This is a genomic window from Stappia stellulata (assembly GCF_020176715.1).
GTDB lineage: Bacteria > Pseudomonadota > Alphaproteobacteria > Rhizobiales > Stappiaceae > Stappia.
This window is the reverse complement of sequence record NZ_JAIVMF010000015.1, coordinates 1-115,343: the sequence shown is the minus strand read 5'-3', so window position 1 is coordinate 115,343 and position 115,343 is coordinate 1. Positions and strand designations below refer to the sequence as shown.

At 65.8% G+C, this 115,343-nt stretch carries 97 protein-coding genes and 2 tRNA genes (1 of these 99 running past the window's edge); 50 read left to right on the top strand and 49 right to left on the bottom strand.

Features of this window, described 5'->3' with window-relative positions; all coding sequences use genetic code 11:
* Both LC092_RS16475 and LC092_RS16470 read left to right on the top strand, forming a co-directional pair.
* Positions 1-191: the 3' portion of a hypothetical protein gene (locus LC092_RS16475; RefSeq protein ID WP_224808327.1), read on the top strand. The gene continues 97 nt to the left of window position 1, outside the view; only the last 191 of its 288 coding nucleotides appear in the window; its start codon lies off the left edge, out of view; the stop codon is at positions 189-191.
* A gap of 56 nt (positions 192-247) precedes the next feature.
* Entirely contained in the window at positions 248-784 is a 537-nt protein-coding gene (locus tag LC092_RS16470; RefSeq protein ID WP_224808326.1) for a hypothetical protein, read from the top strand.
* Positions 785-888: 104 nt separating this feature from the next.
* Here the strand turns inward: LC092_RS16470 and LC092_RS16465 are convergent, their stop codons facing one another.
* The 6 genes from LC092_RS16465 to LC092_RS21295 are packed head-to-tail and all read right to left on the bottom strand — an operon-like array spanning position 889 to position 7,048.
* Complete coding sequence (locus LC092_RS16465; RefSeq protein ID WP_224808324.1) at positions 889-1,179, bottom strand: hypothetical protein; 291 nt, start codon at positions 1,177-1,179, stop codon at positions 889-891.
* A 7-nt stretch (positions 1,180-1,186) separates the two neighbouring features.
* Complete coding sequence (locus LC092_RS16460) at positions 1,187-2,389, bottom strand: geranylgeranyl diphosphate reductase (RefSeq protein ID WP_224808322.1); 1,203 nt, start codon at positions 2,387-2,389, stop codon at positions 1,187-1,189.
* Positions 2,390-2,393: 4 nt separating this feature from the next.
* The gene (locus tag LC092_RS16455; protein WP_224808320.1) at positions 2,394-3,752 is read right to left on the bottom strand and encodes a BCD family MFS transporter; all 1,359 of its coding nucleotides are present in this window, start codon (positions 3,750-3,752) and stop codon (positions 2,394-2,396) included.
* A 37-nt stretch (positions 3,753-3,789) separates the two neighbouring features.
* Complete coding sequence (gene chlG, locus LC092_RS16450; protein WP_224808318.1) at positions 3,790-4,707, bottom strand: chlorophyll synthase ChlG; 918 nt, start codon at positions 4,705-4,707, stop codon at positions 3,790-3,792.
* A gap of 51 nt (positions 4,708-4,758) precedes the next feature.
* The gene (gene ppsR, locus LC092_RS16445; RefSeq protein ID WP_224808316.1) at positions 4,759-6,219 is read right to left on the bottom strand and encodes a transcriptional regulator PpsR; all 1,461 of its coding nucleotides are present in this window, start codon (positions 6,217-6,219) and stop codon (positions 4,759-4,761) included.
* Between the two features lie 7 nt (positions 6,220-6,226).
* Positions 6,227-7,048: a B12-binding domain-containing protein gene (locus LC092_RS21295; RefSeq protein ID WP_224808315.1), complete on the bottom strand. Its 822-nt coding sequence runs from the start codon at positions 7,046-7,048 to the stop codon at positions 6,227-6,229.
* A gap of 407 nt (positions 7,049-7,455) precedes the next feature.
* Between LC092_RS21295 and bchF the strand changes: the two genes are divergently transcribed.
* The 15 genes from bchF to LC092_RS16365 all read left to right on the top strand — a co-directional run bounded on the left by bchF (position 7,456) and on the right by LC092_RS16365 (position 23,857).
* Positions 7,456-7,971, top strand: a complete 516-nt coding sequence (gene bchF / locus LC092_RS16435) for a 2-vinyl bacteriochlorophyllide hydratase (RefSeq protein ID WP_224808343.1) — start codon at positions 7,456-7,458, stop codon at positions 7,969-7,971.
* Complete coding sequence (locus LC092_RS16430; RefSeq protein WP_224808314.1) at positions 7,968-9,266, top strand: ferredoxin:protochlorophyllide reductase (ATP-dependent) subunit N; 1,299 nt, start codon at positions 7,968-7,970, stop codon at positions 9,264-9,266. Before bchF ends, LC092_RS16430 begins: the two co-directional genes overlap by 4 nt.
* 3 nt (positions 9,267-9,269) lie before the next feature.
* The gene (bchB, locus tag LC092_RS16425; protein WP_224808313.1) at positions 9,270-10,862 is read left to right on the top strand and encodes a ferredoxin:protochlorophyllide reductase (ATP-dependent) subunit B; all 1,593 of its coding nucleotides are present in this window, start codon (positions 9,270-9,272) and stop codon (positions 10,860-10,862) included.
* Positions 10,837-14,595, top strand: a complete 3,759-nt coding sequence (locus tag LC092_RS16420) for a magnesium chelatase subunit H (RefSeq protein ID WP_224808312.1) — start codon at positions 10,837-10,839, stop codon at positions 14,593-14,595. Before bchB ends, LC092_RS16420 begins: the two co-directional genes overlap by 26 nt.
* Complete coding sequence (gene bchL, locus LC092_RS16415) at positions 14,592-15,524, top strand: ferredoxin:protochlorophyllide reductase (ATP-dependent) iron-sulfur ATP-binding protein (RefSeq protein WP_224808311.1); 933 nt, start codon at positions 14,592-14,594, stop codon at positions 15,522-15,524. Before LC092_RS16420 ends, bchL begins: the two co-directional genes overlap by 4 nt.
* Before the next feature lie 24 nt (positions 15,525-15,548).
* Positions 15,549-16,250 carry a magnesium protoporphyrin IX methyltransferase gene (gene bchM / locus LC092_RS16410; RefSeq protein ID WP_224808341.1) on the top strand — a complete coding sequence of 234 codons (702 nt, stop codon included), beginning with the start codon at positions 15,549-15,551 and terminating at the stop codon, positions 16,248-16,250.
* Entirely contained in the window at positions 16,247-17,689 is a 1,443-nt protein-coding gene (locus tag LC092_RS16405) for a BCD family MFS transporter (RefSeq protein ID WP_224808310.1), read from the top strand. Before bchM ends, LC092_RS16405 begins: the two co-directional genes overlap by 4 nt.
* A 27-nt stretch (positions 17,690-17,716) precedes the next feature.
* The gene (puhA, locus tag LC092_RS16400) at positions 17,717-18,505 is read left to right on the top strand and encodes a photosynthetic reaction center subunit H (RefSeq protein WP_224808309.1); all 789 of its coding nucleotides are present in this window, start codon (positions 17,717-17,719) and stop codon (positions 18,503-18,505) included.
* Positions 18,502-19,197, top strand: a complete 696-nt coding sequence (gene puhB / locus LC092_RS16395; protein WP_224808306.1) for a photosynthetic complex putative assembly protein PuhB — start codon at positions 18,502-18,504, stop codon at positions 19,195-19,197. Before puhA ends, puhB begins: the two co-directional genes overlap by 4 nt.
* Before the next feature lie 9 nt (positions 19,198-19,206).
* Positions 19,207-19,725 carry a photosynthetic complex assembly protein PuhC gene (gene puhC / locus LC092_RS16390; RefSeq protein WP_224808304.1) on the top strand — a complete coding sequence of 173 codons (519 nt, stop codon included), beginning with the start codon at positions 19,207-19,209 and terminating at the stop codon, positions 19,723-19,725.
* 2 nt (positions 19,726-19,727) lie between these two features.
* On the top strand, positions 19,728-20,033 hold the full coding sequence (locus LC092_RS16385) for a hypothetical protein (RefSeq protein WP_156884747.1): 306 nt from the start codon (positions 19,728-19,730) through the stop codon (positions 20,031-20,033).
* Complete coding sequence (acsF, locus tag LC092_RS16380; RefSeq protein WP_224808302.1) at positions 20,030-21,118, top strand: magnesium-protoporphyrin IX monomethyl ester (oxidative) cyclase; 1,089 nt, start codon at positions 20,030-20,032, stop codon at positions 21,116-21,118. Before LC092_RS16385 ends, acsF begins: the two co-directional genes overlap by 4 nt.
* 12 nt (positions 21,119-21,130) lie before the next feature.
* Positions 21,131-22,030, top strand: a complete 900-nt coding sequence (gene puhE, locus LC092_RS16375) for a putative photosynthetic complex assembly protein PuhE (RefSeq protein ID WP_224808300.1) — start codon at positions 21,131-21,133, stop codon at positions 22,028-22,030.
* Positions 22,021-23,238 carry a 5-aminolevulinate synthase gene (gene hemA, locus LC092_RS16370; protein WP_224808299.1) on the top strand — a complete coding sequence of 406 codons (1,218 nt, stop codon included), beginning with the start codon at positions 22,021-22,023 and terminating at the stop codon, positions 23,236-23,238. The genes puhE and hemA overlap by 10 nt, the downstream gene beginning before the upstream one ends.
* Before the next feature lie 82 nt (positions 23,239-23,320).
* Entirely contained in the window at positions 23,321-23,857 is a 537-nt protein-coding gene (locus tag LC092_RS16365) for an isopentenyl-diphosphate Delta-isomerase (RefSeq protein WP_224808298.1), read from the top strand.
* Between the two features lie 23 nt (positions 23,858-23,880).
* Here LC092_RS16365 and LC092_RS16360 read toward each other — a convergent pair whose 3' ends face one another.
* Positions 23,881-25,278 carry a PLP-dependent aminotransferase family protein gene (locus LC092_RS16360; RefSeq protein WP_224808297.1) on the bottom strand — a complete coding sequence of 466 codons (1,398 nt, stop codon included), beginning with the start codon at positions 25,276-25,278 and terminating at the stop codon, positions 23,881-23,883.
* A gap of 75 nt (positions 25,279-25,353) precedes the next feature.
* On the opposite strand from LC092_RS16360, the gene LC092_RS16355 reads away from it, so the two are divergent.
* Entirely contained in the window at positions 25,354-26,292 is a 939-nt protein-coding gene (locus LC092_RS16355; protein ID WP_224808296.1) for a DMT family transporter, read from the top strand.
* A gap of 86 nt (positions 26,293-26,378) precedes the next feature.
* On the opposite strand, the gene pufC is transcribed toward LC092_RS16355, so the two are convergent.
* From pufC to LC092_RS16295, 12 genes are all read right to left on the bottom strand, one after another.
* The gene (gene pufC, locus LC092_RS16350) at positions 26,379-27,554 is read right to left on the bottom strand and encodes a photosynthetic reaction center cytochrome PufC (protein ID WP_224808295.1); all 1,176 of its coding nucleotides are present in this window, start codon (positions 27,552-27,554) and stop codon (positions 26,379-26,381) included.
* Positions 27,551-28,528, bottom strand: a complete 978-nt coding sequence (gene pufM / locus LC092_RS16345) for a photosynthetic reaction center subunit M (RefSeq protein ID WP_224808294.1) — start codon at positions 28,526-28,528, stop codon at positions 27,551-27,553. Before pufM ends, pufC begins: the two co-directional genes overlap by 4 nt.
* Before the next feature lie 10 nt (positions 28,529-28,538).
* On the bottom strand, positions 28,539-29,384 hold the full coding sequence (gene pufL / locus LC092_RS16340; RefSeq protein WP_224808293.1) for a photosynthetic reaction center subunit L: 846 nt from the start codon (positions 29,382-29,384) through the stop codon (positions 28,539-28,541).
* A gap of 120 nt (positions 29,385-29,504) precedes the next feature.
* Entirely contained in the window at positions 29,505-29,705 is a 201-nt protein-coding gene (gene pufA, locus LC092_RS16335) for a light-harvesting antenna LH1, alpha subunit (RefSeq protein ID WP_224808292.1), read from the bottom strand.
* Positions 29,706-29,715: 10 nt separating this feature from the next.
* Positions 29,716-29,937, bottom strand: a complete 222-nt coding sequence (pufB, locus tag LC092_RS16330; RefSeq protein ID WP_224808290.1) for a light-harvesting antenna LH1, beta subunit — start codon at positions 29,935-29,937, stop codon at positions 29,716-29,718.
* Positions 29,938-30,048: 111 nt separating this feature from the next.
* Positions 30,049-30,288, bottom strand: a complete 240-nt coding sequence (locus tag LC092_RS16325; RefSeq protein WP_224808288.1) for a hypothetical protein — start codon at positions 30,286-30,288, stop codon at positions 30,049-30,051.
* A gap of 56 nt (positions 30,289-30,344) precedes the next feature.
* Positions 30,345-31,802, bottom strand: a complete 1,458-nt coding sequence (gene bchZ, locus LC092_RS16320) for a chlorophyllide a reductase subunit Z (protein WP_224808287.1) — start codon at positions 31,800-31,802, stop codon at positions 30,345-30,347.
* Positions 31,796-33,328: a chlorophyllide a reductase subunit Y gene (gene bchY / locus LC092_RS16315; protein WP_224808286.1), complete on the bottom strand. Its 1,533-nt coding sequence runs from the start codon at positions 33,326-33,328 to the stop codon at positions 31,796-31,798. The genes bchZ and bchY overlap by 7 nt, the downstream gene beginning before the upstream one ends.
* A 7-nt stretch (positions 33,329-33,335) precedes the next feature.
* The gene (locus LC092_RS16310; protein WP_224808339.1) at positions 33,336-34,349 is read right to left on the bottom strand and encodes a chlorophyllide a reductase iron protein subunit X; all 1,014 of its coding nucleotides are present in this window, start codon (positions 34,347-34,349) and stop codon (positions 33,336-33,338) included.
* 8 nt (positions 34,350-34,357) lie between these two features.
* The gene (bchC, locus tag LC092_RS16305; RefSeq protein ID WP_224808337.1) at positions 34,358-35,299 is read right to left on the bottom strand and encodes a chlorophyll synthesis pathway protein BchC; all 942 of its coding nucleotides are present in this window, start codon (positions 35,297-35,299) and stop codon (positions 34,358-34,360) included.
* Between the two features lie 119 nt (positions 35,300-35,418).
* The gene (locus LC092_RS16300; RefSeq protein WP_224808285.1) at positions 35,419-36,573 is read right to left on the bottom strand and encodes an acetylserotonin O-methyltransferase; all 1,155 of its coding nucleotides are present in this window, start codon (positions 36,571-36,573) and stop codon (positions 35,419-35,421) included.
* 17 nt (positions 36,574-36,590) lie between these two features.
* Positions 36,591-37,463: a polyprenyl synthetase family protein gene (locus tag LC092_RS16295; RefSeq protein WP_224808284.1), complete on the bottom strand. Its 873-nt coding sequence runs from the start codon at positions 37,461-37,463 to the stop codon at positions 36,591-36,593.
* Positions 37,464-37,558: 95 nt separating this feature from the next.
* Here LC092_RS16295 and crtD point away from each other — a divergent pair, with 95 nt between their 5' ends.
* Both crtD and LC092_RS16285 read left to right on the top strand, forming a co-directional pair.
* Entirely contained in the window at positions 37,559-39,121 is a 1,563-nt protein-coding gene (gene crtD / locus LC092_RS16290; protein ID WP_224808283.1) for a 1-hydroxycarotenoid 3,4-desaturase CrtD, read from the top strand.
* Positions 39,118-40,008: a carotenoid 1,2-hydratase gene (locus LC092_RS16285; protein ID WP_224808282.1), complete on the top strand. Its 891-nt coding sequence runs from the start codon at positions 39,118-39,120 to the stop codon at positions 40,006-40,008. Before crtD ends, LC092_RS16285 begins: the two co-directional genes overlap by 4 nt.
* Before the next feature lie 16 nt (positions 40,009-40,024).
* Here LC092_RS16285 and LC092_RS16280 read toward each other — a convergent pair whose 3' ends face one another.
* The 6 genes from LC092_RS16280 to bchI are packed head-to-tail and all read right to left on the bottom strand — an operon-like array spanning position 40,025 to position 46,604.
* On the bottom strand, positions 40,025-40,180 hold the full coding sequence (locus tag LC092_RS16280; protein ID WP_224808281.1) for a hypothetical protein: 156 nt from the start codon (positions 40,178-40,180) through the stop codon (positions 40,025-40,027).
* Between the two features lie 3 nt (positions 40,181-40,183).
* A complete protein-coding gene (locus LC092_RS16275; protein ID WP_224808280.1) occupies positions 40,184-41,239 on the bottom strand; it encodes a phytoene/squalene synthase family protein in 1,056 nt (351 codons plus the stop codon).
* Entirely contained in the window at positions 41,220-42,749 is a 1,530-nt protein-coding gene (locus LC092_RS16270; protein WP_224808278.1) for a phytoene desaturase, read from the bottom strand. Before LC092_RS16270 ends, LC092_RS16275 begins: the two co-directional genes overlap by 20 nt.
* A 48-nt stretch (positions 42,750-42,797) precedes the next feature.
* Positions 42,798-43,718, bottom strand: coding sequence for an alpha/beta fold hydrolase BchO (gene bchO / locus LC092_RS16265; protein ID WP_224808335.1), 921 nt, complete (start codon positions 43,716-43,718; stop codon positions 42,798-42,800).
* A gap of 5 nt (positions 43,719-43,723) precedes the next feature.
* Entirely contained in the window at positions 43,724-45,559 is a 1,836-nt protein-coding gene (locus LC092_RS16260) for a VWA domain-containing protein (RefSeq protein WP_224808276.1), read from the bottom strand.
* The gene (bchI, locus tag LC092_RS16255) at positions 45,552-46,604 is read right to left on the bottom strand and encodes a magnesium chelatase ATPase subunit I (RefSeq protein WP_224808274.1); all 1,053 of its coding nucleotides are present in this window, start codon (positions 46,602-46,604) and stop codon (positions 45,552-45,554) included. The genes LC092_RS16260 and bchI overlap by 8 nt, the downstream gene beginning before the upstream one ends.
* A 347-nt stretch (positions 46,605-46,951) precedes the next feature.
* Here bchI and dxs point away from each other — a divergent pair, with 347 nt between their 5' ends.
* Both dxs and LC092_RS16245 read left to right on the top strand, forming a co-directional pair.
* The gene (dxs, locus tag LC092_RS16250) at positions 46,952-48,904 is read left to right on the top strand and encodes a 1-deoxy-D-xylulose-5-phosphate synthase (RefSeq protein ID WP_224808272.1); all 1,953 of its coding nucleotides are present in this window, start codon (positions 46,952-46,954) and stop codon (positions 48,902-48,904) included.
* Between the two features lie 328 nt (positions 48,905-49,232).
* Positions 49,233-50,000 carry a B12-binding domain-containing protein gene (locus LC092_RS16245; protein ID WP_224808270.1) on the top strand — a complete coding sequence of 256 codons (768 nt, stop codon included), beginning with the start codon at positions 49,233-49,235 and terminating at the stop codon, positions 49,998-50,000.
* A gap of 33 nt (positions 50,001-50,033) precedes the next feature.
* Here LC092_RS16245 and LC092_RS16240 read toward each other — a convergent pair whose 3' ends face one another.
* Positions 50,034-50,228, bottom strand: coding sequence for a hypothetical protein (locus LC092_RS16240; RefSeq protein ID WP_224808269.1), 195 nt, complete (start codon positions 50,226-50,228; stop codon positions 50,034-50,036).
* A gap of 189 nt (positions 50,229-50,417) precedes the next feature.
* Here LC092_RS16240 and LC092_RS16235 point away from each other — a divergent pair, with 189 nt between their 5' ends.
* Positions 50,418-50,999, top strand: a complete 582-nt coding sequence (locus LC092_RS16235; RefSeq protein ID WP_224808268.1) for an Lrp/AsnC family transcriptional regulator — start codon at positions 50,418-50,420, stop codon at positions 50,997-50,999.
* Positions 51,000-51,155: 156 nt separating this feature from the next.
* On the opposite strand, the gene LC092_RS16230 is transcribed toward LC092_RS16235, so the two are convergent.
* Together LC092_RS16230 and LC092_RS16225 are read right to left on the bottom strand one after the other, a co-directional pair.
* Positions 51,156-51,232: transfer RNA gene (locus tag LC092_RS16230), tRNA-Pro, on the bottom strand.
* 350 nt (positions 51,233-51,582) lie between these two features.
* Positions 51,583-52,533, bottom strand: coding sequence for a LysR family transcriptional regulator (locus tag LC092_RS16225; RefSeq protein WP_224808267.1), 951 nt, complete (start codon positions 52,531-52,533; stop codon positions 51,583-51,585).
* 80 nt (positions 52,534-52,613) lie between these two features.
* On the opposite strand from LC092_RS16225, the gene leuC reads away from it, so the two are divergent.
* The 6 genes from leuC (at position 52,614) to LC092_RS16195 (ending at position 59,252) form a co-directional block, all read left to right on the top strand.
* Positions 52,614-54,044 (top strand): 3-isopropylmalate dehydratase large subunit, encoded by a 1,431-nt coding sequence (gene leuC / locus LC092_RS16220; protein WP_224808266.1) that lies wholly within the window; start codon positions 52,614-52,616, stop codon positions 54,042-54,044.
* A complete protein-coding gene (leuD, locus tag LC092_RS16215; protein ID WP_224808265.1) occupies positions 54,045-54,662 on the top strand; it encodes a 3-isopropylmalate dehydratase small subunit in 618 nt (205 codons plus the stop codon).
* A complete protein-coding gene (locus LC092_RS16210) occupies positions 54,659-55,552 on the top strand; it encodes an alpha/beta fold hydrolase (protein ID WP_224808264.1) in 894 nt (297 codons plus the stop codon). Before leuD ends, LC092_RS16210 begins: the two co-directional genes overlap by 4 nt.
* 130 nt (positions 55,553-55,682) lie before the next feature.
* Positions 55,683-57,239: an SLC13 family permease gene (locus LC092_RS16205; protein WP_224808263.1), complete on the top strand. Its 1,557-nt coding sequence runs from the start codon at positions 55,683-55,685 to the stop codon at positions 57,237-57,239.
* Positions 57,240-57,410: 171 nt separating this feature from the next.
* A tRNA-Gln gene (locus LC092_RS16200) sits at positions 57,411-57,485 on the top strand.
* Between the two features lie 345 nt (positions 57,486-57,830).
* Positions 57,831-59,252 (top strand): globin-coupled sensor protein, encoded by a 1,422-nt coding sequence (locus LC092_RS16195; protein ID WP_224808261.1) that lies wholly within the window; start codon positions 57,831-57,833, stop codon positions 59,250-59,252.
* A 108-nt stretch (positions 59,253-59,360) separates the two neighbouring features.
* Here the strand turns inward: LC092_RS16195 and fdhF are convergent, their stop codons facing one another.
* The 4 genes from fdhF to LC092_RS16175 form a co-directional block, all read right to left on the bottom strand.
* Positions 59,361-62,162, bottom strand: coding sequence for a formate dehydrogenase subunit alpha (gene fdhF, locus LC092_RS16190; RefSeq protein WP_224808260.1), 2,802 nt, complete (start codon positions 62,160-62,162; stop codon positions 59,361-59,363).
* The gene (locus tag LC092_RS16185; RefSeq protein ID WP_224808259.1) at positions 62,155-62,634 is read right to left on the bottom strand and encodes a GNAT family N-acetyltransferase; all 480 of its coding nucleotides are present in this window, start codon (positions 62,632-62,634) and stop codon (positions 62,155-62,157) included. The genes fdhF and LC092_RS16185 overlap by 8 nt, the downstream gene beginning before the upstream one ends.
* Positions 62,631-64,331, bottom strand: coding sequence for an NADH-ubiquinone oxidoreductase-F iron-sulfur binding region domain-containing protein (locus tag LC092_RS16180; protein ID WP_224808258.1), 1,701 nt, complete (start codon positions 64,329-64,331; stop codon positions 62,631-62,633). The genes LC092_RS16185 and LC092_RS16180 overlap by 4 nt, the downstream gene beginning before the upstream one ends.
* A gap of 83 nt (positions 64,332-64,414) precedes the next feature.
* Positions 64,415-65,335 (bottom strand): LysR family transcriptional regulator, encoded by a 921-nt coding sequence (locus tag LC092_RS16175; RefSeq protein WP_224808257.1) that lies wholly within the window; start codon positions 65,333-65,335, stop codon positions 64,415-64,417.
* A gap of 1,396 nt (positions 65,336-66,731) precedes the next feature.
* Between LC092_RS16175 and LC092_RS16170 the strand changes: the two genes are divergently transcribed.
* Positions 66,732-68,822 (top strand): BTAD domain-containing putative transcriptional regulator, encoded by a 2,091-nt coding sequence (locus LC092_RS16170; RefSeq protein WP_224808256.1) that lies wholly within the window; start codon positions 66,732-66,734, stop codon positions 68,820-68,822.
* Between the two features lie 493 nt (positions 68,823-69,315).
* Positions 69,316-70,851, top strand: a complete 1,536-nt coding sequence (locus LC092_RS16165) for a sigma-54-dependent transcriptional regulator (protein ID WP_224808255.1) — start codon at positions 69,316-69,318, stop codon at positions 70,849-70,851.
* 30 nt (positions 70,852-70,881) lie between these two features.
* On the opposite strand, the gene LC092_RS16160 is transcribed toward LC092_RS16165, so the two are convergent.
* Together LC092_RS16160 and LC092_RS16155 are read right to left on the bottom strand one after the other, a co-directional pair.
* A complete protein-coding gene (locus LC092_RS16160; protein WP_224808254.1) occupies positions 70,882-73,404 on the bottom strand; it encodes a cation:proton antiporter in 2,523 nt (840 codons plus the stop codon).
* A gap of 77 nt (positions 73,405-73,481) precedes the next feature.
* On the bottom strand, positions 73,482-74,432 hold the full coding sequence (locus tag LC092_RS16155) for a DMT family transporter (protein ID WP_224808252.1): 951 nt from the start codon (positions 74,430-74,432) through the stop codon (positions 73,482-73,484).
* Positions 74,433-74,782: 350 nt separating this feature from the next.
* Here LC092_RS16155 and LC092_RS16150 point away from each other — a divergent pair, with 350 nt between their 5' ends.
* Entirely contained in the window at positions 74,783-76,957 is a 2,175-nt protein-coding gene (locus tag LC092_RS16150) for a malate synthase G (protein ID WP_224808334.1), read from the top strand.
* 64 nt (positions 76,958-77,021) lie between these two features.
* Here LC092_RS16150 and LC092_RS16145 read toward each other — a convergent pair whose 3' ends face one another.
* From LC092_RS16145 to LC092_RS16135, 3 genes are all read right to left on the bottom strand, one after another.
* Entirely contained in the window at positions 77,022-77,417 is a 396-nt protein-coding gene (locus LC092_RS16145) for a PilZ domain-containing protein (RefSeq protein ID WP_224808250.1), read from the bottom strand.
* 238 nt (positions 77,418-77,655) lie between these two features.
* Positions 77,656-79,086 carry an ATP-binding protein gene (locus LC092_RS16140; RefSeq protein ID WP_224808248.1) on the bottom strand — a complete coding sequence of 477 codons (1,431 nt, stop codon included), beginning with the start codon at positions 79,084-79,086 and terminating at the stop codon, positions 77,656-77,658.
* Positions 79,083-79,811: a response regulator gene (locus LC092_RS16135; RefSeq protein WP_224808245.1), complete on the bottom strand. Its 729-nt coding sequence runs from the start codon at positions 79,809-79,811 to the stop codon at positions 79,083-79,085. The genes LC092_RS16140 and LC092_RS16135 overlap by 4 nt, the downstream gene beginning before the upstream one ends.
* Positions 79,812-80,031: 220 nt before the next feature.
* Between LC092_RS16135 and LC092_RS16130 the strand changes: the two genes are divergently transcribed.
* The 5 genes from LC092_RS16130 (at position 80,032) to LC092_RS16110 (ending at position 86,783) form a co-directional block, all read left to right on the top strand.
* Positions 80,032-80,982 (top strand): EF-hand domain-containing protein, encoded by a 951-nt coding sequence (locus LC092_RS16130; protein ID WP_224808244.1) that lies wholly within the window; start codon positions 80,032-80,034, stop codon positions 80,980-80,982.
* A gap of 621 nt (positions 80,983-81,603) precedes the next feature.
* Complete coding sequence (locus LC092_RS16125; protein ID WP_263627172.1) at positions 81,604-82,737, top strand: type III PLP-dependent enzyme; 1,134 nt, start codon at positions 81,604-81,606, stop codon at positions 82,735-82,737.
* Positions 82,738-83,037: 300 nt separating this feature from the next.
* Positions 83,038-84,423, top strand: a complete 1,386-nt coding sequence (locus LC092_RS16120; protein ID WP_224808333.1) for a homospermidine synthase — start codon at positions 83,038-83,040, stop codon at positions 84,421-84,423.
* 142 nt (positions 84,424-84,565) lie between these two features.
* Positions 84,566-85,762: an aminotransferase gene (locus tag LC092_RS16115; RefSeq protein WP_224808242.1), complete on the top strand. Its 1,197-nt coding sequence runs from the start codon at positions 84,566-84,568 to the stop codon at positions 85,760-85,762.
* Between the two features lies 1 nt (position 85,763).
* The gene (locus LC092_RS16110) at positions 85,764-86,783 is read left to right on the top strand and encodes an asparaginase (protein ID WP_224808241.1); all 1,020 of its coding nucleotides are present in this window, start codon (positions 85,764-85,766) and stop codon (positions 86,781-86,783) included.
* On the opposite strand, the gene LC092_RS16105 is transcribed toward LC092_RS16110, so the two are convergent.
* Positions 86,784-88,193, bottom strand: coding sequence for a TIGR03808 family TAT-translocated repetitive protein (locus tag LC092_RS16105; protein WP_224808240.1), 1,410 nt, complete (start codon positions 88,191-88,193; stop codon positions 86,784-86,786). It abuts the gene before it with no gap.
* 360 nt (positions 88,194-88,553) lie between these two features.
* Between LC092_RS16105 and LC092_RS16100 the strand changes: the two genes are divergently transcribed.
* Positions 88,554-90,173 (top strand): putative bifunctional diguanylate cyclase/phosphodiesterase, encoded by a 1,620-nt coding sequence (locus LC092_RS16100; protein WP_224808239.1) that lies wholly within the window; start codon positions 88,554-88,556, stop codon positions 90,171-90,173.
* 58 nt (positions 90,174-90,231) lie between these two features.
* On the opposite strand, the gene LC092_RS16095 is transcribed toward LC092_RS16100, so the two are convergent.
* On the bottom strand, positions 90,232-90,816 hold the full coding sequence (locus LC092_RS16095; RefSeq protein ID WP_224808238.1) for a DUF1131 family protein: 585 nt from the start codon (positions 90,814-90,816) through the stop codon (positions 90,232-90,234).
* Between the two features lie 674 nt (positions 90,817-91,490).
* Here LC092_RS16095 and LC092_RS16090 point away from each other — a divergent pair.
* From LC092_RS16090 to LC092_RS16080, 3 genes are all read left to right on the top strand, one after another.
* On the top strand, positions 91,491-92,213 hold the full coding sequence (locus tag LC092_RS16090; protein ID WP_224808237.1) for a helix-turn-helix transcriptional regulator: 723 nt from the start codon (positions 91,491-91,493) through the stop codon (positions 92,211-92,213).
* A gap of 185 nt (positions 92,214-92,398) precedes the next feature.
* Entirely contained in the window at positions 92,399-92,851 is a 453-nt protein-coding gene (locus LC092_RS16085) for a GNAT family N-acetyltransferase (protein ID WP_224808236.1), read from the top strand.
* A gap of 231 nt (positions 92,852-93,082) precedes the next feature.
* Positions 93,083-94,261, top strand: coding sequence for a YbfB/YjiJ family MFS transporter (locus LC092_RS16080; protein WP_224808233.1), 1,179 nt, complete (start codon positions 93,083-93,085; stop codon positions 94,259-94,261).
* Positions 94,262-94,293: 32 nt separating this feature from the next.
* On the opposite strand, the gene LC092_RS16075 is transcribed toward LC092_RS16080, so the two are convergent.
* Positions 94,294-95,151 (bottom strand): branched-chain amino acid aminotransferase, encoded by an 858-nt coding sequence (locus tag LC092_RS16075; RefSeq protein ID WP_224808231.1) that lies wholly within the window; start codon positions 95,149-95,151, stop codon positions 94,294-94,296.
* Between the two features lie 305 nt (positions 95,152-95,456).
* On the opposite strand from LC092_RS16075, the gene LC092_RS16070 reads away from it, so the two are divergent.
* On the top strand, positions 95,457-96,137 hold the full coding sequence (locus LC092_RS16070; protein ID WP_224808229.1) for a haloacid dehalogenase type II: 681 nt from the start codon (positions 95,457-95,459) through the stop codon (positions 96,135-96,137).
* 35 nt (positions 96,138-96,172) lie between these two features.
* Here LC092_RS16070 and LC092_RS16065 read toward each other — a convergent pair whose 3' ends face one another.
* From LC092_RS16065 to LC092_RS16045, 5 genes are all read right to left on the bottom strand, one after another.
* Positions 96,173-96,754: a TIGR00730 family Rossman fold protein gene (locus LC092_RS16065; protein WP_224808227.1), complete on the bottom strand. Its 582-nt coding sequence runs from the start codon at positions 96,752-96,754 to the stop codon at positions 96,173-96,175.
* Between the two features lie 61 nt (positions 96,755-96,815).
* On the bottom strand, positions 96,816-98,207 hold the full coding sequence (locus LC092_RS16060) for a dipeptidase (RefSeq protein WP_224808225.1): 1,392 nt from the start codon (positions 98,205-98,207) through the stop codon (positions 96,816-96,818).
* Between the two features lie 310 nt (positions 98,208-98,517).
* A complete protein-coding gene (locus LC092_RS16055) occupies positions 98,518-100,173 on the bottom strand; it encodes a DUF262 domain-containing protein (RefSeq protein ID WP_224808223.1) in 1,656 nt (551 codons plus the stop codon).
* Positions 100,174-100,527: 354 nt separating this feature from the next.
* Entirely contained in the window at positions 100,528-102,699 is a 2,172-nt protein-coding gene (locus LC092_RS16050) for an inverse autotransporter beta domain-containing protein (RefSeq protein ID WP_224808221.1), read from the bottom strand.
* Positions 102,700-103,021: 322 nt separating this feature from the next.
* A complete protein-coding gene (locus tag LC092_RS16045; protein WP_224808219.1) occupies positions 103,022-104,575 on the bottom strand; it encodes a helicase HerA-like domain-containing protein in 1,554 nt (517 codons plus the stop codon).
* 156 nt (positions 104,576-104,731) lie between these two features.
* Between LC092_RS16045 and LC092_RS16040 the strand changes: the two genes are divergently transcribed.
* From LC092_RS16040 to LC092_RS16020, 5 genes are all read left to right on the top strand, one after another.
* Entirely contained in the window at positions 104,732-105,115 is a 384-nt protein-coding gene (locus tag LC092_RS16040; protein WP_224808217.1) for a DUF2267 domain-containing protein, read from the top strand.
* A gap of 53 nt (positions 105,116-105,168) precedes the next feature.
* Positions 105,169-105,576, top strand: a complete 408-nt coding sequence (locus LC092_RS16035) for a DUF4332 domain-containing protein (RefSeq protein WP_224808215.1) — start codon at positions 105,169-105,171, stop codon at positions 105,574-105,576.
* Positions 105,577-105,916: 340 nt separating this feature from the next.
* Positions 105,917-106,516 carry a superoxide dismutase gene (locus LC092_RS16030; protein WP_224808212.1) on the top strand — a complete coding sequence of 200 codons (600 nt, stop codon included), beginning with the start codon at positions 105,917-105,919 and terminating at the stop codon, positions 106,514-106,516.
* A 252-nt stretch (positions 106,517-106,768) separates the two neighbouring features.
* A complete protein-coding gene (locus LC092_RS16025; RefSeq protein WP_224808210.1) occupies positions 106,769-107,203 on the top strand; it encodes an antitoxin Xre/MbcA/ParS toxin-binding domain-containing protein in 435 nt (144 codons plus the stop codon).
* A 123-nt stretch (positions 107,204-107,326) separates the two neighbouring features.
* Positions 107,327-107,818 carry an RES family NAD+ phosphorylase gene (locus LC092_RS16020; protein ID WP_224808208.1) on the top strand — a complete coding sequence of 164 codons (492 nt, stop codon included), beginning with the start codon at positions 107,327-107,329 and terminating at the stop codon, positions 107,816-107,818.
* Positions 107,819-107,868: 50 nt separating this feature from the next.
* On the opposite strand, the gene LC092_RS16015 is transcribed toward LC092_RS16020, so the two are convergent.
* Positions 107,869-108,246: a hypothetical protein gene (locus LC092_RS16015; RefSeq protein WP_224808206.1), complete on the bottom strand. Its 378-nt coding sequence runs from the start codon at positions 108,244-108,246 to the stop codon at positions 107,869-107,871.
* A 269-nt stretch (positions 108,247-108,515) separates the two neighbouring features.
* Between LC092_RS16015 and LC092_RS16010 the strand changes: the two genes are divergently transcribed.
* Entirely contained in the window at positions 108,516-108,725 is a 210-nt protein-coding gene (locus LC092_RS16010) for a DUF2892 domain-containing protein (protein ID WP_224808204.1), read from the top strand.
* A gap of 192 nt (positions 108,726-108,917) precedes the next feature.
* Complete coding sequence (locus tag LC092_RS16005) at positions 108,918-109,724, top strand: GNAT family N-acetyltransferase (protein ID WP_224808203.1); 807 nt, start codon at positions 108,918-108,920, stop codon at positions 109,722-109,724.
* 17 nt (positions 109,725-109,741) lie between these two features.
* Here the strand turns inward: LC092_RS16005 and LC092_RS16000 are convergent, their stop codons facing one another.
* From LC092_RS16000 to LC092_RS15990, 3 genes are all read right to left on the bottom strand, one after another.
* Positions 109,742-110,263 (bottom strand): DUF3833 family protein, encoded by a 522-nt coding sequence (locus tag LC092_RS16000; protein WP_224808202.1) that lies wholly within the window; start codon positions 110,261-110,263, stop codon positions 109,742-109,744.
* Positions 110,264-110,337: 74 nt separating this feature from the next.
* Positions 110,338-111,921, bottom strand: a complete 1,584-nt coding sequence (locus LC092_RS15995; RefSeq protein WP_224808198.1) for an ABC transporter substrate-binding protein — start codon at positions 111,919-111,921, stop codon at positions 110,338-110,340.
* Positions 111,922-112,162: 241 nt separating this feature from the next.
* Positions 112,163-114,283, bottom strand: a complete 2,121-nt coding sequence (locus tag LC092_RS15990) for a S9 family peptidase (protein ID WP_224808196.1) — start codon at positions 114,281-114,283, stop codon at positions 112,163-112,165.
* 141 nt (positions 114,284-114,424) lie between these two features.
* Here LC092_RS15990 and clpS point away from each other — a divergent pair, with 141 nt between their 5' ends.
* Positions 114,425-114,730: an ATP-dependent Clp protease adapter ClpS gene (gene clpS, locus LC092_RS15985; RefSeq protein ID WP_224808195.1), complete on the top strand. Its 306-nt coding sequence runs from the start codon at positions 114,425-114,427 to the stop codon at positions 114,728-114,730.
* Positions 114,731-115,343: the final 613 nt, after the last annotated feature.

The window sequence follows — 115,343 nt, the reverse complement described above, 5'->3', positions numbered from 1 at the left end:
ATGCCGATGCCCGCATCCAGTATGAGCGCGAAATCGAAAAACTCCGGGCGCACCAGGAAGAAGCGGAAGGCAGGCTCAAGGAGCTGCGCGCCGCCGGTGACGATGCCTGGAGCGACATGAAGGCCGGTTACGAAAAGGCCTGGAAGAACCTGGGCGATGCGGTGGATTCCGCCATGTCGCGGTTCAAGTAAACGCCTTGACGCGTCTTGCGCATTTTCCAGCCCTCCTGATCGGGAAAGGAACTGACATGAAGGTGTTGAAATCGCTTCGCGTTGTTGCCCTTGCCGGACTTGTCGCGCTGCCTGCCGGCGTCGCTGCCGCGCAGGACCAGGACAAGAGCGTGACGACCTCGGAAGAGGTTCGCGCGAAGGTCTCGCAGGCGATGGACGCGATTGCCGACTACAGTGCGCAGGAACGCGACCAGGCTGTCGCCGCCGCGCGTGAGGCGATGACGGAGCTCGACGCCGAAATCGAGCGTCGGGCCGATGCCTTGCGCGAGGGCTGGGACGAGATGAGCGAACAGGCACGCGAGGCCGCCAAGGCTCAGCTTGCGGACCTGCGCGCGGCGCGCAATGCGCTCGGCGAACGGTTCGGTGCGCTTCAGGCGGGAACCGCTGACGCCTGGCAGGAGTTGAAGGCCGGCTTCGCCAATGCCTATGACCGGTTGAACGCGGCCTGGTCGGAGGGCGAGGTGGGAAAACCCACTGACAAGCCGACCGGCGAGCCCTCCGACCCGTCGACCGAGAAGCCGTCCGCCAAGCCGGACGACCCGCCTGCGAACTGACACTGAGCGGCCAGCGGGCCATGACGGCAAGTCCCTTATGGATCGAGCCGGAACGGACACGCGCCGCCCCCCCTGTCGCGACAGGGGGGGGCGGCGCTATTGTGTCAGCCGTCTTGCGGGGATTTCAGCCTCGCCGTCAGGTCGAAGAGATGCGCGGCGAGGCTCGCTGCCAGGCACAGGGCGATCGGCACGCCGCCCTTGCCGGTGAGCGCAAGATAGAGCGCCCCCATCAGGGCGATGCCCGAAAACCCGTTCAGCAGCAGGGAACGGCGCAGGGATGCCTTGCGAATGGCGATGGCGATCACGCCGAGTTCCAGAAGGAGGACGCCGAGCGCGATCAGGGCAATCGCGCCGCTTTGCGTCAGGCTGTCGAGAAGCTGAAGTGCCGTGGTCATCGCCGGCCTAGACGCGGGCCGGAATGCCGAGCAGCTGCCGGATGTCCTTGATGGCGACCCGGAGGTGGGCCATCGGCTCGCGCCGCACCAGCTTCTTGTTCAGATAGCTTTCCCAGGTCAGGCGCTGTACGTCCGGATCGGCGCACATCTTCACGAACTGCTCGCGCCTCTTGTCGCTTCCGTACCAGATCGACTGCATGATCCCAAGCGTGAAGAACACCATGCCGTGCTCGCGCATGAAGCGCTTGCGCACGCTGGCGAGGGCTTTGGCCGAGTTGCTGGCGAACATCTGGCCGATGGCCTCCGCAGCGATCTGGCCGCTCAGCATGGCGTAATAGATGCCTTCCCCCGAACAGGGCGCGACAACGCCGGCGGCATCGCCGACCAGTACCACGTTGCGGCCGTCGTCCCAGCGCCGCATCGGTTTGAGCGGCAGCGGGGCGCCTTCCTCGCGCACCGTGCGCGCCTCGCCAAGGCCGGCGGCCTCGCGCAAGGCGCGGGTTGCGGCTTTCAGGCTGTGGCCCTTGACCGCCGAGCCGCAGCCGATCGAGGTGTGCCGGCCATGGGGAAACACCCAGCCGTAGAAATCAGGCGAGATCCGGCCGTCATAGATCACGTCGCAGCGGTCGGCGCGAAACAGCTCCGGATCCGGTGCCTTGGGCGATTCAACGATCTCGTGATAGGCAAAGACGTAGGGCGGTTTGCGCTTGGGGCCGAAGACGCTCCGCCGCACGGCGGAATTCGCGCCATCCGCCCCGATCACGCAGCGTGTCGTGATGTGGCGCAACTCGCCGGCTTTCTCGCCGACCGCGACGCTGACGGTCACCGTGCCGTCCCGATTGCGCTCCAGCGTCTTGAAGGTTCCGGTGAGCTGCACCGCTCCGGCCTCGACCGCACGGGCCCGCAGGAATGGGTCGAACAGATCGCGGTCGACCATGCCCACATATCCGATGTCGCCGATGTCCATTGCGACATTGTGGCCGCTCGGCGCGATGATGCGGGCCGAATGGACCTTCGCGGTCAATTGCTCCATCGGCAGGTTGAAGTCGCGGATCGCCCGCGTCGGAATGGCGCCGCCGCAGGGCTTGATCCGGCCCTCCCGGTCGATCATCAGCACCGAGTGGCCTTCCAGCGCAAGCGCCTGCGCGGCGGTTGCGCCCGCCGGCCCGCCTCCCACCACAACGACGTCGAAGAAATCGCGATTGTCCATTGTCTTACTCCGCTGCGGCGAGGGGGAGGGGCATGTCGGTGTCACGGGTGCCGGGGCGCGGGCGTTTGCTGCCGATCCTGAGTGCGAGCACGGCCGCGTTCAGGAAGAGGATCGCCTCACCGCCAAAGACGAGCGTGAAGGAAAGCGCCGTGTCGCCGCTCACGGCGCGGGCCACATCCAGTGCGACCGTACCGAGAACGCCGCCCAGTCCGAAGGCGATGGCCTGTGCCGCGCCCCATACGCCCATGCGAATGCCTTCGCGTTTCGGGCCGCCGGCGCCGGCGAGTGCCATCATCGTGCCGATGGCGGCGACGGCGAAGGCGCCATTGGCGGCCCCCAGCAAGAAGATGTTGGTCTTCAGCGGCCAGTCCGGCGCGACGGCCGACCCGAGCGCCAGGGCCGCAAGTGCCGCCGCCGATCCCAGGCACCCTGAGACGATGAAGATCTTCAGGATCTGCGGTCGCCGGCGGGCAAGCAGCGACCCGGCGATGCCGACCAGCGCCATGCCGACAAAGACACCCGCATGCTGCACGCCAGAGAGTTTCGTGGTCTCGCCCGGCGTCATCTCGAACAAGAGGCCGCCGAAAGGCTCGAGAATGAGATCCTGAGTGCTGTAGGCGAGCATCGACACGAAGACGAACACCGAGAACACGCGCGCCTCGCCGTCGCGCCAGGTCTCCGCAAGGCTGATGCGAAAGCTGCGCGTCGAGAAACCGGGCGTCTCGGGAGCGGACCTGGCGGCGGCGTGATCAAGCGGGACCGCTGTGCGTTCCAGCCGCCAGAGCGCCAGCGCGGCGATTGCGAAGACGGTCGCGCCGGTTGCCGCCGTCACCAGGACGAGGCGGGCGTGGGAATAGGGATCGAGCACGCTGCCCGTCACGATGGCTGTGATGACGATGCCGGCGATCATCATCATCCAGACGATGGTCGCCGCTGCCGGGCGCCGCTCGGGCGCGGTGCGGCTTGCAAGAAGCGCCAGCAGCGAGGTGCCGCAGGCGCCGATGCCGACCCCGATTAGCGCATAGCAGACGAGCGCGGCCGCAAGTCCGTAGGCAAACCGGATCTCGAACAGGAAGGTGGTTGCCGCAGCACCCGTGCCGGAAAGGGCGAGTAGCGCCAGCCCGCCGAGGATCCAGCCGGTCCGCGAGCCGCCGACGTCCGAACCGTGGCCCCACACCGGCCGGGCAATCTGGACCGCATAATGCAGGCCGACCAGCAGCCCCGGAATGACGGCGGCGATGGCGAGTTCGACGACCATGACGCGGTTGAGCGTCGATGTGGTGAGCACCACCACGGCCCCCAGCGCGGCCTGAACCAGCCCGAGACGCGCGATTGCAATCCATCCAAGCCCGGCCGGTGTCATTCGATCTCTCCGTCAATTCCAGTGTCGAGCGGCCCCGTCAGGCGGAGACGAGCCCGCGCAGCGCGAAGGCCGCGATCACCATTCCCGTCACATAGAGGCCGACGCCGATGGCGCTGTACCAGACGGCGCGGGCGATCGGGTCCTTCAGGAAACGGGCCATGCACACGAGCTGGACAAGCGTTAGTCCCGCGATCGCGGCGGCGAAGAAGGGGCGGCCCCAGGCGAGCAGCGCGGCGACCACCGCAAGCTGCGCGAGCGCCATGGTGAGACAGGCCAGTCTCGCCGCTGCCTGGGGGCCGTAGCGGGCGGGCAGCGAGCGGATGCCCATCTGCCGGTCGCCCTCGATCGCCTTGAAATCGTTGAGCGTCATGATGCCGTGCGCGCCAAGGCCGTAGAGCAGCGCGATCAGACCGGTGCGCCAGTCCGGCAGGGCGTTGGTCGCGGCGGCGACGGCGGTCAGCCAGGGCAGCGTTTCATACGAGAGGCCAACGGCCGCGTTACCCTGCCAGCCGTCCTGCTTCAGCCGCAGCGGCGGCATGCTGTAGATCCAGGCGAAGACCAGGCCGATCACCGCCGCCACGAACACCCAGATGCCAAGGAGAGCGGCAAGCAGAAGCGACAACAGCGATCCGGCGATGGCAACCCAAAGCCCCCAGCGTCCGGGCATGCGGCCCGACGGAATGACCCGGTTCGGCTCGTTGATGGCATCGACATGGCGGTCGTACCAGTCGTTCACCGCCTGGCTGGTGCCGCAGATCATCGGACCGGCGAGCAGGATGCCGCCGGCGACATAGGCCCAGCGGCTGCCGAGATCGGCGCCGCTGGCGATCATGCCGCAGCCATAGGCCCACATTGGCGGAAACCAGGTGATCGGCTTCAGAAGCTCAAGCACCGCCGCTGGTGTGGGCCATGTCGCCGCGCGCTGGCCCGTCTTTGGGAAGGATCGTGCAACCATGCAAAAATGCTAGGCTGGACACATGGGGTTGTCAATCTGAATTGACACTCGTCAAATGGAGTTGACAGACCCCCGCCCGCCGCCGCCGAAATCCTCGAGGCCGTGGCGGCGCAGCTTGATGTAGAGGCTTTGCCGGCTGAGCCCCAGCAGGTCCGCGGCCGAGGCGCGGTTGTTGTCGGTCTGGCGCAGGGCGGCCTCGATGCACATTTTCTCGATGACGTCGACGGCCTCCCGGATTAGCTCCTTGAGCGGCACGCGTCCGATCAGTTCGGAGAAGTCCGCACCGTCGGGCGCCAGGCTGGCAGCCGACATGCCCAGGGCGGATTCCCGCTTGGCCGCGCCGCCGATCAGCAGGCAGACGCTTTCGTGGCCGCCATGGGCAAATCGCCCGGCGGAGACGGTTACCGGTTTGACTCCGCCAAGGTCGTCGCGGATGACCGTTGCAAACTGGCGCACCGATCCCTCGTCGCGGACCTTCGCGAGCAGGACATTGAGATCCACGGCGGAACCGCCGAGCCAGTTGTTGAGGTTGCGGCCGATCAGCCGCTCCTTGTTGAGCAGGCCGACCATGTCGAGGAAGGCATCGTTCAGGTTCTCGATCGTGCCCTTCATGCCGATGGTGACAAGGCTTTCCGGCAGCGTTTCGAAAACGTCGGTTGCGTCGCGGTTTACCGCGTCATCGTTCTCATGCGCGCCCGGCGGGGGCGACAGGCGCAGGAACAGGCTGTTGCGCCCGTTCTCGCGAAACGGCTCGAGCGCGACCGACTGCTCGACATCGACCTCCGCCAGACGCGCCACCGCCGCCCGGGCCGTGCCGCTGTGCTGCGCCTCGCTCATCAGTTCCCCGAGCATGTCGCGATGACCGGATTCAAACAGGGAAATGATGTTTTCGCCGATCAGCTTGCCCACGGGGCGCAACAGGGTGCGCGATGCCGCAAGATTGGCGTCCACGATCTTCCGGTCCGTTCCGTCGACGATCAAGATCGGCTGGCTGAGTTTCTGGAAGATGGTGCGGTACCGCGTCTCCGCATCGCGGATCTTCCGATACTCGCGCTCAAGCTCCAGCTGCGCGTTGAGCAACTGGTTCTGGATCGACGCGATCTTGCGCAGGTCGTCGCCGAGTGCCATCCAGCAGTTGAGGCCATCTACCGCGACGAGCCGGTAATCGACGGGAAGGTCGGGCATGCCGGTGGCGGGGCCGGGGTGGTTGACCTGCCGCCGGCGCGTCGGAGAGGCGCTTTGGATATCTGCCAGAAGCGAATCGACCTTCTCCGTCGATTCGACGGTGACGGTGTCCCGCCACTTGCGACCGACCCAGCCTTCGACATTGTAGCCGGCAAGCGTGCCGTCCGCGTAGGCAATGTCGAGGACGGTCCCGTCCCGCGAAATCAGCAGCGAGATGTCCGATCCGAGAGAGGCGAGCTGGGCAGCCGTTTCGACGCTCACATTGTCGAAGCGGTTGGCTGATGCCTCAAAGAGGCGGGGTTTGGATCGGATATTGTTGATTTGCATGGCGGAATCACGGCCGTGTGTCTTGTGGGGCGTGCCGCAAATCCGGGAAGGTAAGATCGGCCCGGAGTTCACGCAGGTGAATGTCGGCGATCTGCAGCGCGACATGGATGCTGTCGCAAACATAGTCCACGCCAAGGCGAACCAGCCATGCGGGATTTTGTCCCGCTGCATGGCCGCCCGAAATGATGGCGGGGCGTTGCGGCGCAGGGATTCTTTCGACAGCCTTCACACAGTCACCGGCAATTGAGGCAAGCGCAGCGTTTGTCCAAGAGAAACAAACGATATCGATTTGTGCCTTGTCTAACCTTTTTTCAAGAAAATCAATTGATTCAACCTGAAAGAGGTCGGTTTCCCAGCCGAACGCCCGCAATATTTCTTCCAGAATGCACACCCCAAAAGTGTGATGCTCCTGAGCCGGAACCAGAAGTAGACATCTGCCGTTTGTCTTTTCCGGTCGCCCCGCGCTTTCCAATTGGCAGATTCGCCGCATCACGCATTGCAGCCGACCCATCGCGATGGTCACGTCGAGGAAGGACGTCGCGTCGTCGTTCCAGTCGTCGCCGATCGCCCGGGCAACGGTTTCCAGGACCTCAAGCCGGTCCTGGGTGGTCAACGCACTGTCCGCGATCAGCGCGAAGGCCGCGTCCGCAGCAACGGTGGAGGTCGGGTCGCAGACGCGGGCCTTGATCCGCTTGGCCAGATCGCAGGCCGGATTGCGGGCATGTCTGGAGGTCGGTCCGTGGCGCGCCGCAACCTCGCGCAAGACGCGATGTGCCATGCCGTGGAGGTCGCGCGTTGTTGTCGTGACCGGCGGCATGCCGATGCTCACGATCGCATGTCTTGCGCGCTCGTCAAACGCGCCGCGCGTGTCTAATCCCGCTCTGTGCATGGTTCCAGACCGGTCCGTTTCTCGGCCCTGCAAGTGCCTGATGCGGGTCGGATCGCGGCGCGAGGGAGCCGCAAAATGTCGCAGCACTGTTGGGAACCTGGTCCTGTTGTCTTCCGCCGTCCGCTGATCCATCGCCCGGACGGGCGGTATGTGGGGTGGATTTTTTCCACTGGCGATACAATGTCACACTTTATTTTTTGTGTAAACGAAACATAACGTCAACAAAAGTTGACACTCGCGCAAAGTCGGGTTTACTGTTTCCGGACAGATCCTGAGGGAGGCGGGAATTGACACGCGACACCGACAAAAAGGCGCCAGACGGTTTCAGGGGTCAGCATGGACCTGCGGTGCCGGTCGGGCTCTATACAGAGGCGCAGCGGGCCCGCCGCGACGCCTCCCCCTGGACGCTGATTCAGGGCGTGCTGGCGCCGGTTCAGTTTCTGGTGTGTCTGGTCAGCGTGGCGCTGATTGCCCGTTTCCTGCTGACAGGCGAGGGGCTGGTCGCGGCCAATATCTCGATCATCGTCAAGACCTTCACGCTCTACACGATCATGATCACCGGAGCGATCTGGGAGAAGGAGGTCTTCGGACAATATCTCCTGGCCCCGGCGTTTTTCTGGGAGGACGTGGTTTCCTTCGCCGTGCTGGCGCTCCATACCGCCTATCTTCTCGCCTATTTCTACGCGCTGCTCGCGCCGTCCGCGCTGATGGTGCTGGCGCTGGCCGCCTATGCGACCTACGCGGTCAATGCGGCCCAGTTTCTCTGGAAGCTGCGGCAGGCCCGACTTCAGGCGTCCGCGCAAGGGAGCGGCGGCGAGGCGGCCGCCACATCGGCAACGCCCGTTGCGGGAGGTGCCGCATGAGCGTCCTGGAGCGCCTTCCCCAAAGCACGGGCGCGGACTGCGCCACGCAGGCGGCACCGCTGCGCCAGCGCGGCCAGCACGAGGTGTTCTGCGGCCTGACGTCGATCATCTGGCTGCATCGCAAGGTGCAGGATGCGTTCTTCCTGATCGTCGGCTCGCGCACCTGTGCCCATTTGATGCAGTCGGCCGCCGGGGTGATGATCTTCGCCGAGCCGCGTTTTGCAACGGCCATCATCGACGAGCGCGATCTCGCCGGCATGGCCGATCTCAACGAGGAACTCGACCGTGTTGTCGAGCGTCTGCTTGCTCGGCGTCCCGACATCAGGATGCTGGTCCTCGTCGGCTCTTGCCCCTCTGAGGTGATCAAGCTCGACCTGCCGCGGGCCGCCGGGCGGCTGAACCGTCTGCATGCGCCCGAAACGCGTGTCATCAGCTATTCCGGCAGCGGCATCGAGACGACGTTCACCCAAGGGGAAGACAATTTCCTCGCCTCGCTTGCCGCCGAGTTGCCGGAGGCGCCGGCTGCGGCCTCTCCGTCGCTGATGGTTGTCGGAACGCTTGCCGATGTGGTGGAGGATCAGTTCCGGCGCCTGTTCGAGGCATTGGGCATTGGCGACGTTGCTTTCCTGCCCTCGCGCAAGGGCTCGGAGCTTCCCGCAATCGGTCCGAACACGCGGCTGTTGCTGGCCCAGCCCTGGCTCGGGGCGGCAACCAAGGCGCTGGAGGCGCGCGGCGCGACGCTGATCGAGGCGCCGTTTCCGCTCGGCGAACAGGGCACGACGGCCTGGCTCGGCGCCGCGGCAGACGCGTTCGGCGTCACCGGCGAGCGCTTCGAGAGCGTGACGCGGCCCGGTCGCGAGCGGGCGCGGGCCGCCCTTGCCCATCACCGCGACGATCTGTGCGGACGCAGCGTGTTCTTCTTCCCCGATTCGCAGATGGAGCCGGCGCTTGCCCGCTTCCTGCATGTCGAGGCAGGCGCGCGGATCCTGGAGGTCGGCACGCCCTATCTCCACCGCACCCACATGAACGCCGACCTCAGCCAACTCCCGTCGGACATCGTCCTGAGCGAGGGCCAGGACGTCGATCTGCAGATCGCGCGCTGCCGCGCGGCGGATCCGGACCTGATCGTTTGCGGCATGGGTCTCGGCAATCCGTTCGAGGCGGAAGGACGGACCACCAAGTGGTCGATCGAGCTCGTCTTCGCCCCCATCCAGGGTTACGAGCAGGCCGGCGATCTCGCCGAGCTCTTCGCCCGTCCCCTGCGACGGCGCGCGGCACTCAAGGTGGAGATCTAGACGATGCAGCTGGCCGTTTGGACATATGAAGGACCGCCGCATGTGGGTGCGATGCGCATTGCCGCGTCGATGAGCGGCTTGCACTATGTGCTGCACGCGCCCCAGGGCGACACCTACGCCGACCTTCTGTTCACGATGATCGAGCGGCGCAAGTCGCGTCCGCCGGTGACCTATACGACCTTCCAGGCGCGTGATCTGGGCAAGGACACGGCCGAGGTGTTCAAGACCGCCTGCCAGCACGCGGTCGAGCGGTTCCAGCCGCAGGCCATTCTGGTCGGCGCCTCCTGCACGGCGGAACTGATCCAGGACGATCCCGCAGGGCTTGCAAAGGCGCTCGGCCTGTCGATCCCGGTGATCCCGCTGGAGCTGCCGTCCTATCAGAAAAAGGAAAACTGGGGCGCGGCCGAAACCTTCTACCGGCTGGTGCGCGGGTTCTGCGGCGGCATTGCCCCGCCCGACCGCTCGGGGCGGACCCGCAAGACCTGCAACATCCTCGGCTCCACCGCGCTCGGCTTTCGCAACCGCGACGACATCCGCGAGGTGAAGGGTATTCTTGACGCGTTGGGCGTGCCGGTGAACGTGATTGCGCCGCTCGGCGCGACGCCCGCCGACATCGCACGCCTTCCCGAGGCGGATTTCAACGTCGTGCTCTACCCCGAGATCGCCGATACGGCCGCACGCTGGCTGGAGCGCACCTTCAAGCAGCCGCGCAGCGCCACCATTCCGATCGGCGCGACGGCGACACGCGACTTCGTGTGCGAGATCGCGGCGCTTGCCGGTGTCGATCCTGAGCCGGCGCTCGAGGCGCTCGGCGAGCGGCTGTCCTGGTATGCCCGCTCCATCGATTCCAACTATCTGACCGGCAAGCGGGTGTTCATCTTCGGCGATGCCACCCATGCGGTCGCCGCCGCCCGGATCTGCCGGGACGAGCTCGGCTTCAAGGTCTGCGGGCTGGGCACCTACGCCCGCGAGTTCGCCAGGGATGTGCGCGCCGCCGCGGCGGACCACGGCGTCGAGGCATTGATCACCGATGACCACCTGGAGGTCGAGGACGCGATCGTCGCGGCGCAGCCCGAACTGGTGCTCGGCACCCAGATGGAGCGTCATGTCGCCAAGCGGTTGCGGCTTCCCTGCGCGGTGATTTCCTCGCCCGTTCATGTCCAGGATTTCCCCGCACGCTATTCGCCGCAGATGGGGTTCGAGGGCGCCAACGTGATCTTCGACAGCTGGGTGCACCCGCTGATGATGGGGCTGGAAGAGCACCTGCTCGGGATGTTCCGCGAGGATTTCGAATTCAACGACACCGCCGAGGCGTCGCATCTCGCGGCGCTGGGCGGCAAGGCGGACCGGCAAGACCAGGCGGCTGCGGCGAACGCGGCGCACACGGGTGCCGCACCCCAAGGCGACATCCACGCGCCGGCGGCCGAAACACTGCCGGCCGGCTGGACCAATGATGCGGAAAAGGAGCTTCGCAAGATCCCGTTTTTCGTCCGCGGCAAGGCAAGGCGCAACACCGAGCGTTTTGCCGCCGAACGCGGAGTGGCGCCCATAACAGTAGAGACCCTGTACGATGCCAAAGCGTATTTCGGCCGATAGCCGCAGGTCGGGCGCGGTGCTCTCGCAGACACCGGTCCGCGTCGCGATCGTGACGCTCGACAGCCATATGGCGAGTGCCGTCGACCGCGCGCGCGTCATCCTGAAAAAGGAACTGCCGGGCCTCACGCTGTCGCTGCATGCGGTCGCCGAATGGGGCACAGACGCCTCCGCGCCCGAACGCTGCCGGGCGGATATCGCGACTGCGGACATCGTCGTCGCCAGCATGATGTTCCTGGAAGAGCACATCAAGGTGGTCGAGCCCTGGCTCCTGGAACGTCGGGAGACCTGCGACGCGGTGGTCGGGTGTCTGTCCGCCGCCGAAATCGTCAAGATGACGCGGATCGGCGATTTCCGGATGGACAAGCCGACGGGCGGGGCGCTGGGGTTCCTCAAGCGCCTGCGCGGAAAGTCCGGCAAGAGCGGCTCGGCCAGCCGGGGGCAGATGAAAATGCTGCGCCAACTGCCGAAGATCCTGAAGTTCATTCCCGGCAAGGCGCAGGACCTGCGCGCCTATTTCCTGACCCTGCAGTATCTGCTCGCCGGCTCCGACGAGAATGTCGTCAACCTCGTGCGCTATCTGATCTCGCGCTATGCGACGGGCGAGCGGGCGCATCTGCGGGCACTGGTCAGGCCGGAACCGCCGATCCACTATCCGGACGTCGGTCTGTACCACCCGGAGCTTGCCGGACGGATCACGGACCGGGTCGAGAGCTTCCGCAAGGCAGCGCATTTCGATCCGGAAAACGGCACCGTCGGTGTTCTGGTGATGCGCTCCTATCTCCTGGCCGACAATGCCGACCACTATGACGCGGTGATCGCAGCGCTTGGGGCCAAGGGCCTGAACGTCATCACAGCCTTCGCCAGCGGTCTCGATGCGCGCCCGGTGATCGACAGCTACTTCCTCAAGCACGGCGTCGCCTGTGTCGATTGCGTCGTGTCGCTCACAGGCTTCTCGCTGGTGGGCGGACCGGCCTACAATGATTCCCGCGCGGCGGAAGACGCGCTTGCCGCGCTGAACGTGCCCTATCTGTCCGCCTTCGCGACGGAGTTCCAGAGCCTCCAGCAGTGGGGACGGGGCGAGCAGGGGCTGACGCCGGTGGAAACCACCATCATGGTCGCGCTTCCCGAAATCGACGGGGCGACCGGGCCGATCCTCTATGGCGGCCGCACCGATGGCTCGGGACCGTGCGAGGGCTGCGGGCGTCGTTGCGACTTCGGCATCGCGGTCAACGGTCGCGACATGCACGCCTGCCCCGAGCGGTCGGAGATGCTGGCCGCGCGCATCGAGCGGATTGTGGCGATGCGCCGTCGCCGCAAGGACGAGCGCAAGCTCGCCATCGTCCTCTACAACTTCCCGCCGAATGGCGGCGCGACCGGCACCGCCGCCTATCTCGGCGTGTTCCGCTCCCTGTTCAACACGCTCACCGCGCTCAAGGCCGACGGCTACGCGGTCGACCTGCCGGACGATGCCGATGCGCTGCGCGACGCCTTGCTGCAGGGCAATGCCGAGCGCTATGGCACCGACGCGAATGTGCATGACTGGATCCCCGCCGACACGCATGTGCGGCGCGAGCCGTGGCTTGCCGAGATCGAGGCGCAATGGGGCCCCGCGCCAGGACGCCAGCAAAGCGATGGCGCCAACATCCTGGTCCTCGGCAAGGCCTTCGGCAACGTGCTGGTCGGCATCCAGCCCGCCTTCGGCTACGAGGGCGATCCGATGCGCCTGCTGTTTGAAAGCGGCTTTGCGCCGACGCATGCCTTTGCCGCCTTCTACCGCTATCTGCGCAAGGATTTCGGGGCGAATGCGGTGCTGCATTTCGGCACCCATGGCGCGCTGGAATTCATGCCCGGCAAGCAGGCGGGCCTGTCCGCCGACTGCTGGCCCGACCGTCTGATCGGCGATCTGCCGAACATCTATCTCTACGCCGCGAACAATCCCTCGGAAGGGGCGATTGCCCGGCGCCGGTCCGCGGCGACGCTTGTCAGCTACATGACCCCGCCGATCACCGCGGCCGGTCTCTACAAGGGGCTTTCGGACCTCAAGGGCGCCATCGACCGCTGGCGCGGCCTGCCGCCCGGAGCGACGCAGGAGCTGACGGGGCTTGCCGAGACGATCCGCCAGCAGGCCGAGGCGCTGGACCTGATCACCGCGGATGCGCAATGGAGCGCGACGGGCGAGGGTGTTGTGCCGGCCCTTGCGGACCGTTTGCGGGAGTTTGAAACCTCGCTGATCCCGCACGGCCTGCATGTCGTTGGCGAGACCCCGGGCGATGCGGAGCGCGCCGACCTGCTGCGCTCGGTCAATGCCGCGGCCGGCGAGGCGGCCCTGTCCGACGCCGAGCTCGCCGAAGTGCTCGACGCGCCGTCTTCCGCCAAATCCGCCAAGGATACGTCCGAGGCGGCGGCACGACTGCGCCGTCTCGATGCCGACCTCAAGCGCGAGACCGAATTGCCGGCCCTCCTGGCCGCGCTCGATGCGCGCTACATCCGCCCGGTCAGCGGCGGCGATGTGCTGCGCTCGCCGGACATCGTGCCCACGGGCCGCAACCTTCACGGCTTCGATCCGTTCCGCCTGCCGAGCGCCTTTGCCCTTCGCGACGGCGCGGAGCAGGCCGACAAGCTGCTGGCGCGCTATGTCGCCGACAACGGCCGCCTGCCGCGCCGCGTCGCCATGGTGTTGTGGGGAACCGACAACCTGAAGTCGGAAGGCGCGCCCATTGCCCAGGCGCTGGCGCTGATCGGTGCAAAGCCCCGCTTCGACAGTTTCGGCCGGCTTGCCGGCGCGGACCTTGTGCCTCTCGAGCAGCTGGGCCGGGCCCGGGTCGATGTGGTGATGACGCTTTCGGGCATCTTCCGCGACCTGCTGCCGTTGCAGACCCGGCTTCTCGCCGATGCCAGCCTCAAGGCGGCGATGGCCGACGAGCCGGACGAGGAGAACCCGATCCGCGCGCAGGCCCTCTCCCACGCCGAGAGGCATGGCGTTCCTCTGGAAGAAGCAGCCCTCAGGGTGTTTTCCAATGCGGCCGGGGCCTATGGCTCAAACGTCAACCTGCTGATCGACAGCGGCGCCTGGGACGATGCGGAGGAAATCGGCGCGACCTATACGAGCCGCAAGAGCTTCGCCTATGGCGCGGACGGCAAGCCGGTGCAGCGCAGCGAACTCCTCGGCGAGATCCTGCAAGGCGTCGAGGCGGCCTATCAGAACATTGAATCCGTCGAGCTCGGCATCACGGCGATCGATCACTATTTCGATACGCTCGGCGGCATCAGCTCGGCGGTGCGCACCTCCGGCGGCGGCTCGATCCCGGTCTATGTCGGCGACCAGACCACCGGCACCGGCAAGGTACGCACGCTGGAGGAGCAGGTCGCGCTGGAGACGCGCACCCGGATGCTCAATCCGAAGTGGTACGAGGGCCTGCTCAAGCACGGCTACGAGGGCGTTCGCCAGATCGAAAGCCATGTCACCAACACGCTCGGCTGGTCGGCAACGACGGGCCAGGTGTCGCCCTGGGTCTACAAGCATCTCACAGAGACTTTCGTGCTCGACGCCGACATGCGGCGCCGGCTGGCGGAGCTCAATCCCAAGGCCAGCGTGAAACTCGCCAATCGTCTCATCGAGGCGGGCGAGCGGGAATTCTGGGAACCCGACGACGAGACCTGGGCGGCGCTGCGCGCGGCCGGGGAAGAACTGGAAGACCGGCTCGAGGGCCTGACAGTGGAGTTCGCGGCATGAACCTTTACACCCATCCCAAGACAGCCGAACGCGAGGCAAGGGCGCTCAAGAAAGCGGCCGGGCGCGGTGAGGACGGCGAGGGAAGCGTCCAGGTTCATCTGGATCCGTCGCTCGAGATCGAAGGCGCGAAGGTCTTTGCAATCTACGGCAAGGGCGGCATCGGCAAGTCCACCACCTCGTCGAACCTGTCGGTCGCCTTTTCCCTGCTCGGCAAGCGGGTCTTGCAGATCGGTTGCGACCCCAAGCACGATTCCACCTTCACGCTGACCAAGTCGCTGATCCCGACGGTGATCGACATTCTGGAAGGCGTCGACTTCCACTCCGAGGAGCTGCGCGCCGAGGACTTCGTCTTCGAAGGCTATAACGGCGTGAAATGCGTCGAGGCCGGCGGTCCGCCGGCCGGCACCGGCTGCGGCGGCTATGTCGTCGGGCAGACCGTGAAGCTCCTCAAGGAGCATCATCTGCTGGAAGACACCGACGTCGTGCTCTTCGACGTGCTGGGCGATGTGGTGTGCGGCGGCTTTGCCTCGCCGCTGCAGCATGCCGAGCGCGCGCTGGTCGTCGCCGCCAACGACTTCGACAGCATCTTCGCGATGAACCGTATCGTGGCGGCGATCAAGGCGAAGTCGAAGAACTACGACGTACGCCTTGGCGGCGTGATCGCCAACCGGTCGCGCGAAACCGACCAGATCGACCGTTTCAACGATGCCATCGGCCTCAAGCGGCTGGCGCATATCGCCGATTCCGACGCGGTGCGGATCAGCCGGCTGAAGAAATGCACCCTCTTCGAGATGGAGGAAACGCCCGAGGTCAAGGCGATCCAGCAGGAGTACCTGAAGCTCGCCGAATACCTGTTGAGCGGGTCCGACGAGCTGGATGCGACCCCGATGAAGGATCGCGAAATCTTCGATTTTCTCGGCTTCGAGTAAGGATCAAGCGGGATGACACAGGCGATGCCCGATGCAAGCTACGTCCGCCGCAGAGGCGAGTTGCAGGTCTATTTCGACCGCACGGCGGTGGATGCCTGGAAGAAGTTCGCCAGCGACGAGCCGCTGGGACGGATCCGCGCCACCGTGCGGGCCGGCCGCGACCGGATGCGGGCGACGCTGCTGGCCGGCCTGCCCGATGATCTCGCCGGCTGGCGGGTTCTCGATGCCGGCTGCGGGGCGGGGCATTTGTCCCTGGAGCTTGCGCGGCGCGGCGCCGATGTCGTCGGCATCGATCTCTCGCCGGAGATGGTGCGCTTCGCCGAAGGCCAGGCGGAGGCTGCCGGCCTCGCGGCGCATATCCACTTCGCGGCCGGTGACATGCTCAGCGATGCGCATGGGCGTTTCGATGCGGTGGTGGCCATGGATTCGCTCATCCACTACCGGGCCGAGGATGTCGTGACGGCGGTGGCGCGCCTTGCCGGGCACACGGAAAACAGGATCCTGTTCACGCTTGCCCCCCGCACGCCGTTGCTTGCGACGATGCACACCATCGGGCGGCTGTTCCCGCGCGGCGACCGTGCGCCGGCGATCGAGCCGGCGTCGCTCGAGCGCATGGCGCGCCGTCTCGAGCGCGATGCAAGGCTTGAAGGCTGGAAGACCGGACACAGCACCCGCGTCTCCAGCGGCTTCTACATTTCCCAGTCGATGGAGGTGACACGGTCATGACCGTCGGCAGCCGCGCAATGCAGCGCATGATCGGGTTCTGGCAGCGGCTGGGCACGCGGTTCCTGCCGTTTGCCGATGCCGCGTCTCCCGACCTGCCGCTCGCGCGGCTGCTGCGCCTGTCGCTGTTTCAGGTCTCCGTCGGCATGGCCGCGGTCCTGCTGACGGGCACGCTGAACCGGGTGATGATCCTGGAACTCGGCGTTCCCACCAGTCTTGTCGCGGTGATGGTCGCCATTCCGGTGCTTGCAGCGCCCTTCCGCGTGCTCATGGGGCACCGGTCCGACACCTATGTCTCCGCGCTCGGCTGGCGTCGCGTGCCCTTCCTCTGGCTGGGAACGCTGATGCAGTTCGGCGGTCTCGCCTTCATGCCCTTTGCGCTTCTCCTGCTTCAGTCGCAAACGCTCGGACCCGAGTGGGCCGGGCCGGTGGCCGCCGCCTTCGCCTTCCTGCTGACCGGCATCGGCATGCATATGGCGCAGACGGCGGGCCTGGCGCTTGCGACCGACCTTGCCGCCGAAGAGACCCGTCCGCGCGTCGTCGCCCTGGTCTACGTCATGCTGCTCGTCGGCATGATCCTCGCCTCGCTCGCCTTCGGGTTGCTGCTCGCCGACTTTTCCGCGATGCGCCTCATCCAGGTGGTGCAGGGCGCCGCCGTCGTGACCGTGCTGATCAACGTGGTGGCTTTGTGGAAGCAGGAGCCGCGCCGGCCGCAGGCCACCCGGGCAGGGCGGGAAGTGCAGGGTTTCAAGGACGCGCTTGCGGCCTATCGACAGAACCCGCATATGGCGCGTTTCCTGATCGGGGTCGGTCTCGGATCGGCGGCCTTCAGCATGCAGGATGTCCTGCTGGAGCCCTATGGCGGCGAGATTCTGGGCCTCAGCGTCAGCCAGACCACGCTTCTGACCGCCGTCTGGGCGGCCGGGACGCTTGCCGGCTTCGCATTGGCCGGTCGCTTGCTGCTCCGGGGCATGAACATGCACCGCCTGGCGGCCTGCGGCGCGCTGGTTGGCATTTTCGCCTTCGCGGCGGTCATCTTCTCCGGCCCGGTCGGTTCCGCCGCCCTGTTTCGCTTCGGCACGCTGGCGATCGGCTTCGGCGGCGGCCTGTTTGCTGTCGGCACCATGCTGGCGGCAATGGACCTGGCGGACCAGACCGACGCGGGCTTTGCCATCGGCGCCTTCAGCGCGGTGCAGGCCACCGCCATCGGCCTTGGTCTCGCCATCGGCGGCATCACCCGCGACGTGGTCAACATGCTGGCGCTGGACGGCAGCCTGGGCGCGGCCCTGACGACCGCATCCACCGGGTACAACGTGGTCTACAATATTGAAATCGTACTTCTTTTCATGAGTTTGGCCGTTCTCGGACCGCTTGCGGGCAAGCGGTTTGCGGGCGGGCGCGATGGGCTCAGGCAGTTCGGGTTGGCCGATCTTCCGGGATGAGCCGGGAATGACAAAGGGAGGTCCGTCATGGAAACCGGATCAATTGTTGGTAGCATCGATGTCGCTCAAGTCACGCTCTATGCGTTCTGGGTCTTTTTCGCGAGCCTGATCTGGTACATCCGCAAGGAAGACCGGCGCGAGGGCTACCCGCTGGAGAATGACACCACGCGCGCCTTCAACAAGGACCCCTGGCTCTTCCTGGCCGAGCCCAAGACCTTCGTCCTGCCGCATGGCAATGGCACCGTCTCCTTTCCCAACAACGACCGGGACACGCGTCCGATTGCGGCGGAGCGCACGGCGCGCTTCCCCGGTGCGCCGCTCCAGCCGACGGGCGATCCGATGCTTGGTGGCGTTGGTCCGGGATCGTGGGCTGAGCGCGCGGACCGCCCCGACCAGACGCATGAGGGAACGCCGAAGATCGTTCCCATGCGGGTCGCCACCGACTATTCCGTCGCCACCCAGGACAGGGATCCGCGCGGCATGCGGGTGTTCGGCTGCGACAAGGCGCTGGCCGGCACGGTGACCGACATCTGGGTCGACCGCTCGGAGCAGATGATCCGTTATCTCGAGGTCGAGATCGGGGCCGACGAGGCCAAGCGGACCGTGCTCCTGCCGATGACGTTCTGCGTCTACAAGGAGGCGCGCGGCGGTGTGAAGGTGGTCTACGTCCATGCGATTACCTCCGAGCAATTCGCGAATGTTCCGGGCCTTGCCGGCGCGGACCAGGTGACGCTGCTGGAAGAAGAGAAGGTGGTTGCCTACTACGGTGCCGGCCAGCTCTACGCCACGCCGCAGCGCGCGGAGCCGCTGGTATGAGCGGGCAGGTCAAATCTCCGGAGCATGACTTCGAGCCGGTTCCGGGTCTCCCGGAAGAGCTGCCGGAGGGTGAATTCATCCTCTGGCAGGGCCGCCCCGAGATGCGTCATGTCGCAAGGCGCGTTCTGAAGACGCGCTGGATCGCCGCCTATTTCCTCGCGATCATCGCCTGGGCGCTGGTGGCGGGATATTATGACGGTCGGCCGTTCGGCTATGTGCTGTTTTCGGCCGGGGCGCTGACCACGATGGCCGCCATCGTGCTCCTGCTCGCCGAGGGCTTCGCCTGGGCGGTCAACCGCACGACGCTCTATACGATCACCAACGCCCGCGTGGTGTTTCGCATCGGCGTCGCGCTGTCGGTGACCTTCAATCTGCCCTTCGCCGAAATCGTCAGCGCCAGTGTCGACAAGCGCGGCGACGGCAGCGGCACCATCGCCTTGAAGCTCAAGCCCGACGTTCGTCTGTCCTGGCTGATCCTGTGGCCGCATGCGCGCGGGTGGCGCTTCGCCCATCCCGAGCCGGCAATGATCTGCCTTCCCGACGTCGTCGCCGTCGCCAGCCTGCTGGCGAAGGAATTGCAGACGCAGCTTGGCGACACCGACCAGGCTGCGGCGGAAGCGCCCGCCGTTGCACAGCGCCGTCCGGCCCGTGTCGTGCGCGGCCTGCGCCAGCCTGCGTCCCTGACAGGATAGGAGACAGTTGTGACCGTTCACGCCAGACCCGAGGACATGCATTCGCAAGGACGGCGGCAGGCGCCGCAATCGTCCTGGTCGGCCTTTCCCCGGCTGCCGCTGTTCGGTGCCATCGGCCTGGTCGCCTTCGTCTTCGCGGCGGTGATCTTCGGTCAGAGCACGGAAATCGGCACGGTTCGCAATGTGATCGGAACTCCGGTCGACATGCGCGACATCGCATTCTCGGAGCGCGCCGACGGCATCATCGTGGTGGCAGATGCGGTCTCGGGTGAGGTCATCGCGCGGCTCGAGCCGGGCAAGGGCGGCTTTGCCGGCGGGGCGCTGCCCGCACTGAAGCGGATCCGCCTGGTAGCGGAGGCCCGCCAGGACCTGCCCTATCGCGTGATCAGATGGAACAGCGGCGCGGTCTCTATTTCAGACACCGCGACCGGGGAGCGGATTTATCTCAATGCCTTTGGATCCGACATCGTCGCCCAGTTCGTCGGATTCCTGGACCGCGGTGTCCAGGGCAATAAAGGGGAGGAATGACCATGGCGAAACTGTCCCTCTTGTCGCGCAAGCGCGTCGAGGTGCCCTGCACCGTGGAGATCAACAACACCTTCGACCAGCTCGGCGCCCACGTTCGCTTCGACAATGGCGCGGTGGTCTATCCGGGTGACGAGGTCATGGTGCATGGCGCGCCCGTCGCCGTGCCCTATGGCGAGTGCCAGAGCTTTCGCCGCACGGCCACGATCACCCGGGCCAGCCGGCTGGAACGTGCCTGGACGCGCGCCACCGGCGACTTCGAATTCATGGAACTGTGCGAATTCTCCTTCTCCGAAAGGGCAACGCTATGAACACCCACGTCGACCCGAAGACCGGAAATCCCGAAGCGGTGCCCGTCAATGAAACGACCAAGGCGGCCCTTGAATCGACCATGCTCAATCCGCGGTTCTACACCACGGATTTCGACGAGCTCGACCGCATCGACGTCAGCAGCGTCCGGGGTGAGTGGGACGCGCTGATTGCGGAGCTGAAGTCCGATCCCAACAAGGGACACTTCAAGCGCAATGCCGACTGGGACGACCTCGACATTGAGGGGCTTCCCGACGACCTGCGCAAGGAACTGGTGGACTTTTTGGTCAGTTCGCTGACGGCGGAGTTTTCCGGCTGCGTGCTCTACAAGGAAATGAAACGGCGCGGGTCGAACCCGGACATCTGCGAGCTCTTCGGCTACATGAGCCGCGACGAATCCCGCCACGCCGGCTTCATCAACGATGCGCTGAAGGAATTCGGCATCGGCGTAAACATGGGCTTCCTCGCCAAGGCGAAGAAATACACCTTCTTCAAGCCGAAGTTCATCTATTACGCGACCTATCTGTCGGAGAAGATCGGCTACGCCCGCTACATCACGATCTACCGGCATCTGGAGCAGCATCCCGAGCGCCGGTTCCACCCGATCTTCAAGTGGTTTCGCGAGTGGTGCAACGACGAGTTCCGCCACGGCGAGGCCTTCTCGTTGCTGATGCGCAGTGATCCCAAGCTGCTTTCGGGCCGCAACAAATACTGGATCAAGTTCTTCCTGCTCGCCGTTTTCGCGACGATGTATGTGCGCGACCATGCAAGGCCCGCCTTCCACAAGGCGCTGGGCGTGGAGATCGAGGATTACGACATGCGGGTGTTCCGCATCACCTCGGAGATCACCCGTCAGGTGTTTCCGCTGGTGCTCGATCTCGATAATCCGGCGCTGCTCAGGGGCTTCCGCCGGCTGAACCGGATCAACACGCGGATGAATGCCGCGGTCGAGCGTGGCGGCATCGCCGGCGCGATCGGCAAGGCGTTCTGGGGGACGGCCGCTGCCGTGGCCTTCGCGGGGATCTATGTCATTCCGACCAAGTCCAACGCCATCCCGGATGTAAGCCGGCTTGAGCCCGTCTGGTAAGGAAAGACCGTGGTGGATCTCGCAATAGCAGGTCTGGTGGCGCTCTTCGTCTGGTGGCTTGCGACCGGAGTGGTCATGTTCGCCGCCTGGCAGAGCGATCGCTGGCAAAAGTGGCTGATGGTGGTCTTCACCATCGGCGCGCTTGCGGGATGCGCCGGCCTTTATGCCAGCGCCGGCATGCAGAGCGTGACCGGCACCTATCTCGGCTTCGGCAGCGCCCTGGCGGTCTGGGCCTGGCTGGAGGCGACCTTCCTGTTCGGCTTGATCACCGGACCGCGCCACAGCCGCTGTCCCGGCGGGGCGCGCGGATTGCAGCGGTTCCGCCTGGCCTTTCTGGCCGTTCGCGATCATGAACTGGCTCTGCTGGCGGGGGGCGCGGTTGTCACCCTGCTCGTCGCCGGCGGCGACAATCATGCCGGCCTGTGGACCTATCTCCTGCTGTGGGGGATGCGCCTCAGCGCCAAGCTCAACATCTTCATGGGCGCGCCGCGCGCCGCGAGCGTGCTGATTCCGAAGCGGCTGCGTTATCTCACGAGCTATTTCCGGACGGACCGGATCAGCTGGCTGCTGCCGGTGACGATCATCGTGTCGATCTATCCGCTCTGGGCGCTGATGTCGCTCGCTCTGGGCGAGGCCGACGCCCACCGTGCGGTGGCCTTCATGCTGCTCACCACCTTCATGGCGCTCGCCGTCCTGGAGCATATCTTTCTGGTGCTGCCTGTTTCCGACGAACAGCTCTGGCTCTGGGCTGCGCGTGACCGCGCCGCGTCGGAGCCTGCCCGCGACACCGCCGATTGCGGCGGCGGCGAGGAAGGGCGCAGCCCCGCCCACATGACACCTGCCCGAACCGCCCCCGGCGAGACGCGCGCAAAGAACACACCACACAAGCGGGGGACCTCCTCATGGACATGAAAACCTATTTCGCTCAGGCTCTCGACGGATTGCGCGATGCGGGCAACTATCGTGTCTTCGCCGATCTGGAGCGGATGTCGGGTGAGTTCCCGCGGGCGGTGCGCTACCGCGATGACGGCAGCCAGCACGATGTGACGGTGTGGTGTTCCAACGACTATCTCGGCATGGGCCAGCATCCGACCGTGACGGCCGCGATGAAGGACGCCATCGACCGCTGCGGCGCCGGGGCAGGGGGCACCCGCAACATTTCCGGCACGAACCACTATCACGTGGCGCTGGAGGCGGAGCTGGCGGAACTGCACGGCAAGGAGGGCGCGCTGATCTTCACCTCCGGCTATGTCTCGAATTGGGCAGCACTCGGCACGCTGGCCTCGCGCATTCCCGGCTGCATCGTCTATTCCGATGCGCTCAATCATGCCTCGATGATCGAGGGCATTCGCCATTCGCGGGCGGAAAAGCGCATCTGGACGCACAATTCGCCGGAGGATCTGGACCGGCTCCTGTCGCTCGACGATCCGGCCCGGCCGAAGCTCGTCGCCTTTGAAAGCGTCTATTCGATGGACGGCGACATCGCGCCCATCGCCGAGATCTGCGAGGTCGCGGAGAAACACGGCGCGATGACCTATCTCGACGAGGTGCATGGCGTCGGGCTCTACGGGCCGCGCGGCGGCGGCGTTGCCGAACGCGAAGGCCTGATGGATCGCATCACGGTGATCGAGGGCACGCTGGGCAAGGCCTTCGGGGTGATGGGTGGCTATATCGCCGCCGACCGCGACCTGTGCGATTTCGTTCGCTCGTTCGCCTCCGGGTTCATCTTCACCACGGCGCTGCCGCCGGCGCTGGCCGCGGGCGCCACCGCCTCGATCCGGCACCTGAAGCAAAGCCGCGCGGAGCGCAAGCTCCAGGCCGACCGGGTCGCGCGCTTGCGCGCGCTGCTCGACCGCCACGGCATCCCGCATATGCTGAACCCGAGCCACATCGTTCCGGTGATGGTCGGCAGTGCCGCGAAGTGCAAATGGCTTTCGGACTTGCTGCTCGACGGCTATGGGATCTACGTTCAGCCGATCAACTACCCCACGGTGCCGGAAGGCACGGAGCGACTTCGCTTCACGCCGTCGCCGCTGCACAGCGACGACGACATCGACCATCTGGTCCGGGCGTTGAACGATCTCTGGTCGCAATGCGCCCTGTCCCGCGCGGTCGCCTGACCGCAGCCGATCACCGTTTGCGCGGACGACGGCCTGAACACGACCGGGTCGCTCCGCGCGACCCGCCGCCCTGGAGAGCGCGATGACCGCTTCGACCGACATCCTCATTCCCGGCATCGCCGGCGATGGATCGCTGTTTCCGATCGAGAAGCTGCAGGCGCACCGCGAGGCGGTGTTTCACCTGGCGATCTCGGTCTTCGTCTTCGACGGTCCCCACCTGCTGATCCAGCAGCGGGCCCTGTCGAAATACCACTGCGGCGGACTGTGGGCGAACACCTGCTGCTCCCATCCGAACTGGAACGAGACGGTCGAGGCCTGCGCCCGGCGCCGGCTCGACGAGGAGCTCGGGATTTCGGTTCCCCTGGAACGGCGGCGGACCGTGGAATATTCCGCCGATGTCGGCGGCGGGCTGCACGAACACGAGCGGGTGAGCATGTTCGTCGCCAGCGTCGATCGCGCGACGCTTGCGCTCCACGCCAATCCGGATGAGGTGATGGCCACCCGCTGGACAATGCCGGCGGACCTGCGCAGCGAAATGCGCAGTCATCCCGAGCGCTTCACCCCCTGGTTCAAGCTCTATCTCCACCGCTATCCGGACCTGTCCTTTTCCTGCCTATAGGCCTATCGCTGCCCTGTGCGTTGTCACAAGAACAGGGCGTCGGAGCGGGGCGGCTGCGACAGCAGGTCGGCGAGGCGGGTGAGGCCGGTTTCGAGCCGGGCATCGCTTGCCTCGTGCCCGAGGCTGAGGCGCGCGGCCACCGGTGCAACGACGCCGGGGGCAGCGAAATCGCGCGCGTCCGACACCAATACGCCGCGTGCCTCGGCGGCGGCTCGAAAGCTGCCCGCATTCCATCCCTCGGGCAGGCGCAGCCAGGCATGCAGACCTTGCGGATCCGCGTTGAGGTCGAAGCGCCCAAGGATTTGGCGCGCAAGGGTTTGCCGGCGCTGCGCCGTTGCCCGCTGGTCCAGGAGGAGGCGAAGGGCCATGCCGCTCTCGATCAGGCGCGCGGCGATCTCGCTCATCAGCGGGGGCGTCATCCACACGCTGAGCACGACGGCCCGGCGCACCGCGTCCGCAAGCGCATCCGGCGCGTGGAGGAAGCCGATCCGCAGGCCCGGCGCTACGCTTTTCGACAGGCTGGTGACATAGATCGTCCGTTCCGGCGCGAAACAGGCAATCGGCGGCGGCCGGTCGTCCTTCAGCGGACCGAAGACGTCGTCTTCCAGGATCAGCATGTCATGGCGCCGGGCGATCTCGGCGATGCGTCGCCGCCGCTCGTCCGACATCGTCGACGTCGTCGGCGACTGCAGCGTCGCCGTCAGATAGAGCAGGCGGACCGGGCGGTCCCGGCACAGCCGCTCGAGGCTGTCCGGGCAGACCCCTTCCGCGTCGATCTCGACGGGGAGGGCGCGCAGCGCCAGGCGCTTGGCAATGACGCGCACCGGGGCATAGCCGAGCGCCTCGGTCAGCATGAGGTCGCCGGGCGACAGCAGTCCAGTCAAGGCGCAGAACAGCCCGTGCTGGGCACCGCAGGTGCCGATGACCTCGCCGATGCCGGCGTCGAGACCGCACTCTTGCAGCCATCTGCGGGCCGCCGCCGCGTGGGTTGGGCCTTCTCCGTCCCCGCTTTGGTAGTCGAGGAACATGCGCAGATCCGCGGTGGCGCCGATCTCGCGCAGGATGTCGCGCAAGGGGCCGTCCGCCCGGCTTGGCGAGGGCAGGTTGCGCGACAGGTCGATCGGTCCCGACGTCTCGCGCGCCAGACTTGCCGGCGCCACGCTTGCCGCCTGCCTGGACGGGTCGATGACGAATGTGCCGCGGCCGGTCTCGCCGCGCAGGAGCCCCCGCCGGGTCGCCTGCGCATAGGCGCGGCTGACGGTCTGTGCCGACATGCCCAGCCGATAGGCGAGCTCGCGATAGGGCGGAAGGCGCGCGCCCGGTGGCAGGCGCCCCAAGGCAATATCCTCGGAAAGCGCCTCGACGAGCTGCTGGTATTTCGCGCCGCGTCGGCCGTCGAGCTTGGGCATCCAGATTGACATGAGATCAATATAGTCCTTGAAGCATATCAATAACAGCGTCAGTTTCCGGATCAATCATATCAAATTGAGGTGATCATGAGGCGTCCTGATACGAAAACCGGAATCCTGCTGGCGCTGGTCTGTCTGGCATTGCTTGGCGTCATGCCGGTGCTGTCGAACGCGCGCGACCTGCGCGTGGACGCGCTTGTCTTCGCCTTTGCGCTGTCGGCGTGGCAAGTCGTTTTCGCCGTACCGCTGTTTGCCGGCGAGATGGTCGGCGCCCGCCGCAAGGGGGTGTTTGCCGCGACCTGGGGGCCCGGCCGCAAGCGCCGGGCGCTTGTTATCGCGCTTGCCACCGGCGCGATGTTCGGCCTGTCGACCTATCTCTATGTGCTCGGGGCCGAAAAGGCGGGGAGCGTGAACCTTGCAATCGCCATCCAGGCCTATCCGCTCTTTGCGATCGCATGGGAAACCATCTTTCTCGGTCGGCGCAAGACGCCGCTGGAACTGCTGATCACCGCGGTGCTTCTCGCGACACTGGTCTTCCTCGCCACCGGGGGGACCCTGCGCCCCTCCGGCCTGTCGCTCTGGTTTCTCGTCGCCCTCGGCGTGCCGTTCCTGTGGAGCGTGGCCCATGTGATCATTCGCGAGGAACTGATGCACACGCCGGTGACGCCAGCCCAGGTGACGTTCTTCCGGGTTGCGATCTCGACGGTTTTTCTCGGGCTGATGCTCGTTGCCGGCGGCGCCTTCGATACCGGGGTCGTCCGCGCCATTTTCGTGCCGCATGCCATCGCGCTCGGGCTGGTCTATTATCTGGAGCTCATCGTCTGGTTCCACGCCGTCCGTCACATCGACGTGTCCCTCGCCAGTTCGATCACCGCGCCCTGGCCGGCACTGACGATGGTGCTCGCTGCCGTCGTCCTCGGCGAGGCGGTCGCGCCCTACCAGATCGTCTCCTTCGCGATCATCGTGGCCTGTATCTACGGGCTGACGCTTGCAAGCCTCAGGCGGGGGCCGCAATCGGCCGGGTGACGCTGCTTGGCGGCAGAGAAACGGAAACCGCCGGGCCCTGCGGGGCCCGGCGGTTTCTTGTGCGCGGTGCAAAGGCGGATGCCCGGCTACTGCCCGACCACCGCCGCCACGTTCCGCTCGCCGGTTGCGCTGGCCGGCGCAAGCGCCGGCGCGAGGCTCGATGTCGTGCCGGGTTCCGGGGCCGGTTCCAGTTTCAGCGTTTCGCCCGGGACATAGGTGCCGTAGTCGGGCACGCCGGTCTGCGTCTTCTTCGACAGCGCGTCGACATAGTCCTCGATCATCGAGACGCCGTAGAGCGGCTTCTGCACACCGTTGTGGCAGGTGGCGCAGCTGACCTTGTAGACGTCGCCGGCGGGTCCTTTGCGGCTGTCCGGGAACACGGGCGTCAGGCCGACGATATAGTCGTTGTTGATCGCCCGCGACATGCGGATGCCGTGCCAGGCGGTCACGCGTTGCGGCGGGCTCTGGTCCCAGTCGTTGAAGGCGCGCGAGTTGTGGCACGTCGTGCAGTTTGCGCCGAGGCTTTCCGACATGTGCATCATCAGCGACCAGGTGTTCTCCGTTTCCTTGGTGCCATTGGGGTTGGTCCCCGTCGGCAAGGCGGTGGTGGAGTGGACGCGGATGTTCGTGTCGTTCAGCAGATAGTCCTCGAGCGCGTTTTGCGGCAGCGAGGAATTGCCGCCGAATTTCGCCACAACGTTCTGCCCGGCGCGGTAGCCGGCCATGCCGGGCTGCGGCTCGGGCAAGGTGTCGCGCGACCAGACGTTGGCCGGGATCGCCTGTCCGCGGTGGCAGGTGTAGCAGGTCACGCCGACCTGCTGCACATGCGGCGTCCAGTCCTCGTTGATCGCCTGCGTCATCTGGATCATCCGCCTGGAAACGACCTTCTGATAGACGTCGTCCGTGGCGAAATTCTCCGCATTGTGACAGTAGGTGCAGCCTTCTTCAGGGGCGATCCACTCGGTGATCGCCGCCATGAACTGGTTGAACTGGTCGTCGGACAGGTGACCGAGAACCTGGACGTTCTCGTAGATGTCACCGGCCCGGTCGCCTTCGGGATCGGCCTCCCAGGGGGCGGGCGGCACGACATTCGCCGCCTGAAGCGCCGCCTCGGTTTCACGGTCCCGGGAATTGTACATCCCGGTTCCGCGATAGCCGATCTGCTCGGTGTCGACAGGGGGGAGATCCCAGTCCGTGCCGACGAAGCTCGCCACGGCAAGCAAGGCGCCTGCCCCAGCGGCCATAGGTAGCCAGAGGTTCATTGTCCGCCTCCTGTCATTGCCGGGTCGACAACGCCCGGATAGATGTCGGGGAGCGGCGCGACGATGCCGTGCTTGATGCCCCAAAGGTACCAATTGTCGACGACCGTGCCGGTCAGCAGGATGCCGATTCCTCCGGTCAGCGGGGTCAGGACCGCGAACCACCAGGCCCAGCGGTGAACGGATTCCATCGTGGCGTTGAAGCCCATGGTCCAGCGCCAGAAGAGGGCGGCGCGTTCCGAGGCCGTTCCGCGGTCGCTGATCTGCTCCAGCTCGCGCTCGCCGCCGTAGCGGGTGACCGCCAGGATCGTCGCGCCATGCATGGCAAACAGCAGGACCGAGCCATAGAGGAAGACGATCGAAAGCGCGTGGAACGGATTGTAGTAGAGGTTTCCGTAGCGGATCGAGAAGGACGCGGTCCAGTCGAGGTGCGGGAAGATGCCGAAGGGGACGGCTTCCGCCCAGCTGCCCATCAGCACGGGCCGGATGAAACCGAGCACCAGGAACAGCCAGATCGCGGCTGCGAAGGCCCAGCACACGTGGGTGCCCATTTCAAGCTGGCGCGCCCGTCTGTACATGCGCACCCACCACAAGAGCACAGACGTCGTCAGGAAGAAGCCGGCGATGATCCACCAGCCGCCCTCGCTGAGCGGCGGAATGATCTTGAGGCCGTATTTTGCCGGCGGCGGCTCGAGCGCCAGCCAGAACAGCTGGCGGACGAATTGCACCGGATCCCAGCCCACCGACGCCCACATGTTGAGGCCGATGATCAGGAAGGCGATCGCGCCGCAGGCGATAGAGACGGAGCCGAGAAAGCCCAGGTAGATCGGACCGATCTGCGCGTTGCCGAACAGGCCGGCAATCCAGAGGTGAAACGGCTTGCCGCTGCGCGGGCTGTCCCCGGCGGGCAGCGGGATCCCCTCCTCGAAGGGACCGCGCACCTGCGTCAGCGTGAAGATGTTTTGATACTGAGACATGGCGTGCTCCTCAGCTCCAGAAGGGAAGGTTGAGCCACCAGCTCCACCACTGCGGCCAGCCCTGGTTCCAGAACGGTCCGCTGATGACGATGCACACGGCGCTCCAGAAGCCGGCGTTCAGCGCAAGCACCAGGCCGAGCCGGTGAATGCCGAGCGTGCCGATCGAATAGCCGATGGTGTCGCGGAAGAAGGTGTCCTCGTATTCCGGCGTCTTCATCTCGGCTTGCTTGGACGGATCGGTCCGGTCGCGGCCGGGATTGGCCGCCGAAAGGATCAGGCCGCCATGCAGAGACAGGGCAAGTGTCGTGGTGAAGAAGAATGTCACCGCGATCATATGCGCCGGATTGTAGTGGAAGTGCAGATACTGGTAGCCGACGTTCGACACCCAGTCGAGGTGGGAGAAGATCCCGTAGGGAAAGCCATGTCCCCAGGCGCCAAGCAGCAAGGGACGGATCACCACCAGCGTCACATAGGCGAAGATGGCGACGGAGAAGGCGAAGGGCACATGGTAGCCCATGCCGAGCTTGCGGCAGATCTCGACCTCGCGCAGGGCCCAGGACACGAAGGACCCGATGGCGCAGACCGTGATGATCTGCCAGAGGCCGCCTTCCTTGAGCGGCGCCAGCGCCAGACCGTAGCTGAGGTCCGGGGGCGCGATCGAGATGCGCCAGATGTTCCAGGTCGGGCCGATCGCGGCGCCGTAGACGACGAGCGCGGTGCCCGTGATGATGAAGAAAAGCCCCAGAACTCCGAAGAATCCGACGTAGAACGGTCCGACCCAAAAGTCGAACAGATCGCCGCCGATGAGGGTGCCGCCGCGCACGCGGTATTTTCGTTCGAAACTGAGCAACGCCATCGTCGTTCCTCCTGCTTGGTTTGATCCGTGCCAGCGGATAGCCCAGTGGATGTCAGGGAGTTTCGGCGGCGGGCAGCCCGGGTGTCGCCGGTGTCGCCCGCCACCTTGTCGCAAGCGCCGTTATCCGAGCATTCGCACCGGCTCCACGCCATCCGTGACGGATTGTTCAATCGAGCTGGTCGTCGTGGACGAGCCTTCCAGCCAGTTGAAGCGATCCGTGCTGAGCAGGATGAAGTGGATGAGAATGGCCAGCGAGAACAGGAAGACGGCCAGTCCGACCATCACGCGGCGAGGGTCGAACAGATACCAGATTCTCCACATAGCTTTTCTCCTATGCGAGGACGGGAAGGAGCGCGGTGACGGTTTCTGTCACGCCGTCAAGCGCGGCATAGCCGTCGGGTCCGGGGATCCAAGGGCGCCAAAGCCAGACCAAGAGATGCGCGACGATCGCAACCGCCGTGAATCCCAAGAAGCCTTGGATAAAGTACTTGTGGATCTCCTGAGCTTCGCTCTCGGTAAGACCCGAAAGTGAGACGTTGTCAGGGCTAGCCATGAACGTCACCTCCTAGTCATGTAAGCCACGAATCCCCCGCGGCTGGGGTGCCCGGGCGGGCGCAGACCCGCGTCAGGCGATTGCCGGTTTTGGACGCCGGCAGGTGAGTGCTTACGCGATGAACGCGTAGCCAACCGCGGCATGCGCTGCGGATTTCGCCTCTGCGAAAATGCTTTCGCGGAGGTAAGGGGGCTTGGCCGGACGCGGTGCCGCCAGGCGGAGGATCCGCTTGGCGAGGCCCGCGCCGAGGCACAGAACGAAAGCGAGGGCGACGAGTGCCTTGTATTCGAGGCGGTCCCAGGGGTCGGTCAGGCCCGAGCCGTCGCAGCGGCGCTGCTTTCTGGTGATCATGCTCTTGCTCCTCCACTGGCGCGCCGGGCACATGCCGACGCGCGACGGGTTTCCGGCTAGACCGCCGGTTCGACTTCGCGCGGCACTCTGGCGCCGGGCAGATGGGTTGTTTCGACAGTCTCGGCACCGGCCTTGCGCGCGGTCGCCTCGGCGGTGTCGCGCAGCCGCTTGGCCGCCGAAATCCGGATGAGAACGGGTTCGGCGTCCACCAGCTGGTCGAGGGCGGCACGCGCCGCGTCGCTCCAGGCCAGTTCGCCCGGCCGGCGGACCGGCGTCGCGTCGACGGCGTCGAGCTCGGTCGACAGGGGCAGGATGTTGAACAGCGCATCGAACAGCGCGTTGCACACTTCCTGGATGATCCAGCTTGCGCCCGAAAAGCCCATCACCGGCGTTCCGGTATGACGGCGGATGATCGCCCCGGGGAAGGAGACCGGAATGTAGATCGCCTTCGCTCCGGCCTCGGCCAGATACATGCGCTCGTTGTAGGAGCCGAACATGATCAGGGGCGGCGAGGCGTGGATCTTCTCGCGGATGGCGGCATTGTCCGTCTTGGCGCCGGCGCGCCGCTGCACGGAGAAGACGCAGGGCAGGCCCATCTCGTCTTCCAGGAAATTGCGGATGCCGCGCTCGTAGGTCTCGCCGGCGACGACCGCGAAGCTGGCGGTGCCGAAGAAATCCTGGGTGACCGAGCGCCACAGGTCCCACATCGGCTTCAATGTCGTGTGCTTTTCGCGCGCGATGAAGGGCTGTGGGTCGAGCCCGAGCATCTCGCCGAGCGTTTCCAGGAAGGCGGTGGTCGAGTGAATGCCGATCGGTGCCTGCAGGTAGGGGCGATCCAGCGCCTCGCACAAGAGACGCCCGAACTCGCGGTACATGCAGATGTTGACCTCCGCCTCGGCCAGCCGGCTGACGTCCGCCAGATGGCTGCCCAGCGGGAAGGTCATGTTGACCTCGGCGCCGATGCCCTCGACCAGGCGGACGATCTCCGCGAGATCCGACGGCAGGTTGAAGGTGCCGTAGATCGGCCCGATGATGTTGACCTTGGGGCGCTCGCCCTCCTTGCGCGCCTTGGGCGGGCGCACGCGGCCCTTTTTCGGGCCGTATTCGGTCCACAGCCACTTCAGGGCACGGTCCGCGCTTTGCCACTGGTCCTCGTCGATGGTGCGCGGCAGGAAGCGTTGGATGTTGCTGCCCTCAGGCGTCACCCCGCCGCCGATCATCTCGGCGATCGAGCCGGTGACAACGACCGCCGGAAGGTCGGGGTCGAGCACGGCGCGCGCCCGTTTCATCGCGCCTTCCGTGCCGTGCTGGCCAAGCTCGTCCTCGCCCAGCCCCGTGACGACAATGGGCAGTTCATGCGGCGGCAGGGCATCGGTGTAATGCAGCACCGAGGTCACCGGCAGGTTCTCGCAGCCGACGGGCCCGTCGATGATCACCTGCAGGCCCTTGATCGCCGTGAAGGCATAGACCGACCCCCAGTAGCCGCCGGCCCTGTCGTGATCGAGGATCAGCATCCCACCGCCTCCCCGGCGTCGACGGCATTCTTGGAGATGCGCGTCTTGGCCGCGTATTTCTTGCGAAAGGCCGGGCGCTCGACCGGCGTGTCGCGCCATACGCCTGCGGTATCGCCGGTGCCGACGCCCTCGAAGAAGGCGGACATCCGGTCGAAGCGCGGCTTGTTGGCAATCGCCGCATTGATCACCTGCGCGAGCGAGCCCGCGCCGGCCGGTCCCATCAGCGGACGCGCCGAGATCAGGTTGGTGAAATAGAGGGCGGGGATCGAGGCTTCCTTGGCCGCCTGCACCACCGGCGTCGTTCCGATGACAAGGTCCGGCTGAAACTCGTGGAACGCGGCCAGATCCTGTTCCAGCGAGGCGCGGAACTGCACGTGGACGCCCTTGTCGGCGAGCCATTGCGCATCCGCCGCCGACCAGGGCGTCTTGGGGCAGGCGGTGCCGACGTAACGCAGGTCGGCGCCGGATTCGATCAGCAGGCGGGCGACGATCAGCTCCGAGCCTTCATAGCCCGACAGCGTGATGCGTCCTTTGATGCGGTTTTCTGAAAGCGCGCCGGCAATGGCGCCGCGCATGGCGTTGCGCACGCCGTCGCGCGCCTCCGGCGCGACATTGAGCGTGTCGGCGATGGCCGACAGCCAGGCGTCCGTGCCGTCCAGTCCGACCGGGGCGGAGCCGACGATCGGCCGGCCGGCTTCCTGGAACTCGCGGATCGAGGCGGTGTAGAACGGATGGATCGCGGCGACGACATCGCCGTCGAGCGCTGCATAGAGCTCGCGCCATTCGCGCACTGGAACGACCGGGCCGGCGGCAAGCCCCATCGGCGCGAGCATGCGGCCGATGATCACCGGATCGGCAGGGAAGACCTCGCCGAGCAGCGTGACCGTCGGGCGATCCTCCACGCCGGCGCGCGGCGCCTGGACGGGGCCGGACAGGACTTCCTGGCGGGCGTATTTCAGCATGGCGCCGGAGAGCACGTCCTTGGCTTCCGCATGGGTCGGAATGCCGAAGCCGGGCACGTCGATGCCGACGATGCGCACGCCGTCGATTTCCTTCGGCAGCATCTGCAAGGGAACGCCGGAGGCGGTGGGAACGCACAGGCTGGTGACGATGACGGCGTCATAGTCTTCCGGCTTTGCGACCTCGCGCACCGCGTCGCGGATATCCTCGTAGAGCTTGCCCGTCACCAGCGTTTCCGAAGAGAAGGGCACATAGCCGACAGAGCGCTTGGCGCCGTAGAAATGCGAGGTGAAGGTCAGGCCGTAGACGCAGCAGGCGGACCCCGAAAGAAGCGTCGCCACGCGGCGCATCCGCAGGCCGACGCGCAGGGAGCCGAAGGCCGGGCACATCGATTGCGGCTGGTCGTGCGGCCCCTTGGGATAGTCCCTGGCGTATTGGTCAAGCGTTTCCGACTTTCCAGCCGCGCGCGCGGCGGCCTCGAGGGTCTCCGCGCCCGCGTGACATCCAAGACCGGATGTATCGGCGGCGGGTCCGGGAGGCTCGGCGGTGTGAATGTCGTCGCTCATCTTGGCCTCACACCTTGTCGTAGATGACTTCGAGGGACCGCTTGTCGAGCGTCGCGGCAGCGCACATGTCTTCCACCGTCGCCGGGATCAGCGTGAAGTCGCCGCCGGTCTGTTCCGTGTCGAAGAGTGCGATCAGGTCGTCCTGCGACAGGGGCGCCGGCTGGACCGGCGGCGCGTCGCGCAGGTTGTCGGCAAGCTCCTGGAAGAGCGGTCCCCATTCGCCGTCGGGGTGGCCGATGATCTGGTAATTGGCGCTCTTGCGGCGGATGTCCTCGTGCTGGGGAACGGAGGCGAGAACCGGAATGCCGACGGCTTTCGCGAAGGCAAGCGCCTCGCCGGTGCCGTCGTCCTTGTTCACCACCATGCCGGCCAGGCCGACGTTGCCGCCGAGCTTGCGGAAATACTCCACCGCCGAGCAGACGTTGTTGGCGACATAGAGCGACTGGAGATCGTTGGAGCCGACGACCACGACCTTCTGGCACATGTCGCGGGCAATCGGCAGGCCGAAGCCGCCGCAGACCACATCGCCCAGGAAGTCGAGCAGGACATAGTCGAAGTCCCACTCGTGGAAGCCGAGTTTCTCCAGCGTCTCGAAGCCGTGGATAATGCCGCGTCCGCCGCAGCCGCGCCCGACTTCCGGTCCGCCGAGCTCCATCGCGAAGACGCCGTCGCGCTTGAAGCAGACGTCGCCGATGGAGACTTCCTCGCCGGCTTCCTTCTTCTGCGAGGCCGTGGCGATGATCGTCGGGCAGGCGCGACCGCCGAACAGCAGCGATGTCGTGTCGCTCTTCGGGTCGCAGCCGATCAGCAGCACCTTCTTGCCGAGCTGCGCCAGCATGTAGGAGAGGTTGGCGAGCGTGAAGCTCTTGCCGATCCCGCCCTTGCCGTAGATCGCGATGATCTGGGTGTCCTTGGTCGCCTCGCTGACCGGCAGGGGCAACGGGTCCTGCGCGGCTTCCGCGCGAAGACGGGCGTCGTAGCTTTCGTTGCTCTGCGGATCGGCGTCGATCCTCGGCTCCATGCCTTCGGTCATCCGTTCCTCCTCCAGTCCAGGATCATTTTCGTGCAGTGCGGGTCGCCGAAGGCCGTTGCATAGGCGTTCGGTGCATCGCCTGCGTCGGCGCGGTGGCTGATCAGCCCGCCAAGCGACAGCCGTCCACTGTCGACAAGGCCCGTCACGGCCGTCAGGTCCACCGGGGTGAATTCCGCGGCGATGAGAAGCCGGGCCTCGCGCATGAAGGCCGGCGGAAACGAGAAGCTGAGCGGCGCGGCGTAGAAGCCGGCGAGCGTGATCGTGCCGCCCCTGGAAAGGCGCGCCACAAGCGTGTCGAGGATCGTCGCGTCGCCGCTCACGTCCACGATGGCGCCGTAGTCCTTGCGCGCGTCGTCCGCGCCGTCGACCACCTCGACGGCCTCCGCCGTGTCGCGGCGGGCGGGATTGCGCTCCCACACCCGCGGTGCGGGATGGCCAAGGGCAATGGCGATGCGGGCGATGAGCCTGCCGAGCACGCCAAAGCCGACGATCAGCTCCGGCGGTGTGGCGTCGCGAAGGGTGAGGGCGTGATAGGCGGTCGCCGCAAGCGACAGGAGCACCGCATCCTGGCCGAGCGCATCGGCAACGCGAATGGCGCGGGCTCCGGGAAGCACCACCCGGGCCGCCGTCGCGCCGAACAGGCCGCGTGCGCCCTGGTAGCAATTGGCCCCCGGGACGAAGACCGTCTCGCCGGCGGAAAACCCGCTGTCGGGGCCGGCCTCGACCACCTGGCCCACCGATTCATAGCCGGGAACCAGGGGATATCCCATGCCGGGGAAGGGAGGCATCGTGCCGTCGAAGAACAGCTTCTCGGTGCCGGTGCTGATGCCGCTCCAGGCGACGTCGACCGTCACGTCGGCGGGTCCGGCTGGCGTCAGTTCGACGTCCCGAAGGCCGATGTCGTGCGGTTGGTCGAGCACAATTGCCGAGGTGAACATCTGTCGCATTGGCCTGATCGAAATTGGGTCGTCAGGCTCTGCCTCCCTGAGTGTCATCTTAAAACTACAAATAAGAGTGTCAATTAGTTTTTACACACACGAAGGCGCTGTCACGCCCGTTAGACACGCGCGACCAGCAGGCCTGCGAACAGCGGCATGCCGGTGCGTCGTTCTGAGATCCGGGAAAAGCCGGCCTGTTTCAGCAGGTCGCGCAAATGGGCGGGCGTCCTGCAGTGGCCGGAGCGCATCGCGAGAAAGTAAAATTCGAAATAGGCGGCCGCGAATCGCCGGTCGTCGTCGGTTCCGGCCATGGGTTCGGCGATCAGCAATGTGTCCTGCGGCCCCATCGCGGCGCGAACGGCGCGCAGAAGGGCAAGCACGGCGGCATCCTCATGGTCGCAGAGCACCCGCACGAGGCTCAGGCAATCGGCGCCGATGGGGATCGGATCGTCGAAGAAGCTGCCGCCAAAGCAGCGGGTGCGGGCCCCGAGGCCGCGCTTGTCCATCGCCTTTTCAGCCCGCTCGGCGACCGCGGGCAGGTCGAACAGCAGGAGGTCGAGCGTCGGGTGGCGCGCCGCGACCGCGCTGAGAAAGCTGCCGTCTCCCCCGCCGATGTCGAGCAGCCCGGCGTGGGGCGAAAAGTCATAGGCCCTCAGCACCTCGGTCGCGATCAGATCCTGGCTGAGGTGCATGAGATCGGAGTAGGCGCCCGCCGTCTTGGCGTCCATTCGGTCCGGATGTTCCGCTCCGGCATAGGCCCAGAACCGGGAGGTTTCGGTTTCCTTTGTTGAGGTTAGGAGCGCGAGCGGGTCGCTCATGTCGCGGTAGACCATCGCATGGTGCCGGATCATCGCCGAGATCCCGGGGTTCCCCGCGACCACCGCGCCAAGATCGTCCAGCCACCAGGTTCCGTCGCCGAGCCGGGTCACGAGCTTCAGGCCCTGCGCCGCGATCAGCAGGCGCTCCAGCGAGGCTTGCGGAAGTCCGCATGCGGCGGCGAGCGCGTCCGCGTTGCGGCCGCCATCTTTAAGCCGTGTCAGCAGTCCGCTTTCGACGGCTGCAAAGAGCACCTGGGAATAGAGAAAACCGGCGTTGATGCGAAACAGGTCGCGGGCATTGCGCCTTGCGATCCGGCGCAGGCCGGGCAGGCTCGCCACCCGGTTCTGGAAGCTGGCGCTGGCGATCAGCCGGTTGCGCCAATGACGAAGCCGCGCGACCAGCGATTGGCGCGCGGGTGGCGTCCGGGTTCGTGTCGCGGGAGCTGTCGCGTCCATTCGCTCATGCCGTTCGGTCAAGCGGCGACGACATGGGCGAGGTTCTTCGGCACCAGCCGCTTCGCCTCGCCGAGGATCAGTTTCTTGAGGCCATCGGACCCCGGGCAGTCGGGCACCGCGTCGACGGCGGACTGCACCAGATCCTGCAGCTTCATCACCGTGCCGGAGACACCGTCGGCAAGGGCTGCGTTCGGGCGCCCGTTGGCGATGTCCTGTCCGCAGGGCTTGCCGGTCTCGGCTTCCTCGGCCGCGATGTCGCGGAGGTCGTCGGCGGTCTGATAGGCGGCGCCAAGCGCTTCGCCCACCTGCATCCACGGCTGCGGGTCGGCATTGGCGGAAATGGCCCCGGCCGCCGTTGCCCCGGTAAAGAGCGCCGTCGTCTTGGCGCGGTGATAGTCGGCGAGCGGAATGTCGCCCTCGCTCTCCCAGGCCTGGCCGGCGACAATGCCGTGCGGCGACCCGACGGCCCGCGCGATCGTGGCTGTAAGCGGTGCCAGCAGCGACGGGTTGAGCGCGCATTCGCGCGCCAGCGTTTCGAACGCCAGCACGATCAGCGCGTCGCCGGTCAGCAGCGAGAGCGGTTCGCCATGAACGACATGGGTCGCCGGCTTGCCGCGCCTGAGCGCCGCATTGTCGAAACATGGCAGGTCGTCATGCACCAGCGAGGCGCAATGCAGCAGCTCGATCGCGGAGGCCGCCGCGTCGGTCGCAGCCGGGTTCGGATCGCCGCAGGCGCTCGCGACCGCCAGGCACAGGCGCGGGCGCACGCGTGCTCCGCCGGGAAACACGGAGTAGCGCAGCGCGGCCATCAGCTTCGGCGGCTGTCCGGTCGACGTGGCAAAGGCGATGGCCTGCTCCAGCCCGCGTTCGATGCGCTTGTGAATGTCCATCAACCTGCCTCCCGAAAGTCAATTTACAACGACAAACTTAAGTGTCAAATTAGATTGACACAAAATGAGGTGATGTCAATGCACGTGAGGGACCGATGACAGCCGGGGTCCGACGCGATCGTGTCATCGTCGTGGGGGCCGGCATCGCGGGTCTTTCCGCGGCCGTGTCGCTGGCTTGCGCCGGTCATGACGTCCATGTGGTGGAACGGGCCGAAAGCCCCGGCGGCAAGATGCGGCAGGTCGAGGTCGGCGGCACGCCGGTGGACGCCGGTCCGACCGTCTTCACGATGAAATGGGCCTTCGACCGCCTGCTGGCGCAAGCCGGCACGACGCTGGAGGCGGAGGTCGGCTTGACCCGCGCCGGCACGCTTGCCCGTCACGGGTGGGGCGATGGCAGCCGTCTGGACCTTTTTGCCAGTCCCGATGCGAGTGCCGCGGCGATCGAACATTTCGCCGGGGCGCAGGAGGCGGCGGGCTTCCGGAGGTTCTGCCGGGACAGCGCCGGCGTCTTCGCGACGTTGAAGGACACCTATATCGCCGCCGAACGTCCCGGCCCGGTCGATCTCGCCCGCCGCGTCGGCATGGGAAACCTGCAGCAGATGCTGGCGCTTCGACCGTTCTCCACGCTCTGGTCCGCGCTCGGGGGCTATTTCAAGGACCCGCGCCTGCGCCAGTTGTTCGGCCGCTATGCAACCTATTGCGGCTCATCGCCGTTCCAGGCGCCGGCCACCTTGATGCTGGTCGCCCATGTCGAACAGGACGGCGTCTGGCTGATCGACGGCGGCATGCATGCGCTTGCCCGCGCGCTCGCAACCGTTGCGCAGCGACACGGCGCGCGCATCGACTATGGCCGCTGCGTGACCCGCATTTCGACAGGGGCAGGCGGCGTCGATGCGGTCCATCTCGAGGACGGCGAGCGACTTGCGGCCGATGCGGTGATCTTCAATGGCGACTATTCCGCGCTCGCCTCCGGTCTGGTTGGCGGCGTGGAGCTGGGGCAGGCGCCGGTGAACCCGCCGGAGCGTTCGCTCTCCGCGATGACCTGGGCGGTGAAGGCAAAGGTGCGCGGCTTCCCGCTCGCCCGCCATACGGTGCTGTTTTCCGATGCCTACCAGCGGGAGTTCGACGAGATCTTCCGCAAGGGCCGGGTTCCGTCGGACCCCACCGTCTATCTCTGCGCACAGGGGCGCGACGACGCGGGCGCAAGGATCGCGGATGCGGACGCCGACCCGCGCGACGCCTTCCTGTGCCTGATCAATGCGCCGGCGCTTGGCGACCGGGCGCGCCACTCAAGCAGCGAGATTGCGACATGTCTGGACGCGGCACTGGGACGGATGGCGCGCTGCGGTCTCACCCTCGACAGCACGACGATGGAGAGCGTGGCGACGACTCCGGCGGATTTCGAGCAGATGTTTCCAGGAAGCGGGGGCGCGCTCTACGGGAGAGCGTCGCACGGCTGGATGGCGTCCTTCCGCCGTCCGGGGGCGCGCACGCGCCTGCCGGGGCTTTATCTGGCAGGCGGCAGCGTTCATCCGGGGCCGGGGGTGCCGATGGCATCGCTTTCCGGGCAACTGGCGGCGGCGAGCCTGGTCGCGGACCGCGGTTCGACGCGCCGCTTCCACCGGGTGGCTATCTCTGGTGGTACCTCGACGGCGTGAGCGACTGCGGCCGGCACGCGGTCACGGTCATCGCCTTCGTCGGCTCCGTGTTTTCGCCCTATTATGCCTGGTCGGGACGGCAGGACCCGGAAAACCACGTTGCCATCAATGTCGCGCTCTATTCCGCCGGTCGTCCGCGCTGGGCGATGACGGAGCGCGGGCGTGCCGCGCTCAACCGCTCCGGGGCCTCGTTCCGGGTCGGTCCAAGCAGCCTGCGCTGGGACGACGCCGGCGGGCTGACACTCGACTTCGACGAGATCGCCTTGCCCTTTCCGGGCGCCGGCTGGCTGCCGGGCCGCATCCGCGGCACGATCCGTCTCGTGCCACGGGGGGTGACGGGCACGGTCTTCGACATCGACGACCGGGGCGCGCATCGCTGGTGGCCGATCGCGCCGGCAGCCGGGATCGAGGTTGATCTGGCGCGGGGCGGCCCATCCTGGCGCGGCCACGGCTATCTCGACAGCAACTGGGGCGTCGAGCCGCTCGAAACCGGGTTCCGGCGCTGGGACTGGGCGCGCGGGCGCCTGGCCGACGGGCGCACCGCGATCCTCTATGACGCGTCCTGTCGCTCCGGTACGCGCCGCAAGCTGGCGCTGTGCATCGGCTCCGACGGTACGATAGAACAGCGCAGGTTGCCGAAGGCGTGGACGCTCGGGCGCGGAACATGGGGGGTGGAGCGCTTCATGCATGCCGACGCGCAAGGCGATGCCCGTGTGCTCCGCGCGCTGGAGGACGGTCCGTTCTACACCCGCGCCATCGTGGAGAGCCGGATCTGGGGCGAACCGGTGACCGCCATGCACGAGACCTTTTCCGGGGACCGGTTCGCCCGCCCGCTCGTCAAGGCGATGCTGCCGTTTCGCATGCCGCGCCGCAGCGGCCGGGTGTAGACACGCGTGTGCGGGATCAGGTGTCGCCGGGGTCCTGCTTGCGCGCTTCTTCGTCTTCGCGGACCTTGCGCGCCTTCATGTCGCGTTTCAGGCTGCGCAATTGCCAGATGCCGAAGGCGCCAACCGCAAGCGCGGTGAGCACGAGCTCGATGAGGCCGAGGTAGCTTCCCATCAATCAGCCCCGCCCGCGCGCGGATGCCATCAGCGCCCGCTCGCGGCGTTCCGTCGTGGCGAGAAGATCGAGCACGCGCCCCAGTTTTTCATCGAAGCCCCGCGGCGCGGGGGCTGCATCCGGGGCGCTGCAGGCCTCGACCAGCTGCCGGACGCTGTCGTGCGGCGGCAGGGTCAGCGCGGTTGCGGAGGGAAAGGGCGTTGCCGCCGCAAGAAGCAGCAGACGGACCTTTGCCGCGCGACTGGTCACGGCGCGGCGGGTCACGCTGTCATGGCCGTTTTCGGCGATCGCGCGCCCGATATCCCGGTAGATCAGGCCGGCGCTGCGGATCGCGGGCCGGCAGTCGAGCGGCAGGCCGCTGATCCCGGCGCCGGCACGTGCGTAGTGGGTGTCCGCCGCCGCGAGAAGCCGTTGCACGACGCGCGCCACCGCAGGCGACGGACGCGGGTCGCGAATAAGGCTCTCCGCCGAAACGCCTTCCTCCGCCAGCCAGTCGCGCGGCAGATAGATGCGACCGTTGCGGGCATCCTCGCCGACATCGCGGGCGATGTTGGTGAGCTGCATGGCGATCCCGAGGTCAGCGGCACGGGCCAGCACGTCGCGGTCGCGCACCCCCATGATCAGCGTCATCATCAGCCCGACCGTGGAGGCGACGCGGGCGGCATAGGCGCACAGCTCGTCAAGCGTCCGGTAGACGCGGCCGTCCTCGTCCCAGGCGAACCCCTCGATCAGCGCGTCCGGCAGGTGACGCGGAATGCGATGGGCCGTGACGACGGAGGCGAAGGCCCGGTCGCACATATGGTCCTGCGGCGCGCCGCGGTAGATCGCGTCGAGGCGCGATTTCAGCGTTTCGGTCGCACGCGTTGCCGAGGTGCCGGCGTCGACCAGGTCGTCGGTGGAGCGGCAGAAGGCGTAGAGCGCGCGGGCCGGAAGGCGAACTCTTTGCGGCAGCAGCAGCGAGGCGGCGTGGAACGACTTCGACCCGCATCGGATCGCTTTCTGGCAGGCGATGCGCTCGGCCGCGTCGAGGAGGACCGGTTCAGGCGAATTCACGGGCATGCGGCACCACCTTGTCGAGAATTTTAGCGGAGGCGACGACGCCGGGAAGTCCGGCGCCGGGGTGCGTTCCCGCTCCGACCAGATAGAGATTGGCCACGGCCTCGCTTTCGTTGTGCGGGCGAAACCACGCCAGTTGCGTCAGCCGCGGCTCCATGCCGAAGGCAGCCCCCTTGTGCGCAAGCAACCGTGACTGGAAATCGAGCGGGGTCATCACCCGCGAGGTGACGAGCGCATCGCCGAGACCGGGAAGCAGCGTCTTTTCCAGATGCGCCGCGATCCGTTTCCGGTAGGGGTCTGCCGCCGTATGCCAGTCCGTTTCGCCGTCGAGATTGGGAACAGGCGCCAGGACGTAGAAGGCATCGCATCCCTTGGGCGCGACGCTCGGATCGGTCGCGCTCGGGCGGTGCAGGTAAAGGCTGAAGTCGTCGGCGAGGATCTTGCGGTCGAAGATGTCGGCGAGCAGCCCGTCGTAGCGCGGTCCCATCATCACCGTATGATGGCCGACGTCGGGATAGTGCCGGTTCGTGCCGAAATACCAGACGAACAGGCTCATCGAATAGGCCATGCGCTCAAGTTTGCGGGTGCTCCAGCGCCCGCGCGCGGTCTCCGGCAGCAGCTTGCCGTAGGTCCATGCGGCATCCGCGTTGGAAACGACGACATCCGCTGCGATCCGCTGGCCGCCTGCCAGTCGCACGCCGGTCGCCCTGCCATTGTCCACGAGGATTTCCGCGACATCCGCGTTCATGCGAAGCTGCACGCCCTGGCCTTCGGCGAGATCGGCCATTCCCTTGACCAGCGCGCCGGTGCCGCCCATCGCGTAGTGCACGCCATAGGTCTGCTCCAGATAGGAGATCAGGCTCATCACCGAGCTGGTGCGCATCGGGTTGCCGCCGATGAACAGCGGGTGAAAGCTCAGCGCCATGCGCAGTTTCTCGTTGCGCACATGTTTGGAGACCAGCTTGTGCACCGAGCGTTCGGCCCGGCGCAGGATGAGGTCGGGCAGCGCCCTAGCCATGCTCGCAAGCGAGGGGAAGGGCCGGTCGATCATCTTCTCGAAGCCGGTGTGAAAGCAGGCCTTGCTTTCCGCCAGGAATGCCTCGTAGCCGGCAAGATCGCCGGGGCTGAAGCGCTCGACCTCCGCGCGCATCGCCGCCGCATCGCTGTAGCAGCGGAAGGTGTCGCCGTCGTCAAAGCGGATCGTGTAACAGGGGTTCAGCTCGTGCAGGGTCACATGATCGCTCATGCGTTTGCCGCAGAGCGTCCAGAGCTCCTCGAACAGGAACGGCGCGGTCAGGATCGTCGGTCCGGCATCGAAGGTGAAGCCGTCCTGGCGAAACACGCTCGCCCGCCCACCCGGGGCATCGAGCCGGTCGACGAGGGTGACGCGGTATCCCCGAACGCTCAACCGGATCGCTGCCGCCAGGCCACCGACACCGGCGCCGACGACAACGGCATGCGGCCGTGTGTCGTCGCCTGTGAGTGTCGGAACCGGATTTGGGTGAATTGTCATCTTGTCCTGCCGGGGCAAACCGTTGAAGGGGCGGGGAGGGCGATTGCTCTAGGCACGGCGGCGATCCTGCGTATCGACCGCCGTTTCGCCGAGGCAGCGCGCCTCGATCAGCGCTGCGATTGTGTCCGGCTCGGCCTCATGCAGCAGATGACCGCCGGTCGCGAAACGGATGCAGCTTGCCTGCGGCGCACGGAGCGCGGCACGGGTCGAGACCGATGCCGGCACCATCGGATCGTCATCGGCGGCGATCAGGATCAGCTCCGGTTCAAGAGAGGGCAGCCCCGCCTGAAGCGGCGCGAGATCCCAATGCGCCATCATGCCGAGCGCCGCGCGCACGTGCCGCCGGCTGGCGAACAGGCGCGTGTAGCATCTGGCGCCATCGGCGCCGATTGTCGATCCCGTCGCCCGCTGCAGCATGGCGTCGGTTCCCCCAAACGTCGCGCGCCACGCAAGCAGGCGCGGGGTCAGCGGATTGAGGAACAGGAAGCGGGCCAGCGGCTGGAACAGCGCATTGCCCTGGATCGGCTCAAGGGCGGCGTTCAGCCCGAAGATCTGCGCCGGCGCGACGCCGCCGAGCTGCGCCATGCGGATCAGGACGGCGGCACCGGCGGAATGTCCGGCGGCGGCGACCGGCAGGATGTCGAGATGGCGCAGCAGGTCGGAGACGGCCATGGCCATGCCCGTCGGCGTCAGGGACTGCGTGTCGCGGGCATCGGTGAAACCGTGGCCCGGAAGATCGATCGCGATGACGCGAAACCGGGCGCTCAGCCGGGGCATCAGGTCGCGGAAGGAATGGGTCGAGGCCGCAGTGCCGTGCACCAGCAGCAGGGCGGGCGCGCGGGCGTCGCCCATCTCCTGCAGATGCCAGAGGATGCGCCGGGTCCGCACGAACCGGCTGGCATCGCTGTTCGGCCAGTCGCGGCCGTCGCGGCTCCAGTCGAGATCCTTGTCCTGGGCGAAACCGGTCATCGTCGTCACGCGCCCCGCATGTAGGTCGAGACGAGGGTGGAGACGGCGGCGGCGTCGGCGCGCGGCAGCACCCGGTAGTCGGCGTTCATCGTTTCGGCGAGCGTGCGCGCACCGTCGCGCGAGCGTCGGCCGATATCGATGACGAGGGTCTTGACCCCGAGCGCCGCGCCCTGTCTCGCCAGCCGCACGGCTTCGTCCTGCGCCACGACACGGTCCGCGCTGCCGTCGAGCGTGATGTTTCCGCGCCCGTCGGTGAACAGCACGATCAGCGGCGTCTGGCCCTTGCGCCGGATCTGCACCGCCAGTTCGAGGCTGCGCCGCATCCCGTCGGCAAGCGGCGTCGGGCCGCCGCCGGGCAGGCCGGTGAGGCTGCGTTTCGCCCGCACGAGCGAGCGCGTCGGTTCCAGCAGCAGTTCCGCCTCACGTCCGCGAAAGGCGATCAGCGCGATCTGGTCGCGCCGCACGTAGCAGTCGGCGAGCAGCAGCTCGATGGCGCCCTTCGCCTCGCCCAGACGGTCGAAGGCGGTCGATCCGGAGGCATCCACGGCGAAGATCGCCGTGGTTTCGGTGCGGTGACGACGGCGCAGATAGCGGAAGTCGGAGGGCGTGACATGGATCGGGCGGGAGGGTCCGCCGCCGGTTGCCGCATGCGCCCTGCGTCTCAGGTGCTGCCAGGGGGCGGCCGCGCGCAGCGTTGCAGCGACATTGGGCCGCAACGCGGCATTCGCCGGCCGGCTGGTGACGCCGATGGTGCGGCCGCGCTGGCTGCCGTTTTGCTCGGCGCCGGATTTGCCCGCACCGCCGCCGGCCTTCCTCTCGCCCGCGCCGATGGCAAGCAGCGACGGGTCGAGTTTCTGCGCCGCGAGAACGGCAATCAGCATGTCCTGCAAGGCCGCGGGATCGATCTCGCGCTCGCCCTCCGGCGGGTCGGTATCCGTGTCACGGGAATCGGGGGCATCGGCGGCGGCATCCTGCGGAGGCGGATCGGAAGCATCGCTCCGCTCTTCGCAGGACGGCTCCTCGGTTTCCGTAGCGTCGTCGTGGACGTCTTCGGCGCTGGGTGCAAGGCCGAACACCAGCCGCAGCGCGGTCGCCGCGTGGCGCGGTTCGGCCTGTGCCGAGTCCTCCAGGGCGGCGACGATCCGGGTCACGCGGACCAGAGCGAGCGCGCGGCGCATCGAGCGGGTCGCGGTCGCGTCGGCCGCGCCAACCAGCGCGTCGAGCAACGCTTCGGGGACGACCACCTTGCGCCAGTCGATGTCTGAGTGGGGGCGTTCAATCGGGGTGTCGGCATCGTCGGTCTCGCCAAGGGAGACCGTCTCCAGCGGGAGGCGCAGGCAGAGCCGGTCGGCAATCGCCTCGGGCAGACCTTCGTCCGCATCCGCCCCTTCGTCGAGGGCGACGAGCGTGAAGCATGCCGGCGCGCCGCAGCCGCTTTTGCCGGTGTCGAGCGTTCCGGCGAGGATGCCGGAAACGGTGGCCTGCGTGCGTTCGGCCATGGCAAGGACCAGCAGGCCGCCATCGGCCCGCGCCAGCACGCCGGCGTTGCGCACCGGCCGTCCGAGCGTCAGGGTCTGCGACAGGTCGAGGCCGCCGTCGAGCGCGTCGGCCGTTACCGTTGCGGCGACGCGCTGGACCGCGGCCCCGGGGGGCTGCATGCGCTTGAGCGCTGCGAGCCAGCGGTCCAGCACCGGACCGCAGCGGGCGCGCACGTGAATGCCGCCAAGGGCCGCACCGCCCACCGTCAGCACCTCGGCTGCAAGCAGGGCATCGGCCCAGCGTCCGGTCCCGCGACCGGACGCCGGCGCGCGGCCGGACGGATCGGGCAAAGGCTCAGGCATGGCCGGCCACTCCGAAGGACACTTCGTCGACGGCGCGTTCCACCCGTGCGGCGGAGCCGGCCTCGTCAAGCGGATCGCGGCGCAGGCGGTGGCGGAGCGCCATCGGCGCGACGGCCACGACGTCGGCGGTGCCCGGTTCGCGCTTGCCGGCAAGTGCCGCGCGGGCGCGGGCGGCCCGGATCAGCGTCAGTTCGCCGCGCAAACCGTCGACCCCGAGGCGAAGGCACAGGGTCGCGGCCAGCTCGAAGACGGGGGTCGGCGTTTCCATCCTTGCCAGCATTGCCGCCGATTTCCGGATGCGGGCGGTGATCTTCGCATCGCGCGCCGCCCAGTCCGCGACGAACCCGTCCGGGTTCTTGTCGTAGGCCTCACGGCGACGGATCACCTCGACCCGCTGCTGGATGTCGCGCGGCGCGGACACGTCGAGCGACAGGCCGAAGCGGTCGAGCAGCTGCGGGCGCAATTCGCCCTCTTCCGGATTGCCGCTGCCGACCAGAACGAAGCGGGCGGGATGGCGGACGCTCAGGCCCTCGCGCTCGACGACATTCGTTCCCGAGGCGGCAACGTCGAGAAGCAGGTCGACCAGATGGTCTTCCAGAAGATTGACCTCGTCGATATAGAGAAAGCCGCGATGGGCCCGCGCCAGAAGGCCGGGTTCGAAGGCCTTTTCGCCCGTGGTCAGGGCCTTTTCCAGGTCGAGCGTGCCGCAGACGCGGTCTTCGGTCGCCCCGAGCGGCAGGTCGACGACGGGGGTGCGGCGTTTCACGATCGCCGGCCGGTTTGCCTTCGCGCCCTTTCGCGCCGCGTCGCCGCATGTCGGGCAGATGTCGGACGGCCGGGCCGGGTCGCAGTTGAAGGCACAGCCCTCGCGGGCCTTAATGTCCGGCAGCAGGGCAGCCAGCGCCCGCACGGCGGTGGATTTGCCGGTTCCGCGATCTCCGAACACCAGAACCCCGCCCAGGGACGGGTCGACGGCGGCGAGAAGCAGCGCGTCCTTCAACTCGTCCTGTCCAACGATGGCGGAGAAGGGAAATGGCGGAGACATGCGGTTTCTCCCGAGAAGTGTAAAAATCTTGTTACGACGTACTGTCAATTAGATTAGACACTTTTCCGGCAATTGCAATCGGCTTGGCGGTGCGCCTGGCCGGCATGCCCCGCCCGCGTGTCCGGTGGCGCGCGACGGGGTCTGACGGAAATGGCATAAATGCGGATGTGTAATTTCAAATGGACAGTCTAAGTGTAAAAATAAGTTTACAAATTGGTGTGTGCGGTTGAAGATGGTGCTTGGCGACCGTCGTGCGTTCCCATCGCAGGGCTTGCGGCGGCACCGCGAGACCGACGCCCGGGAGACGAGGCCGCACTGCGGTTCGGGCTGCAAGAGAGGGATCCATCATGGTCACCGGCACCGACATCAACGCACCGACACCGTTGCTGGACCGGGTCTCCTCACCGGATGACCTCAAGAGCCTGAGCGATGGCGAGCTCGCCCTTCTGGCCCGGGAATTGCGCCGGGAGACCATCAACTCTGTTGCGCGCACGGGAGGGCATCTCGGTTCCAGCCTCGGTGTCGTCGAACTGACCGTGGCGATCCACGCCGTCTTCGACACCCCCCGCGACAAGCTGATCTGGGACGTCGGGCATCAATGCTATCCCCACAAGATCCTCACCGGCCGGCGCGACCGGATGCACACCCTGCGCCAGAAAGACGGTCTCAGCGGTTTCACCAAGCGCAGCGAAAGCGTCTATGACCCCTTCGGCGCGGCGCATTCATCCACCTCGATTTCCGCAGGGCTCGGCTTTGCCACGGCGCGCGATCTCGGCGCTGACGTGGGTGACGTGATCTGCGTGGTCGGCGATGGCGCCATGACCGCCGGGATGGCCTATGAAGCCATGAACAACGCCGGCGCCGCCGGCAAGCGCATGATCGTGATCCTGAACGACAACGACATGTCGATCGCGCCCCCGGTCGGGGCGCTGTCGACCTATCTGACGGGTCTGTGTGCCGGCCGGCCGGTGAAGGACTTCAAGGCGCTGGTGAAACAGGCGGCGTCGCAATTGCCGGCTCCCTTCCGCGAAGGTGCGGCACGCGCGCGCCATCTCGCCAAGGGGCTGATGTCCGGCTACACGATGTTCGATCATCTCGGGTTCTGCTATGTCGGCCCGGTCGACGGACACGACGTGAAGGACCTGCTGCGCATTCTGCGGACGCTGCGCGACAATGCCGACGGTCCGGTGCTTCTGCATGCGGTCACCAAGAAGGGCGCCGGCTACCGGCCTGCCGAAATGGCCAGCGACAAGTATCACGGCGTCTCGAAATTCGACCCCGCGACCGGAAAGCAGGCCGCGGCGAAACCGGCGCCGCCGAGCTACACCAGTGTGTTCGGCAAAAGCCTGGTGGCGGAGGCCGCGCGCGACGAGCGCATCGTCGGGATCACCGCCGCGATGCCCGGCGGGACCGGTATCGATCACTTCGCCAAGGTCTACCCGGACCGCGCCTTCGACGTCGGCATCGCCGAACAGCACGCCGTGACCTTCGCCGCCGGACTGGCCGCAAGCGGCCTGCGGCCGTTCTGCGCGATCTATTCCACCTTCCTGCAGCGCGGCTACGACCAGATCGTGCATGACGTCGCCTTGCAGGGACTGCCGGTCCGCTTCGCGATCGATCGCGCCGGTCTGGTGGGCGCGGATGGGCCGACCCATGCCGGCGCCTTCGATGTCGGCTATCTCGCCAATCTGCCGGGGTTCACGGTGATGGCGGCGGCCGACGAGGCGGAACTGATGGATATGGTCGCGACCGCCGCGCGCCATGACGACGGCCCGATTGCCTTCCGCTATCCGCGCGGCTCCGGGACCGGCGTTGCCTTGCCAAAGGCTGGCGTTCCGCTTGCCATCGGCAAGGGGCGGATCGTCCGGGAAGGTCGTACCGTTGCCCTGCTGTCCTTCGGCGCGCGGCTGGAACAATGCCTCATCGCCGCCGGGCGGCTGGACCAGCGCGGTCTGTCGACAACCGTGGCCGATGCCCGCTTCGCCAAGCCGCTGGACCTCGATCTCATCCGGGATCTCGTGGCCGAGCATGATGTGCTCGTCACCATCGAGGAGGGCGCCGGCGGCGGCTTTGGCGCCATGGTGCTGCAGGCTTTGGCGGAAGAGGGCGCGCTCGACGGGCGCATCGCCGTTCGCTGCATGACCCTGCCGGACAGCTTCATCGCCCAGGCCTCCCCCGAGGCGATGTACGAGGCGGCGGGCCTGAACGCGCGCCACATCGTGTGCAAGGCCCTTGATGCTGTGGCACGCGCGAACGGGCCTGAATCCACACGCGATCATAGAGCCTATTCCGTCCTTTGAAGGAAAACCGTCGGAACAGGGACCTTTCTTCTTGGGAAACAAACAGCGGGCATCTGTTCCGATTCCAAACTTGTGTGCCCTGTCTTTTGCGCACAGGATTTGGGCTGGAGGATGTTTTATTTAGCATTTGTCCTCCCTGGGAGGAGCAATGGCCGAGTACCCGAATTCGTCGGACGGCCGTGATGCAATTGCCTGTAAAACCATTGAGACGGGCGGAAAGTCTGCGGGTGGGGCGGCGGATCGTCGGAAGCTAGACAGTCGCAGAGACGTCCATGGCGACAATTCAAGGCTCCTGAAGCGAGCCATTCAAGGAACTGTGACGGCGGAAATGATCCGTCGCAACGCTGGCGCGGCGGACCCCTTGTCGGTGGTCGCAGCCTTGTCCGATCCCTCCAGCGGTGTCGATGCCTCCTGGGCCCCCATTGTCTCCGCGCTGATCCGGGCGATCTTCTCGGAGGAGGAGATCCGGCTCGAGGCGATCATCAAGGACATCGTGGACCGCAACCGTCCTTTTCTGGAGGTCTACAGCCAGGTCCTGATGCCCCTGTGCGTCTGCGTGCGCGGTCGATGGTCGCGTGAGGAGGCGACCTTCGTCGAGATCACCCTTGCGTCGGGACGGATCGCGCTGGCGTTCAACAGCATTTCCCAGGCCTATGTCGAACGTCACCTCATGCAGGAAGAGGGCGACGCCCTGCATCCGGGCGATCTCGAGGCCCGCTTGCTGCTGGCGCGCATGCCGGGCGACAACCACGCGCTTGGCCTGCAGATCGTCGAGACGGTGTTCCGGCAATCGGGATGGCAGGTGAAACGCGGCGGCGATGGCGGCCATCTCGACAGCTGCTACAGGGAGTTGCAGCGCGACCATTTCGATGTGTTCGGCCTCTCTGTCGGGATCACCTCGATCGTCGGCGACGTCGCGATCGCCATCGAACGTGCCCGCGCCGCATCGCGCAATTCCGGCCTGCATGTGTGTATCGGCGGGGCCGGCGTGCTCGCCGCGCCCGATGCGTTTACCGGCATCGGCGCGGACTTCTTCGCAACCGACGCGCTTGAAGGCGTGGCGCTCGCCAATGCGGCGGTCGGGTTCCACGGCTAAGCGCTGCCGACGGGGTGCCGCTGACCGGTGCCACTATTGCACCGACGGTGGAGAACCGCCCGTTCGGTCGTCCAGCGGGATGGCGACGACCGCCTCAATCGATGCCGACAGCTTGTTCTTTTTCATGTAGTCTCCGATCAGACGCAAGGCGCCGTCAAGGTCGCCTTCGAAAATGAATCGGTTGACGTTGATCGAGAAGGTAACGAACGACGGGTCGGCGACGTTCATCCTGTTTCTCCCGGAAAACGATAGGAGCGGGCATCTGCGATTTTTTCTTCAAGGGGCATTTTTTTGAATTTTTTCTGTTCGACAAAATGAATAGCCGGGCAAAACGCCATTGCACATCGCTCAAATTGACAGGATGATTGCAGAGCGCCATTTTTCTAATCAGGATTGCAGGAGGTGTGAGAGACCCATATGAGTGATGCGGAGGTCGCCGACCGGACCCTTTCACACCTGGACCGGAAGCTTGTTCAACTGCTTACGCAGAATTCGCGGCGCTCCAACACCGAACTTGCAGGGTTGCTTGGCGTGTCGCGGATGACGATCAAGAACCGGATCGACGGTCTGGTCAGGCGCGGGGTCGTTGAACGGTTCACGATCAAGCTGGCCGAAGACACGGGTGAACGGGACCATGGCGAGGCCACCTTCTTTCACTTGAAGCTGAAACGGCCGTTTTGCAAACGGATCTATGAAACGGTACAGGACTGGCCGGAGCTGATCGGTGCCTGGTCGATCGCAGGCAGTACGGACATGACGCTTCTCGTTCAGGCCACCGGGGTCGACCGGTTGGACGACCTGCGGGATCGTCTTGCCCGGCACCCGGAAATCGAGGCCGTTTGGACCGCGATGATCCTGCGGCAGTGGGTCCACAAGTCGTCCCTCAATCCCGACTACAACCCGAGCAGGGCGCCGGACCGGCTGGACATCCGCCTGCGCGAGATAGCCACGGAGCAGGGCGCCGGCAGTATGCCATATGAAGGTGACATGCCCCGCTGACGGTCGGGGGTGGCGTTGCCAGACGATCGGGCGATGCCGGCCGGTCATCCAACGATTGCACGGTCAAGCCGGGCGCGACCTCCGTGCCGCAGGCAACAGGCTTCGCGCATCGCGTGTCACGACGTCGCCCTCAGTCATCAAGGTCATTGGAAAGAATGGTCGGAGTGGCAGGATTTGAACCTGCGACCCCCTCGTCCCGAACGAGGTGCGCTACCAGGCTGCGCTACACTCCGATATCGCGTTCAGAGGCGATTTTCCGTCCCGGGAAGGCGGCGTCTCTCTGAAGCGTCGCGGGTTAATATCACCACGCCCGCGCCTCCGCAACCCTGTCGTCCAACGGAAAATGATTGCGGCTGTGGATGAGTGCGAGGATCTCCGTTCCGGCCGGTTTTGCAGGCTTGGGCGTGTCCCGAAATGGGGGATGTGCGAGCGCGGGGATGGCGCTGGAGGGTTTGCCCGCAAAGCAAAAGGCGCGAGCCGCGAGGCACGCACGCTGCGGCGCCCGCCGGCAGGAACGGGGCAAGCCGGACCGTCGCGGCGGGGAAGACGACGCGGTGCGCCAAGGGCGCGCGCCGGCTTCGCGCTACCGCTCCTGTCGCGGTCCGGTCGCGGCGAGCGCGCGACTCCAGAAGGTCTCGACGGCCTGGCCCTGTCGGCTTTTCGGGCGGAACAGATGGATCTCCATCGGCACATCCCAGTCTTCGCCTCCGGCCCGGACGAGGCGTCCGCTGGCGAGATCCGGAGCGCACAGGCTGTGAGGCGCCCAGGCGATTCCCTTGCCGTCGCGCGCCATGCGCAGCAGTGCGGTTGCCAGATGCGAGCGAAACACGGGTCGAAGCGCCGCGTGGCGTTCGCAGATCACCTGGGCCGCGGCCAGGATCCGCCCCATCCCCGAGCGGTCGTCATAGGCAAGATAGGACAAAGGCTCCTCCGCGCGTCCGGGGAGGGCGAAGCGCGCCCGTCCGTCCGCCTCCGGCAGGCACACCGGGACCAGCCGGTCGTCGCCCAGCCGGATGGAGCAAAAGCCGCCGGGCTCCAGCCGGTGGGGCGAAGCGGGGTGGTGGTGGCACAGCAGGAAATCGGCCTTGCCCGCCAGCATGATCTTCTCGCACGCCTGCATGTTGTCGGCGAGCAGGCTGACGGTTGCCAGGTCCTGGTCGTCGCCCTGATCGCGCAGCCAGTCGGGAAAGAAGGTGAGGGATAACGCATGGGTCGCGGCGAAGCGCAGGGTGCCCGCTTCCGCGCCGCCGACCTCGCGGGTCCGGTCGCGGCCCTGCGCAAGCCGGCGCAGCACGTCCTCGGCCGCTGTGCGAAAGGTCTCGCCCGCTTCGGTGAGCGCAATGCGGTGGGTGTCGCGGTCGATGAGCTTTGTGCCGACCCAATCCTCCAGTCCGCGAATGCGACGGCTGAAGGCCGGCTGGCTGGAATTGCGTGCTTCCGCCGCGCGCGAGAAATTCCCCTCCTCGGCGAGTTTCAGGAAGTCTTCCAGCCAGTTCGTCTCCATCGTCGATGTCCCGCCCGTCGTTTGCTGCATGAATTGATCGCCAACCGGCATTGGCTGACGCGCGTCCCGTCAGATTAAGCTTCGGCATCGAAGGAAGGAGAGCTTTCGAAATGCAGCCTCGAACCCTCTACGACAAAATCGTCGACCGGCACAAGATACGGGCGCTGGACGACCGGGACGGCCCCGGATCGCAACTGTTGCTCTATGTCGATCGCACCGTCTTGAACGAATACACCAGCCCCCAGGCCTTCACCGGCCTGCGCGATGCGGGGCGCGATGTCTGGCGGCCGGAAGCGGCACTCGGCGTCGTCGATCATGTCAACTCGACGGCCCCGGATCGCGGCGGCGCCGTGGCGGATGCGAACGCGCAGCGGCAGATCGACTGTTTCGCCGAGAACGGGCGCGATTTCGGGATCGAGATGTTCGACGTGCTCGACCCGCGCCAGGGGATCGAGCATGTCGTGCTGCCGGAGCTCGGCTGGGTCCTTCCCGGCCTGGTGATCGCGGCCGGCGACAGCCACACGGCAACCTACGGTGCCTTCGGGACGGTCGGCTTCGGCATCGGCACCTCGGATATCGAGCACCTGCTGGCGACGCAGACGCTGACCTACACGCGCTTGAAGACCATGCGCGCCACCGTGGTCGGGGACCTGCCGGTCGGCGTCACCGCCAAGGATCTCGTCATGGCGCTGATCCGCAAGATCGGCGCCGACGGGGCCGCCGGTCATGCGCTGGAATTCGCCGGCGAGGCAATCGACACGCTCGAGGTGGAAGGGCGGATGACGATCTGCAACATGTCGGTGGAATGCGGTGCGCGGGTCGCGCTGATGGCCCCGGACGACAAGGTGTTCGATTATATCGCCGGGCGCCCGCGCGCACCGTCGGCGGAGATGCTCGCCCGCGCAAGACCCGTCTGGCAGGCACTTGCGAGCGATGCCGAGGCCGTTTTCGACCGCGAGGTCGTGCTCGCCGCCGGCGAGATCGCGCCGATGGTGTCCTGGGGCACGAGCCCGGACCAGTCCGGCGCCATCGACGGCGCCGTGCCCGATCCGGCGTCCCTGCCGGAAGACCGGCGGCGTGATGCGGCCCGCGCGCTTGCCTACATGGGGCTTGAACCGGGTGTCCGGTTCGAGGAGATCGCCATCGACCGCGCCTTCATCGGCTCCTGCACCAATGCCCGGATTGCCGACCTGCGCGACGCGGCGGCGATCCTGCGCGGGCGCCGCGTTGCCCCGGGCGTCCGCGCCATGGTGTCGCCCGGGTCGTCCAGTGTGCGCCGTGCCGCCGAGGCGGAGGGGCTCGACCGCGTCTTCATCGAGGCGGGCTTCGAATGGCGCCAGTCCGGCTGCTCGATGTGCCTTGCCATGAACGACGATGTGCTGGCGCCGGGCGAACGCTGCGCCTCCAGCACCAACCGCAATTTCGAGGGCCGCCAGGGAAGCGGCGGCCGGACCCATCTGATGAGCCCCGCGATGGTGGCCGCCGCCGCCGTCGCCGGTCGGCTTGCCGACGTCCGCATCCTTGCGCCACGGGAGATGTAAGTGCAGAAGTTTCTGAGTGTTACGGGTATGGCCGCGCCGATGCCCGCCGCCAATGTGGATACCGACGTGATCATGCCAAAAGCTTTTTTGAAGGGCATCGACCGTGCCGGACTGGCCCGTGGCCTGTTCCACGATCTGCGCTTTGACGCAAAGGGGCGGACGCGGCCCGATTTCATCCTGAACCGGAAGACGATGCGCGATGTCCGCTTCCTGCTGACCGGACCGAATTTCGGCTGCGGCTCGTCGCGGGAGCATGCGGTGTGGGGAATGCTGCAATACGGCATCCGCGCGCTGATCGGGACCACCTTTGCCGGTATCTTCGCCGACAACGCCGCCAACAACGGTCTGCTGCTGATCTCGCTTGGCGAGGACGACCGCGACCGGCTGTTCCGCGCGGCCGGGCCGGATGGGGCGGAGCTCACCGTCGATCTCGTTGGAAGGACCGTCACCTGCGGCGGCCTGCGTCTGGAGTTCGAGATCGAGCCGTCGCGGCGGCAGGCCCTGATGGAGGGGCGCGACCGCATCGCCACGACCTTGCAGATGAAAGAGCAGATCCGGGCCTTTGAGGCCGCCTATTTCGCTGAGGCGCCCTGGCTCGCGCGGGGAGGCGCGGCATGAGCGAGGTTTCGGGGTTTCCTGACATTCTGCCAGGCTTCACCTGGCGCGACATCGATGCGGACGGCACCCGCATCCGCACCGCCACCGGCGGCGAGGGACCGCCGCTGCTGTTGCTGCATGGCCATCCGCAGACCCATTTGAGCTGGCACAAGGTCGCGCCCGTTCTTGCCCGCCGGTTCTCGGTCGTGCTGACCGACCTGCGCGGCTATGGCGACAGCGCAAAGCCCGAGGGAGGCGAGGGGCATGTGAATTACTCCAAGCGTGCGATGGCGGCCGATCAGGTGGCCGTCATGCGGGCGCTCGGTCATGAGCGGTTTTCGGTCGTCGGCCACGATCGCGGCGCGCGGGTGGCGCATCGCATGGCGCTCGATCATGAGAAAGCGGTGGAGAAACTGGTCCTTCTCGATATCGCGCCAACGGCAACGATGTATGCCCGTACCGACATGGAGTTCGCCCGCCGATACTTCTGGTGGTTCTTCCTGATCCAGCCCTATCCCTTGCCGGAACGGCTGATCGCGGCGGATCCGGATTTCTTTCTCGAGCGCCATATCGCCGGTCAGAACAAGATCGAAGGCGCGTCGGACCCGCGGGTGATGGAGGAATACCGCCGCTGCTATCGCGATCCCGCGATGCGGCATGCGGTGTGCGAGGACTACCGCGCTGCCGCCACCATCGACCTCGTCCACGATGCCGAGGACGCGCACGCCCGCGTCTCCGCGCCGCTGCTGGCGCTGTGGGGCGGGCGCGGAACCGTCGGGGCGCTCTATGACGTGCTGGCCACCTGGCGCGAAAAGGCCGACGACGTGCGCGGTCATGCGCTTGACTGCGGCCACAGCCCCCAGGAGGAGGTGCCGCACGACCTGCTTGCCGCGCTCGACGCGTTTCTTTGAGCACCGCCGCGCCGGGCGCGGGCCATCAATTGCAAGGTGCATGGACGTGCGCGCCGGACCGGGGATCATGCGCCCCGCGTCCGGCGTGCCCGGCGCCGTCTGATCTGGAATTCGGGGAGGAAGAACTGTCATGACCACCAAGGGGAAAGACCCGCATCGGGACCAGAGCCTGTCCTGGCAGGTGGGGAAGGAGGCCTCGGGCGCCACCTTGCGGACGCTGCCCATGCTGACGGGGCTTGCCGTCTTCGCGCTGCTGGTGATGTTGCCGCCGCCGGAGGGGTTGTCGGTTGCCGGTTGGCGGGTCGTCGCGGTCGCGGCCCTCATGGTCATCTGGTGGATCACCGAGGCGATCCCCATTGCCGCCACCGCCCTGCTGCCGCTGGTCCTGTTTCCGTTAACGGGCGCCAGCACCGTCAAGGCTGCCGCCGCGCCCTATGCCAGCGCCACCATCTTCCTGTTCATGGGCGGTTTCATGCTGGCCGCTGCGATGGAACGCTGGAACCTCCACCAGCGCATCGCGCTCTCCATCGTGTCGCGCACGGGATCTCGCCGCCCTCAGATTGTCGGCGGCTTCATGTTGGCGACGGCCTTCCTGTCGATGTGGGTGTCCAATACGGCGACGACCGTGATGATGCTGCCGATTGCTGTCTCCGTGATCGGGCTGATCCAGGAGGAAACCGGCGGCAAGGAGGCCGGTGCCTTCGCCCTTGCGCTGATGCTGGGTGTTGCTTATTCGGCATCGATTGGCGGTGTCGCGACGCTGATCGGCACCCCTCCGAACGCCCTGCTGGCCGGGGCGATGCGCCAGACCTACGGCTATGATCTCGGCTTCGGCCGCTGGATGCTGATCGGCGTTCCGGTCGCGGCAACGATGCTGGCGATCTCCTGGCTGCTGCTCACGCGCCTCGCCATCCGGCTTCCGCGTGAGGAGATCGGCGGCGCCAGCGAGCTGATCTGCGACAAGCTGCGCACCCTCGGGAAGATGTCGCGGGCCGAGGCGATGGTCGGCATCGTCTTCGCGTCGGCGGCGGTGCTCTGGGTACTTCGCTCGTGGTTGCAGACCTATGTTCCAGGCCTGAACGACGCCAGCATCGCCATCGGGGCCGCCTTGCTCCTGTTCATTCTCCCTGCGGGAGGCGGCAGCGACCGGACCGGGGCGCGGGTCGCCCTGCTCGACTGGACGACCGCGTCGAAGCTGCCCTGGGGCGTGTTGATGCTCTTTGGCGGCGGGCTGAGCCTTGCCGGCGCAGTGGCCGCCTCCGGCCTCGATACCTGGATCGGCGGCCTGATCGGAGGCATCGCCGGGGGCGTTCCGATCCTTCTTCTGATCGTGATCGTCGCCCTTGTCATTCTTCTCCTGACGGAGGTGACGTCGAACACCGCAACGGCCGCCACCTTCCTGCCGCTGCTGGCGGCGCTGTCGCTGAACATCGGCGAAAACCCGTTGATGCTCGCCGTTCCGGCGGCGCTGTCGGCATCGATGGCCTTCATGCTGCCGGTCGCAACGCCGCCCAACGCGCTGGTGTTCTCCTCAGGCCATGTCACCATTCCCCAGATGGCCCGCTACGGAAGCCTGCACAATATCGCGGCGATGGTGGTGATTTCGACGCTTGGCTACCTGATCCTCACCACCGTCTTCGGAGTGGTGGCAGGCTCGCTCCCGGAGTGGGCGTCCGGCACGCGATAGAGCCGCGCGCATTGAACCGGCGCATGAGGGCTCCTGTCCGTTGGACAGGGGCCTTCGTGCCATGGATCGCGCCGGTGCGTTTCATGTGAACGCCCTGGGGACTGTAGCGGCCGCAGCCCGAAGCGACGCTTGCGTGAGCGCAGGGGGCTGGTTATACACGTCGTCGCGCGTTGGGGCGTCGCCAAGTGGTAAGGCAGCGGCTTTTGGTGCCGCCATTCGCAGGTTCGAATCCTGCCGCCCCAGCCAGCGCTTTTTCAAACATGCTTGCCGCGCTCGCCGACTCATTTCAGCTTTTGAGTGCTCCTTCCGGTTGTTCTGCCGGGTCCGCTGAGGGGCTGGTCGCGCTGGTGGGTGTCCGGCGTCAGGCAGCGTCGGCGGTTCCTGTATGTAGATCTACATATCGACCGGCGGTTTATATTGTAGTTTTTTACAGTAGATTATCTCCGTTGCTGATGTTCTTCTTTTCACTTTGGGAAATATCCTCGGGTTTTCTCGAGTTTGAATGATTTTTCCGTAAAGCATGCTTTGTTGTTATCTAATTTGTAACCGGGTTTGCCCATTCTGGCGTCAGTGGCTGAATGAGGTGATCCGATGTCGACAAAAAATGAGCATAGGTCCGAAGTACGGGTCGCATTCGCGCGGGTCGACCAGGAGGCGAGGCGCTGTCTTCAAAGCATGTGGCCGGTCGTGGAGCCGCGCCTCGATGACATCCTGAACAGGTTCTACTCTCATATCGTCAAGCAGCCGGAGCTGGCGGCTCTGGTCGGCGATCGCCAGGCGTCTCTTGAAACGGCACAGAAGAAACACTGGAAGCGGCTGTTCACCGGCGCCTTCGACGATGACTATGTGAAGAGCATCGACCGCATCGGACGCGCCCACAGCCGGATCGGTCTCGAGCCGCGCTGGTATATCGCCGGCTATCAATTCGTTCTCAATGAGCTGATCGCCATTGTCATGCGCAAGTTCCGCTTCGCGCCGAACAAGGCGATCCAGTCGGTGCAGGTGCTGAACAAGGCTGTCCTGCTCGATCTCGATTTCGCGATTTCGACCTATCAGCAAATTCTGATGGAAGCGCAGGAAGCGCAGACCCGCCACCTGAGCGATGCGGTCGACCGGTTCAAGGAAAAGGTCGAGGCGTCCCTGCGGACCGTCGACCAGACCGCCGACCGGATGCAGCGGCAGGCCGGCACCTTGTCGGACGTGGCGAGTTCCGCCTCGCAAGAGGCCGTCTCCGCGTCGGCGGCCTCCGAGGAAACGTCGGTGAGCGTCCAGACCGTGGCGTCTGCGGCTGAGGAGCTGTCGTCCTCCATCGAGGAGATCGGCCGCCAGATCACCGGCGCGTCCGATGTCGCCCGCCGGGCAAGTTCTGTCACGGAAAGCGCATCTCAGGAGATCGGCCGTCTCTCGACGTCGGCCCAGAAGATCGGAGACGTGATCGGTCTCATTCAGGCGATTGCCGAACAGACAAACCTGCTGGCGCTCAACGCCACGATCGAGGCCGCACGGGCCGGCGAAGCCGGGCGCGGCTTCGCGATCGTCGCCCAGGAGGTGAAGCAGCTCGCGAGCCAGACCTCCAAGGCGACCGAGGACATCGCCAATCAGGTGTCGGAAGTGCAGGCGGCAACCACGCGTGCGGTCGACACCATCGGCTCGATTTCCTCCACCGTCGGCGAGATCGACACGCTGACGGCGGCAATTGCGGCGGCGATCGAGGAGCAAGGGGCCGCGACGCGCGAGATCTCCATGAACGTGCAGCATGCGGCCCAGGGCACGATGACGCTGACGCGCAACGTCTCCGGCGTGAATGATGCCATCGACAAGACCGAGCATGCGGCGGAGGATTTCCTCTCCGTCTCCGGCAGCCTCCGGACCCAGTCGACGGAGATCGCCGAACAGATCCGCGGCTTCTTCGTCGAGATCCGGGAGGGTGCGCTCGACCGGGGCAAGGGCCGCGACCCGAACTACAAGGGGCCGGAGCGCCGGGGCGAGGCACGCAAGCAGTCCGCCGCCTGATCGATTGGACCGAGGCCGGAGTGTTTTGAAGAGTGCAGGGAGTGTCGCGGAACAGGCGGCACTCCCTTTTTTCGTTGGCGGTTGCCGCCGACCGATGCGGCGGGAGGACTATTCGGCGGCCTCGCGGTGGAGCCCGCCCACCGGGGTCACCTGCGCCGCGCAATATTTGAACTCCGGGATCTTGCCGAAGGGATCGAGCTGCGCATTGGTCAGACGGTTGGCGGGGGCCTCGAAGAAGCAGAACGGCACGAACACCATGCCGTCCGCCACGTCGCGGTCGGCGCGCAGGGTTGCGGTGATCGCGCCCCGGCGCGTCGTGACCGTCACCGCGTCGCCTGCACTCAGGCCGCGGGCGTCGATCTCGCGCGGGTTCATCGCGGCCACGGGCCCCGGTTCCAGCGCATCGAGGGTCGACGAGCGCCGGGTCATCGCGCCGGTGTGCCAGTGCTCCAACATGCGGCCCGTGGTCAGGACCAGCGGGTAGGTCTCGTCCGGCATCTCGTCGGGGGGAATGAGGTCGGCGGGAACCAGGCGTCCCCTGCCGGAGGCGGTGGGAAAGCCCTGTGTGAAGATGATGTCGTCGCCGGGGGCATCTTCGCTTGAGGCCGGATAGGTGACGCAGCCCTCGCGCACCACGCGTTCGAAGGAAATATTTGCGAGCGACGGCATCAGCGCGCGCATTTCCTCATAGACCTCGCCGACATGCTGATACGGCCAGTCGAGGCCGATGCGCCGCGCGATCTCGGCGATCAGCTCCCAGTCCTGCCGCGCGGCACCGGGAAGCGGCACCGCCGGGCGACCGAGCTGCACCTGACGGTTGGTGTTTGTGTAGGTGCCGAGCTTTTCCGCATGGGCGGAGGCCGGCAGCACCACATCCGCGTGCCAGGCGGTTTCGGTCAGGAAGATATCCTGAACCACCAGATGGTCGAGCTTGGCAAGGGCTGCGCGCGCGTGGATCTGGTCGGGATCGGACATCGCCGGGTTCTCGCCCATGATGTACATGCCGCGAATGTCGCCGGAATGGATCGCATCCATGATCTCCACGACGGTCAGTCCGCGCGTGGGGTCGAGCGTGCGGCCCCAGGCGTCTTCATAGGCGCCGCGGATCTCGGCATTCTCGACGGACTTGTAGTCGGGCAGGAACATGGGGATGAGGCCGGCGTCGGACGCGCCCTGAACGTTGTTCTGCCCGCGCAAGGGGTGAAGGCCGGTGCCGGGGCGCCCGATCTGGCCGGTGACGAGCGCCAGCGCGATCAGGCATCGGGCGTTGTCCGTGCCGTGGACATGCTGCGACACGCCCATGCCCCAGAAGATTATCGACCGCTCGCTTTTGGCATAGGTGCGCGCCACGTCGCGCAGGGTGTCGGCATCAATGCCGCAGACGCTCGCCATTGCCTCCGGCGAGAAGTCGCGGACCTTGTCCTTCAGCGCCTCGAAGCCGTCGACGTGATTGGCCACATAGTCGGCGTCGTAAAGGTCTTCCGCGATGATCACATGCAGCAGGGCGTTGAGCATCGCGACGTCGCTGCCCGGCGTGAAGCGCAGCGAATGGCTGGCGTGGCGCATCAGGTCCTGGCCGCGCGGATCCATGACGATGAGCTTTGCGCCGCGCTTGGCGGCCTGCTTGAGGTAGGTGGCGGCAACGGGATGGTTTTGCGTCGGCCTCGCGCCGATCACGACGATGCAGTCGGCGTCCTCGGCCGCGCGGAAGGGCGCGGAGACCGCGCCGGAGCCGATCCCTTCCATCAGCGCGGCGACGGAAGAGGCGTGGCAAAGCCGCGTGCAATGGTCGACGTTGTTGGTGCCGAAGCCCTGTCGCACCAGCTTCTGGAACAGATAGGCTTCCTCGTTCGAGCCCTTGGCCGATCCGAAGCCGGCAAGGGCCGGTCCGCCCATCGTGTCGCGGATATGGGCCAGTCCGCCGGCCGCGCGCTCCAGCGCTTCCTCCCACGTTGCCTCACGGAAGACGTCGAAGGGATTGGCCGGGTCGAGCATCGCGTCGCCGGCCTTGGGCGCGTCGTCGCGGCGCACCAGCGGGCGGGTCAGCCGGTGCGGATGGCGGATGTAGTCGTGGCCGAAGCGGCCCTTGACGCAAAGCCGGTTTTCATTGGCCGCGCCATCGCGCCCGTCGACCTTGATGATCCGCTCGTCCTTGACGTGTACGGTCGTCTGGCAGCCGACGCCGCAGAAGGGGCAGAGCGTGTCAACGGTGCGCTCGGCCGTGAGCACGGTCTTGCGCGCCGGCGCGTCCATTACGCTTTTTTCCTGCAGCGCGCCGGTCGGGCAGGCCTGCACGCATTCGCCGCAGGCAACGCAGGTCGAGGCGCCCATCGGATCGGAGAGATCGAAGATCGGGCGCAACTCGCCGCCTCGATAGCCCATGCCGATCACGTCGTTGACCTGCACCTCGCGGCAGGCGCGCTCGCACAGGCCGCAGGCGATGCAGGCGTCAAGATTGACGGCGATCGCCGGGTGGGACGTGTCCCAGCGCTTTTCGCGGGTGTGATGCGTCGTCTCCGCGTAGCGGCTGTCGAAGCGGGAGCTCTCGACCCCGACCGTTTCCGACCAGATCCAGAAGTCGGCGTCCCGGTCCGGCGCCTCGTCTCGGGGCGGCATGTCGCTGGCAAGCAGTTCGAACACCATCTCGCGCGCCTTTTCGGCCCGCCTGGAGGCTGTCGTGACCACCATGCCGTCCGTGGGCGTGCGGATGCAGGAGGCGGCAAGCGTGCGCTCGCCCTCGATTTCCACCACGCAGGCGCGGCAGTTGCCGTCGGAGCGGTAGCCCGGCGCATCCTTGTGGCACAGGTGCGGGATCGCCGTTCCGACCCGCTTGGCGATCTGCCAGATGGTCTCGTCCGCGGTTGCCTCGACCTCCCGGCCGTCGAGGGTGAATGTGATTGTGTCAGTCATTGTCCGCGGCTCCCGCAAGCTTTTCCAGGCTTTCGCCGTCCCATCGCAGGTAACGTTTTTCGGGCTCCACCGCGCCCAGCCGCCGGTAGAGCCGGATCGCGCCCTCGTTGTCGGCATCGACGCTCAGGTCCATTCGCGGCGCGCCGCGCGCCAGGGCCTCAGCGGCGCAGGCGCGAAGGAGCGCTTCACCGACCCCGCGCCCGCGCGCATTCCTGGAAACAAAGACGTCCTTGACGAAAAAGGCGGGATTGGCCCGTCCGGCGGGATAGAGCGGCGACATCGTCGCATGGCCGAGCAGCGCATCGCCGTCCTCCGCCACGAGAACCACCAGGTCGCGGTAGCGTGCCAGGCCCTCCGCCAGCCGCTGTCGCACCAGACCGGGATCGATGTCCGATCCGTAGTGATGCTCCAGCTCGCTCACGAGGGCGGCGAACCGCTCCAGATCCGCCTGTGTTGCCGGGCGAACGATCATGTCGCGTTCTCCTGCGTGAAGAACTTCAGCACGGAGCGGACCGGATTGCTTGCAGCCTGTCCGAGACCGCAGATCGAGGCGTCGCGCATGACCTGTTCCAGATCGCCGAGACGGGTTTCGTCCCAGTCGCCCTGTTCCAGCAGGGCGACCATCTTCTCCGTCCCGACCCGGCACGGCGTGCATTGCCCGCAGCTTTCATGCTTGAAGAACCGCAGGAGGTTGAGGGCGACCGCGCGCATGTCGTCCTTGTCGGAGAGGATCACAACCGCATGCGAGCCGATGAAGCCGCCATGCGGCTCGAAGGTTCCGAAATCCATCGGCAGGTCGGCCATAGAGGCGGGGAAGATCCCGCCGGAGGCGCCGCCCGGCAGGAAGCCGGCAAGCCGATGGCCCTCGGCCATGCCGCCGCAGGCCTCGATGATCTCGTGGATTGTGCTTCCCGTGGGCAGGATCGCGACGCCCGGTTTGCGCACCCGACCCGAAACGGAGAACGAGCGCAGGCCCAAGTGGTCGTCCTTGCCGTGGCCCGCGAAGCGCTCCGCGCCATGCTCGATGATGTCGCGGATCCAGAACAGCGTCTCGATGTTGTGGTTGAGCGTCGGGCGGCCGAAGAGGCCCTTTTCCGCGATATAGGGCGGGCGGTGCCGGGGCAGGCCGCGCTTGCCCTCGATCGATTCCAGCATCGCGCTTTCCTCGCCGCAGATATAGGCGCCGGCGCCGCGCCGCAGCTCGATGGGGGCGTGATCGGTGAGGCCGGTTGCGGCGAGCTCCGCCAGTTCGCGGCGCAACACCTCCAGAACGCCGGGATATTCGTCGCGCATGTAGAGATAGATGCGCTCCGCCCCGACCGCCCAGGCGGCGATCAGCGCGCCTTCCAGCATGCGGTGCGGGTCCTGTTCTAGGAACAGCCTGTCCTTGAAGGTGCCGGGTTCGCCCTCGTCGCCGTTGATCGTCATTAGTCGCGGACCCGCGAAAGAGCGCACGATCTCCCACTTGCGCCCGGCCGGAAAGCCGGCGCCGCCGAGACCGCGCAGCCCCGCGTCGGACAGGGTCGCGATCAGATCCTCCGGCTTGCGCTTGCCGGCAAGACACTCCTGCAGAAGCGCATAGCCGCCCTTCGCGCGATAGGCATCGAGGTTGAGGCCCTCGACCGGACGCGGCGCCGTCTCTCCGGCCTGCGCGGCTTGCAGAAGCCCGTCGGCGGTCGCATGTCCGACCTCGTTGCGCCCGACCTGGGCTGCCGGCGCCTCGGCGCAGCGCCCCTGGCAGGCGGCGCGCTGGATGTGGATCTCGCGCGGATCGGCCCGCGTTTCCAGCTCGGCGATCAGTTGTTCCGCGCCCGCCATCATGCACGACAGGCTGTCGCAGACACGGATCGTCAGCGGCGGCAGGTCCGCGCCGTCCTTCACGATGTCGAAGTGGTGGTAGAAACTCGCGACTTCGAAGACCTCGGCCTCCGACAGCCGCATCTCGTGGGAGAGTGCCTTGAGATGGGCGCTTGTCAGGCCGCCGAATTCATCCTGCAGCGTGTGGAGATGCTCGATCAACAGATCCCTTCGGCGCGGGGCCTCGCCAAGCAGCCGGCGCACGTCGTCAAGCGCGGCGTCGTCGAGCGCGCGCCCCTTGAGCCGTCCGCTCCGGCCTTTCCGCCCCCTGTCGACTGCCCCTGAATACGGTCCGCGACTTCCGCCCAGCATTGCCACCCTGTCCCTTCGTTGTCGAAAGACCGAGTGGCGGGGAATTCGCAAGCGAATTCAAATCGCCATTGGCAATCGTGTGATCATGACAGGTTATCAACGGATTGGGGCGCCTCGAGACACACGCGCCAGAGCGCGGAGGTCAGCGGCAATTGCAGGTTCCGACGCGGCGCGACCAGCCCGATCACCGGCGGCACGCGCATGGTTTCAAGTTCGCGAACGCCGAGCGCATCGGTTTTCAACTCGTCGACGATCATGCGCGGCAGGATCGCCACGACCGGGGAGGTTGTCCGCCCCGCGCGTCCGAAGATCGAGAGGAAGCTGTTTGCCTCGAACACCACCTGTGGCGTCGCCCCGGCATCGGCGAAGGCCTTGTCGAGGATGCGCCGGTTCTGCATGTCGCTTGTCAGCAGGGCGAGGGGCCAGCTTGCCGCCTGCACCCAGCTTGCCGGGTCCCCGCTTTCTCCGAGCAGGCCGCGCGATCCGACGAGGCAATAGCTCTCCGGTTGAAGCGGCAGGGTATCGACGTTGTGCAGGGGCTCGTTGTTCAGATAGGTGATGCCCGCGTCGAGGGAAAAATCCAGCAGGCCGGCCTCGATCATGCGCGAGGACAGGCTGGTGCAGACGACCTCAACATTGGGGTGGTCTTGTGCGAGTGCTGCCGCCAGTCGTCCGGCGAGCGGCGTGGCGCTCGGGATCACGCCGATCCTCAGGCGGCCAGAGAGATCCGCCCCGCCCGTCACGTCCTGGCGAAGGCCGTCCAGATCGGCAAGGACGCGACGTGCGCGGGCAAGCACCCGCTCGCCGGCCTCGGTGAAGCCGAGGAAACGCTGACCGCGTTGCACCAGCGGCGTGCCGAGCGCTTCCTCCATGCGACGGATGCGTGTCGAGAGAGCCGGCTGCGACAGGTTGCAGGCCTGAGCGGCACGCGCGAAATGCCGCTCGCTGGCGAGCGACACCAGCACGCGCAGATCGGCGACATCTATCGGTGGCAAGGCGCTCACGCGGACCCTTTCTGTTTCCCGTGGTGAATCAATAGTGTCTTGAACAGGCGAGGGAAAGGAAAAGGGCATTTCGCGGCCGGTCGGCGATGGCGCGCCGAGTGCTCGGTCCCCGTACAGGAGCGCATGTCGGCGGGGAGGATGCGCGCGGGCGCGGTCAGGCGGAGCCGGGGAGGGGAGCGAGAAAAATCGCCCGCCCGCGAGGCGCGGACGGGCGATGAGCGACTGAAAATTCCGGAAGTATGCCTATGTGAATTTCCTTTGCCGCCAGGCCAATGAATGAGGCGCTACCGCGCCTTGGAAAATTGCGGGCCACATGACCGGGCGCAGGTGCCTGCGATCCATGGCAATTGGTGAGCGGGTGTTTCGCGCCGGGCAAAAGTCGTTCCTGCCCCATTCGGACCCTCTCTGACGCTCTCTGACCCTCTGCTCTTCAAACCCCTCTGTGGTCTTCTTGCGTCCCCTTGGGCGCCCTCGAACCCTGACGGCTCGAGCCCCATGCGCATCGCCCCATGCGCATCACCGCATTGCACCCTGCGACGGGCCGGCGCCAGTCGGACCGGTCCGTGCCTCAAAAGCGGGCCGGGTTGACGTCAACCCGGCCCAGTTGGGTCACGTTTGGACCCGCAGAAGAAAGGCTCGCTGCGGTCCGCATGTGACTTGCGGCGTTCCGCATCGGACCTCGGGGCGAACCGAGGCTTTACGATGCGACTGTGCAAACGCCCCAAGGCCACCCCTTGAAACACGTCGATGCCATCCAGTCGTTGGCGGTCGTCTGGTCATCAGTCTGGTCATCAGGCTGTGCGCGGCACCGATCCCTTTGCCGGCCACCGGTTGAAAAACGCGAGGCTGCAAGCAGTAGACTTCGAGCGCTGCCACCAGACACAGTGGCACTGCCCCTCACATCCGAACACAACCATTCGTTACATTTATGAAAAAGCAACCAGCGTTATATGTCCGTGATTTTGATGTGAACCGGGTTTCGGGACCAGCCGGCACGGCGCCGGCGCAAGCCGGGACTGCCCAACGGAGTGAGGGAGCGCCGGCGAAAAACGAACATGCGGGGCGACAGGCTTTCCGTTTTCCAGATCCCGGCGAAAAGCCCGGGTGGGCTGGCGGATTGGGCAAGACCCTGATTTCGCTCGAAACGTGTTGTTGTTACATAGAAGCAACTTCCTGCCGCCGACGACGGCGAAGGAAGCTCCTGCGAGCGCGTTTCCGCAACCGCACGACAAAGGCGGGCGTCCGTGGGTGGTTGTATTGGTTCAGGAATTGCGCAACCATTGAAAAAACAAGGGAAAAAGCGTGAAAGCGGCAGGTCACTCGGAGACCGCGACAGGGCGACGAAACAGAGGCGATTGTGGACAATATCGGCGGAAACGATAAGGCGGAGGCCCAAATGCAAGCGCCCGGTCGGGCGTCGGTGCTGCATGCCCACCTCCTCGGGCCTCCGCGGTTTGACGTGGACGGGGCACCGGTCGTCTTCCGCTCGCGCAAGGCGGAAGGCCTGCTTGCCCGTCTGTGCCTGTCGCCGGGCGGCCGCCTGTCGCGCGAAACCGCCGCGAACCTGTTTTGGGAAGACAGTTCCGATCATCATGCCCGCTCGTCGCTGCGCCAGACCCTGCTGATCCTGAGACGCATTCTCGAGACCGCCGGCTTTGACGGGCTTGGTGGCGACAAGCTGAACATCACCCTCGATCTCGGCCGGGTGCGGACCGATATCCACGATCTGTTTTCCGTCGGCGGCCAGGTGCCCCGCCGGCTGATCGACGAAAAGCGTCTGTCGGAACGCCTCGTGGAGGGAGGCGAGACGCTGTCCGAACCCTTCACCGCCTGGCTACGGGTGTGTCGTCAGCAGTTCCACGATCAGTTGCGCGGCGTGCTGGAGCCTAGGATCGCGCTGGACGGAGAGAACTGGCAAGCGATCGAGGAAGCAGCCGTCGCGCTGTTGAACATCGACCCGACGCATGAGCCGGCCTGTCGTGCCTTCATTGCCGCGCGCGCCGTTCGCGGCGACTACACGTCGGCCCTGCGCACCTATGAGGAAATCTGGAACCTGCTTGAGGAGGAGTTCGACACGCAGCCCTCCCGCGAAACCCAAAACCTGATCGTCGACATCAAGCTGGGTCATTTCGCGGACTGGCTGAACCACGAACGCGCGCGCATCGCACGCTCCGCCTCCGGGTCCGCACGCATTGCGGACGCGCCGAAGGTCGGGCCGGCGCCGGCCGGCGTGTCCGCGTCTGACGGGCTGCCGGCAACGAAGGATGAAGCACCGGCTCCGGCCCATGCGCCACCGGTGATAGTGGTCGATCCGATCATGCATGTGTCGCTGTCCGACGAGGACACGCGTCTGGCCCGGGTGTTTCGCCATGACCTCATCTCGCGTCTCGTGCGCTTCCGGGAATGGTCCGTCGCCGACGGGGTGACGGAGGACCTTTCGCAATCCCTGTCGCCGCTCTACCGGGTGGCGATCAGCGCGATGCGGTCGGGGCGCATGCTGTCCTATTCCGTCACGGTCAAGAATTCCCGCACCAATGCCTATGTCTGGGGGCGCAATCAGGAACTGGCGATCGACGAACTGTTCGCCCGCCAGCCGGCGCTGGTCGCGGAGATCGCGCTTGCCATGAATGTGAGCATTTCCGCCGAACGTCTGGCCAACATGTCGCGGATGCCGGACGTCTCGGTGGAGCATTACGACCAGCTTCTGGTCGCGCAGCGTCTGCATGCCACCTGGCGCAGGGAAAACTCCGAGCGTGCGGAGCGGATCGTTTCCGCCATCATCGAGGAAAATCCCGGTTTCGGTCCGGCTTACTCGAGCCTGGCGCAGATCATCAACACCCGGCACATCATCTTTCCAGGGCAAGGATTGCTGCAGGCGGATCTTGACCGTGCCGCCGGTCTGGCACGCGTTGCCCTGTCGATTGATCCCTTCGATTCGCGGGCGCATCTGTGTTCCGCCTGGACGGCCGCGCTTCAGCGTCGCTTCGCCCAGGCGGAGGCGCACCACCGCCAGGCACTGGCGCTGAACGACAATGACCCCTGGACGCTGCTGTCGGGCGCGCATGGCCTGGCCTATTTCGGCCACGCCGCGGAAGCCTCGCGAATTGCCAAACAATTGCACGACAGCGGCCTTCTGACCTCACCGTTGCACTGGAGCTATTTTGTCGGGATCATGTTCCTGAGCCGGGACTACGCGCAGACCATCAATGCGTTCCGGTATCTCAAGGGCGGTTATCTCGGCGTTGAGGCCTGGTATGTCGCCGCACTCGCACTGAGCGGACAGGAGATCGAGGCGCATGCGCAGCGTGTTCAGCTTGAGGGGCGGGTGCGGGAGCGCTGGGTCAGACCTTCCCCGCCAAGCCGCGCGGACATTGCGCGCTGGATCGGAAATTGTTTCCCGATCAGCGATCGCGCAACCTGGGAGCGGCTTCGGGACGGACTGTCGCGCGCGGGACTGAACCTGCCGGTCGATCTCGCACCGGAGTGAGCGGGGACGCAGCGCGGCTCCCGCCGGCGTTGGCTTTCGACCGGCGCCGCCTGTGGCAGTGGCGGGCGCCCGGAACAGTTGCGCCCGCAAGAACGGGCGAGCAAGGCCGCCGGCGAGAGTTTCCGTTTGCCGTAACTTTGCATGTAACCTTCCCCGCCGGCGCGCCTTCGGCATCCGCGATGCGCGGGCCCGACCGAAAGGCGCAGGCATGGCATGTCCTGCGGAATCTCGATTCGGTTCGCGGATGTGTAACGCAATCTGCGCCGCAGGGCGGAGTGGCGCGGGCGGTGGCAAAAGCCGCCTCGCGCGGTTTCATCGTCCTGTAGCCTTGTCACAAACTCCATGTTTCCCAATGTGTCCCTATCGCCTAGTCTGGTTTCCACTGGCGTTTCGGTGGCCGCACGTTTGTGCGGCAAACTCTGCTGACCACGGAACGCGACGCCGGAGCGAACACTAGGGGTGGTTGATTGCACGGATGACAGGGAATTCACCCATGGTCCTCCTGGTGGAGGACACGCGCGCGCTGGCGGAGACCTACCAGGCGTATCTCGCGCCGCAGGGATGGACTGTCCGGGCGGTTGAAACTGCGGCTGCGGCGAAGGCCGCCTTCGAGCAGGCCGCGCCGGCCGTCGTCGTGCTGGATGTCAATCTTCCGGACGGCAACGGGCTGGACCTGTTGCGCTGGATCAAGGCGCGTGACGTACCATGCGAGGTGGTCGTGATCACTGGCACGGCCTCGATCAATATGGCAGTAGAATCCATGCGCGAAGGCGCGTTCGATTTCGTGATGAAACCGTTTTCCGCCGACCGCTTGCGGGTGACGCTGCGCAATGCCATCGACAGGCAGATGCTTACCAATCGCCTGGAAGCCCTCGGCGAGGAGATGGAGGGCAACCGTTTCGAGGGCATGATCGGCCGCTCCTTTGCCATGCAGACGGTCTATCGCATCCTGCGCAATGCGGCGCCGACCAATGCGACCGTGTTCATCACCGGGGAAAGCGGAACGGGCAAGGAGCTGTGCGCGCATGCGCTGCATTCGCTGAGCCGCCGGGCGATGGGACCGCTGATTTCCATCAATTGCGCCGCGATCCCCTCAGGCATGCTGGAAAGCGAGATCTTCGGGCACTCGCGCGGAGCCTTCACGGGAGCGCTGTCGGACCGGCGCGGGGCGGTCCTGTCGGCCGATGGCGGCACGCTCTTTCTCGACGAGGTCTGCGAGATGGATCTCGACCTCCAGTCGAAGATGCTGCGCGTGCTACAGGAAAAGACCGTCCAGCGGGTCGGCGAGGACACGCCCCAGCCGGTCGACGTGCGCATCGTCTGCGCCACCAACCGCGATCCCGAGGAAGAGGTCGCTGCCGGCCGGTTCCGCGAAGACCTCTATTATCGCCTGCATGTCGTTCCGGTCGAGCTGCCGCCGCTGCGCGAGCGCGACGACGATGTTCTCCTGATCGCGCGCGAGTTCCTCAAGATGTATTCCAGCGAGGACGGCAAGCGGTTTCGCGGCTTCACCCGTGCGTGCGAGGACGCGCTGCTCGCCTATTCGTGGCCCGGCAACATCCGCCAGCTGCAGAACACCGTGCGCCGCGCGGTGGTGCTGAACGATGCGGAGTTCATGGAAGCGGACATGCTTCCGCTGACGCGGCCGCAGCCACAGCAGTCCTTGGTATCGGACGCCGCGCAGATCCCGTCCGGCCTCGACGCGCCTGAGGGACCGGCGGCGGGCGGTGCGTCGCCACAAGCCGGGGCGCTCCAATCCGCCCGCTCTTCCCCGTCTGCCGAGGTCCGTCAGGCGTCGGCTGCAACGCCGGTTGCCCCCCCGAACGATGCGCCCGCGGCCGCGGGCGGAATAGAGCCGCTCGAAACCGTGATCCGCTCGACCATCGAGCGGGCGGTCGCGCTCTGCGACGGTAATATTCCGCGTGCTGCCAATGCGCTGAAGGTCAGCCCTTCGACGCTCTATCGGCGCATTCAGATGTGGGGTCAGGACGGTGAGGACGACGACCCGCAGGACCTGTCGAACACGTGACAGCCCCGCTGGCGTCCCGGGTGGGGCGCCTCAGGTGCCTGGCGTCGGTTGCCGCTGTTCCGCGTCGCTTGCCTCGGCATTCATTGCCTGGCGCTGTTCGGCGGTGGCCGCGATGTGGCGTTGCAGATCCGGGTCCTTGTCGATCAACTGCCGGAAGTCGGCGCGCGACAGGACCAGCAGGTTGCAGTATCCCAGCGCCCGGACGTCCGCGGTGCGCGGTTCACCTGTCAGCAGCGCGATTTCGCCGAAAACGTCGCCGCGTCCCAGACGGATCCGCTGGGTGTCGGTGATCACCTCCACGGCCCCTGAAGAGATGAAATAGGCTGCATCGCCGCGCCCGCCCTTCGAGATCAGCTTGTCGCCGGGGACGGCGAACAACGGGCGCATGAGCTGGGCGATCTTCTCGATCCGTGCCTGCGGCAGGTCCTGGAACAGAGGCAACTGGGCGGTGAGTTCGACGGTGCGCATGCCCATGTCGAGCTTCGGCCGCGCATCGGCCTTGGCGCGGGCCTCCTGTACCGCCTTTGCCAGGCTCGAATACAGTTCCTCGCCAATCAGGTTTTGCGACAACAGCGTGCGGTAGGCGTCCTCCTCCATCCGAAGGGCGGCCTTTTGCAGGAACCGCTGATCGAGGCTGTCGGCATAGTCGGGGTATTGCAGGCGCAGCGCTTCCAGGGCGGTGGTCGTCGCCTCATGGCGGTTTGCAAGGATTTCATTCAGGATTTCCGCAACCCGCGCACCCAGAAGCGCCGAGATCTTGTCCCGGTTGAACGCCATGAGTTCGTCGAGGCCGATCCGGCTGAGCAGCAGCATTTCATAGCGGTCGGCGAGCAGGCGGGCGAGCCAGCCCTCGTATTTGAGCCGGCGCTGGCACCATTGCGCCATCCGCATCGTCCGGGGAAACGCCAGGGCGTCGCGGGCGGCGCGGTTGTACTCGATGCGTCCGCCGGCGCGCGCGCGGTCCGCGATGTTGCCGATTTTCGCCAGCAGCGTCTCGGCCGTATGAATGGAGGCCGTGCGCTGGCGCAGGTGGCGCAGCACGATCTCGCGTTCCCGGTTGGAAATCGACACGAGCCCGACGGTGATGCGGTCGCGGTCGAGGATGTCCTCCTCCGCCGCCGTCGCGCCCGGCGCGTCGTCCATGCGGTCCTGGCAGGTGGCCTGGACACGCTCCGCCACGGGAAGCGCGATCCGGTATTCCTCCGCCGCCTGACCCACGCCCTCGCGCACGTTCGAGCCGGCAAGCTGAAGCACCTGGGCGCGCAGGGCACTGTCCAGCGGCGACAGCCGGTCGAGACCGAAGAGCTTGATCAGCGGCTTCAAGGTGGTGCCATAGACGAGCAGCGTGAAGAGGACGAAGCCGGTGGCGAGCACCGCGACGAACTGCTGGACCTCGGGGTCGATCGCATCGTTTTCCGTGACGCCGAGGGCCAGCGTCAGCGTGATCGCGCCGCGCATCCCGCCCCACAGCATTACGGTCATGAACGGCATGCTGACCGGTTGCGACAAGTTGAGCAGGCTGAGCAGCGGCAACAGTCCGAACAGCACGACCGCCCGCGCGGCAAGTGCTGCGACGATGACGATGATGAGAAGCAGCAGGTCGTCGAAGCCGACGTCGACCAGGAGCTTGGGGATCAGGATCGAGGCGAGCATGAAGATGAGCGACGACGCCCAGAAGGCGATCTGTTCCCAGACATCGTTCAGATAGGTCCAGCCGTCCGGCGTCACCCGTGACGGTCCGGTGAGATTGATCACGATGCCGGCCATGACCACGCCGACCACTCCCGATACGTCGACCAGATATTCGGCGCTGACATAGACCAGATAGGGCAGGGCGAAGCTCAGTGTCACCTGGGCGAGGCGGAAGTCGCGCACGAAGGGCAGAAGATGCACCAGAAGCTGCCCGGCGATGTAGCCGATGGCGATTCCGCCGGCGAACTTCCACAGGAACAGCGAAAGTCCGCTGGCAAGATCGGCGGATTGTTCGCCGGTCAGCGCGCCGAGCAGGATGACGAAAAGCGCGATTGCCGCGGCGTCGTTCAGGAGGCTTTCGCCCTCCACCAGCCGGCCGAGCCGTGCCGGCGCGCCGATGTCGCGGAAGATCGACACGACCGCGACGGGATCGGTGGTCGCGACGATGGCGCCGAGCAGCAGGCAGGCGATGAGCGAGAGGCCGGCGAAGGGCGCAAGCGCCAGTCCGATGAAGGCGGTCGCAACAAGAACGGCAACCACGGCCATGACGAAGATCACGCCGGCGTCTTCCGCCATGCGCCGCACGTCGAGCGTCAGCGTGGTCTGGAACAGGAGCACCGGCAGGAAGATGTTCAGGATGCCCTGCGAATCGAGCGGCAGGTTGACGAAGACGTCGGCGATCTCGTTGAAGGCATCGGTGCGCGGCGTGTAGAGCAGCCAGGCAGCGATCAGGCCGATCGCCACGCCGACCAGCGCCAGCAGCACCGAGGAGGTGACCTTCAGTCTCTGCGCCAGCGGCTGAACCAGCGAAATCAGCACGAGCAGGCCGGCAATGGCGGCAATGAAGATCGGCGCTTGCATGACGTGGTTACCTCAAGGAACGGCGGGTCGGACCAGCGATCAGCTTCGTCTAGAGGATCGTCGTTAAGACCGGGTTGTCATCCGTGATCGGGCCCGGGCGCCGGTACGGCCTCCCGCTGCCGGCCCTTTCTCTCCGACAGTGCAATTCCCATCAGAACCAGCACCAGCGCTGCAGCATGATAAAAGTGAAAGGGTTCGCCGAGAAGAACAACGGCGAGAAACGACGAAAAGATCGGAACGAGGTTGATGAAGACGCCCGCCCGGCCGGGCCCGATCAGTTCCACACCCCGCATGAAGAAGATCTGCGACAGGAACGAGGGGAAGATCGAGATATAGGCGACGACGAGCCAGCCCTTCGGCGTCGGCCATTGCTCGGTGCCCTGCACCAGTTCGACGGCGAACACCGGCACCGAGACGATGGCCGCGATCACCGAGAGCACGGTGAAGAACACCATGCCGGAGACGGCCGGTCGCTTGCGCAGCAGCACCGCATAGAGCGAGTAGAGCAGGCAGGCGAGGATCATCAGCGCGTCGCCCGGGTTGATTTCCAGTCCGGCGAGCCGCGACAGGTCGCCCTGGCTGGCGATGAAGGCGACGCCGGTCATGGTCAGGACCACGCCGCAGGCCTGCACCGCGCGGATCGGCGTGCGCAGGATGACCAGCGCGCCGAGCAGTACGAACATCGGCATCGATCCCTGGATGATGCCGAGGTTCAGCGCCGTCGTCTTGTGGGCGGCGATGTAAAACAGCGCATTGAAGGCGGTGTAGCCGAACATGCCCATCAGCACCATGACCGGCAGGTGGCGCTTCAGGATCGGCCATTCCGCGCGCACCTGGCGCCCGTAGAGCGCGACCATGATGCCCGAGACGGCGACCCAGCGCAGGAAGACGACCGCCAGCGGCGAGACCTGGTCGATCGCCAGCCGTCCGGCGATCGTGTTGCCGGCCCAAAACAGCGCGGTCAGGCACAAAAGCAGGATCGGTTGCGCGAAAAACCATGCGCGGAGAGTGGGATGGGATGACAGCATGAACCAGCCAGAAACGGGACGAAGACCCCTGCACCGGCAGGGCGCCCTGGAAAGATGGGCCCGCGTGTTCGGTCTGGCAGCGCCAGCGTGACCGGACGGGCGTGACCGGTATCGTATGACGAATTGTGCGAAAGGATGCAAGCCGCGGCGGAGAAAGGCTCCGGGCGCCGGCAACCGGCCTCAGGGACAGCGGCTATTGTTTCCGTTTTGGATCAAGTCTTTTCTATTTGTGTCAGATTGACCGGGTGGGCTCTGTTTGGGAAAGTCCCGCACCGTCAATTGTCCGGTGCGGTCGCGGCAGCGCCGCTTGATCGCAGCACCGGAACAGAACACAGGGAGTGTCCGAGGCCATGGACCGTATCGAGATCGCTGGACTGAAGGTCGATGCCGAGCTTCACCGTTTCGTCGAGGACGAGGCGCTGGTTGGGACCGGCGTGTCGTCTGAGGACTTCTGGACCGGCCTGTCGCAGATCATCCACGATCTTGCCCCCGAGAACCGCGGTCTTCTGGCCAAGCGCGACGCCCTCCAGGCGCGCATCGACGACTGGCACCGGGCAAATCCCGGCCCGGTCGACCTCACCGCTTACAAGGCCTTCCTCAAGGAGATCGGCTATCTGGTTCCCGAGGGCGGCGCGTTTTCCGTCACCACGGAAAATGTCGATCCCGAGATCGCGACGCTGGCCGGCCCGCAGCTGGTCGTGCCGATCACCAACGCGCGCTACGCGCTGAACGCCGCCAATGCCCGCTGGGGGTCGCTCTACGATGCGCTCTATGGCACCGACGCCATGGGAAGCTTGCCGTCGGGCGGCGGCTACGACCCGGAACGCGGCGCCGAGGTGATCGCCTTCGCCCGCGCGATTCTCAACGAGCGGTTCGCGCTGAGCGGCGACTGGACGGACGCGACCGGCCTCTCGGTCGTCAATGGCGCCTTGCAGGTGGCCGGTGCCGGCGGAGCGGCGATGACGCTGGCCGATCCGGCGCAATTCGTCGGCTATCGCGGTGCCGCCGCCGCGCCGGATGCCGTGCTTCTGGCAAAGAACGGCCTGCATGCCGAGATCGTCATCGACCGCTCCAGCCCGATCGGCGGCACCGACGGAGCGGGCATCTCCGACATCGTGCTGGAATCGGCCGTCTCGACCATCATGGACTGCGAGGATTCCGTCGCCGCTGTCGATGCCGAGGACAAGGTCGTCGCCTATCGCAACTGGCTCGGCCTGCTGAAGGGCGATCTGGTCGCGAGCTTCGAAAAGGGCGGCAAGACGGTGGAGCGCCGCATGGCCGGCGATCGCACCTACACCACGCCGATGGGGGGCGAGCTGTCGCTGCATGGCCGGTCGCTGATGCTGGTGCGCAACGTCGGCCATCTGATGACGACGCCCGCGATCCTTGACCGCAACGGCGAGGAAGTGCCGGAAGGCATGCTCGACGGCATGATGACGGCGCTGATTGCCATGCAGGACATCGGCACCGGTGGTCCCGACGGCGGCGGCCGGCGGATGAACTCCCGCGCCGGCTCGCTTTATATCGTCAAGCCGAAGATGCACGGACCCGAGGAGGTCGCCTTTTCCGAGCGGCTGTTCACCCGCATAGAGCAGGCCCTGGGGCTTCAGCCCAACACCTTGAAGATGGGCATCATGGACGAGGAGCGCCGCACAACCGTCAACCTCAAGGAGTGCATCCGCGCCGCCTCGGCTCGCGTGTGCTTCATCAACACCGGCTTCCTCGACCGTACCGGCGACGAGATGCACACCTCCATGGAGGCCGGCCCGATGATCCGCAAGGGCGACATGAAGGCGGCCGCCTGGATCCAGGCCTATGAGAACTGGAACGTCGACATCGGGCTGGAATGCGGGCTTCCCGGCCACGCCCAGATCGGCAAGGGCATGTGGGCGATGCCGGACATGATGCAGGCGATGCTGGAGCAGAAGATCGGTCATCCGCGCGCCGGCGCCTCGACCGCCTGGGTGCCGTCGCCGACGGCGGCGACGCTCCACGCGCTGCATTACCACGTCGTCGACGTCGCCGCCCACCAGGCGGAGCTGAAGGCGCGCGGCCGGGCCAGCCTCGACGATATCCTGTCGATCCCGGTGGCGGAACGGCCGAACTGGTCGGCGGAGGAAATCCAGGCCGAGCTCGACAACAACGCGCAAGGCATTCTCGGCTACGTCGTGCGCTGGGTCGACCAGGGCGTCGGCTGTTCCAAGGTGCCGGACATCAACGATGTCGGCCTGATGGAAGACCGCGCCACGCTGCGCATCTCCTCCCAGCATATCGCCAACTGGCTGCGCCACGGCGTGTGCAGCGAGGATCAGGTGATGGAAACCATGAAGCGCATGGCGGCCGTCGTCGACGGGCAGAACGCGGGCGACCCGCTGTATCGTGCGATGGCGGATGATTTCGACGGCTCGATCGCCTTCCAGGCCGCCTGCGACCTGGTGTTCAAGGGCCGCGAACAGCCGTCCGGCTATACCGAGCCGGTGCTGCATGCCCGCCGTCTCGAGGCGAAGGCGGCGCAGCGTTCCTGAGCGGATCTTTCGCGATCCTAAAGGCAAGACAAGGGGCGGTTCGAAAGAGCCGCCCTTTTTGCGGTCAATGCGGGCTTTTGCGGAAGGACCGGCCCAGACGGCTGTTCAGCATCACGCCGGAGGCGTCGCGGCGCAAAAGGGCCTTGAGGCGATCCTGTTCCTGCGCGCTGTAGACGAAGCGCCAGCCGGAATGGATGTCGTTGCGCCAGCGTTGCTCGGCCAGCAGTTCAAGCCCGTAGGACAGAATGGCGATCCGGGCACTGATGGCGAATTTCGGCAGGTCGGGGCACTGGATGCGGCAGCCGGTCAGGCTCACATCCAGCATGCGCGCAGGAACCGGACCGCGCATCGTGATCACCATCACCTGGGTCGAGCCTTGCGCGCGGGGGCTTGACCGTCGCTCGTTGGACACCGTCCGGGAGCGCTGGCGGTCCGATGAGTGCGAAGCAAGGTTGGCCATGCCGTTTCCTCTTGCCCGGGCTGCTCGGGCGCGTCTGCGCGAAAGCCCCTTCGGGCGTCATCATTGTGAAACGGGGCAGCGGAAATCAAGCGGCTTGCGGAAGCGCGGGCAGGGTTTTGCGCCAAAGCGATGAAATTGCGTTGAAAGTCGGATGAAAGCGATCTGGTGAAACCGTAGACGGCTCCTGCAACGGTCTTTCTCGTCCGGCCGTCCGGGCGGCTCGCGAATCGCTTCGCGGTCACGCGGGAAGCGTGATGCGCGCTTCGAGCCCGCCTTCGGGGTGGTTCGCGAGGACCAGCGATCCGCCGTGCGCCTGAATGATGGAGCGGGCGATCGAGAGGCCCAGCCCGATGCCCCCGGTGTCCTCGGATCGCGATTCCTCCAGCCGGACGAAGGGATCGAACACATCGTCGATCCGCTCCTGCGGAATGCCGGGTCCCCGGTCGCGGATCCGGATCACCACTGCCTCGCCCCTGGCTTCGACGGAAATATCGGCTGCCTCGCCGTAGCGCACGGCATTGTCGATCAGGTTGCGCAGGGCGCGCTTGAGGCTGAACGGGCGGAACCGCGCGACGACGCGCGTCGGCGGCGGAGTAACGCTGACCTCGCGGCCCATGTCGCGGTAATCTTCCGCGATCGCGTCGATGAATTCGCCGAGGTCGATCTTCGTCGCCGCTTCCCGGGCGGCCTCGTCGCGGGAAAAGGCGAGGGCGGCCTCGACCATGCGCTGCATCTCATCGAGCGTCTCGATCATCTTCTCGCGGTTTTCGTCGTCCTCGATGAACTCCGCGCGGATGCGCAGGGAGGTGATCGGCGTGCGCAGGTCGTGGCTGATCGCGGCGAGCATCCGGGTGCGGTCGCGCACGAAGCGGGTGAGGCGGTCCTGCATGACATTGAAGGCCTGCACCGTGCCGCGAATTTCCGACGGCCCGGTTTCGGCAAGCGGCTCGACGTCCTCGCCCCGGCCAAGCCGTTCGGCGGCGGCCGACAGACTGCGCAAGGGGCGCGTCAGGCGCTGGATGGTCACGGCGACGACGCCCACGATCGCCAGCGCCATCAGCGCGATGGAGACAAGCAGCGGATAGAAGGAATGCGTCGGCAGGCGAAACCGGGTTGCCGCGTTGAGCCAGCGCCCGTCGTTGAGCGCGACGCTCATGGTGAGCGAGATCGGGCCATTGTGCCAGCGTCGGCGCGGCGTGCCATCGTCGCGCCGGGGCCTGTCACGGGTCATGCCGGGGGGCGGGCGATGCATCTCGCGCGCATGCTCCCCGAACGCGCGAAGGGCGCGGGGACCCGGCACCACGTCGACGCGCACGTCGCGATCGTCGCCGAGGTCCGCCTTCAGTAGGTCCACAATCCGTTTTTCGCCGGTGCGCTCGCCGGTTTCGGCAAGTGCGGCCGTATCGTCGACATGAAACCACAGCATCGGACTGGAGACAGCCTGCAGGATGTCGGCATGCTGGGCCGGCGGCGTCGTCTCCAAGAGCCGCACCAGCGACACCGTGCGCGACAGGAAGGTCGTGCGGGCCATCTCCACCAGCACGAGCCGCCGCTCGCCGGCAAAGAGCCAGAGCGTCAGGCACTGGGCGACGACCAGCGCGATCAGCAGGAGCGCGATCAATTGTCCCGCGAGCGAGCCGGGCCAGAGAAGGACCCGCCTGTCGCTCATGATGCGGTGTCCTGCACGTCGGCGGTAAAGGTATAGCCGCCGCCCCACACCGTCTTGATCAGCTCGGGTGTCTTGGGATCCGGCTCGATCTTGCGCCGCAACCGGCTGACCTGATTGTCGATGGAACGGTCGAACACGCCGGGCGTGCGACCGGACGTCAGGTCGAGCAATTGGTCGCGCGACAGCACCATGCGCGGACGCTTGAGGAATGCGACCAGCAACTGGAACTCGCCGCTCGACAGCGGCACGGCGACGCCGTCCTCGCCGGTAAGCAGCCGTTTGGCAACGTCCAGCGTCCAGCCGGCGAAGGTCAGGGTTTCGGCGTCGACCGGGTCGCGGTCGCGCGGCACCAGCGCGGCGCGGCGCAGCACGGCGCGGATGCGCGCGAGCAGCTCACGCGGGTTGAACGGTTTCGTCACATAGTCGTCGGCGCCGATCTCCAGCCCGATGATCCGGTCGGTGTCCTCGGCCATGGCGGTGAGCAGGATCACCGGCACGGCCCCGGTCTCGACCAGCGAGCGGCACAGCGACAACCCGTCCTCGCCGGGCATCATGATGTCGAGCACGATCAGGTCGACGGCGGCGGACTTCAGGAATTTGCGGGCCTGTGCGGCGCTGTCGGCGACGGAGGCGCGCAAGCCGCTCTTGCGCAGATAGCGGGCAAGCTGTTCGCGAATGTCGCGGTGGTCGTCGACGACCAGGATATGCGGTTCGTGCTCACTCATGTCCTGAACTCTTTCGGCGGTCCGGCCGACGTCCGGCGTTCCTGCTTTTCTCTTTCTAGGCCCGTGGCGTCCCGGAGGGAGGGCTGACTTTGTAATGAGTTGTAACAGACTGACAGACCGCCACATCTTGCGACACAAAGGCCGGCTTGCGGGCACAATTTTGCGACAAGCATCCCCTACCTCTGGATCATCGCACTCACAGCCGAAAGGATTTTTCGCGATGACCAGGTTCAAGAAGATCGCAGTCGCCGCTCTCGCCGTGACCCTCACGGGCGCCGTGGCGTTGCCGGCGGTCGCCGATCGGGGCGGGCATGGCTGGGGCAAGGGCTCGGGCCATGGATCGGGCATGATGGGCGGCCGTCACGGGCGCGGCCAGATGGCCATGCGCTTCATGGAGCGGTTCGACACGGACGCCGATGGCAAGATCACGCAGGCGGAAATCGATGCGACCGTGACGGAGATGTATGCCGCAGCCGATGCCGACACCAGCGGCGGCGTGACCCTCGACGAATTCAAGGCGGCTTACGTCCGGGAGTTTTCCGATCTCAAGGTGCGCGCCTTCCAGCGTCTCGACACCGACGGCGACGGCTCCGTGTCCAAGGCGGAATTCGAGGCGCGCGGCGGTCGCATGATGGGCGGCGGCGGACGCGGCATGCACTCCGGCATGATGGGCCAGGGCATGATGGGCCAGATGGGCCAAGGCATGATGGGCCAGGGCCAGGGCATGATGGGACAGATGGGACAGGGCCGGGGCCAGGGAATGATGGGCCAGGGAATGGGTATGAACAACGACGACGGTCGCGGTCCCGGCATGCGCGGCGACGGCAAGCGCGGTCAGAACCAGGCCGGCCGTGAAGCCCGGCAGGAGGTCCGCGAGGCCCGCCAGGCTGCCCGCGCCGCGCTGTTTGCGGAGGCAGACGCCAATTCCGACGATGCCCTGTCGCTCGACGAATTCGAGGTCGTCTGGGTGAAGCGCTCGGACCGGCGCATGGTGCGCATGTTCCAGCGTCTTGACCGCGACGGCGACCTGAGCGTCACCAAGGCCGAGGTCGAGCGCCCGACCTCGCGCATCGTGTCCATGATGGACAGCAACGGCGACGGTGTCCTGTCGATGGAAGACCATCGCCGCCACCATGGCGGCTGGGGTCAGGGCAAGCGCGGCGGCAACTGAGGCCGCGGTCCGCAACCGGGCGATTCGCCCGCGTTTCGACGGACATGATCTGCGCCGCGACCGCGGTTGCGGCGGCGGAACAGGCAAGGCAACGGCCCTGCCTGTCTGCGTTTTGCGCCTGCCGCCGGCTTGAGAAAAGCCCGTTTGTGCGAAAATCGGCCCGAGGCGCAAAAAATGCGTCTTTGGCCCAAGTTTTTTCTTGTATCGGGGGCCATGTTGATTCATACAACTCGTGCCCAAATTCGCACGTGCCCGTGGTCGTCCAATCGAATTTCGATGGCAGCCGCTCAACAGGGCCCGGACCCAATTCCGGATAGAGCGGCAAAACGGACGGCTTAAAGCAACGACGTAAGAGGGCTTTTTTGGTCTCTGCCGGGTTTCCAAGTCCCGGGGTCACTGAAGAGGCACTTATTACATCATTGCCGGCCGTGCGGTTCGGAATACCCGATCCAATCCAAGGCATTCATCGCGGGACGGCCACAGGCGTTCATCCAAAAGGGATGGCGACCATATGCCCGACCGTCTGCACATGTTGCCAGCCGTTGCCCGTCTCCATAGCGGGCAGCCCCGCTCGGCTACATGCGCGACCCTGCGAACGGAATTCGGTAACGGGTGACTGCCATGACGGAGCGTATCAAGAACTTCCTGCGCCAGCGACGAGACGACGGACCCTGCGTGGTCGTGGATCTCGACATTGTCCACGACAACTATCTCGCCTTCGAGCGGGCGCTGCCCGACACGCGCGTGTTCTACGCCGTGAAGGCCAATCCGGCTCCCGAGATCCTCGCCCTGCTCGAGCGTCTTGGCTCCTCCTTCGACTGCGCCTCGGTGGCGGAGATCGAAATGGTGCTGGCCACCGGCGCGACGCCCGACCGCATCTCCTTCGGCAACACCATCAAGAAGGAGCGCGACGTCGCACGGGCCTTTGAGCTCGGTGTGCGCCTCTTTGCCGTCGACTGCGAAGCCGAGGTGGAGAAGATCGCCCGCGCTGCGCAAGGCTCCCAGGTGTTCTGCCGCATCCTCTGCGACGGTGCCGGCGCCGACTGGCCGCTGTCGCGCAAGTTCGGCTGCGCGCCGGACATGGCGCCCGACGTTCTGGAGCATGCCCATCGCCTTGGCCTCGTCGCTCATGGCGTGTCGTTCCACGTCGGGTCGCAGCAGGCCGATGTCGAGGCGTGGGACGGTGCGCTGTCCTCCGCAGCGGCGATCTTCCGCGAGATGGCGGAGCGCGGCATCACGCTGTCCATGGTCAACCTGGGTGGCGGCTTCCCCGCACGCTACCTCAAGGACATCCCGGGCGTTCCCCACTACGGCGAGGCGATCCTGCGCGGTCTCAACACCCATTTCGGCAACCGCATCCCGCAGACGATCATCGAGCCGGGCCGCGGCATGGTCGGCGACGCCGGCATGATCGAGGCGGAAGTCGTCCTGATTTCGAAGAAGTCCGCTGCGGAAGACGAGATCCGCTGGGTCTATCTCGACATCGGCAAGTTCAACGGCCTGGCCGAGACGATGGACGAGGCGATCCGCTATCCGATCCGCACGGACAAGGACGGCGACCGCAAGACCCCTTGCGTGCTGGCCGGCCCGACCTGCGACAGCGTCGACGTGCTCTATGAAAAGACGCCCTATGAGCTGCCGGTGAGCCTGTCGATTGGCGACAAGGTGCTGATCGAGGCCTGCGGTGCCTATACGACGACCTATTCGTCGATCGCGTTCAACGGCTTCGACCCGTTGCGCTCCTACGTCATCTGACTGTTCCACCCCACCCGAATTCCGATACGGCAATCGGTCGCGCAAGCGGCCGGTTGCTGTCATCGTACTGCCGTATCGCGTGCCGAATGTGGCCGTGCACTGCGCCATGAAACGCAAAGGATCGCCGCCATGAGCAACGACGACACCCCCGTGGTCACCAAGCCCCGCCGCAAGCCCGCGCCGCGCGGTGCCGCGAAGACCGCTGCAACGCCTGCACCGGCAGCCGAGAAGGCAATGGACGCGCCCGCGCCGGCAGCTCCGGCCTATCCGGTTCATGGCACGATCTCGGGCCCCATCGTGATGATCGGCTTCGGCTCCATCGGCAAGGGCACGCTTCCCCTGATCGAGCGGCACTTCGGCTTCGACGCCTCGCGGGTGACGGTGATCGATCCGGTCGACACCGACCGGGCGATGGTCGAGGAGCGCGGCTACCGGTTTTCCAAGGTGGCGATCACCCGCGACAACTATCGCGACGTGCTGACCCCGCTTCTGACCGAAGGCAAGGGGCAGGGCTTTTGCGTCAACCTCTCGGTCGACACCTCCTCGCTCGACCTGATGAAGCTCTGCCGCGAGCTCGGCGTGCTCTACATCGATACGGTGGTCGAGCCCTGGCTCGGCTTTTATTTCGACACCACCGCCGACAATGCCTCGCGCACCAACTACGCGCTGCGCGAGACCGTGCGCCGCGAGAAGAAGAAGAACCCGGGCGGCACCACGGCTGTCTCCTGCTGCGGCGCCAATCCGGGCATGGTGTCCTGGTTTGTCAAGCAGGCGCTGGTCGACATCGCCCGCGACACCGGCTGCACCTTCGAGGAGCCGACCACCCGCAAGGGCTGGGCGAAGCTGATGAAGAAGGTCGGCGTCAAGGGCGTCCACATCGCCGAGCGCGACACCCAGCGCGCCCGCCTGCCGAAGCCGATGAACGTGTTCTGGAACACCTGGTCGGCGGAAGGATTCCTGTCGGAAGGGTTCCAGCCGGCCGAGCTTGGCTGGGGCACGCACGAAAACTGGAAGCCGAAGAACGCGAAGAAACAGAAGAAGGGCTGCAAGGCGGCGATCTTCCTGGAGCAGCCCGGCGCCAACACCCGTGTGCGCACCTGGTGCCCGACGCCGGGGCCGCAATACGGCTTCCTGGTCACGCACAATGAGTCGATTTCCATCGCCGACTTTTTCACCGTGCGCGAGGGCAAGAAGGTCGTCTATCGCCCGACCTGCCACTATGCCTACCATCCGGCGAATGACGCGGTGCTGTCGCTGCACGAGTTGTTCGGCGCGGCCGGCAAGGTGCAGCCCGAGCTGCATGTGCTGGACGAGAGCGAGATCGCCGACGGCATCGACGAACTCGGCGTGCTGCTCTACGGCCACGCCAAGAACGCCTATTGGTACGGTTCGCAGCTCTCCATCGAGGAGACCCGCAAGCTTGCGCCCTATCAGAACGCGACCGGCCTGCAGGTGACCTCCGCCGTGCTCGCCGGCATGGTCTGGGCGCTTGAAAACCCCGAGGCCGGCATTGTCGAGGCAGACGAAATGGATTATCGCCGCTGCCTTGAGGTGCAAAAGCCCTATCTCGGTCCGGTCAATGGCTATTACACCGACTGGACGCCGCTCACCGACCGTCCGGGCCTGTTTCCCGAGGACATCGATGAGAGCGATCCCTGGCAGTTCCGCAACGTCCTGGTGCACTGAACGCCTGGCGCAATGGGCCGCGGACCGGCGTCCGCGGCCCATCGCGCGTTCGTCTGGACGTCGGCCTGGCGAATGACTACAACCCTGCGGAGACGGGCGGTCGATCCGGGGGGAGAGCCGCGATGCAAGGATGCAAGACAGCATGAAGCCGACCAATCCGGTGTTCACCGGCCTTCCCACCACGATCTTCGAGACCATGTCCCGGCTCGCCATCGCGCATGGGGCGATCAACCTCGGCCAGGGATTTCCGGACGTCGACGGTCCGGAGGACGTGCGTCGCATGGCCGCCGACGCGCTGATGCTGGGACCGAACCAGTATCCGCCGATGCTGGGCCTGCCCGAGCTGCGCCAGGCGGTTGCCGCCTCCAACAAGCGGTTCTACGGTCTCGACGTCGACTGGCAGACGGAAGTCATGGTGACGTCGGGTGCGACCGAGGCGCTGGCCGACACCCTTCTGGCGCTGCTGGAGCCGGGCGACGAGGTGATCCTGGTCGAGCCGCTTTATGACTGCTACCTGCCGCTGGTGAAGCGGGCAGGGGGGATCCCGGTTCGCCTGCGCGTGACCCCGCCGGACTGGCGGTTGAACCTGCGCGCGCTCGAGGACGCCTTCACCGAAAACACCAAGGCGATCCTGATCAACAACCCGATGAACCCGGCCGGCAAGGTATTCTCGGTGGAGGAGCTGGAGGCCATCGCCCGGCTTTGCCTGGAACACGGCGTCTATGCGATCTGCGACGAGGTCTACGAGCACCTCCTGTTCGACGGGCGCCGGCATTTGCCGCTGATGGCGATCGAGGGCATGCGCGAGCGCACCGTGCGCATCGGCTCCGCCGGCAAGACTCTCTCGCTCACCGGCTGGAAGGTCGGCTATATCACCGCCGCGCCGAAGCTCCTGGAGCCGATCGCCAAGGCGCATCAGTTCGTCACCTTCACCACGCCGCCCAACCTGCAGCGGGCCGTCGCCTACGGCCTTGGCAAGGACGACAGCTATTTCACCGGCCTGTGCGACGAGATGCAGGCCAAGCGCGACCGGATCGCCAGCGGACTTGCGGCGCTGGGTTTCGGCGTTCTTCCCTGCGAGGGCACCTATTTCGCCACCTGCGACATCTCCCCGCTCGGGATCGAGGGGAACGACGCGGAGATCTGCCGGCTGATGGTGGAGGAAGCCGGGGTCGCCGCCGTGCCGGTCTCCGCCTTCTATGTGGCCGACGCGCCGACGAACTTCATCCGCTTCTGCTTCTGCAAGCAGGACGCGGTGATCGATGCGGCGCTGGAGCGTCTCGGCGCCTGGATCGCCGGTCGCGCGGCGCCGTCGCTGGCGATTGCGGGAGAAGCCTGAGATGGAAAATCCCGTTCTCGTCGAGGTCACGCGCGGCACGGCCGTTGAAAGCCGTCATCGCGGTGCCATCGTCCTCGTCGATGCCGACGGCAAGCGCGTCGCGTCCGTGGGCGATGCCGACTGGCAGGTGTTTCCCCGCTCCGCCGTCAAGGCGCTGCAGGCGCTGCCGCTGGTGGAATCGGGGGCGGCCGAGGCACTCGACCTGAGCGACGCGGAGCTTGCCCTTGCCTGCGCGTCGCACAACGGCGAGGCGATGCATGTCAACGCCGCGCGGGTGATGCTGATGAAGGCGGGCGCGGACGAAAGCGCGCTGGAATGCGGCAGCCACTGGCCCAAGCGGATGGAAGACGTCGCCATCCTTCACCGCGCCGATGCCTCTCCCTGTCCGCTGCACAACAACTGCTCGGGCAAGCACGCAGGCTTCGTCGGCCTGGCGCGCACCCTCGGCGTCGATCCGCGCGGCTATGTGGAGCCGGAGCACCCGGTGCAGCGCGAGGCGCGCGCTGCCATGGAAGAGATGAGCGGCATGTCCTTTGCCGACATGGCGAGGGGCACCGACGGCTGTTCGATCCCGACCTATGCCATGCCGCTCGACCGTCTGGCCTATGCCTTCGCGCGACTCGGCACGGGAACCGGTCTAGAGCCGGCCCGCGCCGAGGCTGCGCAGCGGCTCTATGACGCCTGCACGGGCGTGCCGGAAATGGTCGCCGGCACCGAACGGTTCTGCACCGATGTGATGCGCGCCTTTTCGGGGCGCGTCTTCGTCAAGACCGGCGCGGAAGGCGTTTTCACCGCCGCGCTTCCCGAGATCGGCATCGGCGTCGCGCTGAAATGCGAGGACGGCGCGACGCGGGCTGCGGAAACCATGATGGCCGGCGTGCTCGCGCAGCTGCTCGGCCTCTCCGACGACGAACATGCCGCGCTCGCGCCCTGGGTCGCGCCGCGGCTGGTCAACTGGAACGGCATCCACGTCGGTGACGTGCGGGCGGTCGAGGGCGCGCTCGACGGCTTGCGGGCCTGATCAGCGCACCACGTTTCCGCTCACCGAGAGATGCGGGAAGCGGCTGGCCGCATCCTCCCGCGTCAGATCGCCCGTCGTCGCCTCCTTCCAGCGGTGGCCGACGACCGCGCCCCGCCTTGCGCCGGTGATCATGTTGTTTGCGATCAGGGCGGGCCCTGCGCCCTCCACGACGGTGACCGCGACGCCGATGGGGCAGTCGCGCAGCACGTTCGAGGTTGCCGCGACATCGCGTAGATAGGGGCCCCAGCCCATGTGCACGCCAATGCGCGCGGCGTTTTCCACCACATTGCCGGTGAGAGCGGTGTCCGCCTCCACCGCGATGCCGATGCCGAAGCCCTGCACCTCGGCCGGATAGGGACCGGTGTCGACGATGTTGCGCACGACGTTGCCGGAACAGGTCGCGAGCCGCCCGCCATCGAGGAAATTGGCGATGGAAATGCCGATGGCGCCGCCGTCGACCAGATTGTCGGCGATCACCGCGCCCTGGAAGGCGAACTCGGAGTAGATCGCGGTCTCGCCCGAGCGCAGGCAGGAATTGCCCTCGATGATGATCCCCGACCCGCCGTTGGAGCGGATCGCGGAAAAGGCGCAATCGGCGACCCGGTTGCCGCGCACGATGACGTTGTGCGCACGGAAGATGTTGATGCCGTTGCCGTTTTGACCCGTCCCCCCGTCGCGGGCGAAAATCCGTTCCACCCGGTTGTCGGAAACGATGGTGCCGTCGTCGCCCTCGCGCCAGCGATGCACCAGAATGCCGCCATTGGCGCAGTCGTGCACATGATTGCCGGTGATCGCCAGTCCGCTCGCTTCGACGCTGCGAAGGCCCGCCAGGCGCGCGCCGGAGACCGTGGAGTTCGCCACCCGGCCGGAGCATCGGTCGAGGGCCAGGCCCGTCTTGGTGCTGCCGGTCACGGTGCAGCCCTCGATGGCGACATCCTGCGCGTCGGCGAAATGCAGCAGGGCCGGCGCGTATTCGCCGATGAAGCGGTTGCCGCCGTCGAAATGAATGCCCTCGATGCCGACGGATTTGGCCTTCTCGCAATAGATCAGGTGGCCGCCGCCCTGATAGTCGAAACGGGTCTGTCCGGGCAGTCCGACCAACTTGGTGCCCGATGGCAGCCGCAGGTTTGCGACCGTGTAGCGTCCGCCGGGAAGAAACAGCGCGCGCCCGCGTTGGGCGGCGGCGTCGATCGCCTGTTGCATCAGGCTGCTTTGATCGTCGGCGGCACCCGGGCGGATGCCGAATTCGGCCGCGTCGATGGTGCCGCGCAGATCCGCGACCCGGACGGCCGCCCGCGCCGGCAGCGAGGCTCCGGCCAGGGCCGCGCCGGCAAGAGCGCCCGCCCCGCCTAGGAGCAGGGCGCGCCGGGAGATGCCTGAAGCTGCGATGCGCTGACTGTTTCGTTCCATGTCGTTGGTCCTTCCGCACCCGCAGCCACGCAAAAGCCGTGCCGGGCGCGCGTCCCGAAACGGAACATCCGGCGCCCGGCGTGGTCCGTCGGGGGAAGGGGGTGTTCGCACCTGTCGGCGCGTATGCCGCATCCAGGCCTGAAGTCTTGAAAAAATCTACGAATCGGAAATACGTCATAGGATAACCGCGAAACGGAACGCTTCGGATGGGGCATGTCGTCGGGTAAATGGAGTTGTGTATTTCTATTATGTATACCTATGTTTGAAATTTCTGATTTTTTACTTTTGTTTCAATTCTGTTTTTTCAATCAGCCGGAAAAATATTTTCTTTAACTTGGAAGAAAGAGGTTCTGCTGGTAAATGCTGTCCGGAAAATGGCTGTTTCGCGCTGAGGAAACAATGAAGAAGAAGCGATTCTGGCGCATCAGTATCGGCGTTTATTCGGAACTTCTGCTCTTGAGCGCAGTGGCGTTGGTGCTCTGGGCCGTGGCGGTCCACAACGATGCTTACGAACAGCTTCATGATTTCATCGAAGCGCATGAAGCGCTTGAACTGGATGAGGTGCTGGTCGGGTTGATCTGCGCCGGCCTCATGGGGTTCGTTTTCGCGGTGCGTCGGATGAACGACTTCCGACGGGAGGCGCGCTTTCGGCGATCGGCGGAAACCCAGGCAAGCTGGACCGCGGTTCACGATGCGCTGACCGGATTGCCGAACCGCCGCTTCCTGGAGCAGCATGCGGTGCAGATGATCGCGGAGCGGGGCGGCATGCAATGCCACGCCGTTCTTGCGATCGACCTGGATGGATTCAAGAGAGTCAACGACCTGATCGGACACGATGGCGGAGATGCGCTGCTGGCGGACATCGCTCAGCGGCTCCGGCGACTGTTTCCCGACGACATCGTCGTGCGTCTTGGCGGCGACGAGTTCGTTGTGATCTGCAAGATCGCTCCAGCGCTGCAACTGACAGTGCGGGCGGAAGAGATCATCTCGAATCTGAGTCGTCCGGTTGCCATCAAGGGCGTTCACGTCGAGATCGGAGCCTGCGTCGGCATCGCTGCTCCCTCGGATCGACAGGTGGCGACCTTGAAGGATCTGCTTCTGCGGGCGGATTATGCGCTTTACAGCGGCAAGAAGGCGGGGCGGGGATGTGCCATGCACTACGACCCGGCGATGGACGGGGCGATGAGCGGACGCGCCAAGCTGGAACAGCAGCTTCGCCGCGCCGTGCGCCAGAAAGCCATCGTTCCGCACTATCAGCCGTTGATCGACCTGGAGACGGGTGACGTCCGCGGGTTCGAGGTGCTTGCCCGGTGGGAGCCCGCTCCGGGACAATTCATCCCGCCGGACGAGTTTATCCAGATCGCCGACGACATCGGCATCATCATCGAGCTGTCGGAGAACCTGCTGCGCCGCGCCTGTACCGACGCGCTGAACTGGCCGGCGCATTTGAAGATCGCGTTCAACGTTGCGCCATCAATGATGGGCGACCGCCTTCTCGCCCATCGCATTCTGACCATCCTCGCCGACACCGGTTTGTCACCGCGACAGCTCGAGATCGAAGTGACCGAAAGCGCGCTGGTGCGCGATCTGGACACCGCAACAGCCGTCATCAACAGCCTGCGCAAGGAAGGGGTCACCTTCGCCCTCGACGATTTCGGAACCGGCTACTCAAGCCTTTCGCAACTGTCCAATCTGACCTTCGACTACATCAAGATCGACCGCGCTTTCGTCGAAGCCGTCGGCAAGGACAGGAAGCGAATGAAGATCGTGAAATCGATTATCGCGCTTGCGGACGGGTTGGATATCCCGACGACGGCGGAAGGGATCGAGCGGCCCGAACAGCTCGCGCAATTGAAGAGTCTCGATTGCAAATTCGGCCAAGGATATTTGTTCGCGCGCCCGATGACGTTCACCGAGGCGAGCGGCTTCCTGCAAAACGCCGCTGCGCCGGAAGGGGTCGCCCAGATGAAACAGGCTTAGGCGGCATCGGCCGGCTATGCGCAGAGGCACGCGCCGGACCGATTGCCCCCTGTTTGCCTCAGGGCGCGGTCCAGATGATGCGCTGGATCGCCGCCTCCCGCAGTTGGTCGTTGGACGGAAGCCGGTCGAAGGGGCCGGCATATTGCGAGATCGCATAGACGAGGGTGACATTCTTGCTGCCGTCGGCCTTGCAGATCGCCATGCCACGCCACAGGTTGCGGCCGACGCGGCAATCGCGGCGCGACGTGCCCACCTCGGCGAAGGTCATGCCGATGCGCTCGCCGTTGGGACCCTGCAGGTGGTGGGTCACGCCATGGACCGCGCGCACCCGGCCGCCGTTGCCCTTGTAGACCTGAAGCACCTGGAACCCGTCGGAATTGAAGGCGCCGATGGCCCATTCGGTCCTGTCTTCCGTGGCCGACTGGAACCCCTCGGTCGTGAAGCCCGGCAACGCCTGCGCGACAGCCTTTTCGGAATAGACCGTCTCGGAGGTGATTCCGCCCGCGCCCGCATCCGTGATTTTGACGAGCGTGATATTCGAGGTTCGCGCGACGGTGACCGGTCCGGTGTCGAGCGTCGGCGAACAGGCACCGGCCAGAACCGAAATCAGAACAACCGGGAAAAAGCGTTGTAAAAGCCGCATGGCGCCTCTCGTTGTGGGGGGGACTGTCGGCCGTCAAACGGGCGGGCCGGAGCCGCCGCCCGGGCTTAGCATCCGAACCGGCAGCGCGAAAGTCCCGAAGACGTCTCGCCTTGGGGGGACAGGGCGCGAACGCGGGCGCGGCGACGGAAACGGGGCTTTCCGCCGGTCGTATTGTCACTTCTGGGGATATCGAAAGATCCCACACTGGCACTTCCTGCAGGTTTGGAAGAATTGCGTGGACTGGGAAAAGCAATTTTTAACGTTAAGGTTGCAAAAATGGATTTTACGTTCATTTAATGAACACAATCTTGAGGCTAGGGTGTTGCCGGCTTGTCGAAAAAAGTGAAGCTTCGCCAAGGAGATCGTACGATTCTTGGAATCAGGCGTGCAAGTTGAGAGTCTCCCGCGGACGTTGCCGATCCGCAGCGGGTTTTTCCGGCCCGGTCTGGAGCAAAACGACGACACTGGCAAAGATTCTGGATTGGAACGGGGCTGGAGTATAGTCTGGTGAGACGGTTTTTCGGGAAGTATCCATCGGGGGATGTTGTGTGGACGATGCGGGTCGATGTTGCTGGGACATCGATCTTGAGCGGGGCGTCCTGCGGTTTCGACGCAGCGAATGTGGTTCAAATCGACCGACAGGATCGCCCGGGCTCTCCAGGAGCCCTGGCGACATGACGGAAAGGCAGGAACGCATGGCCGACCCTACGGAAATGCAGGCGCGGGCGCAGGCAATTGCCGACGCCCAGACCGGAAAGCATGTCCTTGATATCATTGAGACGCAGTTGCGCAGGCTTGGCGCGACCCATATCCTCGCGGCCGGGCTTCCAATGCCCAACCGGCCGATTTCCGGACTGGTGCACCGGTTTCGCTGGGCGGACAATCGCGCCGGCGGCATCGAGCGCTCCGAGCTGGATGCGAATGACAGCGCGTTGATGCTGGGTCTCATGCGCAACCGCCCGTTCGTCTGGGACGTGAGCGACGGCGACATGTCGCATTCCGAGCTGCTTGCATCGCTCGGGCGCGACACGCGCGTGGTGGTGGTTCCGGTGACAGAGACGCATCCGTTCCAGGCGCTCGTCCTGGGCGGCGGCTCCCATCTGGAAGCCGGCAAGATCGAGTTGTCCAATCTGGAACTGATCTGCAACGCCGCCTTCCGCCGGCTGATCGAGCTGGGCGTGATTTCGGCGCAGCGGCCGGGGGATCTCTCCGCGCGCGAACGCCGGGTTCTGGAACTCACCGCCCTCGGCAAGACCGCCAGCGACATTGCGGAGCTTCTCGACATCTCGCAGCGCACGGTGCACGCGCATCTTCAAAACGCGAGCGCCAAGCTGAATGCGTCCAACAAGACCCATACGGTCGTCGAGGCGCTGCGCTACGGGCAGATCCGGCTGTGAACCGCCCGGCGCGGATCGTCTGAGCCACGCGAGGCGCATCTAACGAAGGGGCGCCGGGCAGCCACCGGCGCGCCCCCGCTCTGCTTGTCCGCAAGTCCTGAAAATGTCGGGGCTGGCGCCAGGGCGCCTTTTAGAGCGCTTGGGGTTGTCCTCCACCGGATCGCAGATGTGTCTTCGCAGCCGTCATGACCCGCCTTGAAACGCACATCCGCGCCTATGACGCTGCGACGGACCTTGAAACGCTGTCGGGCATCTGGCTCGACGCCTCGCTTCAGGCACATGCCTTCGTCGGCCGGGAGCGCCTGCTTGAGCAGCGCGCGCTGATCGAGAACGAGTATCTGCCCAATGCGGAAACCTGGGTGGCCTGTCGGGGATTGCAGCCGGTCGGTTTCATCAGCCTGCTCGACAGCTTCATTGGAGGGTTGTTCGTCACGCCGCGCCATCATGGACAGGGGATTGGACGGGCGCTGATCGCGCATGCGCTGAAACGCAAAGGCGAACTGGGGCTAGAGGTTTATACCGCAAACACGCGGGCCCATGCGTTCTACGAGGCGCTCGGCTTTACGGAGCGGTCGCGACGGGCCGAGGATGACGAGGGGATGCCGTTCGAGAATGCCGAAATGTGGTTGAAAGGCTGACCGGCCGACTGCCGATGGAGGGATGACGTTCCTCGTGGTACAAGCGTGCCTCTGGTATTGGCCGCTTTTTCCCCACCTGTCGCCGGGCCCGCGAAAGACACTCAAAATGAACGGCACTTCCGCTCCCCTCGCTCGATATCTCCGGGACGGTTCGCGCAAACCGGGACATGGTGCCGTGTCGCGCGTGGTCGCGAAACGACGGGCGCCGGCCTCCGTCGGGAGACCCCTATAATGCCTGCGGCTGGCGGTTCGCCCGTGCGGCTTGCTCTCGGCGGCCTGTGCGCGCTTGCGGTTGCGATGGGGATCGGCCGCTTTGCCCTGACGCCGATCCTTCCTTCGATGAGTGCGGAAATCCCCTTGAGTGCGTCCGAGGCGGGGATGGTCGCTTCGGCCAATTTCCTCGGCTATCTGGTCGGCGCGCTTGCCGCCATGTCGCTTGCCGGATCCGCCGTGCGCAGCGGCTTTCGCGCAAGCCTCATCGCCAGCGTGGCGACCACCGGCCTCATGGCCATGGATGCGGCGCTGCCGGTTCTCGCCCTCTGGCGGTTCCTGGGCGGCATCGCCAGCGCCGGGGTTCTCGTGTTTTCCTCCACGCTGGTGCTTGAGCGCCTGGCGCGCATGAACCGGACGGGCCTTGCCGCGCTGCATTTTGCCGGCGTCGGGATCGGGATCGCGGTGTCTGCGGTTCTGGTCGGTGCGCTTGTCCGCGGCGGTGCGGCGTGGCAAGGGCAATGGATCGGCGCCGGCGCGCTTGCCGCGGTGCTGGGCATGGGTGCCTGGATCTGCCTTGTCGCGAGCGATGACGCTGTCGAGCCTCGTCCATCGGCGGCGAACGCAGCGCCGGCGCCTGCTGCGCGCATCGCCCGACCGTCTCCGGCGCTGGTCCGGCTTGCCATTGCCTATGCGCTCTTCGGGGTCGGCTACGTTGTGACCGCGACCTTTCTCACCAGCATTCTGCGCGCGTCGCAAACGCTCTCCGTCTACGAGACGCCGGCCTGGGCGGCGGTCGGCGTGTCGGCGGCCGTGTCGGTCTGGATCTGGGGGCGGGTCGCCGCGTGGCTTGGCGGCATGCGCGCCTTTTCGCTGGCCTGCGCCGTGGAGGCGGTCGGCGTCGCCGCAAGCGTTCTGGTTCCAGGCGCGGCCGGCGCCGTCCTCGCGGCGGTTCTCCTCGGCGGCACCTTCATGGGCATCACCTCGCTCGGCCTGGTCGAGGCGCGGCGCCTGTCGGGCGGCGAGCCGAAGACGGTGCTCGGGATGATGACCGCCTGCTTCGGGCTGGGGCAGATGCTGGGGCCCACCCTTGCCGGCTATGCCGCCGACCTGACCGGGAGCTTCTTCTGGCCGTCGCTGTGCGCGGCGGCTCTTCTCGTGGTCGCGGCACTCCTGACGCTGCGCCCGGCGCGCGCCTGATCGAAACGCACGCCGGACGGATAGACCGCGCCTCAGCCCTTTGCGAAGTCCCAGTAGAGTTCGCGCGCGCGCGCCGCCATCGGGCCGGGCTCCATGTCGCGGTCCTCGATGCGCTTCACCGGCACGACCTTGAAGTAGTTGCCGGTGGAGAAGATCTCGTCGGCATCGAGGAAATCGCCGTAGCCGAGCGTGCGCTCATGCACGACGGTTCCCGCATCGCGCAGGAGCTTGACGACGCGCTGACGGGTGATGCCGTTAAGGAAGGTGCCGTTCCACGCCGGGGTATGCACCTCGCCATCCTTGACCATGAAGACATTCGCCGTGGTCAGCTCGGCGACATTGCCCAGCATGTCGAGCACGATCGCATTGTCGAAGCCGCGCGACCTGGCCTCGACGATGGCGCGCGCGTTGTTGGGGTAGAGACACCCCGCCTTGGCGTTGACCGGCATGGTCTCCAGCGTCGGCCTGCGGAACGGCGAGAGCGTCAGGGTAATCGCCGTGTCGGCCGGGGCCATGGCGGCCTCGAACAGGCACATGCAGAAGCGGGTGCTGTCGGGATCCGGCGCGATCACGCCGGGGCCTTCGCCTTCCGCCCAATACATCGGCTTGATGTAGACGGCCGTTCCCGGCGCGAATTTCGCCATGCCGTCCTGCGCGAGTTCCATCATCTCGCCGACCTTCATCGTCGGCTTCATGCCGAGCGCGCCGCAGGAATCGTTCAGTCGCTGGCAATGCAGGTCCAGATCCGGCGTCAGGCCGTCAAAACCGCGCGCACCGTCGAAGACGCTCGACCCCAGCCAGGATGCGTGGCTGCGCGGGCCCATTATTGACGGATTGCCGTCCAGCCACTGCCCGTCGATCCAGTTCCAGGTCTGCGACCACTCGGCCATACCGCTCTCCTTGATTGAATTCAAATTCGTGAATGGTCGGGATCGAACGCCGATCCCTCTGTCAGGTCAAGACCCTGTCGCGCTTAACGGTAAAAAGAGACGGAAGTTCTGAAATTCCCCGATGAGGAAATACGATCGACCGTCCACCGGCAATTTCCGGAATTTGTCTCCCGGCATGTTCCTCCCGGCGCAGGCGGGCTGTTGCGCCAGCCTTTTGTGCGCTGCACAAAAGCATTGACCTCAAGCGGCGATGGCTGTTTGCTCGCCATCTGAACAAAAAATCGGCAACCAACCGAGGCCCGCCCATGTCGCATCCGTCGTCCAAGCCCGTTTCCGCTTTCGTCTTCGATGCCTATGGCACGCTTTTCGACGTGCACGCGGCGGTGCGCCGCTATGCCGGGGACCTGGGGCCGGAGGCGCAGCGGCTGTCGTCGGTGTGGCGCGACAAGCAGCTGGAATACTCCTGGACGCGCGCCCTGATGGACCGCTACCTCGACTTCTGGACGCTGACCGAACAGGCGCTCGACACGGCGATGGCGATCGTTGGAAAGAACGACGCGGAGCTTCGCCAGCGTCTGCTCGACGCCTACTGGAAGCTCGACTGCTATCCGGAGGTTCCCACCGTCCTGAAGCGCCTGAAGGACGACGGCCACCGTCTCGCGATCCTGTCCAACGGCTCGCCGGCGATGCTGGAATCGGCGGCACGCGCCGCCGGCATCGACGACCTGCTGGACGAGGTGTTTTCCACCGACCTGCTGAAGACCTACAAGACCCGGCAGGATGTCTACGAGATCGTCACCAACCACTTCCGCGTCTATCCGGAGGCCGTGTCGTTCCAGTCGTCGAACCGCTGGGACATTGCCGGTGCCACCGCCTTCGGCTTCCGCACCGTCTGGGTGAATCGGGCCGGCGCGGCGGACGAATACACCGACCTGCCGCCGGCGGCGGTGCTCAGCGACCTCAATGGCCTGCTGGCGCTCAGTTGAGGGACGCCCGGCGGCGGTGACCGCCGGTCGCCGTCTCAGGTCTCGCTGCGCTTGATCCATTTCGGGGTCTTCGGCGCCTGGTAGCGCTCGAAGGCGGCAAGCAATGCGTCGGGGGTGTTTTCCACCGCAACCATCGATCGCATTTCCGGGCGCACGAATTCCTCGTCGCGCTGCAGGTCGAGGAATGACAGCAGCCCGTCGTAGAAGCCCGAGACATTGAGCAGGCCGCAGGGCTTGCGGTGATAGCCGAGTTGGCCCCAGGTCCAGATCTCGAACAGTTCTTCCAGCGTGCCGGCGCCGCCGGGAAGCGCGATGAAGCCGTCCGAGAGGTCGGCCATCATCGCCTTGCGCTCGTGCATGGAGGAGACGACATGCAGGGCGCTCAAGCCTTCGTGCGCCAGCTCCTTCTTTTCCAGCGCGATCGGCAGCACGCCGATCACCTCGCCGCCCGCGGCAAGGGCGGCATCGGCGACAACGCCCATCAGCCCGACCTTGGCGCCGCCATAGACGAGACGCCGGCCGCTGCGCGCGATGGCGCGTCCGGTTTCGGCGGCTGCCTCTTCGTAGTCCGGTCGCCGGCCCATGCTGGAGCCGCAGAAGACGCAAATCGATTTCATCGGATGTCCCGTCGTGTCGTCGGGCGCCGCGGCCCTTAAACCCTGGCCGCGGCGCGGTGCCTCAGTCCTGCGAAAGCGCGTCGAGCACGCGGGCCCAGGAGCGGATGCCCTTGTGGTAGCTCGACATTTCGTATTTCTCGTTGGGCGAGTGCACCTTGTCGTCATCGAGGCCGAAGCCGATCAGCAGGGAATCCATGCCGAGCATCGACTTGAAGTCGCCGACGATGGGGATCGACCCGCCGCAGCCGATCAGCGCGGCCTCCTTGCCCCATTCCTCGGAGAGCGCCTTGCGGCCCTTGGCGAGCGCCGGGCTGTCGAAATCAAGCCGCAGCGCCGGGCTGCCGCCGTGCTTGGAGAAGCTGACCTCGCAATCGTCCGGCAACTGCTCGCGCACATAGGTGCGGAAGGCGAGACGGATCTGGTCGGGGTCCTGGTCGCCGACCAGACGGAAGGAGAGCTTCGCATGCGCCTGCGAGGGGATCACCGTCTTGAAGCCGGCGCCGGTGTAGCCGCCCCAGATACCGTTGATCTCGCAGGTCGGGCGCGTCCAGATGTGCTCCAGCGCGCTGCGGTCGGCCTCGCCGGCCGGGTGTTTCAGCCCGATACCGCCGAGAAACGCCTCATGATCGAAGCCGAGCTTGTCCCACAGCGCGGTGACGTCCTCCGGCATGTCGATCACGCCATCGTAGAAGTGCGGCAGCGTCACCTTGCCGTTTTCATCGTGCAGTCCGGCGATGATGTCGGAAAGCACATGGATCGGATTGCGCGCGGCTCCGCCGTACATGCCCGAATGCAGGTCGCGGTCGGCGGCGGTGACGGTGATCTCTTCGCCGACGAGCCCGCGCAGCATGGTGCTGATCGCCGGCGTCTCGCGGTCCCACATGCCGGTGTCGCAGACGAGCGCCAGATCGCAGGAGAGTTCGTCCTGATTGGCTTCCAGGAACGGATGCAGCGACGGCGAGCCGCTCTCCTCCTCGCCCTCCAGCAGCACCGAGACGCTGAGCGGCAGCCCGCCGGTCTCCGCGATCCAGGCGCGCGCCGCCTCCACGAAGGTCATCAGCTGGCCCTTGTCGTCGGCAGCACCCCGCGCGACGATGATCTTGCTGCCGTCCTCGCGGGTGACGACGCGCGGCTCGAATGGATCGCATTCCCAAAGGTCGAGCGGGTCGACGGGCTGCACGTCGTAATGGCCGTAGAAGAGCACATGCGGGCCGGGCTTGTCCGTGTCGGTCTTGTGGCCGACCACCATCGGATGGCCGTCGGTGTCGCGCACGGTTGCGGCAATGCCGATCCCGGTCAGTTCGCGCGCCAGCCAGTCGGCGGCGGCGCGGCAGTCGCCCTTGAACGCCGGGTCGGTTGAAATGCTCTTGATCTTCAACAGGTCGAACAGGCGGGACAACGAGGCGTCGAAATCGGTGTCAATGCGCGACAGGACCCGGTCGAGTTGGGACATGAAACTGCTCCGGTATGAAAGGATTGCGCCGCGCCGGGAAACCCGTGCCAGACGCCAAATCGGGGACCGCAACACTGCGCCAGAACGCAGGACGTGGCAAGGGGAGGGGCTACGCTCAAGAAGTCACTTTCTGCGCCCTAGCCTCAGAGCTGCAAAGCCATACGCTTTGCGAGCATAGAAAAAGCGCTATAGGTGATGGTGTCAGTTCTTTTTTAGTTAAAATAAGAAACCAAATAGGGCTTCAGGGTCGTGTAACTGAAAAACGTAAATTCTAAGGCTTATATCAAACAACGTAGTTGATGAGGTCGCATCAGGGGATTGAGCCGTCGCAGAGTTTTTGCATAGATGTGTGTATCAAATTGGCGCGCGTTTCGATAAAAGTTCGGAAATCACCGTTGACCAGGTCATCAAAAGGTACGCGATGGCTTTCGAGCCTTTGCCGCACTTGTTCTTCCGTGGCATTAGCATCCTGCCTGCGCTCTTCAAGGTACTGCTTGGGATTCTTAGCCGCTATTTTCCGATTGGTTTTCCAAGAAATCAGTGCGCAGTTCAAGGCGGAGTTTATCTCATGGTCCGGGAATTCTTCCTGCAGTAAGCTGCGCGGATAGACGTGATGATACTCACGGAAATTCACATTTTCTGCAGTTGCTTTCGCGCCATCGGCGAAATCATAGCCGCCGCCGTAGAGTGAGACGGCAATGATTGCCCGACCAAGCCTATCCTTGCGGCTCGGCCATCCGCCGCGAACGAGTTCGGCGGCTGGCGGCAATGGATTTTGGGTTTCGTCAAACAGGTCCGGTACGGCATTCGAATTGTGATTTGTGATCATGTCCTGGATCGCCTTGTAATCGGCGAAGGCCCGAGTGGTTGCAGTCTTGAGATAACGATCCGTGAAACTTGCGCGCCAAATTGCTTTCCGAATAAGTGTGCGGGCGCGCCCTTCTTGATCTGCTCCGTCAATAGGAACATGCACCCACAGGGCGCCAGTCAGGTATACAATCACCTCCGTTGGCAGCAATTGTTCATTGAAAATTGCCTCGTCCCGCAAGAACGATACGCTCCGCCTTAATCCAACTACAACTTGATCCCAAACATTGGCCAATTCACTGCCAAAAGCCGGGTCTAGGTAGGTGCGCTTCAACGGCGGTTTGCCGTTTAGCAAGGCCCCAATTGCCAAGGCTGTATCTTCGACCTTCCCATAGTCAGCCGCTGCAGGAACTTTTTCCTTAAGCTCTGCAATCATGTCATGCAGCGAGTCGCCAACAGCGCCTTCGAGCTGTGCAACAACGATGTCGAAATCTTTCAGTGGTGATGCTGACGTGTTCATCTTTATGAAAACGTCGAGTGCTGTTTCCTGTTCCGTAGTTACGGGTAGAGATAAGAAAGGAATAGGATAGGAGGCAAGTCTTTGGCGCAAACGCATAATGGCCTTGTCAGTCGTCTTGTCGGTTTCCGCGGCCTCCGTCCACTCGTCCATCGCGATCTCTCCTTTGGAGCCGGGACAAAGAATAGAAACGGGGATTAATTTACGTTCCAGGCACTCGATCGGATTGTCTGCCCATAGCGGCATTCGTTTGCCAGACTTGGAAGTGTGGCGTTTGACGATTTCAATTTCTGGACGCTCTACGTTTTCTAAAGAAACAAAGACAGTGAACTCTTCATAGTTCGCAATAAGTGACCGCCAGAGAGCCGTCATGCGTTGCTGCCCGTCAAGTAAGTTCATTTGCGGCAGGCCTGTTGGAGCCGGAGCTCCGGAAAGCGGTCGGGAATGGAAGAGTTCCTTGTCACCCACCTCCAAGAGAAGAAGTGCCCCGATAGGAAGCGATGGAAGACGGAGTATGTTTTCCAGAACTCCTTCGATCTGATTTGGTCGCCAAGCTTCAAAACGCTGAAATCTCGGCAGCGTTAGTAGCCCCTCGCGGATCATTGCGAACCATTCTTCAACTGTCTTAGTCCGGGCTTCCATGAAAAATTCCTATCTAAAATTTTCTGCTTCTGAGTGGAAGTGCATTTACATAAACTGTCGAACTTCTTTTTGGGGGGGCAATTTTGCAGTGTTGATTTTCCACAATGATATTCTGGTGCACAACGAAAAAGCAATCAACGGTCAATTGACGAACTGTCGACCGCTCTATTGTGGGCGGCGATGACATCGCCGGCTTTCTTGCCCCTCGGCTTCAACTATCCAATGCTACTTCTGGAAAGCGCCACTCGAGGTCGTGGTCGTACTCGACGAGATGCAGCTTGTTATTCAATGTGAATCGACAGTCGGCGGGAGGGTTCGTCCCCCGCCGGCCGTTTTCGGAATGCCTGGTCCCTTCTAGAAGTTCGCGACCGCAGCGCAGGCGGTTGCGACGTCTCCGGGCGTGAGGGTCGCGCCGTTGATTGCAAGCGTGCCGCCGCCCGGTTGCGTCAGCGTTGTCGGCATGTAGGGCGAGCGGCCGCAGGGCGCCGGCGTTCCGGTGACCGAGACGGTCCCGGTGAGGTTTGCGAAATCGCCCATCATCCAGAAGCCGGCGCGTCCCGCGCCGTCGATTGAAATCCTGTCGAAGGCGATGTTGTCCGAGGGGGTGAGCATCTGCATGAGCTGGATGCCGATGATGTCGACGTCGGAGATCGTGATGTCGGCAAAGCGTGAATCGCGGATGCCCATGATCATCATGCCGCTGTTGGTCGCGCCGGAAATCGTCAGGTTTTCGAAGTCGTAGCCGGTGTTCGATTCCGCTCCGACGATGATCGAGCCGTCGCCGCTGTAGGCGGAGATGTTGATGCCGCTGCGCTTGCCGATGTTGGGCAGCGCGCCCAGCCCGGAGAGCGTCGAGTTGCGGTAGGCGATGTCGCCCGACGCGACGAAGGCGGCGCCATCGGCCGTCGTCTGCGCAACGTTCACCCGGTTGAGCGTCGCGCCATGCACATAGTGGAAGACGAAGCCTTCCTTGGCGGTGTTGGAGATGTTGATGTCGCTCAGCGTCAGGTCCTGCGAGACATTGGCGAAGAGGCCCATGCCCAACCGGTCGGCGGTGACCGCCTTGATCGTCACCTCGCTCGCCCGGTTGAGGCGCACGCCGACACCGCTGAGCGTTGCCGTCGGATCAAAGTTGCTGAAGCCGTCGGCGCCCTCGAAGTTGATGTCGGAGAGCGCGACGCGCGCAACCGAAAGCCCGGTGCCGTTCTCGAAGTTGATGCCGGCGCCTGCGACGCCGGAAATCGAAAGATCCGCGAGTGCGACCTGGTCGGCACCGTCGGAGGTGACCGCGTGCCGTCCGCCGGAGAGGGTGACACCGGACAGTGCGGTATCGTCGGCCATCGCAAAGAGGTCGCGCGTCGCGTCGGTGCCGTGCAGCCGCGTGTCGCCGACCCGTATCACCCGGCCGGTGAGCGGGTTGCGGACATTGAACGCACCGGCGACGCGCTGGTTGGCGGTGAGCTCGATGGTGTCGTCGATGGCGATCTCGCCGCCCGATCCGTTGATGAACACCTGCCGGCTGCTGCCGGCCGCGTCGATCTGCTGGGCGAGGTCGCCGGCGGCCGGATCGATGATCGCGAGATCGTCGAGCGCGGCGCCGGTGGCCGCATCGATGCCGGTAACGGCCCGGCCGAAGGCGCCTGCCTGGGCGATAATGTCGACATCGCGGGTGACGGTTTCGGTCATGCGCTTCTGCAGCGGGGTAAGGCGGGAGCTACCGTCATCGTCGACGCGCTGCAGCGGCAGGCGCAGCCTTGCGCCGAGGAAGCCTTGCGACCCGCGCGGTTCGTCATACTGGTATTCGGCGATGAGGCTGACGCGGCTTCCCGCAAACAGGACGTCGTCGACGCGGTATTCGGCGCGCACGCGCGGACCCCAGACGGTATCCGCCTTGTCTTCCCAGAAAGCGTAGCCGCCGCCATGGAGCCACAGCGCGTCGCTGCCGTCGCCCAACAGGCTGAGGCCGGTCAGGACGCTGGCTTCCGCGTCGACGCCCCGCATCGCGCGTTCCTCGCCGCCGCGCACGGTGATCGAGGCGTCGCCGACGCTTGCCGCGTCGTGCGATGCGGCCTGATGCACGGTCTTGCCGAACGGCAGATAGACATTTGCGCTGAGGCCGAGGCGCTCGCTCATGGCTTCCGCGCCGAGGGTCACTTGCGTGAAATGGTTGTTGTGCTGTGAGCGACGGTAGTCGAGGAACCCGTAGGCGCCGACGATCCAGCGGTTGTCGATGATCTGGCGGACGCCGAGACCGGCGTTGAATTCCTGCGATCCGGGCGAGCCGAAACTTCCGCGAATGTCGGTGTAGATCAGCCGGTCGAAGGTCTGGAACAGCGGGACGAAGAGCGTCGTCTCGCCGACGTCCGTCTTGGTTCCGACCTTGCCGCCAACCTCCAGATGCGGCCCCCAAAGGGGCGCGTCCCCTGCAATCGCGGGGAGCGAGAGGGCGAGCGTGGCGCAAAGGGCGGTGGCGCAGAGCAAGAGGGTGCGGGTGTTGGTCATGGCGTGCCGGTCGGCGCCGGGCATGCGCGTGCCTCAGCGGGCACAGCTCCGCCGTGGCGCGGCGCCCGCGCGCAGTCTCTCCTTGATGTCGTGGAAGCGGGCCGGGCCTTGCGGGAAAGCTGGGTCGGGCGCCGCGGATATTTGCCGCCGGCGGTCGCGCCGGGGGTCATGGCCTCGGCATAAATCGCAATAAAACCGGAGTCAATTCCTCAGGATTATAAATGCGGCCGTTTTCCGGCGCTTGTGAGCCTGCCGTCGCGTCCCCGCGACGGTAGGTTTCGTCGCGGGCGGCGCCGGTTCGCTGAGCCGGTGGACCCGGTCAGGCGCTCACAGGGGAATCGCGACCTCAGAAGCCCCGTTTCCACGACCCCATGATGCCGCGCACCAGGGCACGCCCGAGAGCGGAGCCGAGCGAGCGGGCGACGGATTTCGCCGCCGTTTCCACCACGCTGTCGCTGCGCGAGCGGCGGGTGGTCGTCCGCCGGCGGGTCTTGGGGCGGTCGTCGCGGCCGAAGTCGGGCAGTTCGAAGCCCGAGCGCGTGCGCCGCGGTTCGCCGCGCCGGCGTTCCTCTTCGGCTTCGCGCTCAAGCTGGCGCGCTTCCATGAGGGCGGCTTCCTCCGCCCGGCGCTTGAGCACCTCGAAGGCCGAGTCGCGGTCCTCGATGCGCTCGTAGATCCCGGCAAGCGGGCTGGCGGCGACGATCTCGCGGCGTTCACCGTCCTCCAGCGGGCCGAGGCGGGAGGAGGGCGGGCGGATCAGCGTGCGCTGCACGACCGAGGGCACGCCCTTCTTCTCCAGCGTGGAGACCAGCGCCTCGCCGACGCCAAGCTCCATGATTACCTGTTCGGTGTCGAGATCCGGGTTCGGGCGGAAGGTCTCGGCCGCCGCGCGCACCGCCTTTTGCTCGCGCGGGGTGAAGGCGCGCAGCGCGTGCTGCACCCGGTTGCCGAGCTGAGCCAGCACCTCGTCTGGCACGTCGAGCGGGTTTTGGGTGACGAAATAGACGCCGACGCCCTTGGAGCGGATCAGCCGCACCACCTGTTCCACCTTTTCCACCAGCACCTTGGGCGCCTCGTCGAACAGGAGATGCGCCTCGTCGAAGAAGAACACCAGCCGCGGCCGCTCCGGGTCTCCGACCTCGGGAAGCTCCTCGAAGAGCTCCGACAGCAGCCAGAGCAGGAAGGTGGCGTAGAGCCGGGGCGAGCTCATCAGCTTGTCTGCGGCAAGCACGGAGACGATGCCGCGCCCGTCGCGGGTGGTGCGCATCATGTCGCGGATGTCGAGGGCCGGTTCGCCGAAGAAGGCGTCTCCGCCCTGACGGTCCAGCACGAGCAGCTGGCGCTGGATCGCGCCGACGGAAGCCTTGGAGACATTGCCGTAGACGCGCGAGAGTTCGGAGGCGCGCTCGGCAACATGGGCGAGCAGCGACTGCAGGTCCTTGAGATCCAGCAGCAGCAGGCCCTCGTCGTCGGCCAGCTCGAAGGCGACGTTGAGCACGCCCTCCTGCGTGGCGTTGAGGTCGAGCAGGCGGGCCAAGAGCAGCGGCCCCATCTCCGACACGGTGGTGCGGATCGGGTGGCCCTTTTCGCCGAAGAGATCCCAGAACAGCGTCGGGAAGCCCTCGTAGATATAGTCGTCGGCAAAGCCGATCTGGTCGGCGCGCTTTTCCAGGAAGTCCTTCTCGACGCCGGCGGCGGCGATGCCGGAGAGATCGCCTTTCACGTCGGCGCAAAACACCGGGACGCCGGCATTGGAAAAGCCTTCGGCGAGGATCTGCAGCGAGACCGTCTTGCCGGTGCCGGTCGCGCCCGTGATCAGGCCGTGCCGGTTGGCGAGCTTGAGATGGAGATATTCCGCCTTGGTGGAACCGCCGATGAAGATCCTGTCGTCTGCAAGCACCCGCCCGTCTCCCGCTTTGCCTGTCTCGCACCTGACGGCATCAATTTGCTGTCCGTCGTCATGTAACCCGCACGGTGAGCGCTGTATAGCGGTTGTCGTCGCGGGAACTGTGGTGTCAGATACGAACACGTTGGATTTTGATTCTGGAGGGGGCGCATGGAAGAGCTTGTCGGCCGGATTGCAAGGGTTGCCGGTATTGGCGAGGACGTCGCCCGCCAGGCGATCACGATCATCCTTAATTTTCTCAATCGCGAGGGGCCGTCCGAGCAGGTCCAGCAGATCCTGGCGGCCTTGCCCGGCGCGGAGGACGTGATCGAGGCCGATGGCGGCGGACGGGGCTTCCTCGGCGGCCTTGGCGGCATGCTTGGCGGCGGCATGGGCGCTATGGCGGCGCTCAACGAGCTCACCAGCGCCGGTCTCGACATGACCCAGGTGCAAAGCGTCACGCGCGAACTGATGGACGCCGCACGCGAGCAGGTCGGTGCGGAGGCGGTCGACGAAGTGGTCAATTCCATTCCCGGGCTCAATCAGGTTCTCTAGCGCGGGTGTCATGCAGGCTGGCCGGTGCCGGCCGCCCAAAGGGGGAGATGCAGATGTCGTATTCCATTGACGAGATTGAGGGTATCGGTCCGGTCTATGCCAAGAAGCTGCAAGCGGTCGGCATCCGCACGACCGAGGCCTATCTGGAGCGCGCCAAGGATCCGAAGGGGCGCAAGGCGTTGGTCGAGGAGACGGGCATCGAGGCGTCGCGCATCCTGAAGTGGGCCAATATGGCCGACCTGATGCGCATCAGCGGTGTCGGCGAGGAATACTCCGAGCTTCTGGAAGCCGCCGGTGTCGATACGGTCAAGGAACTGAAGCACCGCAACGCCGCCAATCTCGCCGCCAAGATGAAAGAGGTGAACGAGGACAAGAAACTCGTGCGCCAAGTGCCGGGCGAGACGTCGGTGGAGAAATGGGTCGAGCAGGCCAAGGCGCTGCCGGCGATGATGACCTATTGAGCCTGTGGCCTTGCGGGTCGTCCGACCGGTCGGCTCGCGGGGCCTGACGGGCGTCCCGCGCGCCGGGACACCCTCCTGTTCTGCCCGCATCCACGGGTTTTTCCGGATGAGGCGTTGCCGATTGCCGGTCGCATCCCTATTTTGCCTTGTGTGACAAGCGGTAACCGCCGCCCGCGCCGATCGCGCGGTGCGGCGGTCGCCGGCTCGTCGCGGAGCGGGGCAGCTTTCGCGCCGCTTCCAACCCGAACATCCGGCCGGGTCGCGCCGGCAAGGCGTTTTCGCGCGATCGCCCGCGACCTGGTCTCACGCCGTTTGGCGCCCCCATTTGGAGGACGAATACATGGCTTTCGAACTTCCCGATCTTCCCTACGCCTATGATGCGCTCGGGCCCTATATGTCGGCCGAAACGCTTGAGTATCATCACGACAAGCACCATCAGGCCTATGTCACCAACGGCAACAACCTGCTGAAGGATTCCGGTCTTGAGGGCAAGTCGCTGGAAGAGGTCGTCAAGGAGAGCTTCGGCAAGAACGCCGGGCTGTTCAACAATGCGGGCCAGCATTTCAACCACCTGCATTTCTGGAACTGGATGAAGCCGAACGGCGGCGGCACGTCGCTTCCGGGCGGTCTGGCAGCCAAGATCGACGCCGACCTCGGCGGCTACGACAAGTTCCGCGCCGATTTCATCGCCGCCGGCACGACGCAGTTCGGCTCCGGCTGGGCCTGGCTTGCCATGAAGGACGGCAAGCTCGTCATCATGAAGACCCCGAATGGCGAAAACCCGCTGGTGCATGGCGCCACGCCGCTGCTCGGCGTCGACGTGTGGGAGCACTCCTACTACATCGACTACCGCAACGCGCGGCCGAAGTATCTGGAAGCCTTCGTCGACAACCTGGTCAACTGGGACTATGTCGACGAGCTGTTCCAGGCCGCGTCCTGATACCGGTTTGACGACCTCCGGCTCCGGCCGGACAAGAAAAGGCGGGCGATCTCATTGCCCGCCTTTTTTATCTGTGCCTTCTGTCCGTCCCGGATTTCGCCAAAAAGCGGGCGCGGAGGCCGCGCGGTTTGTCTTGCTGGCGCCGTTAACCTTTTGTTAACTTTTTGGGCGCTGAGTCTGAAAGGACTTTGAGGGGCGATCGCCGCCGGGGCCCGGCCCTTGCGGTCATGAAGAACGATGGACAGCAACATCATGGCGCCTGCCCAACTCAATGCGCAACCCGAGAAGCTGATCGCCGAACTCGAGCAGCTTCATCGCAAGGCCGAGACGCTCGCGATTTCCTCGCCGGTGGACTTCCATGTCGAGCGGCGCTTGCTGGACGTTCTGGCGGAGATGGGCATCGAGGACGCTGAAATCGACCGCGTGGTGTTTCCAGGCGGACGCCCCGCCGAAGTTCGCACGGCCGCGCAACTGTCGGCCGAGCACTCCGACCGCGCCGTCAGGTTCGCGCGGATCGTAAAGTTCGCAGAGCAGGTTTTCGACAATCACCGCAAGGCGTTTCTCTGGCTGCGGACCCCGAGCCAGACCCTGATGGGGCAGGCCCCGATTGCCTGTATTGGAACGGAAACCGGCGCGAAGGCGGTGGAAGAATTGCTGTCGCGCATCGATTTCGGCATGGCGGCCTGACGCCGCATCTCCAAACACTCGCATCCCGGGCTAACCGGCGAGCGATACTCTCCCGCGCCTCCCTGACGTCAAATCATCTGGCCATCGACGCCTGGGCATGTATGATTCTCGCGGGGTCGTGGCATGCGTGTCGCGTTCGCGTGGGGGTCATCGGACATGCTGCTGTGGCGGCTTTCCAATTACGAGGATCTGAGCGGCCGTGGCGGTCTGATCGCATCCGGACGCTGGCACAACCGCGGGCGCGCCGTCGTCTACTGTGCCGAAAGCCTGGATCTGGCCCGCATCGAGGTGGAACAAGGGCTCGGTCTGCCCGCGTTCCTGTGGCCCGACAGCTACCGTCTGCTCCGCGTTTGCGTTCCCGGGACAACAAGGATCGAACATTTGCAGGCCGAGGATCTGCCGTTGGACTGGCGTGACGACATCCTCGCCACGCGCCGGATCGGCGATGCCTGGCTGCGGTCGAACCGGGCAGCCCTTCTGCGGGTCCCCTCCGCCCGGTCCGACGGGTTCAACTACCTCGTCAATCCGACGCAACGTCAGGCCGATTTCCTGGAAATCGAGCGGGTCTTCACGCTGGAGGAAATGCTGGCCGGAGAGGTCGGGGAGGCGGATTAGACGCGCGGCGGCGCCGGTGAAGCCCGGTCTTGCCGGGCTCCCGCGTCGCGTCAGGCGCCGAGGCGGCACTCGCGGGTGAAGGTCTGCAGCAGGAAGCCTGAGATGTAGGTCAGGAACGCCCGGCATTCCGCCTCGGTCTGGAAGCAGCCTTCGCGCGAGTACGGACGGGTCTTGAAATCGACCTGCTTGCGTCCGCCGACCAGGCCGCGCCAGACGTTGGCCGCGCCATATTGCGCCGTCATCGCGCGGCAGTCGTAGCGGCTGCCGTAGGTCTGCGGAACATAGTCGTCGTTGTAGGTCGGGGTGAACAGCGCGGTCTCGATGATGCCGCCACCGCCGGCCACATTGCCGGAGGGGCTGCAGGCAGCGAGCGCGAGGCTGGCAGCGAGCGCGGCAGCGGTCGCGCCTTTTGGAAAGCGAAGGGTCATGGTGGCCTCTTTGATCAACGGGGCGACCATATCCCGACCGCTCCCGCGCTGTCGCGGAAAAAGGCAGTGCGACGACAAGGATTTTACAGGGGTGGTTTCCCGTTTGCTTCCTTTCCCGGCCGGGTCGCTGCGGCGTCCTGTCGCCCGGCTACGTAAAGCAACGCGGTTGCCGGGCCTGTCTTCCTTCATTATATTCTAATCATTGAAATAAACGGGACCGTAGCCTGCGGTCCTTTCCCGCGAAATGCGGGCAATGTGGAGACTGCATCATGGCCATTGTCACCACCAACGTCGGCAGTGCCGACCGTATCGCACGTATCGTCGTCGGGCTTGCGCTGATCGCCTTCGCCCTGTTCGCCCCGGCGGATATCTCCTGGAAGTGGGTCGGCTGGATCGGCGTCGTACCGCTGGTGACCGCCTTCCTGAAATGGTGCCCGGCCTACACGCTGCTTGGCATTCGCACCTGCAAGGCCGACTGATCGCGCGTCCAGCGCCTGAGGGGCATGAGGCGGTTGGCGCGGTCGAACGCAGCCACGATCGGTGCGCTGCCGCCTCTCGCAAAGACCGGGGATGGACGGGATCCCCGGTCTGTTTGCGTCCGGCGCCCTGTGGCGGCGCAAGGGTCGCCAGCGCGTGATTTATCTCCTAAGCTGTTGTGATCGCAACGGCAGATGGGGGCGATCCTGGCCGGCTTTTTCGGAACGGACAGTCAAAAGACCCTGCAGGCGCGGGCCGAGGCCAGCGCCGCAGAAATCGCGGCGACGCCGGGTCTGTGCCAGGCCGGGCGCACCATGGGCTGCGACGATCCCGATGCGCTCGGCTGGGAGCGGATCGAGGCGTTTCTTCAGCGCGACGGCATCTGCGGCTTTCGCCTGATCACGTCCGATCAGGCCGAACGGCTGCGGGAAAGGTTGAGCGCCAACGGTTTCCGCCTCGACACCTGGGACGTTTTCCTGACGGATCGCGAGACGGCCCTTGCCGCCTGCCGCCCCATTGTGGAGCGCGGCTTGCCCGACGGCCTCGCGGAGCTCGATGTGCCGCCGACGCCCGAGGGCGCGATGACGCGCCGGATCCAGGCGATGATGTCGGCCGCCGGCGTCGTGCCCTTTTCCGGCTCCATCCTGTGCGGCGACACCGGTCCGGCGGTGACACTTGCGCTTTGCGATCCATCGGGCGGCATTGCCGCAGGCGCCCATGCCTATCTTCCCCACAATGTCGCGAGTCGGCACCGGAGCCATGCCTGGGGTGGCCTGGTGGCGGTGGATGACGCCCATCGTGGCAAGGGGCTCGGTCGCCTGATCAACGCGATGATGGTTGTGGCCGCGTTTCGCGATCTTGGCGCAAGCCACGTCTATGAGCTCGTGTCGGCCGCCAACGAGGTCTCGCGGCGCATGGTCGAGGCCTGCGGCCTGCGCCATGCGCCGGATCTGGTCTGCGGTCTGGCGACCCGCGAACAGGCGGCGCGTTTCACCCGCTGAATGCGCCGCCGGCCCGACTATTTCCTGAACGTCAGGTCGACCGTTCCGATCACCAGCCCGTATTTCATCACGTCGGCGGTGTTGCGCAGCGTGCGCCGGTCGACCAGCGTCAGCGTGTCGAAGAAGCGCACGGCCACGGGGCCGTCCTTGGTCTCGACGTTGGCGGCGTAGTTGAATTTGATCTGCGGGCCGCCGGTGGTGATCGTCACCGGATTGAGCACGTCGGAGCGTGTGCCGATGTAGCGGTTTTCCGCGACCTTTTGGAAGAACCAGACCTTGGTGTCGCGCTCGCCGTCGTCGTACTGGAAGTCCTCGCGCAGGCGCAGGGTGAAGGTCTTCGGGTTCCAGGTGCCATGGGTCACGACGCGGAATTCGCGCCGCACCCCGGCGATCCCGCTTTCGAACACGCCGGTGCCGACGGCGCGTCCGCGAAAGTAGTCTTCCAGCACGAGCGGCTTGGAGGCGGCAAGCGCGGCCGGCGCGGCCAGCGTCGCGATGCTGAGCACAAGGGCTGCGATAACGCGGGAGATGGAAAGCATGACATCCTCTGACTGTGTTTCAGGGTCTGCCATGTTCTACGCGTTTGCGGACGGCCCGGATCGGGCCGGCCCATTTACTCGGCGATGGTTACCCAGCGCAGCAGGAAGAAATTGTCCGGCCGCTGCACCAGGGAGACGGAGCTTTTCGAACCCCACAGCAGCGGCTGAACGTGGAGCGGAACATAGGCCGTCTCGTCCTGCACGATGGCCGCGATCTCGTCCAGCATGGCCTGGCGCGCGGCCGGGTCGATCTCCCGCTGCACCTGCGGCAGCAGCGTGTCGACGCGTTCGCTGGAGTAGCCGCCGAAGTTCCAGCTGCCGAGCTTCTTTTCCGGGTTCGGCGTGGCGACGAGGAAGCGCACCGGATGCTCCGCGTCGAAGGTGCCGGGCGACCAGCCGAGCAGATACATGTCGAACTCGCCCGCCCGCAGCGTGTCCCAGTAGCTGCGCACCGGCATGGTCGTCAGCTCGACCGTAACGCCGACGCGCGCCAGCATGGAGGCGATCGCCTTGCAGACCGCCTCGTCGTTGATATAGCGGTCGTTGGTGCAGGCGAAGGTGAGTGTGAGCCCGTCGCCGAGGCCGGCCGCCTCGAGCGCCGCCTTGGCGGCGTCCGGATCATAGGCCGGGCGCTCTGCAGCCTGTTCGCTGTAGCCCTTCATCTGCGAACTGACGAGCTGCGAGGCGACAGCGCCATTGCCGCGCATGATCTTGTCGACGATGGCCTTGGCGTCGATGGCCCTGGCAATCGCCGCACGCACCGTGGCGTCTTTCAGCGGATTGCCGCTGTCGGCCTCGCCGCCGAGCAGCGTATCGGCCTGATGCGCGAAGCCCAGCATGATCACCCGGGCCTCGATGCCGCGATGCAGCGTCAGCCCCTCGGTCGCCTCGATCCGCGCGATGTCCTGCACGGGAACCGGATTGATCATGTCGACCTCGCCGGTCAGAAGCGCGGCAACCGAGGTCGCGGCATTGCCGATCGGCAGGAAGGTCGCGCGCGTGACGTTGTCCTCGCGCGTGTCCCACCAGCCGTCATGCGGCACCAGCACGGTCTTCACGCCCGGTTCCCGGGTTTCCAGCCGGAACGGGCCGGTGCCATTGGCGTTGAGCGAGGCGAAGGTGGCGTTTTCCTTGTCGGGTCGCGCGGCGTTGTTGGCCTCGGCCCATCCCTTGTCCATGATCATGAAGTTGGCGATGGAATCGGGAAACAGCGGGTCGGGCTGATGGGTGAGAAAGTCGATTGTATGCGCATCGACCACCCGCACCTCCCGCACCGGCGCGAACCACGAGCTGGTGTCGGATGCCTCCGACGCGGCGCGCTCGTAGGAGAAGTAGACATCCTCGGCGTCGAACGCCGCGCCGTCGTGGAAGGTCACGCCCTTGCGCAGGTGGAAGCGCCAGCCGTCGGTGTCGAGCGCCTCCCAGCGTTCGGCGAGCGATCCCTCGATCGCCATCTCCGCGTTTCGCCGCACCAGTCCCTCGTAGATGTTGTTGAGGAAGCCGAGCACGGGCGTGGTGTTGACCTCATGCGGATCCATCGTCTGCGGATCCGTCGGTGCGCTCCAGGTAAACTCGGCGGCGGAGGCTGAAAGGGGAAGGGCGGCGATCAGCCCGAGGCCGAGCGATGCGGTTGCGACGCACCGGAGAAGGCGGGACATGGCGGTGTTCCTGACTGCGAAACGAAGCTTGTGCAAGCGGATTGTTGACCGGAGCCGGTCGCGGGCCGCATCGGGGCGGAGTTTGGCGCGGGCGCGCCCGTCGCGAAAGACCGGCTGCGCGCAAACGTCGCATCTCGCGCGATTGTGATCGCTTTTCCAGCGAAAACAGCATCCTGGAACGAAAACGCCCCGCGCGAGACGGGGCTCGCACGGGGCGGTGTCGTCCGGCGTGGCGCAGGCCTTATGCCTTGTCGGCCACCTTCAGCGCGAAGGCATAGACGAGCGCGACCTCCTTCAGCCGGTCGAAGCGCCCCGAGGCGCCGCCGTGGCCGGCATCCATGTTGGTCTTGAGATAGAGCGGCGCGTCGTTGGTGCGCAACTCCCTCAGCCGCGCCACCCATTTCGCCGGCTCCCAATAGGTCACGCGCGGATCGGTCAGCCCGCCGACGGCAAGGATCGGCGGATAGGTCTGCGCCGTCACATTGTCATAAGGAGAGTAGGAGGCGATCTGGCGGTAGTCTTCCTCCGAGGCGATCGGGTTGCCCCATTCCGGCCATTCCGGCGGGGTCAGCGGCAGCGTGTCGTCGAGCATCGTGTTGAGCACGTCGACGAAGGGCACTTCCGCGATCAATCCGCCGAAGGCCTCCGGCGCCATATTGGCGACCGCGCCCATCAGCATGCCGCCGGCCGAGCCGCCCTGCGCCACGATCCGATCCGATGCCGAGACGCCTTCCTCCGCCAGATGGCGCGCGGCGGCGATGAAATCGGTGAACGTGTTGGTCTTGTTCTGGCGCCGGCCGTCGGCATACCAGCGAAAGCCCTTTTCCTTGCCGCCGCGCACATGGGCGATGGCATAGACGAACCCGCGGTCGACCAGCGACAGGCAGTTGGTGTTGAAGCCCGCCGGCATCGAGATGCCGTAGGAGCCATAGCCGTAGAGCAGGCAGGGCGCGCTGCCGTCGAGCGGCGTGTCGGCGCGGTAGAGCAGCGTCACCGGCACGCTCTCCCCGTCGGCGGCGGGGGCGTGGATGCGCCGGGTCACATAGTCCATCGGGTCGTGGCCGGACGGCACGTCCTGCGTCTTGCGCAGGGTGCGCGCCCGCGTTTCCATGTCGTAGTCATACACCTGGCTCGGCGTCGTCATCGACGAATAGGTGAAGCGGATGCGGTTGGTGTTGAACTCGTAGCCGTCCGACATGCCGAGCGCATAGGCTTCCTCGTCGAAGGCGATGGCGTGTTCCAGCCCGTCGGCGAGGCGGCGCACGACGATGCGCGGCAGGCCGTCCTCGCGCTCCAGCCGCACCATGTGCTTGGCGTAGAGCGTGTGCGACAGGATCAGCCGGCCCGGCTTGTGCGGCACAAGGTCGGACCAGACGCTGCGGCCCTTGCCGGCGAGCGTGTCGGCGACCGGCGCGGTGACGATGCGGAAATCCTCGGACCGCTCGGCATTGGTCAGGATCACCAGCTGCGCGCCGCCGTCGTCCTCGACCGAATATTCCGTCGCCGTCTCGCGCGGCGCGACGCACACGGGCTGCGCGGTCGGATCGTCGGCCGGAATCAGGTGGACTTCCGAGGTCTCGTGATCGTGGATGTCGATGGTGATGAAGCGGCCGGACTGGGTCTTGCCCACCCCCATGAAGAAGCCGGCGTCGGCTTCTTCATAGACCAGCACGTCGCTCGCCGGATCGCTGCCGACCGCGTGGCGGAACAGTTTGGACGGGCGGTGGTTCTCGTCGAGCCGCACGTAGAAGACATAGCGCCCGCAGGCCGACCAGACGCCGCCGCCGCCGGTGTCGGGAATGCGCTCCGGCATGTCCTCGCCCGTTGCGAGATCGCGGATCAGCAGCGTGTAGAACTCCGAGCCCTTGTCGTCGAACGCCCAGGCGAGCTTGCGGTGATCGGGCGAATGCATCGCGCCGGCGAGCCGGAAATAGGCTTTTCCCTCGGCCTCCTTGTCGCCGTCGATCAGCACCTCTTCCGCCGGGGATGTCGCGTCGATGTCGTCGCGGGCGATGCGCACCAGCTTCGGGTGCTGGCCGCCGGTGACATAGCGCACGCCATAGGCATAGGGACCGTCGGCGGTCGGCACCGAACTGTCGTCTTCCTTGATCCGGCCCTTCATTTCGCCAAACAGCGTGTCCTGCAGCGCGTAGGTATCGGCGAGACCCTCTTCCAGATAGGCGTTTTCGGCTTCCAGATAGGCGCGGATCGCCGGATCCAGCGTTTCGGGCGCGCGCATCACCTCCTGCCAGTTGTCGGCGCGAAGCCAGGCATAGGGGTCGGTGCGGTCGATCCCGTGGACGGTGGCGGTGACGGGGCGCTTTTCAGCGCGCGGAGCGGGGGAGGGGTTTGTCTTCAGCATGACGCGGGAGGTAGGGGTTTTGCTCCGTGATGGCAAGTGGCCAGAGCAACGGCGCGGCACGGAACGGGTGCGGCGATCCGGCCCGCAAGCTTCGGTGCGGCACGGATGCGGGCGCGAACCGATTATGCTAAAATTGTCTCCATGAGCGACAATGACACCAATCTGAAACAGGCCACGACGACGAAGACGGAGCGCCCGCGCCTTTACAAGGTGCTGCTCGTCAATGACGATTTTACCCCGCGCGAGTTCGTCGTCGCGGTGCTCAGGGCCGAATTCCGCATGTCGGAGGACGAGGCCGTCAAGGTGATGATGGCGGCCCACCAGCAGGGCGTCTGCGTGGTCGCCGTGTTCCCGCGCGACGTCGCCGAGACCAAGGCCACCCGCGCCACCGACGCCGCCAAGGCCAACGGCTTCCCGCTGATGTTCGCGACCGAACCGGAAGCGTGAGGGAAGGGCGCAACGGCTTGCCCGTCGCCGCAGGGATCGTCCTTGAGGCCTGCGCGGAGCGACAGCCCCAGCCGTCATTCCCCTAACCGCTTGCGCGTCATCCGGTGTGTCGTCCTGGGCAACGGGCAGCCGATCGGCCCATCTCGTCCGACCACCCTCGGGAGCTCTGAAGAGCGGCGCTCCCAGGAGGCCCGCCCCGCCCACCGCCGTCACCCCGGCTCCCGAGCCGGGGCCCATTGGTTCCCTCAGCATGAGCGGGGCCCCGCAGCGGCTGCCCGTTTGGTGATGCATTGCAGGGACGGGGCTGGAGGCCGCCGCCGTATCGGCGTGCCGAACACGCCGCATCGCGCCCCATCTCGACCGAGGTTGCCAATGGCCCCCGGATCGCCGCTCGTGCGGAGGCCGGGATTGTTCGTTTGAAGGGGTGTTAGACTGGGGGCGGTCTCCCGGCCCCTAGATTGCCGGGAGACCAGTGGCAGGCGACCGTGCCGGGGTTGGGTTCTCACCCGTCGTCATCGGGGTCCCTGCCGCTTCCTTTTCCCGCTTGGAGAGTTGATGGGGTCTCTGGCTGTCACCACGCCCGCGAACAATCCGAAGCCTGATCAGGATACCA

Coding starts and splice junctions, on each gene's coding strand:
- bchY (WP_224808286.1), bottom strand. CDS start 33,328: ATGAGCGACGACATTCACACCGCCGAGCCTCCCGGACCCGCCGCCGAT.
- LC092_RS16210 (WP_224808264.1), top strand. CDS start 54,659: ATGAGCGAGGTTTCGGGGTTTCCTGACATTCTGCCAGGCTTCACCTGG.
- bchC (WP_224808337.1), bottom strand. CDS start 35,299: ATGTTCACCTCGGCAATTGTGCTCGACCAACCGCACGACATCGGCCTT.
- LC092_RS16360 (WP_224808297.1), bottom strand. CDS start 25,278: ATGTCAATCTGGATGCCCAAGCTCGACGGCCGACGCGGCGCGAAATAC.
- LC092_RS16100 (WP_224808239.1), top strand. CDS start 88,554: ATGCTGTCCGGAAAATGGCTGTTTCGCGCTGAGGAAACAATGAAGAAG.
- LC092_RS16295 (WP_224808284.1), bottom strand. CDS start 37,463: ATGGACATTCACAAGCGCATCGAACGCGGGCTGGAGCAGGCCATCGCC.
- LC092_RS16065 (WP_224808227.1), bottom strand. CDS start 96,754: ATGAAATCGATTTGCGTCTTCTGCGGCTCCAGCATGGGCCGGCGACCG.
- LC092_RS16040 (WP_224808217.1), top strand. CDS start 104,732: ATGGAAGAGCTTGTCGGCCGGATTGCAAGGGTTGCCGGTATTGGCGAG.
- LC092_RS16035 (WP_224808215.1), top strand. CDS start 105,169: ATGTCGTATTCCATTGACGAGATTGAGGGTATCGGTCCGGTCTATGCC.
- LC092_RS16115 (WP_224808242.1), top strand. CDS start 84,566: ATGAAGCCGACCAATCCGGTGTTCACCGGCCTTCCCACCACGATCTTC.
- clpS (WP_224808195.1), top strand. CDS start 114,425: ATGAGCGACAATGACACCAATCTGAAACAGGCCACGACGACGAAGACG.
- LC092_RS16195 (WP_224808261.1), top strand. CDS start 57,831: ATGTCGACAAAAAATGAGCATAGGTCCGAAGTACGGGTCGCATTCGCG.
- LC092_RS16385 (WP_156884747.1), top strand. CDS start 19,728: ATGGCGAAACTGTCCCTCTTGTCGCGCAAGCGCGTCGAGGTGCCCTGC.
- LC092_RS16455 (WP_224808320.1), bottom strand. CDS start 3,752: ATGACACCGGCCGGGCTTGGATGGATTGCAATCGCGCGTCTCGGGCTG.
- LC092_RS16165 (WP_224808255.1), top strand. CDS start 69,316: ATGGTCCTCCTGGTGGAGGACACGCGCGCGCTGGCGGAGACCTACCAG.
- dxs (WP_224808272.1), top strand. CDS start 46,952: ATGGTCACCGGCACCGACATCAACGCACCGACACCGTTGCTGGACCGG.
- LC092_RS16120 (WP_224808333.1), top strand. CDS start 83,038: ATGATCGGCTTCGGCTCCATCGGCAAGGGCACGCTTCCCCTGATCGAG.
- bchL (WP_224808311.1), top strand. CDS start 14,592: ATGAACCTTTACACCCATCCCAAGACAGCCGAACGCGAGGCAAGGGCG.
- LC092_RS16095 (WP_224808238.1), bottom strand. CDS start 90,816: ATGCGGCTTTTACAACGCTTTTTCCCGGTTGTTCTGATTTCGGTTCTG.
- LC092_RS16420 (WP_224808312.1), top strand. CDS start 10,837: ATGCCAAAGCGTATTTCGGCCGATAGCCGCAGGTCGGGCGCGGTGCTC.
- LC092_RS16225 (WP_224808267.1), bottom strand. CDS start 52,533: ATGCAGCAAACGACGGGCGGGACATCGACGATGGAGACGAACTGGCTG.
- LC092_RS16105 (WP_224808240.1), bottom strand. CDS start 88,193: ATGGAACGAAACAGTCAGCGCATCGCAGCTTCAGGCATCTCCCGGCGC.
- LC092_RS16185 (WP_224808259.1), bottom strand. CDS start 62,634: ATGATCGTTCGCCCGGCAACACAGGCGGATCTGGAGCGGTTCGCCGCC.
- leuC (WP_224808266.1), top strand. CDS start 52,614: ATGCAGCCTCGAACCCTCTACGACAAAATCGTCGACCGGCACAAGATA.
- hemA (WP_224808299.1), top strand. CDS start 22,021: ATGGACATGAAAACCTATTTCGCTCAGGCTCTCGACGGATTGCGCGAT.
- chlG (WP_224808318.1), bottom strand. CDS start 4,707: ATGGTTGCACGATCCTTCCCAAAGACGGGCCAGCGCGCGGCGACATGG.
- LC092_RS16465 (WP_224808324.1), bottom strand. CDS start 1,179: ATGACCACGGCACTTCAGCTTCTCGACAGCCTGACGCAAAGCGGCGCG.
- pufA (WP_224808292.1), bottom strand. CDS start 29,705: ATGTGGAGAATCTGGTATCTGTTCGACCCTCGCCGCGTGATGGTCGGA.
- LC092_RS16090 (WP_224808237.1), top strand. CDS start 91,491: ATGACGGAAAGGCAGGAACGCATGGCCGACCCTACGGAAATGCAGGCG.
- LC092_RS16155 (WP_224808252.1), bottom strand. CDS start 74,432: ATGCTGTCATCCCATCCCACTCTCCGCGCATGGTTTTTCGCGCAACCG.
- LC092_RS16275 (WP_224808280.1), bottom strand. CDS start 41,239: ATGCCCGTGAATTCGCCTGAACCGGTCCTCCTCGACGCGGCCGAGCGC.
- LC092_RS16145 (WP_224808250.1), bottom strand. CDS start 77,417: ATGGCCAACCTTGCTTCGCACTCATCGGACCGCCAGCGCTCCCGGACG.
- LC092_RS16240 (WP_224808269.1), bottom strand. CDS start 50,228: ATGAACGTCGCCGACCCGTCGTTCGTTACCTTCTCGATCAACGTCAAC.
- LC092_RS16075 (WP_224808231.1), bottom strand. CDS start 95,151: ATGGCCGAGTGGTCGCAGACCTGGAACTGGATCGACGGGCAGTGGCTG.
- LC092_RS16050 (WP_224808221.1), bottom strand. CDS start 102,699: ATGCCCGGCGCCGACCGGCACGCCATGACCAACACCCGCACCCTCTTG.
- LC092_RS16260 (WP_224808276.1), bottom strand. CDS start 45,559: ATGCCTGAGCCTTTGCCCGATCCGTCCGGCCGCGCGCCGGCGTCCGGT.
- LC092_RS16365 (WP_224808298.1), top strand. CDS start 23,321: ATGACCGCTTCGACCGACATCCTCATTCCCGGCATCGCCGGCGATGGA.
- puhA (WP_224808309.1), top strand. CDS start 17,717: ATGGAAACCGGATCAATTGTTGGTAGCATCGATGTCGCTCAAGTCACG.
- LC092_RS15990 (WP_224808196.1), bottom strand. CDS start 114,283: ATGCTGAAGACAAACCCCTCCCCCGCTCCGCGCGCTGAAAAGCGCCCC.
- LC092_RS15995 (WP_224808198.1), bottom strand. CDS start 111,921: ATGTCCCGCCTTCTCCGGTGCGTCGCAACCGCATCGCTCGGCCTCGGG.
- LC092_RS16015 (WP_224808206.1), bottom strand. CDS start 108,246: ATGACCCTTCGCTTTCCAAAAGGCGCGACCGCTGCCGCGCTCGCTGCC.
- LC092_RS16470 (WP_224808326.1), top strand. CDS start 248: ATGAAGGTGTTGAAATCGCTTCGCGTTGTTGCCCTTGCCGGACTTGTC.
- LC092_RS16000 (WP_224808202.1), bottom strand. CDS start 110,263: ATGCTTTCCATCTCCCGCGTTATCGCAGCCCTTGTGCTCAGCATCGCG.
- bchB (WP_224808313.1), top strand. CDS start 9,270: ATGCAGCTGGCCGTTTGGACATATGAAGGACCGCCGCATGTGGGTGCG.
- puhB (WP_224808306.1), top strand. CDS start 18,502: ATGAGCGGGCAGGTCAAATCTCCGGAGCATGACTTCGAGCCGGTTCCG.
- LC092_RS16280 (WP_224808281.1), bottom strand. CDS start 40,180: ATGGGAAGCTACCTCGGCCTCATCGAGCTCGTGCTCACCGCGCTTGCG.
- LC092_RS16055 (WP_224808223.1), bottom strand. CDS start 100,173: ATGGAAGCCCGGACTAAGACAGTTGAAGAATGGTTCGCAATGATCCGC.
- pufM (WP_224808294.1), bottom strand. CDS start 28,528: ATGTCTCAGTATCAAAACATCTTCACGCTGACGCAGGTGCGCGGTCCC.
- LC092_RS16245 (WP_224808270.1), top strand. CDS start 49,233: ATGATCCGTCGCAACGCTGGCGCGGCGGACCCCTTGTCGGTGGTCGCA.
- fdhF (WP_224808260.1), bottom strand. CDS start 62,162: ATGACTGACACAATCACATTCACCCTCGACGGCCGGGAGGTCGAGGCA.
- LC092_RS16355 (WP_224808296.1), top strand. CDS start 25,354: ATGAGGCGTCCTGATACGAAAACCGGAATCCTGCTGGCGCTGGTCTGT.
- LC092_RS16310 (WP_224808339.1), bottom strand. CDS start 34,349: ATGGAGCCGAGGATCGACGCCGATCCGCAGAGCAACGAAAGCTACGAC.
- LC092_RS16030 (WP_224808212.1), top strand. CDS start 105,917: ATGGCTTTCGAACTTCCCGATCTTCCCTACGCCTATGATGCGCTCGGG.
- LC092_RS16110 (WP_224808241.1), top strand. CDS start 85,764: ATGGAAAATCCCGTTCTCGTCGAGGTCACGCGCGGCACGGCCGTTGAA.
- LC092_RS16140 (WP_224808248.1), bottom strand. CDS start 79,086: ATGAGCGACAGGCGGGTCCTTCTCTGGCCCGGCTCGCTCGCGGGACAA.
- crtD (WP_224808283.1), top strand. CDS start 37,559: ATGACAGCCGGGGTCCGACGCGATCGTGTCATCGTCGTGGGGGCCGGC.
- LC092_RS16130 (WP_224808244.1), top strand. CDS start 80,032: ATGACCAGGTTCAAGAAGATCGCAGTCGCCGCTCTCGCCGTGACCCTC.
- LC092_RS16085 (WP_224808236.1), top strand. CDS start 92,399: ATGACCCGCCTTGAAACGCACATCCGCGCCTATGACGCTGCGACGGAC.
- LC092_RS16060 (WP_224808225.1), bottom strand. CDS start 98,207: ATGTCCCAACTCGACCGGGTCCTGTCGCGCATTGACACCGATTTCGAC.
- LC092_RS16080 (WP_224808233.1), top strand. CDS start 93,083: ATGCCTGCGGCTGGCGGTTCGCCCGTGCGGCTTGCTCTCGGCGGCCTG.
- LC092_RS16460 (WP_224808322.1), bottom strand. CDS start 2,389: ATGGACAATCGCGATTTCTTCGACGTCGTTGTGGTGGGAGGCGGGCCG.
- LC092_RS16170 (WP_224808256.1), top strand. CDS start 66,732: ATGCAAGCGCCCGGTCGGGCGTCGGTGCTGCATGCCCACCTCCTCGGG.
- bchI (WP_224808274.1), bottom strand. CDS start 46,604: ATGTCTCCGCCATTTCCCTTCTCCGCCATCGTTGGACAGGACGAGTTG.
- LC092_RS16070 (WP_224808229.1), top strand. CDS start 95,457: ATGTCGCATCCGTCGTCCAAGCCCGTTTCCGCTTTCGTCTTCGATGCC.
- LC092_RS16020 (WP_224808208.1), top strand. CDS start 107,327: ATGCGTGTCGCGTTCGCGTGGGGGTCATCGGACATGCTGCTGTGGCGG.
- bchM (WP_224808341.1), top strand. CDS start 15,549: ATGCCCGATGCAAGCTACGTCCGCCGCAGAGGCGAGTTGCAGGTCTAT.
- LC092_RS16135 (WP_224808245.1), bottom strand. CDS start 79,811: ATGAGTGAGCACGAACCGCATATCCTGGTCGTCGACGACCACCGCGAC.
- LC092_RS16010 (WP_224808204.1), top strand. CDS start 108,516: ATGGCCATTGTCACCACCAACGTCGGCAGTGCCGACCGTATCGCACGT.
- LC092_RS16325 (WP_224808288.1), bottom strand. CDS start 30,288: ATGATCACCAGAAAGCAGCGCCGCTGCGACGGCTCGGGCCTGACCGAC.
- ppsR (WP_224808316.1), bottom strand. CDS start 6,219: ATGCAAATCAACAATATCCGATCCAAACCCCGCCTCTTTGAGGCATCA.
- LC092_RS16160 (WP_224808254.1), bottom strand. CDS start 73,404: ATGCAAGCGCCGATCTTCATTGCCGCCATTGCCGGCCTGCTCGTGCTG.
- bchZ (WP_224808287.1), bottom strand. CDS start 31,802: ATGCTGATCCTCGATCACGACAGGGCCGGCGGCTACTGGGGGTCGGTC.
- LC092_RS16025 (WP_224808210.1), top strand. CDS start 106,769: ATGGCGCCTGCCCAACTCAATGCGCAACCCGAGAAGCTGATCGCCGAA.
- pufB (WP_224808290.1), bottom strand. CDS start 29,937: ATGGCTAGCCCTGACAACGTCTCACTTTCGGGTCTTACCGAGAGCGAA.
- LC092_RS16235 (WP_224808268.1), top strand. CDS start 50,418: ATGAGTGATGCGGAGGTCGCCGACCGGACCCTTTCACACCTGGACCGG.
- LC092_RS16125 (WP_263627172.1), top strand. CDS start 81,604: ATGACGGAGCGTATCAAGAACTTCCTGCGCCAGCGACGAGACGACGGA.
- LC092_RS16430 (WP_224808314.1), top strand. CDS start 7,968: ATGAGCGTCCTGGAGCGCCTTCCCCAAAGCACGGGCGCGGACTGCGCC.
- bchO (WP_224808335.1), bottom strand. CDS start 43,718: ATGACCGGTTTCGCCCAGGACAAGGATCTCGACTGGAGCCGCGACGGC.
- pufC (WP_224808295.1), bottom strand. CDS start 27,554: ATGAACCTCTGGCTACCTATGGCCGCTGGGGCAGGCGCCTTGCTTGCC.
- LC092_RS16005 (WP_224808203.1), top strand. CDS start 108,918: ATGGGGGCGATCCTGGCCGGCTTTTTCGGAACGGACAGTCAAAAGACC.
- LC092_RS16180 (WP_224808258.1), bottom strand. CDS start 64,331: ATGCTGGGCGGAAGTCGCGGACCGTATTCAGGGGCAGTCGACAGGGGG.
- LC092_RS16405 (WP_224808310.1), top strand. CDS start 16,247: ATGACCGTCGGCAGCCGCGCAATGCAGCGCATGATCGGGTTCTGGCAG.
- LC092_RS16150 (WP_224808334.1), top strand. CDS start 74,783: ATGGACCGTATCGAGATCGCTGGACTGAAGGTCGATGCCGAGCTTCAC.
- LC092_RS16300 (WP_224808285.1), bottom strand. CDS start 36,573: ATGGACGCGACAGCTCCCGCGACACGAACCCGGACGCCACCCGCGCGC.
- acsF (WP_224808302.1), top strand. CDS start 20,030: ATGAACACCCACGTCGACCCGAAGACCGGAAATCCCGAAGCGGTGCCC.
- LC092_RS16205 (WP_224808263.1), top strand. CDS start 55,683: ATGACCACCAAGGGGAAAGACCCGCATCGGGACCAGAGCCTGTCCTGG.
- pufL (WP_224808293.1), bottom strand. CDS start 29,384: ATGGCGTTGCTCAGTTTCGAACGAAAATACCGCGTGCGCGGCGGCACC.
- LC092_RS16270 (WP_224808278.1), bottom strand. CDS start 42,749: ATGACAATTCACCCAAATCCGGTTCCGACACTCACAGGCGACGACACA.